108 protein-coding genes and 1 pseudogene are annotated in these 97,206 nt (G+C 72.6%); 51 read left to right on the forward strand and 58 right to left on the reverse strand.

Annotation, left to right across the window (positions count from 1 at the left end; all coding sequences use genetic code 11):
- Both ACA511_RS38185 and ACA511_RS38190 read right to left on the reverse strand, forming a co-directional pair.
- Nucleotides 1-1,266: serine/threonine-protein kinase (locus tag ACA511_RS38185; protein ID WP_375029619.1), on the reverse strand; the 1,266-nt coding region annotated here is incomplete at its 3' end.
- 406 nt (nt 1,267-1,672) lie between these two features.
- Nucleotides 1,673-2,743: a homoserine dehydrogenase gene (locus ACA511_RS38190; RefSeq protein ID WP_375029620.1), complete on the reverse strand. Its 1,071-nt coding sequence runs from the start codon at nt 2,741-2,743 to the stop codon at nt 1,673-1,675.
- A gap of 544 nt (nt 2,744-3,287) precedes the next feature.
- Between ACA511_RS38190 and ACA511_RS38195 the strand changes: the two genes are divergently transcribed.
- On the forward strand, nt 3,288-3,953 hold the full coding sequence (locus ACA511_RS38195; protein WP_375029621.1) for a metallophosphatase domain-containing protein: 666 nt from the start codon (nt 3,288-3,290) through the stop codon (nt 3,951-3,953).
- A gap of 321 nt (nt 3,954-4,274) precedes the next feature.
- Here ACA511_RS38195 and ACA511_RS38200 read toward each other — a convergent pair whose 3' ends face one another.
- Nucleotides 4,275-4,865, reverse strand: coding sequence for a hypothetical protein (locus tag ACA511_RS38200; protein ID WP_375029622.1), 591 nt, complete (start codon nt 4,863-4,865; stop codon nt 4,275-4,277).
- A 185-nt stretch (nt 4,866-5,050) separates the two neighbouring features.
- On the opposite strand from ACA511_RS38200, the gene ACA511_RS38205 reads away from it, so the two are divergent.
- From ACA511_RS38205 to ACA511_RS38215, 3 genes are read left to right on the forward strand one after another with little or no spacing between them, the layout of a single operon-like run.
- Nucleotides 5,051-5,284 (forward strand): hypothetical protein, encoded by a 234-nt coding sequence (locus ACA511_RS38205; RefSeq protein WP_375029623.1) that lies wholly within the window; start codon nt 5,051-5,053, stop codon nt 5,282-5,284.
- Complete coding sequence (locus ACA511_RS38210; protein ID WP_375029624.1) at nt 5,281-5,628, forward strand: YciI family protein; 348 nt, start codon at nt 5,281-5,283, stop codon at nt 5,626-5,628. The genes ACA511_RS38205 and ACA511_RS38210 overlap by 4 nt, the downstream gene beginning before the upstream one ends.
- On the forward strand, nt 5,628-6,797 hold the full coding sequence (locus tag ACA511_RS38215; protein WP_375029721.1) for an RNA polymerase sigma factor: 1,170 nt from the start codon (nt 5,628-5,630) through the stop codon (nt 6,795-6,797). Before ACA511_RS38210 ends, ACA511_RS38215 begins: the two co-directional genes overlap by 1 nt.
- A gap of 6 nt (nt 6,798-6,803) precedes the next feature.
- Here ACA511_RS38215 and ACA511_RS38220 read toward each other — a convergent pair whose 3' ends face one another.
- From ACA511_RS38220 to ACA511_RS38245, 6 genes are all read right to left on the reverse strand, one after another.
- The gene (locus tag ACA511_RS38220; protein WP_375029625.1) at nt 6,804-7,736 is read right to left on the reverse strand and encodes an EamA family transporter; all 933 of its coding nucleotides are present in this window, start codon (nt 7,734-7,736) and stop codon (nt 6,804-6,806) included.
- A gap of 141 nt (nt 7,737-7,877) precedes the next feature.
- Nucleotides 7,878-8,792 (reverse strand): 23S rRNA (guanosine(2251)-2'-O)-methyltransferase RlmB, encoded by a 915-nt coding sequence (rlmB, locus tag ACA511_RS38225; RefSeq protein ID WP_375029626.1) that lies wholly within the window; start codon nt 8,790-8,792, stop codon nt 7,878-7,880.
- A gap of 140 nt (nt 8,793-8,932) precedes the next feature.
- Nucleotides 8,933-10,327, reverse strand: a complete 1,395-nt coding sequence (gene cysS / locus ACA511_RS38230; protein WP_375029627.1) for a cysteine--tRNA ligase — start codon at nt 10,325-10,327, stop codon at nt 8,933-8,935.
- A gap of 130 nt (nt 10,328-10,457) precedes the next feature.
- Complete coding sequence (locus ACA511_RS38235; protein ID WP_375029628.1) at nt 10,458-11,717, reverse strand: RNA polymerase sigma factor; 1,260 nt, start codon at nt 11,715-11,717, stop codon at nt 10,458-10,460.
- Nucleotides 11,714-12,070: a YciI family protein gene (locus ACA511_RS38240; RefSeq protein ID WP_375029722.1), complete on the reverse strand. Its 357-nt coding sequence runs from the start codon at nt 12,068-12,070 to the stop codon at nt 11,714-11,716. Before ACA511_RS38240 ends, ACA511_RS38235 begins: the two co-directional genes overlap by 4 nt.
- A gap of 109 nt (nt 12,071-12,179) precedes the next feature.
- Nucleotides 12,180-12,917, reverse strand: coding sequence for a DUF6585 family protein (locus ACA511_RS38245; protein WP_375029629.1), 738 nt, complete (start codon nt 12,915-12,917; stop codon nt 12,180-12,182).
- Nucleotides 12,918-13,130: 213 nt separating this feature from the next.
- Between ACA511_RS38245 and ACA511_RS38250 the strand changes: the two genes are divergently transcribed.
- From ACA511_RS38250 to fahA, 3 genes are read left to right on the forward strand one after another with little or no spacing between them, the layout of a single operon-like run.
- A complete protein-coding gene (locus ACA511_RS38250; protein WP_375029630.1) occupies nt 13,131-14,300 on the forward strand; it encodes a DUF2637 domain-containing protein in 1,170 nt (389 codons plus the stop codon).
- A gap of 28 nt (nt 14,301-14,328) precedes the next feature.
- Nucleotides 14,329-15,123 (forward strand): hypothetical protein, encoded by a 795-nt coding sequence (locus ACA511_RS38255; protein ID WP_375029631.1) that lies wholly within the window; start codon nt 14,329-14,331, stop codon nt 15,121-15,123.
- Entirely contained in the window at nt 15,120-16,337 is a 1,218-nt protein-coding gene (gene fahA / locus ACA511_RS38260) for a fumarylacetoacetase (protein WP_375029632.1), read from the forward strand. The genes ACA511_RS38255 and fahA overlap by 4 nt, the downstream gene beginning before the upstream one ends.
- On the opposite strand, the gene ispF is transcribed toward fahA, so the two are convergent.
- The gene (ispF, locus tag ACA511_RS38265; RefSeq protein WP_375029633.1) at nt 16,334-16,795 is read right to left on the reverse strand and encodes a 2-C-methyl-D-erythritol 2,4-cyclodiphosphate synthase; all 462 of its coding nucleotides are present in this window, start codon (nt 16,793-16,795) and stop codon (nt 16,334-16,336) included. The two genes, fahA and ispF, sit on opposite strands and share 4 nt — an antisense overlap.
- A gap of 35 nt (nt 16,796-16,830) precedes the next feature.
- Nucleotides 16,831-17,313, reverse strand: coding sequence for a CarD family transcriptional regulator (locus tag ACA511_RS38270; RefSeq protein WP_089328581.1), 483 nt, complete (start codon nt 17,311-17,313; stop codon nt 16,831-16,833).
- 351 nt (nt 17,314-17,664) lie between these two features.
- Here ACA511_RS38270 and ACA511_RS38275 point away from each other — a divergent pair, with 351 nt between their 5' ends.
- Together ACA511_RS38275 and ACA511_RS38280 are read left to right on the forward strand one after the other, a co-directional pair.
- Nucleotides 17,665-18,447 (forward strand): hypothetical protein, encoded by a 783-nt coding sequence (locus tag ACA511_RS38275; RefSeq protein ID WP_375029634.1) that lies wholly within the window; start codon nt 17,665-17,667, stop codon nt 18,445-18,447.
- 142 nt (nt 18,448-18,589) lie between these two features.
- Nucleotides 18,590-19,471 (forward strand): hypothetical protein, encoded by an 882-nt coding sequence (locus ACA511_RS38280; protein WP_375029635.1) that lies wholly within the window; start codon nt 18,590-18,592, stop codon nt 19,469-19,471.
- An 84-nt stretch (nt 19,472-19,555) separates the two neighbouring features.
- On the opposite strand, the gene ACA511_RS38285 is transcribed toward ACA511_RS38280, so the two are convergent.
- Complete coding sequence (locus tag ACA511_RS38285; protein WP_375029636.1) at nt 19,556-20,236, reverse strand: response regulator; 681 nt, start codon at nt 20,234-20,236, stop codon at nt 19,556-19,558.
- The gene (locus ACA511_RS38290) at nt 20,233-21,438 is read right to left on the reverse strand and encodes a sensor histidine kinase (protein WP_375029637.1); all 1,206 of its coding nucleotides are present in this window, start codon (nt 21,436-21,438) and stop codon (nt 20,233-20,235) included. The genes ACA511_RS38285 and ACA511_RS38290 overlap by 4 nt, the downstream gene beginning before the upstream one ends.
- A 168-nt stretch (nt 21,439-21,606) precedes the next feature.
- On the opposite strand from ACA511_RS38290, the gene phoU reads away from it, so the two are divergent.
- On the forward strand, nt 21,607-22,269 hold the full coding sequence (phoU, locus tag ACA511_RS38295; protein ID WP_375029638.1) for a phosphate signaling complex protein PhoU: 663 nt from the start codon (nt 21,607-21,609) through the stop codon (nt 22,267-22,269).
- 44 nt (nt 22,270-22,313) lie between these two features.
- On the opposite strand, the gene ACA511_RS38300 is transcribed toward phoU, so the two are convergent.
- The 3 genes from ACA511_RS38300 to mshA are packed head-to-tail and all read right to left on the reverse strand — an operon-like array spanning nt 22,314 to nt 24,991.
- Nucleotides 22,314-23,141, reverse strand: a complete 828-nt coding sequence (locus ACA511_RS38300) for a phosphoglyceromutase (RefSeq protein ID WP_375029639.1) — start codon at nt 23,139-23,141, stop codon at nt 22,314-22,316.
- 28 nt (nt 23,142-23,169) lie between these two features.
- A complete protein-coding gene (locus ACA511_RS38305) occupies nt 23,170-23,661 on the reverse strand; it encodes a YbjN domain-containing protein (protein WP_375029640.1) in 492 nt (163 codons plus the stop codon).
- A 10-nt stretch (nt 23,662-23,671) separates the two neighbouring features.
- Nucleotides 23,672-24,991: a D-inositol-3-phosphate glycosyltransferase gene (mshA, locus tag ACA511_RS38310; RefSeq protein ID WP_375029641.1), complete on the reverse strand. Its 1,320-nt coding sequence runs from the start codon at nt 24,989-24,991 to the stop codon at nt 23,672-23,674.
- Between the two features lie 134 nt (nt 24,992-25,125).
- On the opposite strand from mshA, the gene ACA511_RS38315 reads away from it, so the two are divergent.
- Nucleotides 25,126-25,884: an SDR family NAD(P)-dependent oxidoreductase gene (locus ACA511_RS38315; protein WP_375029642.1), complete on the forward strand. Its 759-nt coding sequence runs from the start codon at nt 25,126-25,128 to the stop codon at nt 25,882-25,884.
- Here the strand turns inward: ACA511_RS38315 and ACA511_RS38320 are convergent.
- On the reverse strand, nt 25,872-26,714 hold the full coding sequence (locus tag ACA511_RS38320) for a class I SAM-dependent methyltransferase (RefSeq protein ID WP_375029643.1): 843 nt from the start codon (nt 26,712-26,714) through the stop codon (nt 25,872-25,874). The genes ACA511_RS38315 and ACA511_RS38320 overlap by 13 nt on opposite strands.
- Before the next feature lie 118 nt (nt 26,715-26,832).
- On the opposite strand from ACA511_RS38320, the gene ACA511_RS38325 reads away from it, so the two are divergent.
- The 3 genes from ACA511_RS38325 to ACA511_RS38335 all read left to right on the forward strand — a co-directional run bounded on the left by ACA511_RS38325 (nt 26,833) and on the right by ACA511_RS38335 (nt 29,851).
- Nucleotides 26,833-28,431 carry an AMP-binding protein gene (locus ACA511_RS38325; protein WP_375029644.1) on the forward strand — a complete coding sequence of 533 codons (1,599 nt, stop codon included), beginning with the start codon at nt 26,833-26,835 and terminating at the stop codon, nt 28,429-28,431.
- A gap of 67 nt (nt 28,432-28,498) precedes the next feature.
- Complete coding sequence (locus ACA511_RS38330) at nt 28,499-29,287, forward strand: TIGR03084 family metal-binding protein (protein WP_375029645.1); 789 nt, start codon at nt 28,499-28,501, stop codon at nt 29,285-29,287.
- A 63-nt stretch (nt 29,288-29,350) separates the two neighbouring features.
- A complete protein-coding gene (locus tag ACA511_RS38335) occupies nt 29,351-29,851 on the forward strand; it encodes a universal stress protein (RefSeq protein ID WP_375029646.1) in 501 nt (166 codons plus the stop codon).
- Here ACA511_RS38335 and ACA511_RS38340 read toward each other — a convergent pair.
- On the reverse strand, nt 29,848-30,363 hold the full coding sequence (locus ACA511_RS38340; RefSeq protein WP_375029647.1) for an O-acetyl-ADP-ribose deacetylase: 516 nt from the start codon (nt 30,361-30,363) through the stop codon (nt 29,848-29,850). The genes ACA511_RS38335 and ACA511_RS38340 overlap by 4 nt on opposite strands.
- Nucleotides 30,364-30,610: 247 nt before the next feature.
- Here ACA511_RS38340 and ACA511_RS38345 point away from each other — a divergent pair, with 247 nt between their 5' ends.
- Nucleotides 30,611-31,459: an NAD-dependent epimerase/dehydratase family protein gene (locus tag ACA511_RS38345; protein ID WP_375029648.1), complete on the forward strand. Its 849-nt coding sequence runs from the start codon at nt 30,611-30,613 to the stop codon at nt 31,457-31,459.
- 19 nt (nt 31,460-31,478) lie between these two features.
- On the opposite strand, the gene ACA511_RS38350 is transcribed toward ACA511_RS38345, so the two are convergent.
- Nucleotides 31,479-32,240, reverse strand: a complete 762-nt coding sequence (locus tag ACA511_RS38350) for a dioxygenase (RefSeq protein ID WP_375029649.1) — start codon at nt 32,238-32,240, stop codon at nt 31,479-31,481.
- Nucleotides 32,241-32,332: 92 nt separating this feature from the next.
- On the opposite strand from ACA511_RS38350, the gene ACA511_RS38355 reads away from it, so the two are divergent.
- Nucleotides 32,333-32,821 carry a MarR family winged helix-turn-helix transcriptional regulator gene (locus tag ACA511_RS38355; protein ID WP_375029650.1) on the forward strand — a complete coding sequence of 163 codons (489 nt, stop codon included), beginning with the start codon at nt 32,333-32,335 and terminating at the stop codon, nt 32,819-32,821.
- Here the strand turns inward: ACA511_RS38355 and ACA511_RS38360 are convergent.
- Entirely contained in the window at nt 32,818-33,900 is a 1,083-nt protein-coding gene (locus ACA511_RS38360) for a winged helix DNA-binding domain-containing protein (protein WP_375029651.1), read from the reverse strand. The genes ACA511_RS38355 and ACA511_RS38360 overlap by 4 nt on opposite strands.
- A 151-nt stretch (nt 33,901-34,051) precedes the next feature.
- Here ACA511_RS38360 and ACA511_RS38365 point away from each other — a divergent pair, with 151 nt between their 5' ends.
- Nucleotides 34,052-34,864, forward strand: coding sequence for a class I SAM-dependent methyltransferase (locus ACA511_RS38365; RefSeq protein WP_375029652.1), 813 nt, complete (start codon nt 34,052-34,054; stop codon nt 34,862-34,864).
- 37 nt (nt 34,865-34,901) lie between these two features.
- Nucleotides 34,902-35,519, forward strand: a complete 618-nt coding sequence (locus tag ACA511_RS38370) for a TetR/AcrR family transcriptional regulator (RefSeq protein ID WP_375029653.1) — start codon at nt 34,902-34,904, stop codon at nt 35,517-35,519.
- Here the strand turns inward: ACA511_RS38370 and trpS are convergent.
- Nucleotides 35,516-36,553 (reverse strand): tryptophan--tRNA ligase, encoded by a 1,038-nt coding sequence (gene trpS / locus ACA511_RS38375; protein WP_375029654.1) that lies wholly within the window; start codon nt 36,551-36,553, stop codon nt 35,516-35,518. The two genes, ACA511_RS38370 and trpS, sit on opposite strands and share 4 nt — an antisense overlap.
- A gap of 226 nt (nt 36,554-36,779) precedes the next feature.
- Between trpS and ACA511_RS38380 the strand changes: the two genes are divergently transcribed.
- A complete protein-coding gene (locus tag ACA511_RS38380) occupies nt 36,780-37,268 on the forward strand; it encodes a MarR family winged helix-turn-helix transcriptional regulator (protein ID WP_375029655.1) in 489 nt (162 codons plus the stop codon).
- A 48-nt stretch (nt 37,269-37,316) separates the two neighbouring features.
- The gene (locus ACA511_RS38385; protein WP_375029656.1) at nt 37,317-38,780 is read left to right on the forward strand and encodes an MFS transporter; all 1,464 of its coding nucleotides are present in this window, start codon (nt 37,317-37,319) and stop codon (nt 38,778-38,780) included.
- A gap of 53 nt (nt 38,781-38,833) precedes the next feature.
- Here the strand turns inward: ACA511_RS38385 and ACA511_RS38390 are convergent, their stop codons facing one another.
- The 4 genes from ACA511_RS38390 to ACA511_RS38405 are packed head-to-tail and all read right to left on the reverse strand — an operon-like array spanning nt 38,834 to nt 41,950.
- Complete coding sequence (locus tag ACA511_RS38390; protein WP_375029657.1) at nt 38,834-39,739, reverse strand: M56 family metallopeptidase; 906 nt, start codon at nt 39,737-39,739, stop codon at nt 38,834-38,836.
- On the reverse strand, nt 39,736-40,119 hold the full coding sequence (locus ACA511_RS38395) for a BlaI/MecI/CopY family transcriptional regulator (protein ID WP_371945734.1): 384 nt from the start codon (nt 40,117-40,119) through the stop codon (nt 39,736-39,738). Before ACA511_RS38395 ends, ACA511_RS38390 begins: the two co-directional genes overlap by 4 nt.
- A 38-nt stretch (nt 40,120-40,157) precedes the next feature.
- A complete protein-coding gene (locus ACA511_RS38400; protein ID WP_375029658.1) occupies nt 40,158-40,826 on the reverse strand; it encodes a response regulator in 669 nt (222 codons plus the stop codon).
- Nucleotides 40,823-41,950, reverse strand: coding sequence for a sensor histidine kinase (locus ACA511_RS38405; protein WP_375029659.1), 1,128 nt, complete (start codon nt 41,948-41,950; stop codon nt 40,823-40,825). Before ACA511_RS38405 ends, ACA511_RS38400 begins: the two co-directional genes overlap by 4 nt.
- A gap of 134 nt (nt 41,951-42,084) precedes the next feature.
- Between ACA511_RS38405 and ACA511_RS38410 the strand changes: the two genes are divergently transcribed.
- The 3 genes from ACA511_RS38410 to ACA511_RS38420 all read left to right on the forward strand — a co-directional run bounded on the left by ACA511_RS38410 (nt 42,085) and on the right by ACA511_RS38420 (nt 44,812).
- Complete coding sequence (locus tag ACA511_RS38410; protein ID WP_375029660.1) at nt 42,085-43,368, forward strand: glycosyltransferase 87 family protein; 1,284 nt, start codon at nt 42,085-42,087, stop codon at nt 43,366-43,368.
- Nucleotides 43,284-44,054, forward strand: a complete 771-nt coding sequence (locus tag ACA511_RS38415; protein ID WP_375029661.1) for an aldo/keto reductase — start codon at nt 43,284-43,286, stop codon at nt 44,052-44,054. Before ACA511_RS38410 ends, ACA511_RS38415 begins: the two co-directional genes overlap by 85 nt.
- Nucleotides 44,055-44,185: 131 nt before the next feature.
- Nucleotides 44,186-44,812, forward strand: a complete 627-nt coding sequence (locus ACA511_RS38420) for a hypothetical protein (protein WP_375029662.1) — start codon at nt 44,186-44,188, stop codon at nt 44,810-44,812.
- Nucleotides 44,813-44,854: 42 nt separating this feature from the next.
- Here the strand turns inward: ACA511_RS38420 and ACA511_RS38425 are convergent, their stop codons facing one another.
- Nucleotides 44,855-45,982: an epoxide hydrolase family protein gene (locus ACA511_RS38425; RefSeq protein WP_375029663.1), complete on the reverse strand. Its 1,128-nt coding sequence runs from the start codon at nt 45,980-45,982 to the stop codon at nt 44,855-44,857.
- Between the two features lie 141 nt (nt 45,983-46,123).
- On the opposite strand from ACA511_RS38425, the gene ACA511_RS38430 reads away from it, so the two are divergent.
- The 4 genes from ACA511_RS38430 (at nt 46,124) to ACA511_RS38445 (ending at nt 48,124) form a co-directional block, all read left to right on the forward strand.
- A complete protein-coding gene (locus ACA511_RS38430) occupies nt 46,124-46,798 on the forward strand; it encodes a winged helix-turn-helix transcriptional regulator (protein WP_375029664.1) in 675 nt (224 codons plus the stop codon).
- 72 nt (nt 46,799-46,870) lie between these two features.
- A complete protein-coding gene (locus ACA511_RS38435) occupies nt 46,871-47,110 on the forward strand; it encodes a hypothetical protein (RefSeq protein ID WP_067634493.1) in 240 nt (79 codons plus the stop codon).
- Complete coding sequence (locus tag ACA511_RS38440) at nt 47,107-47,496, forward strand: hypothetical protein (RefSeq protein ID WP_375029665.1); 390 nt, start codon at nt 47,107-47,109, stop codon at nt 47,494-47,496. Before ACA511_RS38435 ends, ACA511_RS38440 begins: the two co-directional genes overlap by 4 nt.
- A gap of 97 nt (nt 47,497-47,593) precedes the next feature.
- The gene (locus ACA511_RS38445) at nt 47,594-48,124 is read left to right on the forward strand and encodes a hypothetical protein (RefSeq protein WP_375029666.1); all 531 of its coding nucleotides are present in this window, start codon (nt 47,594-47,596) and stop codon (nt 48,122-48,124) included.
- 45 nt (nt 48,125-48,169) lie between these two features.
- Here the strand turns inward: ACA511_RS38445 and ACA511_RS38450 are convergent, their stop codons facing one another.
- Genes ACA511_RS38450 through ACA511_RS38460 form a run of 3 tightly spaced genes read right to left on the reverse strand, consistent with a single transcriptional unit; the run spans nt 48,170 to nt 52,127 of the window.
- Entirely contained in the window at nt 48,170-48,706 is a 537-nt protein-coding gene (locus tag ACA511_RS38450) for an isoprenylcysteine carboxyl methyltransferase family protein (protein ID WP_375029667.1), read from the reverse strand.
- Nucleotides 48,703-49,773, reverse strand: a complete 1,071-nt coding sequence (locus ACA511_RS38455) for a type III polyketide synthase (RefSeq protein ID WP_375029668.1) — start codon at nt 49,771-49,773, stop codon at nt 48,703-48,705. Before ACA511_RS38455 ends, ACA511_RS38450 begins: the two co-directional genes overlap by 4 nt.
- Before the next feature lie 35 nt (nt 49,774-49,808).
- Nucleotides 49,809-52,127: an MMPL family transporter gene (locus tag ACA511_RS38460; RefSeq protein ID WP_375029669.1), complete on the reverse strand. Its 2,319-nt coding sequence runs from the start codon at nt 52,125-52,127 to the stop codon at nt 49,809-49,811.
- A gap of 71 nt (nt 52,128-52,198) precedes the next feature.
- On the opposite strand from ACA511_RS38460, the gene ACA511_RS38465 reads away from it, so the two are divergent.
- Complete coding sequence (locus tag ACA511_RS38465) at nt 52,199-52,828, forward strand: TetR family transcriptional regulator (RefSeq protein WP_375029670.1); 630 nt, start codon at nt 52,199-52,201, stop codon at nt 52,826-52,828.
- Here ACA511_RS38465 and ACA511_RS38470 read toward each other — a convergent pair.
- The 6 genes from ACA511_RS38470 to ACA511_RS38495 form a co-directional block, all read right to left on the reverse strand.
- A complete protein-coding gene (locus ACA511_RS38470; RefSeq protein ID WP_375029671.1) occupies nt 52,825-53,250 on the reverse strand; it encodes a hypothetical protein in 426 nt (141 codons plus the stop codon). The genes ACA511_RS38465 and ACA511_RS38470 overlap by 4 nt on opposite strands.
- A gap of 108 nt (nt 53,251-53,358) precedes the next feature.
- Nucleotides 53,359-53,721, reverse strand: a complete 363-nt coding sequence (locus tag ACA511_RS38475) for a DUF2516 family protein (RefSeq protein WP_375029672.1) — start codon at nt 53,719-53,721, stop codon at nt 53,359-53,361.
- 151 nt (nt 53,722-53,872) lie between these two features.
- Complete coding sequence (locus ACA511_RS38480) at nt 53,873-54,277, reverse strand: hypothetical protein (RefSeq protein WP_375029673.1); 405 nt, start codon at nt 54,275-54,277, stop codon at nt 53,873-53,875.
- Nucleotides 54,274-54,789 carry a helix-turn-helix domain-containing protein gene (locus ACA511_RS38485; protein ID WP_375029674.1) on the reverse strand — a complete coding sequence of 172 codons (516 nt, stop codon included), beginning with the start codon at nt 54,787-54,789 and terminating at the stop codon, nt 54,274-54,276. The genes ACA511_RS38480 and ACA511_RS38485 overlap by 4 nt, the downstream gene beginning before the upstream one ends.
- 139 nt (nt 54,790-54,928) lie before the next feature.
- The gene (locus tag ACA511_RS38490) at nt 54,929-55,225 is read right to left on the reverse strand and encodes a YiaA/YiaB family inner membrane protein (protein ID WP_375029675.1); all 297 of its coding nucleotides are present in this window, start codon (nt 55,223-55,225) and stop codon (nt 54,929-54,931) included.
- Nucleotides 55,226-55,311: 86 nt separating this feature from the next.
- Nucleotides 55,312-56,376: a neutral zinc metallopeptidase gene (locus ACA511_RS38495; protein WP_375029676.1), complete on the reverse strand. Its 1,065-nt coding sequence runs from the start codon at nt 56,374-56,376 to the stop codon at nt 55,312-55,314.
- A 42-nt stretch (nt 56,377-56,418) separates the two neighbouring features.
- Here ACA511_RS38495 and ACA511_RS38500 point away from each other — a divergent pair, with 42 nt between their 5' ends.
- The 6 genes and pseudogenes from ACA511_RS38500 (at nt 56,419) to ACA511_RS38525 (ending at nt 61,250) form a co-directional block, all read left to right on the forward strand.
- A complete protein-coding gene (locus ACA511_RS38500) occupies nt 56,419-58,179 on the forward strand; it encodes a DUF2207 domain-containing protein (RefSeq protein ID WP_375029677.1) in 1,761 nt (586 codons plus the stop codon).
- A gap of 74 nt (nt 58,180-58,253) precedes the next feature.
- The gene (locus ACA511_RS38505; protein WP_375029678.1) at nt 58,254-58,763 is read left to right on the forward strand and encodes a hypothetical protein; all 510 of its coding nucleotides are present in this window, start codon (nt 58,254-58,256) and stop codon (nt 58,761-58,763) included.
- Between the two features lie 164 nt (nt 58,764-58,927).
- Nucleotides 58,928-59,629 (forward strand): FadR/GntR family transcriptional regulator, encoded by a 702-nt coding sequence (locus ACA511_RS38510; protein ID WP_375029679.1) that lies wholly within the window; start codon nt 58,928-58,930, stop codon nt 59,627-59,629.
- 239 nt (nt 59,630-59,868) lie between these two features.
- Nucleotides 59,869-60,111, forward strand: a pseudogene (locus ACA511_RS38515) (MFS transporter); the annotation flags it as partial.
- 128 nt (nt 60,112-60,239) lie between these two features.
- Nucleotides 60,240-60,827, forward strand: coding sequence for an MFS transporter (locus ACA511_RS38520; protein ID WP_375029680.1), 588 nt, complete (start codon nt 60,240-60,242; stop codon nt 60,825-60,827).
- Between the two features lie 51 nt (nt 60,828-60,878).
- Nucleotides 60,879-61,250, forward strand: coding sequence for a hypothetical protein (locus tag ACA511_RS38525; protein ID WP_375029681.1), 372 nt, complete (start codon nt 60,879-60,881; stop codon nt 61,248-61,250).
- Here the strand turns inward: ACA511_RS38525 and ACA511_RS38530 are convergent.
- Nucleotides 61,225-62,229, reverse strand: coding sequence for an asparaginase (locus tag ACA511_RS38530; protein WP_375029682.1), 1,005 nt, complete (start codon nt 62,227-62,229; stop codon nt 61,225-61,227). The genes ACA511_RS38525 and ACA511_RS38530 overlap by 26 nt on opposite strands.
- A 145-nt stretch (nt 62,230-62,374) precedes the next feature.
- Nucleotides 62,375-63,202 (reverse strand): 3-keto-5-aminohexanoate cleavage protein, encoded by an 828-nt coding sequence (locus tag ACA511_RS38535; RefSeq protein ID WP_375029683.1) that lies wholly within the window; start codon nt 63,200-63,202, stop codon nt 62,375-62,377.
- Nucleotides 63,203-63,222: 20 nt separating this feature from the next.
- Here ACA511_RS38535 and dtd point away from each other — a divergent pair, with 20 nt between their 5' ends.
- Entirely contained in the window at nt 63,223-63,648 is a 426-nt protein-coding gene (dtd, locus tag ACA511_RS38540) for a D-aminoacyl-tRNA deacylase (RefSeq protein WP_375029684.1), read from the forward strand.
- Here dtd and ACA511_RS38545 read toward each other — a convergent pair.
- The 4 genes from ACA511_RS38545 to ACA511_RS38560 form a co-directional block, all read right to left on the reverse strand.
- Nucleotides 63,645-64,133, reverse strand: coding sequence for a hypothetical protein (locus ACA511_RS38545; RefSeq protein ID WP_375029685.1), 489 nt, complete (start codon nt 64,131-64,133; stop codon nt 63,645-63,647). The genes dtd and ACA511_RS38545 overlap by 4 nt on opposite strands.
- A gap of 80 nt (nt 64,134-64,213) precedes the next feature.
- Complete coding sequence (locus ACA511_RS38550; protein ID WP_375029686.1) at nt 64,214-65,194, reverse strand: YgfZ/GcvT domain-containing protein; 981 nt, start codon at nt 65,192-65,194, stop codon at nt 64,214-64,216.
- Nucleotides 65,195-65,204: 10 nt separating this feature from the next.
- The gene (locus ACA511_RS38555) at nt 65,205-65,621 is read right to left on the reverse strand and encodes a Fur family transcriptional regulator (protein WP_375029687.1); all 417 of its coding nucleotides are present in this window, start codon (nt 65,619-65,621) and stop codon (nt 65,205-65,207) included.
- Between the two features lie 344 nt (nt 65,622-65,965).
- Entirely contained in the window at nt 65,966-66,451 is a 486-nt protein-coding gene (locus ACA511_RS38560) for an FABP family protein (protein ID WP_375029688.1), read from the reverse strand.
- Between the two features lie 144 nt (nt 66,452-66,595).
- On the opposite strand from ACA511_RS38560, the gene ACA511_RS38565 reads away from it, so the two are divergent.
- The gene (locus ACA511_RS38565) at nt 66,596-67,258 is read left to right on the forward strand and encodes a GIDE domain-containing protein (protein WP_375029689.1); all 663 of its coding nucleotides are present in this window, start codon (nt 66,596-66,598) and stop codon (nt 67,256-67,258) included.
- Nucleotides 67,259-67,405: 147 nt separating this feature from the next.
- Nucleotides 67,406-67,768 carry a DsrE family protein gene (locus tag ACA511_RS38570; RefSeq protein WP_375029690.1) on the forward strand — a complete coding sequence of 121 codons (363 nt, stop codon included), beginning with the start codon at nt 67,406-67,408 and terminating at the stop codon, nt 67,766-67,768.
- Between the two features lie 816 nt (nt 67,769-68,584).
- Here the strand turns inward: ACA511_RS38570 and ACA511_RS38575 are convergent.
- Nucleotides 68,585-68,734 (reverse strand): hypothetical protein, encoded by a 150-nt coding sequence (locus ACA511_RS38575; RefSeq protein ID WP_375029691.1) that lies wholly within the window; start codon nt 68,732-68,734, stop codon nt 68,585-68,587.
- A 116-nt stretch (nt 68,735-68,850) separates the two neighbouring features.
- Between ACA511_RS38575 and ACA511_RS38580 the strand changes: the two genes are divergently transcribed.
- Nucleotides 68,851-69,870, forward strand: a complete 1,020-nt coding sequence (locus ACA511_RS38580; protein WP_375029692.1) for a TerC family protein — start codon at nt 68,851-68,853, stop codon at nt 69,868-69,870.
- A 19-nt stretch (nt 69,871-69,889) separates the two neighbouring features.
- On the opposite strand, the gene ACA511_RS38585 is transcribed toward ACA511_RS38580, so the two are convergent.
- A complete protein-coding gene (locus ACA511_RS38585; protein WP_375029693.1) occupies nt 69,890-70,414 on the reverse strand; it encodes a DinB family protein in 525 nt (174 codons plus the stop codon).
- Nucleotides 70,415-70,511: 97 nt separating this feature from the next.
- Between ACA511_RS38585 and ACA511_RS38590 the strand changes: the two genes are divergently transcribed.
- The 3 genes from ACA511_RS38590 (at nt 70,512) to ACA511_RS38600 (ending at nt 73,506) form a co-directional block, all read left to right on the forward strand.
- On the forward strand, nt 70,512-71,459 hold the full coding sequence (locus ACA511_RS38590; protein ID WP_375029694.1) for a helix-turn-helix transcriptional regulator: 948 nt from the start codon (nt 70,512-70,514) through the stop codon (nt 71,457-71,459).
- 77 nt (nt 71,460-71,536) lie between these two features.
- Entirely contained in the window at nt 71,537-72,694 is a 1,158-nt protein-coding gene (locus ACA511_RS38595; RefSeq protein WP_375029695.1) for an FAD-dependent oxidoreductase, read from the forward strand.
- 77 nt (nt 72,695-72,771) lie between these two features.
- Nucleotides 72,772-73,506: a hypothetical protein gene (locus ACA511_RS38600; protein ID WP_375029696.1), complete on the forward strand. Its 735-nt coding sequence runs from the start codon at nt 72,772-72,774 to the stop codon at nt 73,504-73,506.
- A gap of 264 nt (nt 73,507-73,770) precedes the next feature.
- Here the strand turns inward: ACA511_RS38600 and ACA511_RS38605 are convergent, their stop codons facing one another.
- The 5 genes from ACA511_RS38605 to ACA511_RS38625 form a co-directional block, all read right to left on the reverse strand.
- Complete coding sequence (locus ACA511_RS38605) at nt 73,771-73,947, reverse strand: DUF397 domain-containing protein (protein ID WP_375029697.1); 177 nt, start codon at nt 73,945-73,947, stop codon at nt 73,771-73,773.
- Between the two features lie 232 nt (nt 73,948-74,179).
- A complete protein-coding gene (locus ACA511_RS38610; RefSeq protein WP_375029698.1) occupies nt 74,180-74,365 on the reverse strand; it encodes a DUF397 domain-containing protein in 186 nt (61 codons plus the stop codon).
- A 37-nt stretch (nt 74,366-74,402) separates the two neighbouring features.
- Complete coding sequence (locus ACA511_RS38615; protein ID WP_375029699.1) at nt 74,403-74,588, reverse strand: DUF397 domain-containing protein; 186 nt, start codon at nt 74,586-74,588, stop codon at nt 74,403-74,405.
- Between the two features lie 6 nt (nt 74,589-74,594).
- Nucleotides 74,595-74,780, reverse strand: a complete 186-nt coding sequence (locus ACA511_RS38620) for a DUF397 domain-containing protein (RefSeq protein ID WP_375029700.1) — start codon at nt 74,778-74,780, stop codon at nt 74,595-74,597.
- Nucleotides 74,771-75,430, reverse strand: coding sequence for a DUF5753 domain-containing protein (locus tag ACA511_RS38625; protein WP_375029701.1), 660 nt, complete (start codon nt 75,428-75,430; stop codon nt 74,771-74,773). The genes ACA511_RS38620 and ACA511_RS38625 overlap by 10 nt, the downstream gene beginning before the upstream one ends.
- A gap of 346 nt (nt 75,431-75,776) precedes the next feature.
- Between ACA511_RS38625 and ACA511_RS38630 the strand changes: the two genes are divergently transcribed.
- The 5 genes from ACA511_RS38630 (at nt 75,777) to ACA511_RS38650 (ending at nt 78,760) form a co-directional block, all read left to right on the forward strand.
- Nucleotides 75,777-76,175 carry an ATP-binding protein gene (locus tag ACA511_RS38630; RefSeq protein WP_375029702.1) on the forward strand — a complete coding sequence of 133 codons (399 nt, stop codon included), beginning with the start codon at nt 75,777-75,779 and terminating at the stop codon, nt 76,173-76,175.
- Complete coding sequence (locus tag ACA511_RS38635) at nt 76,154-76,531, forward strand: hypothetical protein (protein WP_375029703.1); 378 nt, start codon at nt 76,154-76,156, stop codon at nt 76,529-76,531. The genes ACA511_RS38630 and ACA511_RS38635 overlap by 22 nt, the downstream gene beginning before the upstream one ends.
- A 28-nt stretch (nt 76,532-76,559) precedes the next feature.
- On the forward strand, nt 76,560-76,778 hold the full coding sequence (locus tag ACA511_RS38640) for a hypothetical protein (protein WP_375029704.1): 219 nt from the start codon (nt 76,560-76,562) through the stop codon (nt 76,776-76,778).
- Between the two features lie 191 nt (nt 76,779-76,969).
- Nucleotides 76,970-77,260: a hypothetical protein gene (locus ACA511_RS38645; RefSeq protein ID WP_375029705.1), complete on the forward strand. Its 291-nt coding sequence runs from the start codon at nt 76,970-76,972 to the stop codon at nt 77,258-77,260.
- 63 nt (nt 77,261-77,323) lie between these two features.
- Complete coding sequence (locus tag ACA511_RS38650) at nt 77,324-78,760, forward strand: PLP-dependent aminotransferase family protein (protein WP_375029706.1); 1,437 nt, start codon at nt 77,324-77,326, stop codon at nt 78,758-78,760.
- An 82-nt stretch (nt 78,761-78,842) separates the two neighbouring features.
- Here ACA511_RS38650 and ACA511_RS38655 read toward each other — a convergent pair whose 3' ends face one another.
- Together ACA511_RS38655 and ACA511_RS38660 are read right to left on the reverse strand one after the other, a co-directional pair.
- The gene (locus ACA511_RS38655; RefSeq protein WP_375029707.1) at nt 78,843-79,559 is read right to left on the reverse strand and encodes an MFS transporter; all 717 of its coding nucleotides are present in this window, start codon (nt 79,557-79,559) and stop codon (nt 78,843-78,845) included.
- A gap of 41 nt (nt 79,560-79,600) precedes the next feature.
- The gene (locus ACA511_RS38660; RefSeq protein ID WP_375029708.1) at nt 79,601-80,116 is read right to left on the reverse strand and encodes a cupin domain-containing protein; all 516 of its coding nucleotides are present in this window, start codon (nt 80,114-80,116) and stop codon (nt 79,601-79,603) included.
- Between the two features lie 521 nt (nt 80,117-80,637).
- Between ACA511_RS38660 and ACA511_RS38665 the strand changes: the two genes are divergently transcribed.
- Nucleotides 80,638-81,633: a glycoside hydrolase family 11 protein gene (locus ACA511_RS38665; protein ID WP_375029723.1), complete on the forward strand. Its 996-nt coding sequence runs from the start codon at nt 80,638-80,640 to the stop codon at nt 81,631-81,633.
- Nucleotides 81,634-81,702: 69 nt separating this feature from the next.
- Here ACA511_RS38665 and ACA511_RS38670 read toward each other — a convergent pair whose 3' ends face one another.
- On the reverse strand, nt 81,703-82,560 hold the full coding sequence (locus ACA511_RS38670; RefSeq protein WP_375029709.1) for an NAD(P)H-binding protein: 858 nt from the start codon (nt 82,558-82,560) through the stop codon (nt 81,703-81,705).
- Between the two features lie 94 nt (nt 82,561-82,654).
- Here ACA511_RS38670 and ACA511_RS38675 point away from each other — a divergent pair, with 94 nt between their 5' ends.
- Nucleotides 82,655-83,062 carry a winged helix-turn-helix transcriptional regulator gene (locus tag ACA511_RS38675; RefSeq protein ID WP_375029710.1) on the forward strand — a complete coding sequence of 136 codons (408 nt, stop codon included), beginning with the start codon at nt 82,655-82,657 and terminating at the stop codon, nt 83,060-83,062.
- Between the two features lie 131 nt (nt 83,063-83,193).
- Here the strand turns inward: ACA511_RS38675 and ACA511_RS38680 are convergent, their stop codons facing one another.
- Entirely contained in the window at nt 83,194-84,519 is a 1,326-nt protein-coding gene (locus tag ACA511_RS38680; protein WP_375029711.1) for a cytochrome P450, read from the reverse strand.
- A 136-nt stretch (nt 84,520-84,655) separates the two neighbouring features.
- On the opposite strand from ACA511_RS38680, the gene ACA511_RS38685 reads away from it, so the two are divergent.
- Nucleotides 84,656-85,447 carry an SAM-dependent methyltransferase gene (locus ACA511_RS38685; RefSeq protein WP_375029724.1) on the forward strand — a complete coding sequence of 264 codons (792 nt, stop codon included), beginning with the start codon at nt 84,656-84,658 and terminating at the stop codon, nt 85,445-85,447.
- Here the strand turns inward: ACA511_RS38685 and ACA511_RS38690 are convergent.
- The 3 genes from ACA511_RS38690 to ACA511_RS38700 are packed head-to-tail and all read right to left on the reverse strand — an operon-like array spanning nt 85,444 to nt 88,867.
- Nucleotides 85,444-86,871 (reverse strand): fibronectin type III domain-containing protein, encoded by a 1,428-nt coding sequence (locus ACA511_RS38690; RefSeq protein ID WP_375029712.1) that lies wholly within the window; start codon nt 86,869-86,871, stop codon nt 85,444-85,446. The two genes, ACA511_RS38685 and ACA511_RS38690, sit on opposite strands and share 4 nt — an antisense overlap.
- 45 nt (nt 86,872-86,916) lie before the next feature.
- Nucleotides 86,917-87,627 (reverse strand): type 1 glutamine amidotransferase, encoded by a 711-nt coding sequence (locus ACA511_RS38695; protein WP_375029713.1) that lies wholly within the window; start codon nt 87,625-87,627, stop codon nt 86,917-86,919.
- Complete coding sequence (locus ACA511_RS38700) at nt 87,617-88,867, reverse strand: MurT ligase domain-containing protein (protein WP_375029714.1); 1,251 nt, start codon at nt 88,865-88,867, stop codon at nt 87,617-87,619. The genes ACA511_RS38695 and ACA511_RS38700 overlap by 11 nt, the downstream gene beginning before the upstream one ends.
- Before the next feature lie 358 nt (nt 88,868-89,225).
- Here ACA511_RS38700 and ACA511_RS38705 point away from each other — a divergent pair, with 358 nt between their 5' ends.
- Together ACA511_RS38705 and ACA511_RS38710 are read left to right on the forward strand one after the other, a co-directional pair.
- Nucleotides 89,226-90,767, forward strand: coding sequence for a hypothetical protein (locus ACA511_RS38705; RefSeq protein WP_375029715.1), 1,542 nt, complete (start codon nt 89,226-89,228; stop codon nt 90,765-90,767).
- A gap of 112 nt (nt 90,768-90,879) precedes the next feature.
- Entirely contained in the window at nt 90,880-91,758 is an 879-nt protein-coding gene (locus ACA511_RS38710; protein WP_375029716.1) for a hypothetical protein, read from the forward strand.
- Nucleotides 91,759-91,764: 6 nt separating this feature from the next.
- Here ACA511_RS38710 and ACA511_RS38715 read toward each other — a convergent pair whose 3' ends face one another.
- The 3 genes from ACA511_RS38715 to ACA511_RS38725 all read right to left on the reverse strand — a co-directional run bounded on the left by ACA511_RS38715 (nt 91,765) and on the right by ACA511_RS38725 (nt 97,003).
- Complete coding sequence (locus ACA511_RS38715) at nt 91,765-92,136, reverse strand: hypothetical protein (RefSeq protein WP_375029717.1); 372 nt, start codon at nt 92,134-92,136, stop codon at nt 91,765-91,767.
- A gap of 17 nt (nt 92,137-92,153) precedes the next feature.
- Entirely contained in the window at nt 92,154-93,953 is a 1,800-nt protein-coding gene (locus ACA511_RS38720; protein ID WP_375029718.1) for a hypothetical protein, read from the reverse strand.
- A gap of 110 nt (nt 93,954-94,063) precedes the next feature.
- Nucleotides 94,064-97,003, reverse strand: coding sequence for a helicase HerA-like domain-containing protein (locus tag ACA511_RS38725; protein WP_375029719.1), 2,940 nt, complete (start codon nt 97,001-97,003; stop codon nt 94,064-94,066).
- Nucleotides 97,004-97,206 lie beyond the last annotated feature (203 nt).

Genomic DNA, 97,206 nt, shown 5'->3' on the forward strand with positions numbered 1-97,206 from the left:
CTCCTCCACCGGCAACTCCTCGGCGAAACGATCCAGCCTGTACAACGTGTGACTGAGATGACTCAACGAATAGGCGAGATCGGGCCGATAACGGCCGGGATCGACCTCGACCAGCCCACGGTAGATCACGGCCGCCTCCTGCCTCAAAGGCAGTACCTCGACAAACCGGTCCAGCCCATACAACGTGTGGCCGAGTTCGTGCAGAGCATTGGCCAGAGCGGGGTGGTAACGGCCAGGATCGGCCTCGGCCAACTCCCGGTACTTGGCAACCGCCTCTTGCTCGGGCAGATCCTCGGTGGCGCGGGCTGATCGGGGCCGCCCGTGGTCATCTGGGAGGGGGGTGGTGCCGTGTAGGAGGGTCAGGTCGTCGGTGTAGTTGCGGGTGTCGGTGTGGGTCGCAGGGTGTTGGCCAGCGGGTCGTCCCGCCTGGGTGCTCGGCTTGGTGACCGGGCCGGTCACGGTGGTGAGCAGGTCGCGGACCTGCGGGACGGACAGCCGGTCGGCGGGCTCTTTGCGCAGCAGGCCGTTCAGGACTTGCGCGAGCGGCCCGCCGCATTCGGGCGGTGCGGTGTCCTGGGTCGCTATGGCGATGAACAATGCCCCGTGAGTGGGGGCGGTGAACGGCGGGCGGCCTTCCACCGCCGCGTACAAGGTAGCGGCGAGTGACCAGAGGTCCGAGGCGGGAGTGACGGCCCGGCCGGCTACCTGTTCAGGGGACATATAGGTGGGCGTGCCCAGCACAGCGCCAGGGCGAGTGAGAGTGGCATCCCCCTCTACCGCGGCGATGCCGAAGTCGGTGAGCACGATCCGATCGCCCTCCAGCAGCACGTTGGCAGGTTTGACATCGCGGTGCACGACGCGCTGCTCATGTGCGGCCGACAGCGCCTCCAACACCGCCAACCCGATTGCGGCGACCTGTTGATCGGGTAGGGCTTTTCGCTCGGCCAGCAGGTGCTCCAAGGACTGTCCGTGGATCAACTCCATCACGATCCACGGACGGCCGTCCTCGCCCATCACCCTGTCGTAGACAGTGACGATTCCCGGGTGCTTCAGCCGGGCGGCCGCTCGGGCCTCCCTCCCCATCCGCGCGTACCACACGCGGCGTTCCTGCTCGGTGACCTGCTCGGGCACCCGCAGTTCCTTGATGGCCACCTCGCGTTCCAAGTCGGTGTCATAGGCGCGCCACACCGCGCCCATCCCGCCCTGCCCGATCCGCTCCAGTTTCCGGTACCGGCCCGCCAGCACACCCTCGCTATCCCAACTCACGATCGGAACATACCGCCAACGAACAAGCCGTGATCAAGCTGATCGAGATGCGGTAGCACGGCCACGACGTCCGACACCGGGTCATGGACCGGAATCCGAAACAGGCCGCCCGGGCCACGACGGTGCGGAGCATAGCCGGTCGAGGTAGGCGTGGGGGACAGACTGTTCGCGACAAAAGCATCAAGCCGGAACGGTCCGGCGTGCTGAAGAGAGTGCGATCACCACAAGGAGGCTTTTGCTGACAGCAGGGGCTACGCCGGGTCGGCGACGATGGCCGCTGTTTGGGTGAGGTGCTCGTTGACGTCGTGCGCATGGATCCGCAACGTGATCATGGTCAAGTGCACCTAGTTGAGCGGCCACGACGTGGACCAAGGTGCCCGCCGGGTGGGGCGTGGATGTGGATGGATTACTGCTGTGAGCGGGCGATGGCGATGATGTCGCTGAGGACTCCCTGGCCGGCAAGCTGCCGGCCCGCGCCCGGTCCGGTGATCGTGACTTCGCCGAGGGGGCTGGTCTGGCAGACCACCGCGTTGGTGGTGCCGTCGACGCCGGACAGCGGGTCGCTGGAGGGAAGGGCTTCGGGCTGGACTTGGGCGGTCACGGTTCCACTGCCGTCCGGGCCGGAGAACGCGAGAGTCGCGACGTGTCTCAGCCGTCCTCCCGTCGACGCCGCCTCGCGGGCCTGTTCGCCGGTGACGCCGGTGATGCCGGTGCAGCTGACCTGTTCACGGCCGAGCTGCCTGCCGAAGACGAGCGCGGAGAGGATCATCACCTTCGCGACGGTGTCCGGGCCCTCGACGTCCGCGGCCGGGTCCCGCTCGGCCAGGCCGGTGCGCTGCGCCTCAGCGAGTGCTTCCGCATAGCCGAGGCCATCGGCCATCTGGGACAGGATGAAGTTGGCGGTGGCGTTGAGCACTCCGCGCAGCGCGATCGGGACCGTGCCCGCGATGCCGTCGGTGAGCGCGCTCAGCACGGGAGTGCCCGACATGACCGTGGACTCGGCGCGAAAGTCCACGCCCTGGCGCCGGGCCAGCGAGGCGAGTTCGACGCCGTGCAGAGCGACCGGCCACTTGTTGGAGGTGACCACCGGTATCGCGCGGTGTAGCGCTTCCCGCATGTGGGTCAGGCCCGGCTCGGCGTCTGACGGCGGGCTTGCCGTTACCTCCACCAGCACGTCCGCTTCGGTCTCGCGAATCCCCTCGATCGCGCTCGGCCAGGCCCGCGTGCGGGGCTGGTCAGTGATCTGCCGTCCGTCGGACGCGGCGGCCAAGATCGATGCGAGATCCAGACCGTCTGGGTCGTAGACGAATCCGTCTCGGGCGTTGCCGATTCCCACCACCGATATGGCGCGGCCGTAGCGGGATTCCAGGCGGCCCGCCTGCGTGTCAAGGACGGTGGCAATCCATTGGCCCACCATCCCGAAACCGACCAGCCAAATCCGCAGCGGCCTCGCCCGGTCACCAGTCTGCTCGCGCATGCAGCGAGCATAACGCGCCCGACCTCCTGCGAACCTCGTCGTGGCCGTCTTTGAGCATTGTGGGTCGCTCTCGCCCCAAGCGCTGGTGCAAAAACCGCTGAGGTTTCCGGGCGGCCGGGCGCACGGCTCGGATCTCAGCCGCATGGAGAGTGCTGCAGTTGGGGCGAAGATTTGCTGAGGTTCTGATTTCGGAGACCCGAGGTAGCGGGCGAGAGAAATTCATCTGCTGAGCGGACGTCCAAGGCACATGGACTGGACGGAGTGACTATGTCGGATCTGGCGTGAGGATCTCGCGCCTCCGGCCCCTCAGTTGGAGGGTGCGCTCGCGCGGAGCCGTCTGTCTCGTCGTCGCGTGGGCCCCGGGAGGGACGTCCAGCACGATCAATAGGTGGCACATGTGCGCCGCTGAGCATGCGGACTCGTCGTACCTGGCCTCTCGCCCGCTATGACTCATGCGGCGGCGGCTGCGGTGGCCCGTAGTGGTGGGTGAAGTCGGTGGCCTCGATCTTCGCTGGTGGCGGGGCGGGCTCAGTACGCTTGTGTCATGCGGATTGTCGCGGTCGCCGATACTCATACTTACCATCGTGAACTCGCCGTCCCCGAGGGGGATGTCTTCGTTCATGCCGGTGACCTGTGCCGGCACGGCAAGGACATCGGAGAACTCGAGGACGCCGCGGACTGGATGCGAGATCTTCCGCATCGGACGAAGGTGGTCGTCGCGGGCAATCACGACTGGATGTTCCTGGACGAGCCCGGACGTGCTCGCGCGGTCCTGGAAGATCGCGGCATCCGCTATCTGGAGGACAGCGGGACGGAGATCCACGGCGTCACTTTTTGGGGCAGTCCCTGGCAGCCGGAGTTCAACGAGTGGGCGTTCAACCTCCCGCGGGGCCTTCCCCTCGCCGAGAAATGGGCCATGATTCCGGACGGTGTCGACGTCCTGATCACGCACGGGCCTCCGCTCGGAATCGGTGACGACAACGCCTACCCCGGACGTCACGGTTGTGAGGACCTGCTGACCAGGGTGCGGCAGGTCCGTCCCAAGCTGCACCTGTTCGGTCACATTCACCAGAGCGGAGGGCTCTGGCGCCACGGGGAGACGACTTTCGCCAACGTCACCACGTGGGAGTGCGAGCGCGGTCCCACCGTTGTTCGCCTGGAGGACTCGGGTGCCGTGGGCGAGAGGGTGCCGCCGGCACGAACCCGCTGAGCAGCCGACCCCGGACAGGGCTCCGTCCCGGTCAAGCACATCCTGGCCATTACTCGAACAGGTCTTGTCCGTCGCGGCCCGAGGGATCCCGCCGGCGAGAAGGCGGGCAGCAGCCGGCAGGTTCTCCACGGCACCGGGGGCGGCCCAACCGTCGATCAGCTCCGGCCAGATGCCACGCGATGCCAAGAAGCGCGCCAGTTGAGGGATGCCCTCTTGGACCTCCGACAACGCCCAACCCGCAGGAATCCCGCCGGTGTGGGCGACGACGGCCCCGAGCCACGATCTCGTCGTGATTCCCAGCATTCGTGTTCGAAAGCCGGTTCAGCGGGTTATCGCGAGGGAGATGAGTACCAGCGCCGCTAGTGCGGCGGCGACGGCGAAGGTGAAGGTGAAGGCAAATCTGTAGGGGTGGCGCTCGGCGGCGGAGAGGAGGCCGGGGTGTGCTTCGGCGAATTCCTTGGCTCCGATCGGACGGGCTGGGCCGCTGCAGGGTGCTCCTAGGACGTCCAGCAGGCGGTCGATGTCCTCGCGCTTGTAGCCGCCGCCGGACACTCTGAGGAGGAGGTCGCGGCGGGCGTCGAGGAGGAACAGGCTCTCGCCGGACGCTCCGCGCGGGGCGATGATGGTCGCGCGCACCACCTCCGCGACGTGCGAGCGGGGCCGGTGCTGCCGGGAGAACGGTCCTCTGACGACGATCTCGTGCGGTGTCAGGACGATCCGGGCGCGGAGGAGTGTCGCGATCAGCAGGACGACCATCGCGGTGAACACGGCGCCCACGATCGGGGCGAACACCGTCGGGGCGTCGCCTGCCAGGATCGCGGCGACGATGCCCGCGCCTGCGACCACCATCGCTGCGAGGACGGCCAGTCCCGCGCGGAGATCTGGTCGCAATACAAGGTTGCTGTCACTCACACCCACGTCGTCCCTTTCCTCGGCCTTGCGAGGAGCCTGCCGTATCGGTGACGGCACTTCGACCACGCGGGACCAGCGGCGGGCGCGGCGGGACGGGCAGGGGGCCCGGTTTTTCTCGATGGGGTGTCGATTTGGGGGGTGGGCGTTCGTGTAGAGGGTGAGAGGTCGTCCGGAAGGAGAAGAGCATGGGGAAGGTCCTGCTCGTCGAACACGGGCCGCTTGATGGTGCGGTCACCGGTGGGCTCGCCCGTGGTGGGTGGGCCGCGGCGGGGAACCACGAGGTCATGGGGGGTGTGCTCGGGAAGAAGCTCGGCGGCGTGGGGACGCCGCTGTCCGGGCGGCGGTGGCGGCTCGCGGAGTCGGCGACGACGACGGCCGGGGTAGTTATGGCGACGTACCGGAAGAAGGAGGAAGCATGAAGCTCTACGCGCTCAACATGATCCAGCCCGTGGGGGACCCGCCGCCCCCGGAGGTGCTGGAGAAGATCATGGCGGAGATCGCCGAGATCCGGCACGACCTGGAGCGGCAGGAGTCGTGGGTGTTCGGGCGGGGCTTCCACGGTCCCGAGGCGAGCACGATGGTGCGGCTGCGGGGGGACGAGGTGGTCGCGACGGACGGGCCCTGGACGGAGGGCAAGGAGCACATCGGCGGCATCACGATCATCCAGGTGGAGGACCTGGACGCGGCGCTGCGGGTCGCGGCGCGGTTCGCCCAGGTGACGGGGCTGCCGATGGAGGTGCGGCCGTTCCACGGCGAGGTCTGATCGAGGACGTCTTCCGGGCGGAGCACGGACGGGCGGTGGCCGTCCTGGTCCGGGTGTTCGGCGATGTCGACGTGGCCGAGGACGCGGTGCAGGACGCGTTCGCCGAGGCGGTGCGGCGGTGGCCGGCGGACGGGACGCCGCCCGCCCCGGCCGGGTGGATCATCACGACCGCGCGCAACAAGGCGATCGACCGGCTGCGCCGGGAGGCCGCACGGGACGGCAAGCAGGTGCAGGCGATGATGCTGAACGAGGGTGCGCCCGCCGAGGCGGGGGCCGTGGAGGACGACCGGCTCAGGCTCGTCTTCACGTGCTGCCATCCGGCGCTGGCGATGGGGGCGCGGGTGGCGCTGACGTTGCGGCTGCTGGGCGGCCTGACGACGGCGGAGATCGCGCGGGCGTTCCTCGTGCCGGAGGCGACGATGGCGCAGCGGCTCGTCCGGGCGAAGGCGAAGATCAGGGACGCGCGGATCCCGTACCGGGTGCCGGAGGAGGCGGAGCTTCCGGGACGGCTCTCCGGGGTGCTGGCCGTCGTCTACCTCGTGTTCAACCAGGGGTACGGGGGACGGGACGATCTGGGCGCCGAGGCGATCAGGCTGTGCAGGGTCCTCGGGGAGCTCATGCCGGACGAGCCCGAGGTGCTGGGCCTGCTGGCGCTGATGCTCCTCGTGGAGTCGCGGAAGCCCGCCCGGATCGAGGACGGTGAACTGGTCCTGCTCGCCGACCAGGACCGCGGGCTCTGGGATCGCGGGCTCATCGAGGAGGGGCAGGCCCTCGTCCGGCGATGCCTGGAGGTCGACCGGCCGGGGCCGTACCAGATCCAGGCGGCCGTCAACGCGGTCCACAGCGACGCGGCGACGGCCGCGGACACGCAGTGGACGCAGATCCTGCGGCTGTACGACCAGTTGATGGTCGTCGCGCCGACTCCCGTGGCGGCCCTCAACCGGGCCGTGGCGGTGGCGGAGGTCGAGGGGCCGTCGGCGGGTCTCGCGCTGGTGGACGGCCTCGACCTCGGCCGGTACTACCTGTTCCATGCGATCCGCGCCGATCTGCTGAGGCGGCTGGGGCGCGCCGCGGAGGCGGCGGAGGCGTACGACGCCGCCCTTGAGCGTACGGAGAACGATGCCGAGCGGGCCTTTCTCACGAGGCGGCGGCTCGGCATGGGGCCGTGATAGGGGTCAGACGCGTCCGGCCGGCTGCGGAATCGGCGGAACGTCCGGCACGGGGGCGGGCCTCCTGGTGAAGGACTGGCCGGCGACCAGGGCGCCGAGCGCGACGGTGAAGCCGACGATCTGCCAGAAGGTCAGCGTCTGGCCGAGGATCAGCAGGCCCGCCAGGGTCGCCACCATCGGGTTGGTCAAGCCGAGCAGGGAGACCGACGTCGGGGCCAGCCGGTCGATGCCGCGGAACCACAGCGCGTACGCGATCGCGGTGCCGACGATGCCGAGGTAGGCGAAGCCCAGCAGGTTCTCGCCCGTGACGGACGACGGGACGCCCTCGGCGGCGAGGGTGGCCGGCAGCAGGGCGAGGCCGCCGACCGTGAGCTGCCAGCCGGTCATGACCAGCGGTGATTCGGGACGTCCCCACTTCTTGGCGAGGACGATCGCGACGGCCATGAGGGACGTCGCCGTCAGCATGGCGGCGACGCCGAGCGGGTCGAGGCCGGCGTCGGCGGTGAGGGTCAGCAGCGCGACGCCGCCGGTGCCGGCGAACGCCGAGTACAGGACGGCCCGCGCCGGGCGGACGCGCAGGACGCCCAGCGACAGCAGCGCCACGATCAGCGGCTGGACGGAGCCGATGGTCGCCGCGACGCCGCCCGGCAGCCGGTAGGCGGCGAAGAAGATCAGCGGGAAGAAGGCGCCGAAGTTCAGCATGCCGAGGACGATCGACTTCCACCACCAGTCGCCGCGCGGCAGCCGCCGGGTGGCGGCGAGCAGGACGAGACCGGCGGGGAGGGCGCGCAGCGTGGCGGCGAGCAGCGGACGGTCGGCGGGCAGGAGCGTGGTCGTGACGACGTAGGTGGTGCCCCAGCTCACGGGAGCGAAGGCGGCCAGGGCCAGGTCGGACGCGTACCGGCTGCGCTGCGCCGGGGGTGCCGCGAGGGCGGTCACGGGCGATCACCTCATGCTGCCGCTCCCTGCGGAGCGACGGGGGGGAACAGGTACCTGAACCTCAAGTATCTGAACGTTGAGATTATTCCCGTTGAGATGACGTCGGCCCACGACCGCCCGCGGATCCCGCGAAGCGCTCGCTCAGGCGCGGAGGCGGCTCACTTCGTAGAGGGCGATGCCGGCGGCGACGCCCGCGTTGAGGGACTCGGCCTTGCCCGGCATCGGGATCGTGACCAGCATGTCGCAGGTGTCGGCGACCAGCCGTCCGAGGCCCTTGCCCTCCGAGCCGACGACGAGCACGAACGGCCCGGACGCGAGCTCCAGGTCGGCGACCGTCACGCCGCCGGCGGCGTCCAGCCCGGCGACGAAGCAGCCCGCCTTCTGGTACGCCTTGAGCTGCCGCGTCAGGTTCGTGGCCTGCGCGACGGGACACGTCGCGAGCGTCCCGGCGGACGACTTCCACGCGCCGGCGGTGACACCGGCCGCGCGCCGCTCGGGCACGACGACGCCGGACGCGCCGAACGCGGCGGCGGAGCGGACGATCGCGCCGAGATTGCGCGGGTCGGTGATCCCGTCGACGGCGACGATCAGCGGGGCGGTCCCCTTGAGGAAGTCGTCGGGGTGGGCGTACCGGTACGGCTTGACCTGCAGCGCGATGCCCTGGTGGACGGCGCCGTCGGTCAGCCGGTCCAGCTCGTTCTTGCCGGTCTCCAGCAGCGGGACGCGGCGGTCGGCGGCCAGCTGGATCGACTCGCGGACCCGCTCGTCGGTGCTGGACATCACGTAGAGCGCCGTGCCCGGCACACCCGCGCGCAGCGCCTCGACGACCGGGTTCCGGCCGGTGACCAGCTCGGGGACCTCGCCGTTCGCGCGCCGCGCGCCGGCGGGACGCCCGCCGGCGGGCGCCGGGGCGGCGGACTTCCCGCGCCCGCTCGGGCCGACCGTCTCCGTGCCGGTGCGCCTGGCGCTCTTCACCGCGCGGGCCTTCTGGCGCTTGCCGTGCCAGTGCCTGTCCTCGGCCTTGGGAGTGGGTCCCTTGCCCTTGCGCTTGGCCATTGTCGGTTACGCCCCTTGCGACGATTGCGTGCTCGCTCGCCCTCGCGGCTGCCGGGCGGCTCAAAGATTTCGGCGGGACGGCACACTGGCGAACGCCGAACCCCCGGGAACGTCCAATTTTATCCGCTGCGCGGTGTCCGTCAGCCGCGCTTCAACTCCCAGCGCGGGCCCTGCGGGGTGTCCTCGACGAGGATCCCGGCCTCCGCCAGGCCGTCGCGGATGGCGTCGGCGGAGCCGTAGTCCTTGCGCGCGCGCGCCGCCTGCCGCTGTTCCAGGGCGACGGCGACGAGCGCGTCCACGACGGGGCGCAGGTCTTCCTCGCCGGCGCGGCTCCACTGCGGCGACAGCGGGTCGATGCCGAGGACGTCCGCCATCGCCCGCACGGACGCGAACGCCCGCCGAACGGCGTCCAGGTCGCCGGACGCGAGGGCGCTGTTCCCCTCCCGGACGGTCTCGTGCAGCACGGCCAGCGCCTGCGGGACGCCCAGGTCGTCGTCCATCGCCGCGGCGAACCCGGACGGCGCCGCGGAGGGCGGGACCGCGCCCGCCACCTCGGAGGCCCGCGTCACGAAGCCCTCGATCCGCTGGTAGGCGGAGACGGCCTCGGTCAGGGCGGCGTCGGTGTAGTCCATGAGGGAGCGGTAGTGCGCCGAGACCAGGTAGTAGCGCACCTCCACCGGGCGGGCCTTGCCGAGCAGATCGGGCAGCAGCACCACGTTGCCGACCGACTTGCTCATCTTCTCGCCGTCCACGGTGAGGAGCCCGTTGTGCAGCCAGTAGCGGGCGAACCCGTCCCCGGCGGCACGCGACTGGGCGATCTCGTTCTCGTGGTGCGGGAAGATCAGGTCGACGCCGCCGCCGTGGATGTCGAACGCCGGGCCGAGGTACTTGGTCGCCATCGCGGAGCATTCGAGGTGCCAGCCGGGGCGCCCGTCGCCCCAGGGCGTCTCCCAGGACGGCTCGCCCGGCTTGGCGCCCTTCCAGAGGGCGAAGTCGCGCGGGTCGCGCTTGGCGTCCTCGTTGGGGGTGTCGCCGGTCGGCCGCATGCTGTCGAGCCGCTGGTTGGACAGCGCGCCGTACTCGTCCGCCCAGGACTCGACGTCGAAGTAGACGTCGCCGCCCGCCGGGTACGCGTGGCCCTTCTCGATCAGCCGCCGGATCAGCACGATCATCTCCGGGACGTGCCCGGTGGCGCGCGGCTCGACCGTCGGCGGCAGGCAGCCGAGCAGGTCGTAGCCCTGCGTGAAGACGCGCTGGTTGCCCTCCGCGACCGCGAACCACGGCACGCCCCGCTCCGCCGACACCGCGATGATCTTGTCGTCGATGTCGGTGACGTTGCGCGCGAACGTCACGTCGTAGCCGGACGCGCGCAGCCAGCGCACCAGCACGTCGTAGATCACGCCCGAGCGGAGGTGCCCGATGTGCGGTGATGCCTGCGGGGTCGCACCGCACACGTACATCCCCACGCGGCCCTCTTCGAGGGGCTCGAACGTGCGGACGCTACGGGTGCCGGTGTCGTAAAAACGCAGACTCACGGGTTCAGGTTATTGGATCGGGGCACGGCCGCGCCGGGCATCGCGCGGCGCGGCCGCGCCATTGCGTCGCGCCCTTCCTTCGCGTCCGCCGCCGGGTCCCCGATCCGGCCCGGCGGACGCGGCCGGGACGTCAGGCGTTCTCGTCGTCTTCTCCGTTGAGCCGGACGGTGCGGGCTTCGAGGTAGCGGCGCTCGGGCAGGCTGGTCGTGCGGCGCGCCGCCTCCCGGTACGCGTCCCGCGCCGCGCCGGTGTCCCCGGCCATTTCCAGCAGGTGGGCGCGGACGGCCGCGACCCGGTGATGCCCCGACACGCGGTCGTCGGCGTCCAACTCGCGCAGCAGTTCGAGACCGGCGGACGGCCCGGACACCATCGCCAGCGCGACCGCCTCGTTCAGCGTCACCATCGGGTTCGGGGACACGTGCGCCAGCAGCCGGTACAGCCCGAGGATCTGCGGCCAGTCGGTGTCCTCCGGCCGCCGCGCCTCCGCGTGCACGGCCGCGATCGCCGCCTGCAACTGGTACGGGCCGGGCGCCGACCAGGTGAGCGCGCCCGTGACGAGCGCCGTGCCCTCCTCGATCGCGTCCCGCCGCCAGAGCGTCCGGTCCTGCTCGGTGAGCGGGATCAGCAGCCCGCCGCGTCCCGTCCGCGCCGGGCGCCGGGCGTCGGTGAGCAGCATCAGCGCGAGCAGTCCGGCGACCTCGCCGTCCTCCGGCAGCAGCCGGTGCAGCGCCCGGGCCAGCCGGACCGCCTCGGCGGTCAGGTCCGTGCGGTGCAGGTCCGGCCCGCTGGACGCGGTGTACCCCTCGTTGAAGATCAGGTACAGCACGTGCAGGACGGCCCGCAGCCGCGCGTCCCGCTCGCCGTCCGGCGGCATGCCGAACCGCGCCCCGGACGCCTTGATCTTCTGCTTGGCGCGGCTGACCCGCTGCGCCATCGTCGCCTCCGGGACGAGGAACGCCCGCGCGATCTGCGCCGTCGTCAGCCCGCCCACGGCCCGCAGCGTCAGCGCGACCTGCGAGGACGGCGACAGCGCCGGATGGCAGCAGAGGAACAGCAGGGTCAGCGTGTCGTCGCGGTCGCCGGGCCGGTCCTCGTCGGGGGCGGGCCCGCCCGGCCCGCCGGGCTCCCGCGCGAACACGGCGGCCTCCCGGTCGCGGCGCGCCCGCTCGCTGCGCCACTGGTCGGTGAGCCGCCGCGTCGCGACGGTCAGCAGCCAGCCGCGCGGGTTCTCCGGGACGCCCTCCCCCGGCCACTGCACCGCGGCGGCGAGCAGCGCCTCCTGCACGGCGTCCTCGCAGGCGTCGAACGCGCCGTGCCGCCGGACGAGCGTGCCGAGGACCTGCGGCGCGAGGGCGCGCAGCAGGTCCTCGACGGCCGGGGGCGTCCTCACATCTCCGTCCCGCCGCCGGACATGACCGCGCGGACCTCCATGTGCCCGCCGTACCGGACGTCCGGCCAGCGCTTGGCGATCTCGACGGCCCGCTCCTCGGTCTCGCAGTCGACCGTGAGGTAGCCGGCGAAGTGCTCCTTGGCCTCCAGGAACGGCCCGTCCGTCACGGCCGGCTGCCCGTCCCGCTCCCGGACGACCTTGGCGGCGGACGGATCCGCGAGACCCTCCCCGCCGACCCACTCGCCCGACTCCCGCAACTCCTTCATGATCGCGTCGACGTCGCCGAACAGCGCCTCCCGCTCGGCCTCGGTCAGCTCCGCCACGAAACCGGGACGGTTGAAGATCAGCAGCATGTACTTCACGGTGTGCTCCTCGCGGATCGTCTCGGGCGGCCCGGCGGCCGCTCGTCACTGAACGATCGGAGCCGCGGGCGCGTTCTCGACATACCCGCCGGGACGATCCTCACGAAGTTCCGGACGTGTCCCTGAGCCGGTGGCACAGCGCGGCGAACGCCAGCGCGTCCGGCATCCGGGACGCGACCGCCGTCAGGTCCGTCCGGCCGGCGTCCGCGTGCACGGTCACCATGCCGTTGTCGATCACCACGTCGTGGACGGCCTTCCACGGCAGCCGCTCGCCGTCCTTCTCGACGCCGTCCAGGTCCACGGTGAACGGGCCGAGCCGCACGGGCTCGCGGGCCCGCACCGCCGCCAGGTGGCGCGGGACGATCCGGGCCGTCACCTCCTCGGCGACGGCCACCCCGAGCACCCGCACGTCCGGGATGTCGTCTTCGAGGCGCAGGACGCGGCCGTCGTCCGCCACGATCGTGAAGCACCACCGGACCCGCTGCCCGGCGCGCCGGCCGGAGACCGTCACCGAGGCCAGTTCGTCCCACGTGTAGCCGGCCTCGCCGCCGGGCCCCGCGACCGCCAGGCCCCCGGTGTACAGGCGCGCGACGCGGCCGCGGACGCGCGGGCGGTCGCGTCCCGCGATCCAGCCGGCGCCGGCCGCGTACCCCATGGAGAGCAGCAGCGCGGGGACGCCCGCCCACCAGACGCGGTCGTGCAGGTACACGACGGCCGCCGGGATGAGCGCGAGCGACGCCGCGCACAGCAGGCACAGCCACGCCCAGGTGCGCCGGCACGCGGCCCGGCCGTCGAACGTCCGGATCGGCTCGCCCAGCCGATCATGAGGCGCCGCCACGCGCACTACCCGGCCGTTCGGGTCCGCGTTCCCTGCACGAACCAGCCGTACGGCATCGCGCCTCCCCTCGGGATGTCGTCGTCCATACGGTACGTCTCCTGCCTTATGGTGCGCAGCGACAATGTGATCACCAAGAAGTTGCGGTTCGCCGCCGCCCCGGCTGGCTAATCTCGGCGGAGGACCCCTCAGGCGCACTTCCCGGAACGAGACTCCATGCCATCTGACCGCACCCCGCCGTCCTACACCCGCGTCCAGCGGCGGCTGCTCACCGCCCTCGCCGGCCTCGTCGTCGCCGCGCTCGCGGGCGGCGCGTACGTGCTCACCTACGACGTGCTCCGCGAACTCGCCCTCGCCGGGCGGGTGAGCCGCCGCTGGGCGCCGCTGTACCCGGCGATGGCCGACACCCTCGTCGCGATGATGATCCTGTCGCTGGTCGTGACCCGGGGCGCCCGCTGGTGGACGCGGCTGCTCCGCTGGACGCTGCTGCTCGTCCTCGTCGCCGGGGGCGCCGCGGCCTCCGTCCAGCACTCGGTCCGGGGGTACGCGCCCCTCCCGGACGACGCGGTCCGCGCCGGGGTGGCCGTGGCGCCGCACGTCATGCTGGTGATCGCGGTCTGGCTGTGGCTGACGATGTTCAAGCAGATCCGGGTGGGCCGTCCCGCCGCCGCGGAGGACGCGCCCGTCGACACGCAGCGCGGTCACGTGAAGGTGCTGGAGCCCGCCGCGCCGCCGCTCGCCCTTGAGGCCCCGGCCGACGCCGGGCCGCACGTCCCCTTCGCGCCGGAGGAGCGGGACGAGCTCATCCCCTTCCTGCCGGAGGACGCCGCCGAGCGGGAGCCGGTCGCACCCGAGCCCGCCGCCGACCGGCCGGACGCGCTGTGGCCCGCCGTCCCCGAGCCCGCACCGGCCGAGCCCGCGGCGCCCGCGGCGCTCGCGAAGCCGGTCGAAGAGCAGCCGGTCGCCGACCGGGAGACCGAGGACGCGGCGGGCGAGGCGGAGCACGGTGCGTGGGAGTACGCGGAGCCCGAGGCCGGGAGGTTCGGCGGCGAGTACGCGGGGAGCCTGTCGTCCGAGCCGGAGCCGCCGCCGCTGGACGCGCTGCCGGAGCCGCGCCCGCCGCTCGACGCCGCTCCGGCGCGGCTGCCGACCGATGTCGAACTGGTCCGGGGCCGTGACCGGGAGGAGCCGGAGGAGCGTCCGGTGGCGTCGACGACCCGTCCCGACATCGCGCTGCCCGTCCCCCAGGGCGAGGACGACGACGTCCACGACACGCCGCCCGCCGACCGCGCCGAAGACCCCGAAGCGGACGACGGGAAGCCCGGGGACTGGAACCCGCCGCCGTCCGGCAACTTCCGCAGCGGCCCCACCCCGCCCGCCGACTAGCGCGACCGGTCCGGGGTAATGGACCGGCATGAGGGCCCTCCTCGCTCGGCTCTTCGACGACGCCGCGCTCTGCCCGCCGGAACGCGCCCCCGTGGACGAGACGCTCCCCGCCTACCGCGAGGCCGCCCGCGACCCGGTCACCGGGCGGCTGCTCTGCCCCGCCTCCCGCTTCGCCGAGCTGCGGACGCGTCTCGTCCCCGAGGATCTCCTCGACCTCGTCCTCGTCGCCGACACCGGGATCGACGAGCTGCCGGAGGCGCTGGACGCCGTCCGCGCCGAACCGCGCGTCCGGCCCGCCGCAGTGGAGGTCGGCGTCCCCGAGGACGCCGACCAGGCGCGGGCCGTCGCCGTGACGCTCGCGCGGCTGCCGCCCGGCGTCCCGGCGCGCATCGAGGTGCGGCCCTCGCCCGGCTGGCGCGACGCCCTGGACCGCATCGCCGCCGCCCGCGACCACGGCGCGTCCCTCGGCGCCGCGACCGGCGCGGTGTCGGCGGCGTTCATCTCGGCCTGCGCCGCCCGCGACCTGCGCTTCACCTGCACGGACGGGACGGGCGGCACGCATGGGGGCGGCCCCGGGTTCCTGAACGTCCTGCTGGCCGCGGCGCACGCCGCCGCCGGTGAGCCCGACGTCCAGCCGGCTCTCGAACGCACCGGCGACGCGGGCCTGGCCGCCGACCTCCGGGCCCTCCCGGACGACGCGGCGCGGGCCGCCCGCCGCCTGCTGGCCGCGGTCGGCGTCCGCGACCTCCGCGCGTCCCGGACGGATCTGCGCCACTCGGGCCTGATCGAAACGCCGGACACGGGGGAAGATAGGTGTCCATGACGACCGTTTCGTGGGTTGAGGTCGACGAGGACGCCGGCTTCGGGATCGAGAACCTGCCGTACGGGGTGTTCGCGCGCCCCGGGGAACTGCCCCGCGTCGGCGTGGCCATCGGCGACCGCGTCCTCGACCTGGCGGCGATGTCCGCCGCCGGGCTGGTGGAGGACCGCCACTACTTCGCCTCCGGTTCGCTGAACGCCTTCATGGTGGCGGGACGCCACGCCTGGCGGGCCAACCGGGAGCGGGTGACCGAGCTGCTCACCGACGCGTCGTACCGGGGCCGGGTGGAGCCGCACCTGCTCCCGGTCGCGGACGTGGAGCTGCTGCGGCCCTTCGAGGTCGCGGACTACGTCGACTTCTTCTCCTCCGAGGACCACGCCGTGAACGCGGGCCGGATCTTCCAGCCGAACCGCGACCCGCTCGCGCCCAACTGGAAGCGGCTGCCGGTCGGCTACCACGGCCGCGCGGGGACCGTGTACCCGTCCGGGACGCCGATCATCCGGCCGTCCGGGCAGCGCCGCATGCCGGGCGACCCGGAGCCGTCCTGCGGCCCCTCCCTGCGGCTGGACTTCGAGGCGGAGGTCGGGTTCGTCGCGGGCGTGCCGTCCTCGGCGGGACGCGGCGTCCCCACGAGCGCGTTCCGCGACCACGTGTTCGGGTTCGTGCTGGTCAACGACTGGAGTGCGCGCGACCTGCAGGCGTGGGAGTCGCGGCCGCTCGGGCCGTTCCTGGGCAAGTCGTTCGCGACGTCGATCTCGTCGTGGGTGGTGCCGGTCGCGGCGCTGGAACCGGCGCGCGTGACGCCGCCCGTCCAGGACCCGGCGCCGCTGCCCTATCTGCGCTGCGACGATCCGTGGGGCCTGGACCTGCACCTGGAGATCCGGATCAACGACCAGGTCGCGGCGCGCCCGCAGTTCGCGTCCATGTACTGGACGTCTCCGCAGCAACTGGCGCACGCGACGGTGAACGGCGCTCCGCTCCGCACCGGCGACCTGTTCGCGTCCGGGACGGTGTCAGGCCCGGAGCGCGGGCAGCGCGGCTGCATGCTCGAACTCAGCTGGAACGGCCGGGAGCCGCTCGAACTCCCCGACGGGACGAAGCGCACTTTCCTGGAGGACGGCGACACGGTGACGATCCGCGCGCAGGCCCCCGGCGCGGCCGGGTCCCGCGTCTCGTTCGGTGAAGTGACGGGGACCGTCCACCCCGCCCAGCCCTAGAGGACGAGCGCGGTGGCGATGGCCGCCAGGCCCTCGCCCCGGCCGGTCAGGCCCAGGCCGTCCGTGGTGGTGGCCGAGACCGTCACCGGAGCGCCACCGAGGGCCTCGGTGAGGGTCTTCTCGGCTTCGGCGCGGCGTTTGCCGATCTTGGGGCGGTTGCCGATGACCTGGACGGACACGTTGCCGATGGTGAAGCCCGCCTCGGCGACGCGGCGGGCCACCTCCCGCAGGAGGTCGACGCCGGACGCGCCGGACCAGCGCGGGTCGGAGGTGCCGAAGACGGCGCCCAGGTCGCCCAGACCGCAGGCCGACAGCAGGGCGTCGCATGCGGCGTGCGCGGCGACGTCGCCGTCGGAGTGCCCGGCCAGGCCGTTGCCTTCGCCGGGCCAGTCGAGACCCGCGACCCGGAGCGGGCGCGGGGAGGACGAGAACGGGTGGACGTCGGTTCCGACGCCCACCCGTGGAAGCCGCTCGGTCAACTCGGTCAGGCCGTTCAGCTGGCCAGGACCTCGTCGAGCAGGGCCTCTGCCTTGTCCTCGTTGGTCTTCTCGGCGAGCGCCAGCTCACTGACCAGAATCTGGCGTGCCTTCGCGAGCATCCGCTTCTCACCCGCGGACAGACCGCGCTCCTTGTCGCGCCTCCAGAGGTCGCGAACGACCTCGGCGACCTTGTTGACGTCGCCGGACGCCAGCTTCTCAAGGTTCGCCTTGTACCGGCGCGACCAGTTGGTGGGCTCCTCGGTGTAGGGTGCGCGAAGCACCTCGAACACCTTCTCAAGCCCCTCCTGGCCGACGACGTCCCGGACGCCGACGTCCTCGACGTTCTCGACCGGGACCCGCACTGTCAGGTCACCCTTGTCAACCTTCAGGACCAGATAGGTCCTGTCCTCACCCTTGATGGTGCGAGTCTCGATGGCCTCGATCCGAGCAGCCCCATGGTGGGGGTAGACGACGGTGTCGCCGACCTGGAAAGTCATGTGACAAGTACCCCTTCCGCTAGAACCAGGGTAGCACGGAAACGAGCCCGGCTGAACCGGCCTTCCAGACATATGCGCAGGTCAAACCGCATATTGGGGTATTGACAAAGCCCTTTATTGGTGCATCGGCGTCCAGTTCCCCCCACTCACTGTAGCCGGGAGATCACCGAGATCCCCGCGGAACGCCATTACCGCTAAGGGGACCTCCGTTACAAGCATCCGTCCCGCCGGCCGCGCGGATGCGTTCCATACTGGATGTGAGCATGCCGGGCGGCGCGGGTACGAAGCGCCCGGAAGGGGTCCGAACAGGACGGCTGCCCGTGGGTACGCGACCGGCGAGGGAGGTGGCGCGTGAGGCCGGACGGCGGCGACCCGGAGCCCGACGACTACGGGCTCCCGCACATTGACGTCGTCGTGCCCGATGACGCCCGCGAGCTGGAGCGCGACATGGTCGCCTACCGCCGCGAGGAGCGCCGCCGCCGGCGCCGGCGGCGAGCGCGCCGGCTGGTCCGTCCGGTGACCCGGTTCGGCGTCGCCATCCCCATCATCGCGGGCGCGCTGCTGGTCGCGCTGCTCAGCGGCGTGCTCATGACGGCGTTCGGCCCGCGTCCCATGCCCCGGCCGACCGGCGCCCAGCTCGCGCCGCGCCCGTCCGCGAGCCCCGGCAAGGTCGGCGGCCTCCTGCCGGACCGGAAGGTCGACCTCGTGGCGGACGGCCGCACCGCGACCCCCCTGCGCGACCTGCGCCCCGGCGTGATCGGCATCGTCCCCGCCGGCTACGAGTGCGAGGGCGTCGTCGCGGAGCTCGCGGGCAAGACGCAGCGGTACGAGCTCAACTTCTGGCTCGTCGCCGACCCGCGTCCGGCCGCGGGAGAGAAGGCCACGTCGCTGAAGGAGCTGAAGTCCTGCGCCGGGACCGCGCACGGCGGGGCGCCGCTGATCCTCGAAGACCGGGAGGGCGTCCTCGCCGCGGCCTACGCCCCCGAGCCCGGCACGCCCGCCCCGGCCGGCCCGGCGGGGGCCGGCCTCACCGCCGTGTTCGTGCAGCCGGACGGCATCGTCACCGAGGTCGTCCGCGCGCCGCGGCCGGGGCCGGGGCTCACCGGCCGGGTCGAGGCCCTCGGCACCGGCTGACCGGATCGGACGGGCGTGTCGGCCACCCCGGGGAGGGATCCGCGCCAAGGTCTCGCTACGCTTCCCCTGGCGTATCTCACGCCGCTCTCACAACTTTCCGCCGTGACAGCTTTTGATGACAATTCGCGAGGAGACCGACGCCGTGATCCGAAACAGCCGTCGAGTGGTCGTGCTCGCCGTCGCGGGCGCCGTCGCGATCGCGCCGGTGATCTCCGGCTGCGGCGCCGGCACGTCACCCCAGTCCGCCGCCCCCACCCGCCTGACCGAGGGCGTCAACGTGACGATCCCGAAGGACGAGAAGGCGGCGACCCAGGTCAACCTGCAGAACATGTTCCTGCTGGGCGGCGCGGACGGCCAGCCGCTGAAGCCGGGCGCGGACGTCCCGCTCTACGGCGTGCTGATCAACCGGGTCAAGGGCAGGACCGACCGGCTGGTCTCGGTCAGCTCGCCGGCCTTCGGCCAGGCGAAGATCGCGGGCGGCGGGCTCACGCTGCCGGCCGCCTCGCCCGACGGGATGGGCGGCATGGTCAAGCTGCTCGGCAAGCCGGCGGCGGCGGCCAGCCCCTCGGCGACGCCGTCCGGGCAGCAGACCGGGCGGCCGTCCGGCACGGCGAGCCCGACGACCACCGCCGGGACCGGCGCGACGCCGAACACGACCTCCACCCCGACGTCGCAGGACACGACGAGCCCGCAGGAGAGCGGCCTCCCCGTGACGCCGGGCCCGGGCGACCGGCCGCTCGTCGTGCTCAGCGGCCTCACCCAGGAGCTGATCGCCGGGACGCTCGTCACCGTGCGGATGCAGTTCGAGCACGCCGGGGCGATCGAGTTCCGGGTGCCCGTCGCGCCGCACCAGCAGGACTACGCCACCTACCCGGCCGCCGCCCCGTCCGCGCAGACGCCCGGCACCCCGGGCGCCACGGGCGGCCAGACGGGGAGCCCGTCCCCCGGCGCGTCCGGTGAGCCGACCCCGGGCGGGTCGCAGACGCCCGGCGCGTCCGAGACGCCGGGCACCGGCGGCCACTGACCGCCCGCGCCCCCGCGCCCTCCGCGCGCAAAGGAGAACGGCCCGTCCCCATCGGACGGGCCGTTCTTCATGTCTCCCTGCCCGTCAGTGCTCGAACTTGTAGCCGAGGCCGCGGACGGTCACGATGTAGCGCGGTGTGGACGGGGCCTCTTCGACCTTGGCGCGCAGCCGCTTGATGTGGACGTCGAGCGTCTTCGTGTCGCCCACGTAGTCGGCGCCCCACACGCGGTCGATCAGCTGCATCCGGGTCAGGACGCGGCCGGCGTTGCGCAGCAGGACCTCCAGCAGCTCGAACTCCTTCAGCGGCAGCTGGACGGGGTCGCCGCCGACGCTGACCACGTGCCGTTCCACGTCCATCCGGACGGGGCCGGCCTCCAGCGTCGCGGGCGCCGGCTCGTCCACCTCCCCCTGGCGGCGCAGGACGGCCCGCATCCGGGCGATCAGCTCCCGGGTGGAGAACGGCTTGGTGACGTAGTCGTCGGCGCCGAGCTCCAGCCCGACGACCTTGTCGACCTCGCTGTCCTTCGCGGTCAGCATGATCACGGGGACGTTGGACTTGGCGCGCAGCTCCCGGCACACCTCGGTGCCGGGCAGGCCGGGCAGCATCAGGTCGAGCAGCACGAGGTCGGCACCGTTGCGCTCGAAGATGTCCAGCGCGTCGGGGCCGGTGGCGGCGACCGCCACCTCGAAGCCCTCCTTGCGCAGGTTGTACGACAGTGCGTCGCTGAACGACTCCTCGTCTTCCACGACGAGCACGCGGGTCACGGTTTTGCCTCCCGGGCGGATCTCTCTGGGGCTTGGTCTGCGGTCCCTGCGGCGGGACGGCGCGGGGTGTCGAGCAGCGGGAGCCGGATCGTGAACGTCGACCCGTGCCCCTCCTTGCTCCACACCGTCACGTCGCCGCCGTGCTTGCCGGTGACGTGCTTGACGATGGCGAGGCCGAGCCCGGTGCCGCCGGTCTGCCGGGAGCGGGCGGGGTCGACCCGGTAGAACCGCTCGAAGATCCGGCCGATCTCGCCGTCCGGGATGCCGATGCCCTGGTCGGACACGTTGATCTCGACGTACTGGTCGTCGCACCGCCGGGTCGACACGACGACCCGGGTGTGCTCGGGGCTGTAGGCGACGGCGTTGTCGACGAGGTTGCGCAGCGCGGTGACGAGCAGTTCCTGGTCGGCGCGGACCTCCAGGTCGGCCTCGCCGCCGGACGCCAGCTCGATGTCCTTGCCGGACGCCTTGAACTGGCAGCGCTCCAGCGCCTCCGCCATGACCTCGTCCAGGTCGACGCGCTTCAGGTCGGGCAGCGGCTCGGCCCCCTGGACCCGCGACAGCGTCATCAGGTCCTGGACGAGGTTGTTGAGCCGCACCGACTCGTACTGCATCCGGCCGGCGAAGCGGCGGACGGCCTCGGGGTCGTCGGCGGCGCCCTCGACGGTCTCGGCGAGCAGCGACAGCGCGCCGACCGGGGTCTTCAGCTCGTGGCTGACGTTCGCCACGAAGTCGCGGCGGATCGCCTCGGTGCGGTGCATGTCGGTGAGGTCCTCGGCGAGGACGAGGACGAGCCCGTGCGACCCGAGCGGCGCGACGCGGACCGCGAACCAGCGCCCGTCCGCGCGGCTCCGCGCGCCCGTCGGGCCGACCTGGATCTCGGTCTCCCGGATCTCCCCGTCCCGGCGGACGAGCCGGGTCATGGCGAGCACCTCGTCCACGACGAGCCGGTCGCCGCTGACCAGCCCGTACGCCCGCGCGGCCGAGCTGGCTCGCAGCACCCGGTCCTCGCCGTCGACGACGACGGCGGAGGAGCGCAGGACGCTCAGCACCGAGGCGACTCCCGGGGGGAGCGCCCCCACGGGGGCCGCGGGCGCCGGCGCCCGCTGGGCTCGCTCGCTCACGCGCACCGCCAATCCGGTAGTGAGCCCTATCACGAGCCCGGCGAGCCCCGCGAGGCTCGCGACAATCTCGACCTCCACACCTCGGATCGTAAGCGGCGTTCCGCCCTGCCCTTCCCCGCGGTCCAGGTCAGGACGGTCTCGTTCCCCCAAAGTTCACCTTGGCCTCCTGATGCGTTCACACCGGGGGGGCAGGCTGTTGCGTGGGCGAGTCCGCCCGCCCCCCGGTCCACATCGAAGGAACTTCAATTGCGCGACGCCTACCACGAGGAACTCGACTCCCTCACCGACAGCCTGGTGGAGATGACCCGCCTCGTCCGGTCCGCGATGGCCCGCGCGGTGACCGCCCTGCTGGACGCCGACCTGCGGCTCTCCGAGGAGGTCATCAGCGGCGACGAGCACGTCAACAAGATCGACGCGGACATCGAGGCGACGGTCTTCGACCTGATGGCGCGGCAGCAGCCCGTCGCCGGCGACCTGCGCACCCTGATCACGGCGCTGCGGATGAGCGGCGACCTGGAGCGCATGGGCGACCTCGCCGTGCACATCGCCAAGACCGCGCGCCGCCGGCACCCCGAGTCGGCCGTCCCGCCGGAACTCCAGGCCACCGTCCTGGAGATGGGGCAGATCGCCGAACGCATGATCGCCAAGACGGGCAGCGTCATCGCGTCGCAGGACGTGGAGATGGGCCTCGAACTGGACGCCGACGACGATCAGATGGACCGCCTGCACCGGCGCCTGTTCGACATCCTGCTCTCCCCCAAGTGGAAGCACGGCGTCGAACCCGCCGTGGACATCACCCTCGCGGGCCGCTACTTCGAGCGGTTCGCCGACCATGCCGTCCACGTCGCGGAGAACGTCGTCTACCTGGTCACGGGCCAGCGTCCCGAAGAGATCGCCGACCTCTCCTGACCCGGGCCGGGTGGGGGGCCGCCGCGCGGGCGGCCCCCGGCCGGTCACTTCTTGCGGCCGCGCCTCGGCTTGCCCTTGGACTTGGCGTCCTTGGCGGGCGGGGTCGGGGGCTTGGGGCCGTCGGACTTCGCGGCGCCCTGCTTCTTGACGGCCTCGATGGCGGCCTTCGCGGCGCCCGGGTCGAGGTACTCGCCGCCGCGCTTGAGGGGGGCGAAGTCGTCGTCCAGCTCGTAGACGAGCGGGATGCCGGTGGGGATGTTGAGGCCGACGATCTGCTCGTCGGAGATGTCGTCCAGGTGCTTGACCAGCGCGCGGAGCGAGTTGCCGTGCGCGGCGACGAGGACGGTCTTGCCGACGGCCAGGTCGGGGACGACCGAGTCGTACCAGTAGGGCAGCATGCGGTCGACGACGTCGGCGAGGCACTCCGAGCGCGGGATCAGCTCGGACGGCAACTCGGCGTACCGGAGGTCGTTGACCTGGGACAGGGGGTCGTCGTCCTTGATGGGCGGCGGCGGGGTGTCGTAGGAGCGGCGCCAGGTCATGAACTGCTCTTCGCCGAACTCCTCGCGCGTCTGCGCCTTGTTCTTGCCCTGGAGCGCGCCGTAGTGGCGCTCGTTCAGCCGCCAGGACCGCTCGACCGGGATCCAGAGGAGGTCGGCGACGTCCAGGGCGATGTTGGCGGTGCGGATGGCCCGCTTCAGCAGGGAGGTGTGCACCACGTCGGGGGTGATGTCGGCGTCGAGCAGCAGGTCGCCGCCGCGGGTCGCCTCGCCCTCGCCCTTCGCGGAGAGGTCGACGTCCACCCAGCCGGTGAACAGCCCTTCCGCGTTCCAGACGCTTTCGCCATGCCGGAGCAATACCAAGGTCGCCATGGCACCAGAGCCTAGCGGCCCGGCGGGGTCACTCGCGGTTGGCCGGGTCCGCGAAGGAGGCGAACGCCCGGAGGTTGGCGAGGCTCTCGCCGCGCTTGACGCGCCAGTCCCATTCGCGCTGGATGGACGTCTTGAACCCCCGTTCAAGGGCCTTGTCGAAGTTCTCGTCGGAGTAGGTGAGGACGCAGCCGAGGATGCGGTCGATCTCGTCCGGCGAGATGGCGTCGAGGGGCAGCCTGCCGACGAGGTGGACGTCGCCGACGTCGTCCAGGGCGAAGGCGACCCCGTACATGCGGCCGTTCTTCTCCAGGAGGAACCGGTAGAACTCGGCGTGGTTCTCGTCGGGGCGGCGGCAGAAGAACGCCTCGACGTGCAGGGAGTGGTCGCCGACGATCAGCCACGTCATGGTGGCGAGCTTGTGCTGCCCGGGGAGCTTGACGAAGAACGCGTTCTCGCGCGGCTCGTCGAACTCCAGCTCGGCCGCCTCCAGGGTCGCCCTGATGGTCTGGACGTGGTTCACGCGCACCTCCTCATGCGGTGACCTCCGCGGGAGCGGCTCGGGCGGCGGGGATCGTCATGGCACCGGTATACACGTCGAGGAGGCGGTCGACGGTGGCGTCCCAGCCGAAGCCGCCCGCGTGTCGGACGGCGCCGCGGGCGAGCCGGGCGTGCAGGCCGGGCTCGGCGTGCAGGCGGCGCAGGACGGCGGCGTAGTCGGCCGGGTCGTGGCCGGAGATCAGCACGCCGGACTCGCCGTCCGCGACGGCCGTGCACAGGCCGCCGACGCGGGACGCGACGACGGGGGTGCCGCACGCCTGCGACTCGACGGCGACGAGCCCGAACGACTCGCTGTGCGACGGGACGACGGTGACGTCCGCGGCCCGGTACCAGTCGGCCAGCTCGGCCTGGGGGCTCGGCGGCTCGAAGCGCATGACGTCCGAGATGCCGAGCCGGGCGGCCAGGGCCTGCAGCCCTTCGGGGCGGCAGCGGCCGGATCCGGACGGGCCGCCGACGACGGCGACGACGAGTTCGGCGCGCAGCGCGGGGTCGTCGGCGAGCATGCGGGCGACGGCGCGCAGCAGGACGTCCGGCGCCTTGAGCGGCTGGATGCGGCCGACGAACAGCAGCACGTACGCGTCGCGGGGCAGGCCGAGGCGGCGGCGGGCGGGTCCGGTGCGGTGCGGGAGGAGCCCGGCGCTGCGGGCGAGGACCGGCGACTCGGGCCGGAACATGGCGAGGTCGACGCCCGGGCTGACGGTCGCGACCCGCGCCGGGTCGGCGTCGTAGAGGCCGACGAGTTCGTGGGCCTCCTTGGCGGTGTTCGCGACGAGCTGGTCGGACGAGGCCACGACCTGCTCCTCGCCGAGGACGCGCTCGGCGGGCTCGGGCTTGTCCTCGTCCGCGAGGGCCGCGTTCTTGACCTTCGCCATCGTGTGCATGGAGTGGACGAGGGGGACGCCCCAGCGCTCCTTGACCGCCCATCCGGCCTGCCCGGACAGCCAGTAGTGCGTGTGCAGGAGGTCGTAGTGGCCGGGGTCGTGGGCGGCCTCGACGCGCAGCACCTCGGACGTGAAGCCGCACAGGTGCCGGGGGAGCTCGGTCTTGTCCAGTTCCTCGAACGGCCCGGCGACGACGTTGCGGACGAGGACGCCGGGGGCCAGCTCGACGACGGGGGGCAGGGCCCGCGACGTCGCGCGGGTGAAGATGTCGACTTCCACGCCCCTCGCGGCCAGCCGTTTGGCGACCTCGACGATGTAGACGTTCATGCCGCCCGCGTCGCCGGTACCAGGTTGGTCAAGGGGGGATGTATGAACACTGACCGTCGCAACCCGGTTGATACGACGCGACACTGCACACCACCTCCGGTTGTGCAACCTATCGACCGCGTTAGGTGTTCCCTCAACAAGGGCGGCAATCGTGACATCTCGCCACAGTGATCGACCTCACCGGCACCCCCTCCGCGGCGAGCTGGGACCCTGGACGCATGCGTAAGACCGCGATAGTGACCGGAGCAAGCAGCGGGATCGGGGCCGCCACGGCCATGCGCCTGGCGGCGGAGGGGTTCCACGTCGTGCTCGCCGCGCGGCGCCGCGACCGCCTCGACGCCCTCGCCGAGCAGATCGCCGAGTCGGTGCCGGGCGCCGGCCGGGTGGCGCCCTTCACGCTGGACGTGACGTCGCAGGAGTCGGTGGACGCGCTCGCCGCGGCGGTCGGCGCGTGCCACGTGCTGGTCAACAACGCGGGCGGCGCCCTCGGCCTCGACAGCGTCGCGACCGCCGACCTCGCCGACTGGCAGGCGATGTACGACACGAACGTCCTCGGGCTCGTCCGGGTCACCAAGGCGCTGCTGCCGAAGCTGATCGAGAGCGGCGCGGGGCACGTGGTGAACATCACCTCGCTCGCCGCGCACGTCCCGTACGAGGGCGGCGGCGGGTACAACGCGGCCAAGCACGCCGCCTACGCGGTCAACGACGTGATGCGGCTCGAACTGGTCGCCGAGCCGGTCCGGATCACCGAGATCGCGCCGGGGCTGGTGAAGACGGAGGAGTTCTCGCTGGTCCGGTTCCGCGGGGACGAGGAGCGGGCCGCCAAGCCGTACCAGGGCGTTCCCGAGCCGCTGGTCGCCGAGGACGTCGCCGACTGCGTCGCCTGGGCCGTCACCCGTCCGCCGCACGTGAACATCGACCGGATCGACGTCCAGCCGCGGGTGCAGGCCGCGCCCTACAGGCTTCACCGCGAGTAGGGGTCGACCGCCGTCCAGGGGAGGGTGACCTCGCCGACGCGCCACCGGTTCCGTCCGCCGTATGGGGGGCGCGTAAGAACCGGATGGGTCTGCGCCAGCAGCGACACCGCTTCGACCCAGCGCGCGCGGGGGCCGAACGCCGAGTGCGGTGCGGCGGTCGCCCAGCACCGGTCGAACGCGGTCAGCAGCGCGTGGACGGGCTCGCCCGGCACGTTCCGGTAGATCAGCGTCTTCGGCAGCCGTTCGGCCAGCGCGGACGGACGGTCGAGCGAGCCCAGGTGGGCCGCGAACGTGATGGTCTGGGGGCCGTCCTCGGTGAGGGTCGCCCAGACCGCGCGCCGCCCGATCTCGTCGCACGTCCCCTCTACGAGGACGCCCGAGGGCGCGAGGCGCGCACGGAGGTCGTCCCATGCGCGCCAGGCCGCCGGCTCGTCGTACTGCCGCAGGACGTTGAACGCCCTGACCAGCGCGGGCGGGCGCGGAACCGGCAGCTCGAACCCGCCGCGCCGGAACGACAGCCCTTCGTACGCCCCCGGCGGCCGTCCGGGTTCCCGCAGCGCGGCGAGGAGGGCGTGCCCGGCGGCGACCCGTTCCGGCTCGATCTCGATGCCGACGACCTCCAGGCGCGGGGCGACGGCGCGGAGCCGGGTGTAGAGCTCGAACGTGGTGACGGGGGACGCGCCGTAGCCGAGGTCGACGGCCAGCGGACGCGCGCCGGCGCGCAGCGGGCCGGTCTGGGTGGCGGCGATCCAGCGGTCGACGCGGCGCAGCCGGTTGGGGGCGGTGGTGCCGCGAGTCACCTCGCCGCGCGGCTTCTTGGCTGGGGGCACTCGGCAATTGTTCCTGCTCGCCCGCTATGCCTTGGACGCCCGGGACACCCCACCGAACAGGATTCGGTAAGTTGTCGGTTACGGTGCTGCCGACGCCGTCCCCCCGAGGAGAGTGCCGATGCTCGACCTGGCCACCCTGCACGAGGCCATCGCCGCCGCCGTCCCCGACCGCGAGTGCCTGGTGTGGCGCGACCGCCGGGTCACCTGGCGGGAGCTCACCGACCGGACCCGGCGGCTGGCGAACGTCCTGCACGGGCACGGCCTCGGCCTGCGCGGCGCGGCGGCCGAGCCGTGGGAGTCGCCGCACGACCACCTCGCGCTCTACCTGCACAACGGCCCCGAGTACCTGGAGGGCCTGGTCGCCGCGCACAAGGCGCGGGTCGCGCCGTTCAACGTCAACTACCGGTACGTGGACGACGAGCTCGCGCACCTGTTCGGCGACGCCCGCCCGGCCGCCGTGATGTACCACGCCCGGTTCGCGGACGCCATCGGACGGGTCGTCGAGCGGCTCGCCGAGCGGCCGCTGCTCCTCCAGGTCGCGGACGGGAGCGGCGCCCCGCCGCTGCCCGGCGCGCTCGACTACGAGGAGGCCCTCGCCCAGGCGCCGGCCGACCCGCTGCCGGTCCGGCCGGACGCGCGCGACCTGCACATCCTCTACACCGGCGGCACGACGGGCATGCCGAAGGGCGTGCTGTGGCGGGTCGGCGACCTGATGCTCGGCCCGCTCGGCCTGCGGCGCCGCGACGGCGCGCCCGTGACCGACCTCGGCGAGGCCGTGGAGCGGGCCGTCCGCGGCGGCGTCCGGGTCCTGGTCGGCCCGCCGCTCATGCACGGCGCGGGCACGTGGTCGTCGCTCGGCGCGTGGTGCGGCGGCGGGTGCGTGGTGTTCCCCGACCGGGTGGACGGCCTGGACGCGGCCGACCTGATGGCGACCGCCGAACGCGAGCGCGTCACCCGGGTGCCGCTGGTCGGGGACGCGTTCGCCCGTCCGATCGTGGCGGCGCTGGAGGCCCGCCCGCACGACCTGGGCGCGCTGCGCTCGTTCGTGAACTCCGCCGCCGCGATCAGCCCCGGCGTGAAGGCGCGGCTGCTCGAACTCCTCCCCCACGCCCGGATCGTGGACGTCCTCGGGTCGTCGGAGTCCGGTTTCCAGGTGACCCGGAGCGGCGCGTCGGCGCGGACGTTCGCGGCGACGCCGGGCACGGCCGTGCTGTCCGCCGACCGGTCCCGGCGCCTCGCGCCGGGCGAGGACGAGACGGGCTGGCTGGCCACGGGCGGCTCGATCCCGCTCGGCTACCTCGGCGACCCGGAGAAGACCGCGGCCACGTTCCGCACGCTGGACGGCGAGCGGCTGGTCGTGGCGGGCGACCGGGCGCGGCTGCTCGCGGACGGCACCGTGGAGGTCCACGGACGGGAGGCCACGACGATCAACACCGGCGGGGAGAAGGTGTTCGCGGAGGAGGTCGAGGGCGTGCTGCGCGGGCTGCCGGGCGTCGCGGACGCGCTGGTCGTCGGCCGTCCGAGCGAACGCTGGGGGACGGAGATCGTCGCGGTGCTCACCCCGGCCGGCGGCCCGTCCGACGCCGAGCTGCGCGACGGCTGCGCCGCCCACCTGGCCCGCTACAAGATCCCGAAGGCGTTCGTCCGCACGGACGGGAGCCTCCGCCTGCCCAACGGCAAGGCCGACTACGCCGCCGCCCGCGCGCTCCTCCACTAAAGAACCTCGTTCGGTTTGTGGGGCCCGGTCCTGTACCGGCGGCGCGGCGACCGGCGATGCTTGCGAAATGCCTGATCTGCACTCCCTGCTCGCCGACCTCGCCGCCGAGGGCGACTCCGTCGACGCCCTGGTCGCGCCGCTGCCGCCCGCCCGCTGGGCGGACCCGACCCCCGCCGAGAGCTGGACGATCGCGCACCAGATCGCCCACCTCGCCTGGACCGACGACCAGGCCGTCGTCGCGGCCACCGACGCCGCCGCCTTCGCCGCGCTCGTCGAGCAGGCCCTGGCCGACCCCGGCGGCTACGTCGAGACGGGCGCGCGGGAGGGCGCGAAGGACGACCCGGCGGACCTCCTCGCCCGCTGGCGCGACGGGCGCCGCCGGATGGTGGCCGCCCTCGCCGCCGTCCCGCCGGGCACGCGGCTCCCCTGGTTCGGCCCGCCGATGGGCGCCGCGACGCTGGCGACCGCGCGGCTGATGGAGACGTGGGCGCACGGCGAGGACGTCGCCGACGCGCTCGGCGAGCGCCGCGCGCCCACGCACCGGCTCCGGCACGTCGCGCACATCGGCGTCCGGACCCGCGACTTCGCGTTCCGCAACCGCGGCCTGGAGCCGCCGGCCGAGGAGTTCCGCGTCGTCCTGGAGGGCCCCGGCGGCGAGGAGTGGACGTGGGGTCCGGCGGACGCGCGCCAGTCCGTGACCGGCCCGGCGCTCGACTTCTGCCACGTGGTCGCCCAGCGCCGCCACCGCGCGGACGTCGCGCTCGTCGCGACCGGCCCGGACGCGGGCCGCTGGCTCGACGTCGCCCAGGCGTTCGCCGGACCGCCCGGCCCCGGCCGCGCCCCGGCGCCCGGCTGAGACTTCGACCACTGTGCGGGGCGTTCGGGTTCGGCGGCGAGCGATCTTGGACATGTCTCCCGTATGACAGTTCTCATTGCCTTTGACGGTTCTGACGATTCCCAGGCCGCAGTCGACTATGCCGCCCGCCGCCTCAAGGCGGGACCGACCGTGATCATGACGGTGTGGGAGCCGCTGCTGACCCAGCTCAGCTGGGCGCCGCTGGCCGCCGCGGTGCCGGTCGCCGCGCAGGCCCCCGGCGACAAGTACGAGGAGGAGAAGCAGGCCGAGCAGCTCGCGGGCAAGGGGGCCGAGATCGCCCGCGCCGCCGGGCTGACCGAGGTGACGACGCGGGCCGAGCGCGGCGGCGGACCGGTGTGGGCCGCCATCGTGGACGTCGCGGACGAACTGGACGCGTCCTTGATCGTCACGGGCTCGCGCGGTCTGGCGGGCGCCCGGTCGGTCATCCTGGGCAGCGTCTCGACGCGTGTCCTGCACCACGCCCACCGCCCCGTCCTCGTCGTGCCCCCGCACAAGGACGTGCCCCCGCACAAGGACGCGCCCCCGCGCGAGGACGCCGGCTAGTGGGCCGTCCCCGCCGCGCGTTCGAAGGCGGCGTAGGCATCGTCCGCGAAGAGGACGAAGCGGGCCTCGGCCACCTGGGTCGAGGTGGCGCGGACGGTGCCGACGGCGATGCGGGCGGCGTCGTCCATGGGCCAGCCGTAGACGCCCGCCGACACGGCCGGGAAGGCGATCGACCGGACGCCCAGGTCGTCGGCGACGCGGAGGGACTCGCGGTAGCAGGAGACCAGCTGGTCGGAGCGGTCCGCGGAGGCGGAGTACACCGGGCCGACGGTGTGGATCACCCAGCGGGCGGGCAGCCGGCCGGCCGTCGTCGCGACCGCCTGCCCGGTGGGCAGGCCGCCGCCGTAGTGGGAGGCGCGCAGCCTGCGGCACTCGTCCAGGATCTCGGGGCCGCCCCGGCGGTGGATCGCGCCGTCCACGCCGCCGCCCCCCAGCAGCGACGAGTTGGCCGCGTTCACGACCGCGTCGACGTCCTGCTCGGTGATGTCCCCCCGGACCAGAGTGATCTTCATGCGGGCCTTCCTTCGCCGTGGCGGGGCCGTCAGAGAAGATGAATTCTCGCCCGCGCCGGACGCGAAACGCGTTCGGACGGTTCCCGGCGGTACGCTCATGACGGGCGAGGCTCCGGGGGCGGTGCGGCTCGTCCGACTTCGTCCGGCCGGACGCAGGGGGACTACCATGCCGAACGCCAGGCGCAGTGCAGCAGACGATCTTACAGAGACGATCTCACAAAGGCGTGACAGTCGCGGAGGTACCCCCTTGAAGATTCTCCTCGCCGGAGCGACCGGAGTGGTCGGTCGCCGGCTGATCCCGCTGCTCGTCCAGGCGGGCCACGAGGTCGCCGGGACGACGCGCCGGCCGGAACGCGCCGATCTGCTCCGCGGCCTCGGTGCGGCGCCGGTCGTCGTGGACATGCTCGACGGCCCGGCGGTGCGCGACGCCGTCGCGGCCGAGCGCCCGGACGCCGTGGTCCACCAGCTCACCGATCTCAGCGCGGAGGACTTCGACGCCAACTCGCAGCTGCGGATCACCGGCACCCGCAACCTGGTGGACGCCGCGAAGGCCGCCGGGGTCGAGACGATGATCGCGCAGAGCATCGCGTGGCTGTACGTGCCGGGCGACGCGGCGGCCGTCGAGACCGATCCGCTCGACTCCTCGCTGCCCCCGTACGCGGGCGTCGCGGCGCTGGAGGAGGCGGTGGGCGAGATGCCGCGCGGCGTGGTCCTGCGGTACGGCGCGCTCTACGGCCCCGGGACGTGGTACGCGCCCGACGGCGCGATCGCCGAGCGGGTGCGCGCGGGCACGATGCGCCCGGCCCCGTCGTGGACGTCCTTCGTCCACGCCGAGGACGCGGCGTCGGCGGCGCTCGCGGCGCTCGACTGGCCGGCCGGAGCCGTCAACATCGTGGACGACGAGCCCGCGACCACCGCGGACTGGCTGCCCGTCTACGGCGCGGCCATCGGCGCCCCGCAGCCGGGCAGCGCCGGCAAGCACGCCGCGTCGACGGGCCGCCCGGTGTCCAACGCGAAGGCGCTGAGCCTCGGCTGGAAGCCGCGGGTCACGTCGTGGCGCACGGGTTTCGCCCGGATGGAGACGTCGTCCGACTAATCGGGCGGAACGTGACAACTCACCCGAACTGGAACGAGCGCTTCGCCAGCCCGAGCCAGTAGCCGTCGATCACCGACCGGCGGTCCGACGCGTCGTCCGCGTCCGCTCCCAGCGCCATGAACAGCGGCGCGAAATGCTCCGTCCGCGGGTGCGCGATGCGCGCCGCGGGGGCCTTGGCGCGGAAGTCGAGCAGGGCGTCGACGTCGCCGCCCTTCACCGCACGGTCCGTCCACTCGTCGAACTCCGCCGACCAGGCGGGCGGCGCCGCGTCCGGCTCCGGACGCATCTCCCGCAGGTTGTGCGTGGTGAACCCGCTCCCGATGATCAGGACGCCCTTGTCGCGCAGCGGCGCGAGGCTGCGCCCGACCTCGAAGAGCCGCTCCGGATCGAGCGTGGGCATCGACATCTGCAACACGGGGACGTCGGCGTCCGGGTACATCTCCACGAGCGGGACGTAGGCGCCGTGGTCCAGGCCCCGCGCCTCGTCCTGGTGCACGCCGGGAATCAGTCCGCGCACGTCGTCGGCCAGTTGCGGGGCGCCGGGCGCGTCGTAGCGGACGCGGTAGTAGTGCTCGGGGAAGCCCCAGAAGTCGTACACGAGCGGCACCCGGCGGGTCGCGCCGATGCTCAGCGGCGCCTCCTCCCAGTGCGCCGACACCATGAGGATCGCCTCCGGCCGCGGCAGTCCTTCCGACCAGCGGGCGAGCTGGGCGGTCCACAGGGCGTCGTCGGCCAGCGGCGGCGCGCCGTGGCTGAGGTAGAGCACCGGCATCCGGGTCATGTCGTCCTCCCTTTATTTGAGAGTTCAACCATATCCCGCAGTTATTGAATCTTCAAGTCTTGAGTGTTCAAGCTTTTGGGTAGACTGGGGGCATGACCGAGACACGGTGGCTGGACGACGAGGAACAGGAGACCTGGCGCGCGTTCCTGTGGACGTCACGGCTGCTCAACGAGGCCCTCGACCGGCAGCTGCAGCGCGACTCGGGGATGCCGCACGCCTACTACATGATCCTCGCGATGCTGTCGGAGGCGCCCGACCGCGCGCTGACGATGACCGCGCTCGCCGAGATCGTCCACTCGTCCCCGAGCCGCCTCTCGCACGCCGTGAACCGGCTGGAGGAGGCCGGCTGGGTGAGCCGCTGCAAGCACGACGACGACCGCCGCACCACGATCGCGCGGCTGACCGACGAGGGCCACGCCGTCCTCGCGGGGGCGGCCCCCGGCCATGTCGCCGAGGTCAAGCGCCACCTGTTCGACCCGCTGACCCGCGACCAGATGCGCGAGTTCCGCGAGGCCCTCCGCGCGCTCCTCGGGTCGCTCGACCCCGACCAGGAGGCCCCCTGCGCCCGCGGTGAGGGCTAGCCGAACTCGACCGCGTGCGACCCGGCCTCCGGATGGGCGGCGGCCAGGAGGCGCAGGCCCTCCTCCTCGAGGGCGGCCCGCTCCCGGCGCGGGACCGGGTCGAACGGGTCGACGCGCAGCGTCGCCTCGCCGCGCTTCTTCTCGATCTTCCACATGCCGTGCACGAAGCCGTCCACGAGGAACGTCGCGCGGATGATGCCGTTGACCGTGAAGGTGCGCTTGCGGTGCTCCTCGGTGATGATCCGGGAGCGGTCGGCGTGGGAGAGCAGCAGGTTGTCGAAGTCCGGGACGAACCGGACGGGCGCCGGCACGTCCGGGTCCGGGCGCGGCGCGTCCGGGACGTCGTAGAGCGCGCGGCCGTTGTCGTCCCGGAACTCCAGCAGGCCGGGCCGCAGCCGCTCGACGACCTCGCCGAGCCGCGTCAGGCCCGACCACTGCTGGACGTCCTGGACGCTCGCCGGCCCGAAGGCGCCCAGGTAGCGCAGCACCACCTCGTCCAGCGTGGTGTCCGCCGGCTCCCCGTCCAGCCACGTGTCGAGCGTCGTGTGCCGCGCCGCCGCCGAGGCGCCCCAGATGCCGCGCGGCGGGACCTGCACCAGCGGCAGCCGGAGGCGCACCGCCCAGCCGAGCAGCGCGGGGTCGTGCTCCGGCCACCGCTCGCTCAGCAGCGTGCGGAGCTCCTTGTCCGAGCGCGGCTCGGCCTCCAGCAGCGCGCGGGCGTGGGCGGTGACCGCGTCGAGGTCGACGCCGTCGAGATCGGCGGCCCGCGATCTCAGGTGGCCGTCGAGGAGCCCCTGGACGAGCGGCCGCAGCGCGCGGGCGTCGCGGGCGCTGACCAGGTGGAGCGTCCCGCGCATCAGCACGATGCGCAGCGCGCGGCGCTCGGTCATCAGCGGGCCGACCGCGCCGAAGTCGAAGCCCGCGAGCCGGCTCCACAGCCCGACGTGCGGCGGGTTCGGCGCCTGCGCCTGCATGCCGACCAGGTGCTCGATGGCGTCCAGTACCGGCAGGTCATGCCGCTCCAGCAGCATCTGCCGCGCCAGCAGCGCCCGGTTCAGCGCCCTCTTGCCGAGCCTCATGGCGATCCCGCGACTCCTGCCTGATGTAGGGAAGGCCCGGAATCTACCGGGACGCATGTTTTCGTGCCACCTCGCGGCAATCATCGCAGCCTTGACGGGCGAAACGTTATGAACGTATGTTCATGAACACACGTTCATACCGAGGAGGGGCATGGCCGAGATCGTCAACACGCATCAGGCCGAGGCGTGGAACGGGTACGAGGGCGAGCACTGGGCGGGGCACCACGCCCGGTACGACGCGGTCAACGGCGGATTCAACGACGCCCTGCTGGACGCGGCGGCGATCGGGCCGCGCGACCGCGTCCTCGACATCGGCTGCGGGAACGGGCAGGTCACCCGGCTCGCGGCGCGGCGGGCGCGGCTCGGCGGCGCGACGGGCGTGGACCTGTCCGCGCCGATGCTCGCCCGCGCCCGCTCCCTCGCGCGGGAGGAGGACGTCGCGAACGCGGCGTTCGAGCAGGGCGACGCGCAGATCCACCCTTTCCCCGACGGCGCGTTCGACGTGGCGATGAGCCGGTTCGGGGCCATGTTCTTCGCCGATCCGGTCGCCGCGTTCGGCAACGTCCGGCGGGCGGTGCGCGACGGCGGGCGGCTGGCGCTCCTCGTGATGACGCCGCCCGGGGACTCCGACCTCGGGACGGTGTTCGCCGCGCTGCCGCCGCGGGCGGAACCGCCGATCGGGCGCCGGGGGCCGCTGTCGCTCGCCGACCCCGTCCGCGTCCGCGAGGTTCTGGAGGGCGCCGGTTTCCGGGACGTCACCACCCGCCTGGTCGACGCCGAGCAGATCTGGGGACGGGACGCGCGCGACGCGGCGGAGTTCTTCGCCGGCTGGGGCCCGATCCGCTTCAACTACGGCGAGAGCGGCGAACTCGTCGACGCGCTCACCGAGGTGCTGGGCCGGTTCGAACGCGACGGCGCCGTCCGCCTGCGCGGCACCGCCCGGCTCGTGCGGGCCCGGCGATGAACCGGGCCGCGGCCCCCGGCGGACGCGGCGCGCGGTGATGTCTCCCCGGAAGGCGGCCGCGCTGCGCGCCGGCGACCGCACCCTGCGCGAGCACCTGATCGCCACCGCCGAGCGGATGATGGCCGAGCGCGGCGCGGCGGGGCTGACCGTCCGGGCGATCGCGCGGGAGGCCGGCGTCGCCGACGGCGTCCTCTACAACCACTTCGCCGCCAAGGAGGAGCTGCTCGCGCACGCGCTGCGCGCCCGCGCGGAGGCGATCGGGCGCACGCTCGGCCCGCTGCCCGAGGCCGGCGGCGGGACGGTCGAGGAGAACCTGCGCGCCTACGTCCGGCACGGGCTGACCGTCCACCGCGAACTGCTGCCCGCGCTGGCGGGGCTGGTCGCGCAGCCGGACGTCCTCGCCCGGTTCTCGGCGCTGAGCGGCGGGGACGCGGACTGGCGCGCGCGCCTCGCCGGCTACCTGCGGGCCGAGCGCGACCTCGGCCGCCTCGCCCCGGACGCCCCGGTGGACGCCGCCGTGTCCATGATCGTCGGCGCCTGCCACGAGCCGGTGCTGTCGGTGCTGTTCCAGGGCGAGGAGCTCGCGCGCCGCGCGCCGGCGGACTCGGCGGACGGCCTGGTGGCCGTCGTCCTGCGGGGCATCGGCCCGCGCTAGGACGCCATCGCCGCCCTGACCTCGTCCAACGTGCGGTCGGCGACGGCGTTGGCGCGGCCGTTGCCCGCGTCGAGGACGCCGTGCAGGTAGGTACGGTCGGCGATGAGCTCGGCGCGGCGGGCGCGGATCGGGCGGAGGAACTCGTTGACCGAGTCGGTGACGACCTTCTTGAGCGCGGCGCCGCCGCCGTCCCCGATCTCGGCGGCGACGGCGTGCGGGTCGCGGCCCTGGCAGAGCGCGGCGAGCAGGACGAGGTTCGACACCTCGGGACGGGTCTCGGGCGCGTAGGCGATGTGCCGGTCGGCGTCGGTCACGGCGCGCCTGATCAGCCGGGCGGTCTCGTCCGGTCCGGCGGACAGGGCGATGGCGTTGCCGCGGCTCTTGCTCATCTTCTGGCCGTCGGTCCCGAGGAGGTTCGGCGCGGCGGACAGCAGCGCGTCCGGCACCGGGAAGACCGGCGCGTAGCGCTCGTTGAAGCGGCGCGCGATCGTCCGGGTGATCTCCTGGTGCGGGAGCTGGTCCTTGCCGACGGGCACGAGGTCGGCCTTGCAGAACAGGATGTCGGCGGCCTGGTGCACGGGGTAGGTGAACATCAGCCCGCTGACCGACGCCTGCCGGGACGCCGCGATCTCGTCCTTCACGGTGGGGTTGCGGTTCAGTTCGGCGACCGAGATCAGCGACAGGAACGGCAGCATGAGCTGGTTCAGGGCGGGGACGGCGCTGTGCCGGAAGATCGTCGCCGTGGACGGGTCGATCCCGGCGGCGAGGTAGTCGGCGACCAGCCCCTCGACGTGCTCGGACAGGCGCTCGGCAACGTCCCGGTCGGTGAGCACCTGGTAGTCGGCGACGAGGACGAACAGCTCGACGCCCGCCCGCTGGAGCCGGGCGCGGTTGGCGAGCGTGCCGAAGTAGTGGCCGAGGTGCAGCGGCCCGGTGGGGCGGTCGCCGGTCAGGATCCGGAACGCGCCGGGGTCGGCGGCGATGCGCTCTTCCAGTTCGCGGCTTCGCGCTTCGGGGGTGGTGGTGGTCTCCATGGTCTCTCTCCTCGATGTGGTCCGAGCCGTCCCGCCGGGCCGGCCGCGTCATCGGGAAAGAGGAAGGGCCGTCCGAGGGACGGCCCGATGGCGTGCGCGAGGGTCGGCCGTCCTAGGACGGCCACCAGCTCGGGCACGCGGTGCGGTTCACGCCCCCAAGCATAGACGACGAGAAGCGGATGCTCACAGATAATCCAGAACGGAACCAGTTGGGTAGGCTGGGCGCATGACCTCGATGGCCCCGGGCCGGACGAAACCGGACCTGTCGTTCCTGCTCGACCGCACCAGCCACGTCCTGCGCACCCGGATGACGGCGGCGCTCGCCGAGATCGGGCTGACGCCGCGCATGCACTGCGTCCTCGTCCACGCCCTGGAGGAGGAGCGGACGCAGGCCCAGCTCGCCGAGATCGGCGACATGGACAAGACGACGATGGTCGTCACGGTGGACGCCCTGGAGAAGGCCGGGCTCGCCGAGCGCCGGCCGTCGTCCACCGACCGGCGGGCGCGGATCATCGCGGTCACCGAGGAGGGCGCGCGGGTCGCCGCGCGCAGCCAGGAGATCGCGGACGGCGTCCACGGGGCGGCCCTGGGCTCGCTTCCCGCAGGGGAGCGCGACGCCCTCGTCCAGGCCCTGAACACGCTGGTCAGCGGGCATCTCGGCACCCCGGTCGAGAGCGCGCAGCCGGCCCGCCGGGTCCGGCAGCGCCAAAAATAAGACCGTCAAGGATCGTCTCTAACAAAACTATCTGCTACGGTCGCTCCCATGACCTCGGAGACGACCCTTCCCGCGCTGCTGCGCTCCCGCTGGGCGGCGCTCGGCGTGCTGTCCGCGACGATGCTGATGACGATCCTCGACGGCAGCATCGTGACCGTCGCGGCCCCCGCCATCCAGGACGACCTCGGCTTCTCCCCCGCCGGGCTCAGCTGGATCATGAACGCCTACCTGATCCCGCTCGGCGGCCTGCTCCTCCTCGCCGGACGGCTCGGCGACCTCCTCGGCCGCAAGGCCCTGTTCCTCGCCGGCAACGCGGTGTTCACGGCCGCGTCCCTGCTCGCGGGCGCGGCCACGACGTCCGGCATGCTGATCGCGGCCCGCTTCCTGCAGGGCGTCGGGAGCGCGCTGGCCTCCGCCGTCGTGCTCGGCATCCTCGTGACGCTGTTCACCGGCCCCGGCGAGCGGGCCAAGGCGATCGGGATCTTCAGCTTCACCGGCGCGGCGGGCGCGTCCCTCGGGCAGGTGCTCGGCGGCGTGCTCACCGACGCGCTGAGCTGGCACTGGATCTTCCTGATCAACCTGCCGATCGGCCTCGCCACGATGCTGCTCGCACTCCCGGCGCTGCCCCGCGACCGCGGCGTCGGCCTCGCCGCCGGCGCGGACCTCGTGGGCGCGCTGCTCGTCACGTCCGGGCTGATGCTCGGCATCTACACCGTGGTCAAGGTCGAGGGCCACGGCTGGATCTCCCCGCACACGCTGGGGCTCGGGGCGGCGTCGGTGCTCCTGCTCGCCGGGTTCGCCGTCCGGCAGGCGCGCGCCGCGACCCCGCTGATGCCGCTGCGGATCCTGCGCTCCCGCAACGTGTCCGGCGCCTACGCGGTCCAGCTGCTCACCCTGTCGGCGATGTTCTCCTTCCAGGTGATCGTCGCCCTCTACATGCAGCAGGTCCTCGGCTACAGCGCGCTGGACACCGGCCTGGCGATGCTCCCGGCGGCCGTGGCGATCGGCACGGTGTCGCTGTTCGTCTCCGCACGCCTGTCGAACCGGCTGGGCGAGCGCACCGTCCTGGTGATCGGCCTGGTCTTCCTCATCGGCGCGATGGCCTGGCTCACGACCGTCCCGGTGGACGCCCGCTACGCCACCGGCCTGCTCCCGGCGTTCGCGCTCGTCGCCGGGGCCGGGCTCGTCCTGCCGTCGCTGACCGGGCTCGGCATGTCCAGCGCCCGACCGGAGGACGCGGGTCTCGCGTCCGGCCTGTTCAACACCGTCCAGCAGGTGGGGATGGCGCTGGGCGTCGCGGTCCTGACCACGCTGGCCGCGTCCCGCACCGAGACCCTCCGGGCGGACGGCGCGGGGGCCGCCGCGGCGCTCACCGGCGGCTACCACCTGGCGTTCGGCGTCTCCGCCGGGCTCCTGGTCGCCGCGCTGGCCGTGTCCCTCCTCGTCCTGCGCCGCCCGAGGCCCCCGGCCGGCGCGACCGCGCCCGCCGAGAACGTCCCCGCCGACGTCTGAAGGAGACCGCGATGACCGAGTACGGCCCGCCTCACGGGACCTTCGTACGCGGACTAGTGGGGCAGGACGAGAAGCAGCAGCGGCAGCCCGGCGACGACCGGCACCGCGACGGTGGCGGCGATGCGGCTCCTGCGGGAAGCCTGCTGCGGTTCCAGCAGCCGGTTCACCCGCGCCATGACCGGGATGTCGCCGTGCGCGACGCCGAGGGTCCCGGACGGGGCGGCGGCGGGGCGGGCGGCGGCGAAGCGCAGCAGCGCGGTCGCCAGCTCGCGCGCCGGGCGGCCGTGCCGGGCCCGGTCGTCGGCGGCCATCTCGATCAGCAGCTCGACCGCGTCCAGGCAGCGTCCGACCAGGTGGAACTGCGGGAACACCTGGCGCAGCGACGCGAACGGCAGCAGCACCAGGTCGTGGCGCTCGCGGGCGTGGGCGCGCTCGTGCGCGAGGACCGCGGCCAGCTCGCCGCGGTCGAGCAGCGCCAGCGTCCCGGCGCTGACGACGACCTTGGACGAGCGGACGCCCGGCACGCAGTACGCGGCCGCGCCCGGATGGTCGAGGACGAGGGTGCCGGGCACCGACGAGTCGCGGCGCGACACGAGCGCGAGCAGCGCCCGGTGCCGCCGCCGGGCCCGCACGACCCGGACCACCGCGAACATCAGCATGACCAGCAGCACGGCGGTGAGGCTGATCGCGCCGAGCAGCGCGGCGACCTGGACGGCGTTCAGCCGGGCGGCCTGGTCGTCGTACAGGCCGGGCAGCCCGCCGAGCACGCCCCTGCGGTACGGGAGGAGGGCGAGGCCGAGGAGCGCGCCGATCGTGGCGACGCCCCAGCACAGCCCGAGGGCCTGCCAGAGCGCGATCCCGATGCGCGGCGTCCGCCACGTCCACCGGGCGCGGGACAGGAAGTGCGCCCCGCCGACGGTCCCGAGTGAGATCAATGCGAGCAGGGCGGTGCCGGTCATGCGGGTGGTTCCTTGCTCATGAGGCCCGCGAGGGTCTGCCGGATCACGTCGATCTCGTCCCGCGAGACGGACCGGACGAAGTGGGCGAGCGCCGCGTCCCGGTCGCCGGTCTCGTTCAGGGCGCCCAGCATCAGCTCGGTCACGTACATCTCGCGGCTCGCGACCGGGTGGTAGCGCCACGCGCGGCCGTCGCGCTCGCGCTCGAGGAAGCCCTTCTTGGCGAGCCTGTCCAGCACCGTCATGACAGTAGTGTGCGCCAGATCCCGGTCGCCCGCGAGCGCGCGGCTCACGTCACGGGCCGTCGCCGCCTCGTGGCCGGCGTCCTCCCGCGCCCACAGGACCTCCATGACCGTGCGTTCAAGCTCTCCCAGACCCTTCACGCCCTCAAGGTTATCCGACCGATACCAAGCTCACCACGTCAGGTAGTACTACCGCCTGTAGGAGGCGCGACGAGGCCCATCTCGTAGGCGATGATGACCAGCTGGACGCGGTCGCGGGCGTCCAGTTTGGCGAGCAGCCGGGCGACGTGGGCCTTGGCGGTGGCGACGCTGATGTAGAGCTCGCCGGCGACCTCCTGGTTGGACATGCCGCGGCCGATCAGGGTCAGGACCTCGCGCTCGCGTCCGGTGATGCCGTTGATCCGCCGGGGCTCGGGCCTCGCCCCGGCCGGTTCGGGACGGGCGGCGAACTCCTCGATCAGCCGTTTCGTGACGCTCGGCGCGATCAGGGCGTCCCCGCCCGCGACGACGCGGATCGCCGCGAGGATCTCCTCCAGCGCCATGTCCTTGACGAGGAACCCGCTCGCGCCCGCCTTGAGGGAGGCGTAGACGTACTCGTCGTCGTCGAACGTCGTCAGCATCACGACGTGCGCGGCGGTGATGCGGCGGGTGGCCTCGATGCCGTCCATGTCGGGCATGCGGATGTCCATGACGACGACGTCGGGGCGGACCTCCTCGACCAGTGCGACCGCCTCGGCGCCCGTCCCGGCCTCGCCGACGATCTCCAGGTCGGGGGTGTCGGCGACGAGGACGCGCAGGCCCGCGCGGATCAGCGGCTGATCGTCGGCGAGGACGACGCGGATCGTCACCGGTCCGCCAGCGGGATGCGCGCCGCCACCCGGAACCCGCCCCCGGGACGCGGCCCGGCGGCGAACTCGCCGCGCAGCAGGGCGACGCGCTCCCGCATCCCGACCAGGCCGTACCCGGCGCCGACGATGCCGCCGTGCCCGTCGTCCGCCACTTCGATGGCCAGTTCTTCGTCGCCGTAGTCGATCGTCACGCGGCAATTGTCCGTGCCCGCGTGCCGGACGACGTTCGTGACCGCCTCCTGGACGATCCGGTAGGCGGAGAGGTCGACGTCCGGCGGGAGGGGCCCGCGTTCGCCCTTCGTCCGGACGTCGATGAGCACGCCCGCGTCCTTCGCGGCCTCCACCAGCCGGCCGAGATCGTCCAGACCGGGGGTGGGGCCGAGCGGCGCCGTGCCCGGCTCGTCGTCCCGGCGGAGGGCGGTGAGCATGCGCCGCAGTCCGGACAGGGTCTCGCGGCTGGTGGCCTCGATGGCGTCCAGCGCCTTGCGGGCCTCCCCCGGCTGCGTCTCGATCACCCGTCCGCCCACGCCCGCCTGGATCGCGATGATGCCGATGCTGTGCGCGACCATGTCGTGCAGCTCGCGGGCGATCCGGAGCCGCTCGTCCGCGACCGCCTGCGCCGTGGCCCGCACGCGCAGCGCCTCGGCGTGCGTGCGGCGCACCCGGACCGAGTTGCCGATCATCCAGGTGATGACCATCGCCAGGGTGATCGTCATGAGGAACTGCTCGTTCGCCGACAGGAACGCGGCGACGGACAGGCCCTGGAGGACGAACGTCACGACGGCGACGGTCACCGAGACCCTGCGCGGACGGGTGACGGCGATGTAGCCGGCCGAGACGTCGGTGAGCAGGACCAGCAGGCCGACGACCGAGCCGATCGGCATCTCCAGCGCGGCCAGGATCCAGGCGGTGAGCAGGATCGCGTGGGCGGTCAGCGCGTGCCGCCTCAGCAGCGCCATGACCAGGACGGTCAGGAGCGCCGACAGGAGGATCTCCAGCTGGTCGAAGCCGGTCCTGCCGGTGCCCACGGTCACATAGAGCACGGCGGGGTAGAGGACGGCGGCGCACCAGGCCAGCACCGTCCCCGTGACGCGGCGGATCCGGCTCAGCGGCAGGGCGGACATGCCGCGATCGTAACCGCCCCCCTTGTCACCGCACATTAGCCCCTGGGCTTAATCCCGCGGGATGCACGCCATTCCGTCTAATGTGGCCGACGGCCCGATGCCTTTCTGTCCATGACGTCGGCACCATTGTCCGCATGAAGCGCTGGGTGCCACTGGTACTGGTCATCGAGGTCGCAGTTCTCGCGGTCTTCTCCGTGGTCTACGATTCGCTGGATTTCCGCATCTACTGGCTGGGCGGAGACGCCGTCACGGACGGCGCCCGCCTTTACCGGGAGCAGCTCGCCGACCACTGGTTCACCAACACGCCCTTCCTGGCCGCGCTGTTCACTCCGCTTTCCGCGCTGCCGCTGACCGTCGCCCGCGTGATGTGGCAGTTCGCCGCGCTGGGGGCCTTCGTCTGGGCCTGCCGGACGACCCTGAGAATGACGGGCCGCCACGTGCCGTTCGTCGCCGTGGTGGCGGCCGGCCTGCTCCTCGAACCGGTCTACCACTCATTCTTCCTGGGCCAGGTCAACCTGTTCCTGCTCGCCCTCGTCGTCGCGGACATGCATCGCGTCGCCCTCGGCCGTCCGGCCGGGATCGGCATCGGCATCGCGGCCGCGATCAAACTGACCCCGGCCGTCTTCATCGTCCTCCTCCTGGTGACACGGCGCACGAAGGACGCCGTCACGGCCGCGGCGGCCTTCGCCGTCTGCACGCTGCTGGCGTACTTCATCGCGCCGGAGGCGTCCCGCGTCTATTGGCTGGACACTTTCTACGACACGTCCCGCGTGGGCGTCCCGTATATCAGCAACCAATCCCCGTTCGGCGCGCTGACCCGCATTCTGCGGGGGACGGCCGAAGTGGGCGACTGGTACACCGCCATTCCGGTGAGCATCGGCGTATTCGGCATCGCGGTCGCCGTCCTCTGGGCGAGACGGGGCGATTGGCTGAGCGCCACAGCGGTGACGGGTGTGACCGGCCTGCTGGTCTCCCCCATCTCATGGGCGCACCACTGGGTATGGATCGTCCCCGCCCTGGCGGTCCTCCTCAGAAACGGCGACCGGAGAACCGCCCTGGCCGGCTACGTCCTCTTCGTCCTCTCCCCGCTGTGGTGGACGCCCCACAACGGCCACCCGCTCCAGTACGGCTTCCACCCGCTGCTGACACCGGTCGCGAACTGCTACCTGGTGGCCGGCATCTTCTTCCTCGCCCACATGACGATCCGCCTACGGCGCCAGGACGCGTTTGGCCGGGAGGGTTGTACGGTGCCCGAGAGGGGGGATGTCGAGACATGTCGGATACTTTCCGCATCGGGGGCGCCGTCGAGGTGGGGCGGCTCGGGTTCGGGGCCATGCAGTTGCCGGCCGGGCCCGGAGAGGCGCGCGAGAACTCGATCGCGGTGGCACGGCGGGCCGTCGAGCTGGGCGTCACGCTGATCGACACCGCCTACCTGTACGGCTGGGGCGCCAACGAGGAACTGCTCGTCGAGGCGCTGCACCCCTTCCCTGACGGCGTGCTAGTCACGACGAAGGTGGGCGTCGTCCCGCCGGACCCGCCGCGCGAGGCGGCGCTCTGCGGGCGGCCGGAAGTCCTGCGGGAGCAGGTCGAGGGCGCCCTGCGCCGCCTTCGGGTCGACCGGCTCGATCTGCTCCAGCTGCACCGCGTCGACCCCGACGTGCCGCTCGACGACCAGGTGGGGACGCTGCGCGACCTCCGGGACGAGGGCAAGATCGGCCACATCGGGCTGTCCGAGGTGACCGTTGCCCAGCTCGAACGGGCGCGGGAGATCGTCGACATCGCGAGCGTGCAGAACCGCTACAACCTCCTCGACCGCGAGCACGAGGCGGTGCTCGACGCCTGCACCGCGGCGGGGATCGCTTTTCTGCCGTGGCGGCCCGTCCTGCCCGCGACCACGGCCGGTGAGATCGCCGCCGTGGCGGCCGAGGCCGGTGCCACGGCGGCGCAGGTGGCGCTCGCGTGGCTGCTCGGCCGGTCGCCGGTCGTCCTGCCCATCCCGGGAACCTCGTCGATCGAGCACCTGGAAGAGAACGCCGCCGCGGCCTCCCTGCGCCTGAGCGACGGGCAGCGGAGCCGCCTCGACACCGTCCGCCGGCGGGTCTGATCCCCGCGGCCGGCGGCTCATACCGATGGGGGACGTCCGGCGGCGGGATTGGCGCGCTCAGGGGAGGCCGGGCGGGACGTGTTCTCGCAGGATGGTCGACGACCGAGTGATCTTGCCTGAGGAGACGCCGCATGACCCCGTTCACACGCCGCCGCACCGTCGCCGCCGCCCTGGCCGGCGGCGCCGTGGCCCTGACCACCGCCTATTCGACCACCGCGACCCCGGCCACCGCCGCCGCGGGGGAGACCCGCCGGCACGAGGAGCCCTCCGTGGCGGGCACCGCCAAGATCCACTACGGCTACGCCCCGGACGACGACATCCGTTTCACGATCCAGGCGCGCGGCTACTACACGCTGGCGCGCGGCACCTTCCACTTCAGCCACAGCGGCACCGCCCCGGACGGGACGCGGGTCACGGGCAAGGCATGGGGGACGGTCGACTGCCTGGCCACCGGCGGCGACACCGCCACGCTGACCGGCACCATCGTCCGCACCGAGCCGCCGGGCCTCATCTCCGGGGCGGTCGGGTTCAGCGTGTCGGGCTCCGGAGGGCACCAGCGGTTCGGCTTCTCCTGGGGCATCCTCCCGCCCCCGGCCGATCTGCCGCGCTGCTACGGCATCGCCCCGTTCACCACCGTGACCAGCGGCCGCTTCAACGTCCGGCACGTGGCGCCGCCGCCCGGCACGCCGCCGTGGCTCGAAGGCGGCTCGAAGCTCGCGCCGCTGAAGCCGCATGCGGGCGCGTCCCGGACGGCCTGATCAAGGGCCGGAGGGACACCCCACGAGCCGCACGACCGCCCGTCAACGGTAGGGGCGGAGGAAACCGGTGATGTCGGCGGCGAGCAGCGCGGGTTCCTCGTAGGGCGCGAAGTGGCCGCCGCGCGGCATGCGGGTGTAGCGGACGACGTTGTACGTGCGTTCCGCCCAGCTGCGGGGCGGGTGGGCCAGGTCGGCGGGGAAGACCGCGACGGCCGTGGGGACCTCCACCCGGTTCACCTGGGGCGTCAGCTGCCGGGCGTGCTCGTAGTAGGGGCGGAACGACGTCCCGATCGTGCCGGTGAACCAGTACAGCGACGCCTGGGTGAGGAGGAAGTCGTCGTCGAAGCGGGCGGCGAGCTCGCCGCCGCTGTCGCTCCACGCCCGGTACTTCTCGACCAGCCAGGCGAGCAGCCCGGCGGGCGAGTCGGACAGGCCGTAGGCCAGGCTGAGGGGGCGCGTGCGCTGCTGGTGCTGGTAGCCGCCCTCTTCGGCCTGCCAGGCGGCGACCGAGGCCAGGTAGGTGCGTTCCTCGGGGGTGAGGTCGCCGTAGGACGGCGGGCCGGCGACCGCCATCAGGTGGATCCCGACCACTGATCCGGGATGCGCTTCCGCCAGCCGGGACGTGATGCCGGCGCCGAGGTCGCCGCCCTGCGCGGCGTAGCGCTCGAAGCCCAGGACGTCGTGCATGAGCCGGTGCCAGAGGTCGTGCGTCTGCTCGTCCGCGGCGAGCCTCGGGCGTTGCGGGGACGGGCCGAAGCCGGGCAGCGACGGGACGATCACGGTGAACGCGTCCGCGGCGGCGCCGCCGAACCGGGAGGGCTCGGCCAGGCGGCGGGCGAGGCCGGTCAGCTCCAGAAAGGAGCTGGGCCAGCCGTTGGTCAGGACGATCGGCAGGGAGCCGGGGGCCTCGCCGTCGAACCGCAGGTAGTGGACGGGCGTCCCGCCGATGTCGGCGAAGTGGGACGGCAGCGCGTTGACGGCGGCCTCGTGGGCGCGCCAGTCGTACCCGGAGGCCCAGTGGGCGACGAGGCGCCGCAGTTCGCCGATCTCCGTGCCGGCCTCCCAGCCGGTGCCGGGCCAGGGCTCGGGCCACCTGGTGCGGCGCAGGCGCGAGCGCAGGTCCGCCAGATCCTCCTCGGGGACGGCCAGCAGGGGCGAGGTGTCGGGCACGGCGTGCTCCTTCGGGGAGGAAGTGTGTCACCTCGACGTTACGGGCATCCGGCGCCCGGGCCGCGCCTCCCGCATGGAGGAGTCGATCGAGGTGATGCAGCGCGGTTCAAGAAGCGGAAGCGCGCAGCCTAGAATGATGAAGTGGAACAGCGGACCTACAACCAGTACTGCGCGACCGCGCGCACCCTCGACCTCGTCGGCGAGCGCTGGACGCTGCTGCTGGTCCGCGAGCTGCTGACCGGGCCGAAGCGGTTCGGCGACCTGCGGGACAGCCTGCGCGGCCTCGGCACCGGGCTGCTGGCCGCCCGGCTGAAGCACCTGGAACGGGAGGGGCTCGCGCGCAAGACGGCGCTCCCGCCGCCCGCCCGCACCCCCGTCTACGCCCTCACCGAGGCCGGCGAGGAGCTCGCCCCGGCGATCCTCGCGCTGGCCCGGTGGGGGCTGAAGTGGACGATGGGCGAACGCGGCCCGGCGGAGACGTTCCATCCCGGCTGGACGGTCCTCGGCCTGCGCGCCGTCTTCGACCCCGAAGCCGCCGCCGGGCTCCGCGCCGTGTACGAGTTCCGCATCGGCGGCGAGGTGTTCTACGCACGGATCGACGACGGGACGATCGAGGCGCAGCACGGCCCGGCCCAGCACCCGGACGCGACCATCACGATCAGCGAGGACGCCTTGGCCGCGCTGACCGGCCAGGGCGGGACGTTCGCGGAGGCGCTCGCGAGCGGCGCCGCGGAGGCGTCCGGGGACGCGGAGGCGCTGCGCAGGCTGAACGGCCTGTTCAGGCTGCCGCCCGCCCGCTCCCGCACCTCGTCCTGACCCGTCGCCCGGCGCCGGCGACAGGTCGGCCAGTACACACTGGAAGGGCTTGGAGTGTGTATTCTGTGGCGCATGGCGAGACTCAACATCACGCTGCCCGACGAGCTTGCCGCCACGCTGCAGGGGCTCGCCGAGGACAAGAAGATCGCCTCGGTGTCCGGGTTCCTCGCGGACGGGGCGCGGCTCAAGCTGGCCTTCCTGCGCGACTCCTCGACCATCGACGACCTGTTCGGCCCGCCCAGCCCGGACGAGCAGGCCATGGTGGACCGGCTCGTCGAACGCGGCGCGCCGGACCGCCGGGACGTCGCGTGATCACCGGTCACGTCTTCGACGCGACCGCACTCCTGGACCTCGCGACCGGCAAGACCATCTACGTCCGCGCCCGGCTCCGCGCGTCCATCGCCCAGCACGCGACCATCGTGATCCCCGCCACCGCGCTGGCCCGCGCGTGGCAGATCGTCCCGGACCACGGCCGCACCGTCCTGGAGCGGCTCCCCGGCATGCAGGTCGTCCACGTCGACGACCTCGACGACGTGATCGCCCAGCAGACCGGGCTGCTCGTCACCACGATCCCCAACCTGGGGATGGACGCGGCGCAGGCCGCGTGGTCGGCGCGCTGGCGGCGCTGGCCGCTGGTCACCGCCGATCCGGAGGTCTACGCGGCGGTCCCCGGCGTCCGCGTCGAGCAGATCCCCTGACCGCGCGGACGAAAGCCCTGCTCAGCGGTTCCCGGCCGGCTGCCCGGGACGTCCCCGGCAGGCCGTTTACGCGGCGGCGTCGGGGTACGGGGGGCGCATGGCGACACCTGGCAGCCGGGGATTGCTGCACATCTACCTGACCGATCATCTGGCCGCGGCGGCCGGCGGGGTGGCGCTGGCCCGCCGGGTCGCGCGCTCGCACCGCGACGCGGACGACGCGGAGCGGCTCAACGAGCTCGCCGACGCCATCGCCGCCGACCGCGGGGCGCTGCTGGACATCCTGCGTTCGCTGGGGATGCCGCCCCGCCGGTACAAGAGCATGGCGGTGTGGGCGGCCGAGAAGGCCGGCCGGCTGAAACTCAACGGCCGGCTGATCAGCCGCTCCCCGCTCAGCGACCTCGTCGAGCTGGAGACGCTGCGCATGGCCGTCGAGGGCAAGGCCGCCGGGTGGCGCACCCTGCTCACGGCCGCCGACCGGGAGCGCGGGCTGGACGCCGGACGGCTCCGCACCCTGCTGGAACGCGCCGCCGCCCAGAGCGCGCTTCTTGAGGAACTTCACGCGAAGGCCGCCGGCACCGTGTTCCGGGAGCCGGCGGGGACGCGGTCCGAGACGGTCACCTCGTCCTGAACCGTCCGGTCGTCCTGAACCGTCGGCCAGGACCACGCACGACCTCTAGGGCGGAGGCGGGGCTGCCGCGGGCGTGGGGCGCCCGCCGGTGAGCGCGTCGTTCTCGACCCTGACGCGGACCCTGAGCAGGCACAGGTTCGCCGCCGTGAACAGCAGCGCGGTGCGCCACGCGCCGTGGACGAGCGGCAGGGCGACGCCCTCCGCGACGACGGCCACGTAGTTGGGGTGCCGCAGGCGGCGGTAGGGCCCGCGCTCCACGAGCGGCATGCCGGGCACCACGATGACCCGGGTGTTCCACCGCTTCCCCAGGCTGGCGATGCACCACCAGCGCAGCGCCTGCGCCGACAGCGCCACCGCCAGCATCGGCCGGCCGAGCGACGGGACGAACCGGCTCCCCCGCCGCACCTCCAGCAGCGCTCCGCCCAGCAGGCCGGCGTGGGCGGCGGCGATCAGCGGGTAGTGCCGGGCGCCGTGCTCGATCCCGCCGTGCCGCCTCGCCCAGGCGCGGTTGCGGCGCGCCACGGCCAGCTCGGCGAGCCGCTCGGCGGCGACGAGCGCGATCAGCGCCGTGTACCGGTTCACCAGCGCAGCAGGACGAGTTCGGCGGAGAACCCGGGACCGAGCGCCATGAGCAGGCCCGGTTCCCCGTCGGGCGGACGCCGCTGGGCGATCGTCTCCTCCAGCACGTTGAGCACCGACACCGAGGAGAGGTTCCCCATCGTGCGCAGGGAGTTCCAGGTGATGTCCAGCGCGCCCGGCTCCAGGCCGAGCTCCCGCTGGATGGTCTCGATCACCTTCGGGCCGCCCGGATGGCACACCCACGAGCCGACCCGGTTCGGGGAGAGCCCGTGGTCGCCGAGGAAGGCGGTCACGTCGCCGGCGAGGGTCGCCTCGACATGGCCCACGAGGTCGGCGGCGAGGACGACGCGCAGGCCGTGGTCGCCGACGTCCCAGCCCATGAGGCGCGCGGTGCCGGGGTAGAGCCTGCTGCGCGACGCGACCACCCGCGGCCCCTGGTGCCCGCCGGTGTCGCGCCGGTCCCCGAGCGCGACGACCGCGGCGGCCCCGTCGCCGAACAGGCCGCTGGCGACCAGGTTGGCGACCGAGGTGTCCTCGCGCTGGACGGTCAGCGAGCACAGCTCGACGCAGACCAGCACCGCCACCCGCTCGGGCCAGCCGCGCAGGAAGTCGTGCAGCCGGGACAGCCCGGCCGCGCCCGCCGCGCATCCCAGGCCGAACATCGGCACGCGCGTGACGTCCTCCCGGAGGCCGGCGCGCTGCGCCACGCGGGCGTCCAGCGAGGGCGTCGCGACCCCGGTCGAGGAGCAGAAGATCAGGTGGTCGACGTCGTGCGGGGCGCATCCGGCCCGGTCGAGCGCGTCCCCCACCGCCCGCGTCGCCAGCTCGACGGCCGTCTCGATGTAGACGTCGTTGGCGCCGGTGAAACCCTCCAGCTTCACGTACTCGTCGATCGGCAGCGCCAGGTTCCGGCCGGTGACCTGGGTCGCGGCGTGGAAGCGGCGGACGAGTTCCTCTCTGGCGTCCGTCCGCCGCACGACCGCCCGGGTGATCTGGTCCTGGTCGTAGTGGTGTTCAGGCACGACCGTCCGTACCGCAGCGACGCGCATGGGCCCCCCAAGTGTCCGCATCCGCACCTACCCAGCACGCCGGGGAACACTCCAGGTCAGGGCGTCAGCTCCAGTTCAAGCTGCTCGGCGGCCGGTGCCGGCTCCGGGGCCGGGGACGCCGCCGCCGGACGGGACCGGCCGGGCCACCACCAGTTCGCGTGCCCGAGCAGGCTCATCAGCGCCGGGACGAGGACGAGCCGGACGATCGTGGCGTCCATCGCGACGGCCACCGCGAGGCCGAGCGCCATCATCTTGATCGTCGGATCGGGCTGCGGGACGAAGCTGGCGAACACGAAGATCATGATGAGCGCCGCCGAGGTGATGAGCCGGGCGGTCGCCCCGATCCCGACCACCACGGACTCGTGCGGGTCGCCCGTCCGCTCGTACTCCTCCTTGATCCGCGACAGCAGGAAGACCTCGTAGTCCATGGACAGCCCGAAGATCAGGGCGAACATGAACAGCGGGATGAACGACATGATCGGGATGGCCTGGTCGACGCCGAGCAGCCCGACGCCCCAGCCCCACTGGAAGACCGCGGTGACGACGCCGAACGAGGCGCCGATCGACAGCAGGTTCATGAGCGCGGCCTTCAGCGGGACGATCACCGAGCGGAACGCGATGACGAGCAGCAGCAGCGCGACGCCGACGACCGCGACGACGACGGTCAGCATGCGGTCGCCGACGGTGGCGGCGATGTCGATGATCGCCGGGTTCTCGCCGCCCAGGTAGATCTCGGTGCCGGGATGGGCGTCCCGCACCTCCTTGATCTCCACGTCCCGGAGGTGGTGGACGAGGTCGGTGGTCGACTGGTCGTGCGGGGCGTCCCTGGGGATCACCTGCACGATCGCGGTCTTGCCGGTCACGACGGGGTCGCCGACCGAGACGACGCCCGGCACCTCCGACAGCCGCGTCTGCAGTTCCTGGGCGACGCGGACCGCGTCCTTGTCGGGCTTCTTGTCCGGGTCGGGCGCGCCCTTGGGGACGGCGGGCCGCGGGGACGGGTCCGGCTCCCCCGCGGCGGGCCCCGTCAGGCCCGCCAGCCCCTGCTGCGCGTCGACCGTGGGCACCACGCGCTTCGGCTCGTCCCGCTTCTCCTCGCCGGGCACCTTCGCGACGACGACGAACGGGCTGTAATGGCCGGGGCCGAACTCGCGGGCGACGATGTCGTAGGCCTGCCGCGCCTCCATCTTCGGCGACGACATGCTGTCCGCCATCACGCCGAACCGCAGGCTCAGCGTCGGGATCGAGAGGGTCAGCAGGACGAGCGTCGCGACGATCGCGTAGGGCCAGGCGTGCCGGTCGACGTGCCGTCCCCAGGTCTCCCAGCGGCGGGAGCTGCGGTCGGGGCGGACGCGCGGCAGCCGGTACCGGTCGATGCGCGGCCCGAGCGCGCCGAGCACGGCGGGCAGCAGCGTCAGCGCGGCGACGACCATGATGGCGACGGCGAGCGCGGTCGCGATGCCGATGCGTCCGATGAACTCGATCCCGGACAGGAACAGGCCGCAGATCGCGAACACGACGGTGCCGCCCGCGAAGACCACGGCGTGCCCGGAGTGCGCCATGGCGCGTCCGACCGCGGTCTCGACGTCGTCGCCCTCGGCGAGCTGCTGCCGGTAGCGCGTGACGATGAACAGCGCGTAGTCGATCCCGGCGCCGATGCCGAGCATCGCCGCGACCATCGGCGCGGTCGGCGCGATCTGGAACAGCGACGCCGAGAAATGGATCAGCGAGTAGGCGATGGCCATCCCGCACAGCGACACGAGGATCGGGATGCCCGCCGCGAGGTAGGACCCGAACGCCAGCAGCAGCACGACCAGCGCCAGGACGATCCCGACGCCCTCCTGCGGGCCGCCCTTCGGCTGGTTGAGGATCATCGCGACGATGCCGCCGAACTTCACGTCCAGCCCGGCCATCCGCGCGGGCTCGACGGCGCGGTTCAGGTCGTCGAGGTCGGCGTGGCCGACCTCGCTCATCGTCCCGGTGAAGTTGAGCCGCACGACGACCGCGTTGTCGTCCTTCAGCCCGCCCATGCCCTGGACGTACGGGTTCTCGACGAACGCGACCCGCTTCATCCTGCCGATGTTCTCGATCGACTGGCCGATGGTGAGCGCGACCCGCCAGTCCGACGGACCGGCCGCGCCGTTCTCGTGGAAGACGACGGTCGCGGTCGGCCCGGTCATCGCCGGGAAGTCCTGGCCCAGGGTGTCGATGGCGCGCTGCGTCTCGGTGCCGGGCAGCGTGCTCTGCTGGACGAAGATGCCCCCGTGCACGATGCCGAGGACGCCGGCGCCCAGCATGACGACGGCCCACAGTTCGAAGACCGCGCGCCGCCGCCGCACGCAGAGACGCCCCAGTGCGTCCAGAAATCGCGCCATGTTCGCAGAGAACACCGTTCCCTGCACTTTTGCAATAGATGCAACTTTGCAGTCATGGTAATGTGCGTCACATGGACGAAGAGCGGGCCCGGCCGGGCCTGCGGGAGCGCAAGAAGCTGCGCACCCGGCAGGCGATCGCGACCGCCGCGCTGCGCCTGTTCGCCGAGCGCGGCTACGAGGAGACGACGATCGCCGACATCGCGGCCGCCGCCGACGTGGCGCCCCGCACGTTCTTCGGCTACTTCCCGTCCAAGGAGGACGTGGTCTTCGCCGAGATCGACGACCGGCTCGCCGAGGTGTCCGAGCGGCTGCGCCGCACCCCCGGCGAGACGCCGATGGAGACGATACGGCGCAGCATCGTGGACGTCCTCAACGCGGTCGTCGCCGAGCACGCCGACTACGGGCCGGTCCAGATCGCGCTCGTCCTCGAACGCCCCGCCCTGCGCGCCCGCGCCCTCCAGCGCATGACCGACGCCCAGGAGGCGATCGAGGGCCTGCTGCGCGACCTGTGCCCCGGCATCTCGGAGATCGACGCCGTGACGGCGTCCGGCATCGCGATCGGCGGCATGCAGGCGGTCGTCGCGCACTGCCGCCGCGAGGGCTACGACCCCCTGTCGATGCGCACCGCCCTCGACCGCGCCGTCGACATCGTCGAACACGGCCTGGTCTCGGTCGACGCCCTCTCCCGCCCGTCCCCCTAGACCGCCGGGCACCGGGCCGGCGGAGGCGCCCGCCCCCGGTGCCCGGCCCCGACTTTCCCGAGCGACCGGACGGAACCGCCGCTCAGTCCTCGACGATGACCTGTTGGGAGCGCCTTCATCCGCCGGACGACGTCGGCCGCCGCGTCCTTGGCCGCGCCCAGGTCCAGCCGGCCGCCGCCCGTCGCCGTGATGAGGACGTTCTCTTCCGGCTTCTCCGGGAAGTCGCCGGACGCCGCGATGCGCCCGGCCCGCCCGGACTCCCCGACGCCCGATTCCGCGTCGCTGATCGAGTCGGTGCCGGCGGCGGTGCCCAGCCCGAGGGACAGGACGACGAACAGCACCCACATCGCGACGGCCGACCAGGGATGGGCCGCGCTCCACCGCGCCATCCGGACCGTCGCGGGCTTCCTCTGCGCTCTCATGCGCAGCAAGCTATGTTCGGCGGCGGCCCGCGGGGCATGGGGCGGACCGCACGGTTCGCGGCGGGCGCCGCAGCGGCGAACCTGCGGAGAACCGCAGGTTCGGCGGGTCTACCAGGGGCCGTAGGGGCCCTGGCGGGAGCCGCCGCGGCCGCCCTTCTTCTTGTACGGGGCGACGGCGGGCCGGACGTCCGCGAGGTAGACGGCGGCGGCGAGGAACGCGGCGACGGGCAGGATGCCGATCAGCAGCCCGATGGGGTTCGCGCCGAGGGCCGCGGGCGCGACCGCGTAGGCGGCGCCGACGACCGCCGCCACGATCAGGACGATCATCCAGAGCTTCTTGCGCCACTTGCCCGCCGCGGTGAACGCGCCCTCCGGCACGGTCAGCGAGTCGATCAGCGCCCACACCTCCATGACGAAGGCGATGATCAGCAGCAGCCAGAAGAAGTAGTCCACTACGTTGAAGTCCGGCATCAGTGCTCCTGCTCGTCTCGGACGGCGACTCCCTGACGCGCACAAGGCGTCCGTGTGCCCCAACACTATGCGCACCGTCCAATGGGACAGCTTGCTGGAACAGACGAAGGAGCCCGGCCGGGTGTTCCCGGCCGGGCCCCCTGCGGTGCCGTTACTTCTTCGCGGTGGTGCGGGTCTGCCGCGCGGCGCCGTTGCTCCGCTGGGCGGTGCGCGTCCTCGCGGCGGGCTTCGCGTCGGCCTCGGTGATCTCGGCGATCTCGACGGCCTCGCGGTTGACGACCTTCTTGCCCCGCTCGGCGAGCTCGTCGATCAGCTCGGCGGCGCGGCTGCCGACCTGGGAGGCGTACGCGACCGCCGCGCCCGGCAGGTCCTTGGCGTCCACGCGCTGCTGGTACCGGGAGACCTCGCCGCGGTAGCGGTCCACGGTGCCGCGGACCTGCTCGCGGTAGCGGTCCACCTGGCTCGGGACCTCACGCAGCTTCTCCACCGCGAAGTCGCCGGCGCCGGCCACGGCGTAGACGGCCTTGTTCTCTCGAAGGTTGCTGGCCAGCGTCATCCGACCTCTTCCTTTCCGTTGCGTTCGTGTGGTTCTGCTGATTCGTGCACGGCAGGTTCGTGCGCGGCCGCCTCGTGCGGGGCCTGGGCGTGCGGGGCCTGGACGTGCGGGGCCGGGCCGGGAGCGGCCTGGGCCGCCGCCTCGGCGAACTCGGCGCCGAGGACGCCCGCGGCCTCGTTCTCCTTGAGGAACGACGCGTAGATGTCGAGCAGGACCTGCTTCTGCCGTTCGGTGAGCCCGAGGTCGGCCCGGACGGCGGCCTGGACGTCGGTGTCAGCCTCGCGGTCCTCAAGGATGCCCGCCTGCACGTACAGCGCCTCGGCGGAGATCCGCAGCCCCTTGGCGATCTGCTGCAGGATCTCGGCGCTCGGCTTGCGCAGGCCGCGCTCGATCTGGCTCAGATACGGGTTGGAGATGCCCGAGACGTCCGCGAGCTGCCGCAGCGAGATCTTCGCCCGCGTGCGCTGCTCCCGGATGTACTCCCCGATGGAGCCGACCTTCGAACTCGCCATGACTCCACACTGCGTCATGGTGCTTGCAATTGCAAGCGCGCTAGCTAGCACTTCGTGGTGAATCGTCTCACATGCCGGAAAGGTCAGAAATGACGGAGCCCGCCGCCGTCGGGAGGACGGCGCCGGGCTCGGCGGCGGGTCACAGGTTCGAGGTCGCGTACGGGTCGTGCTCGGCGAGCAGCTTGTCGAGCCGCGCCTGGTCGACGCGGTTGGTGATGGCCTGGTTCTCCTGCTTGTCGCGGACGCACTTGGCCAGCGTGAACGTCGACGTGATCACGTACAGCAGCCCCATCGCGAGGAACGCGCGAACCCACGCGCTGACGGGCAGGTACACGACGCCGGCGGCGACGGCGGTGCTGGAGACGGCGAACGAGATCACGGCCTGGACGAAGAAGGCGGTGCTCCCGGCGGCTGGGGGCGTCTTCGGGGTGCTCATGGAACGAGTCTGCGCCCGGCGAGCGCCCCGGTCATGAGTACCTGGGCTCAGCCGCGCACGGGTAAAAGCACTCAGCTCCGGCCGGGTCAGCTGACCTTCGAGGACGGGGCGACCCAGGTGTTGCAGACGGTCAGGTCGCGGCCGTTGAAGCCGGTGACGACCCAGCCCGCGTAGTGGCGGCCGAGGCCGTGGTCGCGCTCGTCCGGCGGCTTGCGGTCCTCGCCGCGGCCCCGGACGTCCACGATCATCGCGACGTACTGCTCCCGCGTCATCGGCAGCGTGGCCCGCTCCGTGCCGAGGAACGCGCCCGCGAAGCACTGCGCCTGGAGCTCGATGCGGCGGCTGGCCGCGTTGCCGGTCGCCTTGTCGCCGCTCTCGATCTGCCGGTCGCCGTAGAGGAGGATGCCCGCGCGGTCCTGGACGTGGTGGCCGTACTCGTGCGCGATCACCCGGGCGTACACGGCGTAGTGCGACAGGGGCTCGCCGCCCGACGTCTCCACGACGTGCTCCAGCCCGACGTACATCGTGTTGTTCGCCGGGCAGTAGAACGCGGACGCGCCGGGAGCCGGGTAGGTGCCGCACGGGCTGCGTCCCGGCTCCACCCAGAACACCCGGTCCGGCTTGTCGAAGGCGATCCCGGCCTTCTGGAACTGCCTGGCCCACGCGGTGTCGAGGCAGTCGCTCAGCGTGTCCATGAACTGGCGCATGGACTCGGCGGACGGCAGGATGCCCGGCAGCCGGCAGCTCACCGCCGTCAGCGCGCCCGTCTTGTAGAGCTTGCTGTCGGTGGCCTTCTCCTGCGGGGACGCGGGCCCCGCGTTGCCGGACGAGGCGCTCGTCCCCGGACCGCCCGCGGCGCCCCGGGTCGTCCCGCCGAGCACGGAGAGCCCCAGGATCGCGAGGACGACGAGGGCCGTCAGGCCGCCGAAGATGCCCGCGATCGTCCCGCCGGCGCTGCGGCGCGGAGGCGGGCGCATCGGGACGTACCGGTACTGCGGCTGTCCGTAGGCGGGCGGCCCGTACCCCGGCCCGCCCGGGGGCGGCGCGCCGTAGGGCGGCCCTCCGTACGGGGGCCCGCCGTGGGGCGGCCGGCCGTACGGCGGCGCCGGCGGCCGCGGCGGAGGAGGCGGCGGGGGGTAATGACCTGCCATAGCGCAGAATCATCGCACGCGTTGCCGATACTATTTGCGGCCATGTCTGCTCTTGCGGCGTTGTGCCGGTTCCGGCCGGTCGTTCTGACGGTGTCGGCCGCGGCCCTGATCCCCGCGCTGACCTCCTTTCCCGCGTCCGCCGAGACCGGGGGGACCACCAGCCGGACGACCGCCGCGTCGGAGCGGGTGCTCAAGGACGAGGTCGTCCTCACCGCCGGGCAGGGCGGCGTCACGAAGGTGAAGGAGACGATCGTCTACCGATTCGCCGGCAGCGACGGCTTCGAGCGGGCGTTCCGCACCCGCACGCACGAGAGCCTCAGCGAGGACCGCGTCTGGAAGCTGGACGGCCTGCGCGCGAGCAGCCCGGACGGCGGGCCGACGAAGGTCGGCACGTCCGCCGGGGAGACGACGACGACCGTCGAGGTGAGCGGCGCCCGCAAGCTGACCGGCGACCGGACGGTCGTGCTGGAGTACGACCTGCGCGGCGCGATCACCCCGATGGGCGCGGCGGAGGAGCTGCAGTGGCCGGTCGTCGGCGGCTGGAAGGTCCCGCTGGACGCGGCGAAGGCGACCGTCGACGGCGGCGCGATGATCCGCAGCGTCAACTGCTTCACCGGGCCGATCGGCAGCACGATCGGCTGCACGCAGTACTACACGAACCACACGCACACGCAGGGCGTCTACGCGCAGCAGGGGATGCTGCCCGGCGAGTACATGACGGTCGTCGCGGGCCTGCCCGCCGGGACGACCGGCGGCCGCGCGATCCACGAGCGCCGGCACACGGTCGCGACCGCGTTCTCGGTGAACGCCGTGACCGGCGGCGCGCTCGCCGGCCTGCTGGTGCTGCTGGTCGGCGGCGTCGCCGGCCTCTACCTGCTGCGCGGCCGGGACGCGCGCGTCGTCGGGAAGAAGGCGGCCGAGGGCGACCAGGCGCCGCTCGCCGGGGCCGAGTTCGAGCCGCCGCACGGGGTGCGCCCCGGCCAGATCGGCACGCTGATCGACGAGCAGGCCGACGTGATCGACGTGACCGCGACGATCGTCGACCTCGCCGTCCGCGGCTACCTGCTGATCGAGGAGGAGGACCGGGCGCGGACCGGCCGCCTCGACTGGACGCTGCGCCGCCTCGACCGCCCCCAGGTCGACCTCCTGCCCTACGAGCGGATCCTGCTGGACGCGCTGCTGACCGCCCCGGACGGGTCCGGCCGCGACGCCGTCAAGCTGTCGGAGCTGGGCGGGACGTTCGCGACGAAGCTCGCGCAGGTCAGGTCCGCGATGTACGACGACGTGGTGAAGCAGGGCTGGTTCGCGCGGCGCCCCGACACCGTCCGGTCCCGCTGGACGGTCGCGGGCATCGTCGTGACGCTGCTCGGCATCGCCGGGACGGTCGCGCTCGCCCTCACCACCGAGTGGGCGCTGGCCGGCCTCGCGCTGATCATCGCGGGCGCGGCGCTGGCCTATGGCGGCCAGTACATGCCGGCGAAGACCGCGCGCGGCGCCACGGTGCTCGCGCACACGATCGGTTTCCGCGCGTTCCTGGAGCGGGGCGCCGTCCCGGACGGCGACGCCGCCGCGTCCCGGCAGCGGATCGCGCTGTTCTCCCGCTTCCTGCCGTACGCGGTCGTGTTCGGGGCCGTCCCGAAGTGGGCGGAGACGGTCAAGGACGCGGGCGAGCGGGCCGAGGGCGCCGACAACCTCTACTGGTACGAGGGCCCCGCCGAGTGGGACCTGTCGGCGTTCGCCGAGTCGATGCGCACGTTCACGCTGGCCACGTCGGGGTCCATCTCGCAGTCGCGCGGCATGTGAGGCGCGAGGCGGTCGCGAGGCGGTCGCCGGGCGGTTAACCGCCTGACGCCGGGTAGGTGCCAGGGCGAGGAGGTGTGCGCCTCATGCACGTCGGCTACCTCACGCACGTCGGTCATCCCGTGCACGTCGGCCACCCCGTGCACGTCGGCCACCCCGTGTACGTCGGCTACCCGGACCCGGCGGTTCCCCCCGGTAGCGTCGGTGACGCCTGGTTCCTCTACGTCGGGCCGGCCGTCATCTTCCTCGCGGTCGTCTTCTGGGTCGTGATCACGCTGACGGCGTCCCGCGTCCGGCCGCGGGGCAGGCCGCCGGCGGGCGGACTGCCGAACCGCGGTCCCGTGCAGGGCGGCATCATCCGGGGCAGCCCGTCCCAGCGTTCGCGCCGCGACCCGGCGCCGTCGGTGACGCACCGCGAGGTCATGGCCCACATCGAGTACGAGCGCGCCCGCGAGGAGGCCGCGCGCGAAGAGGCCGCACAGGAAGAGGCCGCGCGGGAGAAGGCCGGGCCGCGCCGGGGCAGGCGTCGCGCGGCCGGACGACGGCGGAAGCGGCCGGGTCCGTTCGGCTCGCGCAGGGCCCGCTGACCGGCGCCGACACGGCGTCCGCCGGGGTTCCCGTCCCACACCGCCCGGCGGGCGCCGCCCGCGCCCGCGGTGGCCGCCGAGACCCCTCCCGGCGGTCACCGCGGGTCCGCCCCGATCACCTCTCGTAGGATGTCTGACGTCTTACTTTGGGAGGGTTCGTGGGGTTGAGTCCTGTTGCCAGCGGGTCGACGGTCGACGCGGTGCTCGAACAGCTCCAAGCGCAGGTCAGCGGCGGGTCCTGGGCGGTCGGCGAGCGGATCCCGGCGGAGCTCGACCTCGCCGCGCAGCTCGGCGTGAGCCGTCCGGCCGTCCGGGAGGCGATCCGGGCGCTGTCGCACGTCGGGATGCTGGAGGTGCGGCGCGGCGACGGGACGTACGTGCGCAGCGGCTGCGATCCGCGTCCGCTGCTGCGCCGGGTGGCGCGGGCGTCGGCGCGGGACGTGTTCGAGGTGCAGCTCGCGCACGACGTCCAGGCGGCCCGGCTCGCGGCCCGCCGCCGCACCGCCGCCGACCTGGTGCGGCTGGAGGAGCTGCTCCGCGCCCGCGACGAGGCGACCGAGCCGGACGCGTTCGGCGCCGCCGACGCGCGCTTCCACCTCGGCGTCGCGGAGGCGTCCGGGAACCCGGTGCTCGTCGAGGCGATGCGGTTCTTCCTCGACCGGCTGCACGAGTCGATGCGCGCGATCCGGCTGGACCACGAGGTCCCGGAGGCGGGCCCGGCCCGGCACCGCGCCGTGCTGGACGCGATCGCGGCGGGCGACCCGCAGGCGGCGGCGTCGGCCGCGGCGGCCGTCGTCGAGCCGACCCTCGCCGTCCTGGAGTCCCTGCTCGGCGAGGACGCGCCGCACGGCGCGGACGCGCGGTGACCGCGCGGCGCGCCGGGACGGCCGGCGCCCTGCTGATGATCGTCATCGTCGCGCTGAACCTGCGGCCGGCGCTCGCGGCGGTCGGGCCGCTGCTCACCGAGATCAGCGACGAGTTCGCGCTGTCCGGGACGGCGGCGGGCGCGCTGACCACGCTCCCGCTGGTCTTCTTCGGCTCCTACGGGCTCGTCGCGGCGTTCCTGCGCCGCGCGCCGCGCGGCGAGACGCTGCTGGTCAGCGCGATGGCGCTGCTGGTCGCCGGGCTGGTGCTGCGGCTGCTGGACGGCCCGTCCGCGCTGTTCGCCGGGTCGCTGGTCGCCGGGATCGCGATCAGCATCGGCAACATCGCGATGCCCGGGATCATCAAGCGGGACCATCCCACCCGGATCACCACCGTGACGGCCGTCTACACGGTCGCGGTGACGGCCGGGGCGGCGGTGTCGTCGGGCCTGGCCGTGCCGGTCGAGCACGTCTTCGACGCGACGTGGCGGCTGCCGCTCGGCCTGCTCGCGATCCCGGCGGCGCTCGCCGGGCTGCTGTGGGTGCCGCGGCGTCGCGCGGCGTCGCGGCGCTGGTGTGGCGGTCGGGCCTGGCCTGGAACGTCACGGTGTTCATGGGCATGCAGTCGCTGCTCGCGTACGTCGTGCTCGGCTGGCTGCCGACGATCTGCCAGGACCGCGGGATGGACGAGACGTCCGCCGGCTACGTGCTGGCCCTGTCGGCGGCGATGCAGGCGGTCGGGTCGCTGGCCGTCCCGGTGCTCGCCCGCCGGGCCCGCGACCAGCGCCCGCTGGTGGTCGCCACGGTCGCGCTGACCCTGGTGGGGTTCACCGGGGTCACCTGGGCGCCGATCGGGTCGGTGTGGGGCTGGACGGTGGTCCTGGGCTTCGGCCAGGGCCTCGGGTTCGCGACCGCGCTGTCGTTCATCGGGCTGCGCGCCCACGACGCGCACGTGGCGGCGCAGCTGTCCGGGATGGCGCAGGGCGTCGGCTACGTCATCGCGGCGACCGGCCCGCTCGCGCTGGGCGCGCTGCACGACGCCACCGGCGGTTGGAGCGTTCCGATGATCGGCGTGCTCGCCGTCTGCGCCGTGATGACGGCGCCCGGGGTGGCGGCGGGACGCGTCGGCACGGTGGGCGGCCCCGCGGGCCCGCCCGCCGAGGGGATTAACTCGGAAATCAGCGGACACATCCCTAATTGACCCTTAGGTAGGGCCGATAGCCCATCGGGAGGTGGACCGACCATGCACGCCATGATCCTTGCCGACCCCACCCAGACCGTTGCCCTCAGGTGGGCCTGGATCATCATGGTGGTGGCCACCGTCGGGGTGATCGCCTGGCTGTACCTGACCATCGCCTCCTCGTCCCGGAAGGTGCACCCGGAGCGCCGCAACGACCAGAACAACCATCGCGGCATGGAGCAGGGCGGCCTGTACACCTACCGGCCGGGGATGTTCTCCCACAGCTACCCGCCCGCGCGGGCGGGCCAATGGGCGGAGTTCCGCGCGGACAACCCCCAGCCGGGCCGCGAGCCGCGGAAGTCGTGGCCGGACGGCGTCCTCTACGAGCAGACGGTCTTCAAGTCCGAGTTCGACGAGCTCAAGCAGGAGACCCCGAGCCGCTAGCCGCGAACACGCCGGGTGCGGGACGGACAGCGCCCACGACGCCCTCCCCGCCCCGGACCTCGACGGTCGCCAGCTCGTCCAGCCCCGGGCCGTCCGGAGCGAGGCCGCCCCGGCCCTCTTCGCCGAGGGCGCGCAGCAGCGCCACGGTGACCGGCGTCCGCGCCCGCATCGCCCCGTCGTCGATCTTGACGGCGCCGGCCCGCCCGTCCGGGAGCGCGAACGCGTCCACGCCCTCCGCGCCGCACTTGACGAGCAGCCCCGGGACCGCGTCCATCAGGTGCCGCTCCTCGCGCCGGGTGCCGGACGTCCACTGCGGGTGGGTCCGCATCGCGTCCGCGACGCGCCGCTCGGGCGTGCGGGGCCCGGCCAGGACGAGCGCCCGGAACGACCGCGCGACCCCGGCCGTGGACACCGCGAACAGCGGCGCGCCGCACCCGTCGACGCCCACGGCGGTCACCGGCTCGCCGGCCAGCTCCTCGACGACGTCCCGGACGGCGGCCTGCAGCGGATGCCCGGGGTCGAGATAGGAGTCGGTGGGCCACCCCGCCGCGACGCACGTCGCCAGCATCGCGGCGTGCTTGCCGGAGCAGTTCATCCGCATCCGCGACGGCCCGCCGCCCGACCGGGCGACCGCCTGCTGCGCCTCGGGGTCGATCGGCCAGCTCTCCGGGCAGCGCAGGTCGTCCGCGACCAGCCCGGCCCCGGCGAGGATCTTCTCCGCCCCCTCGACGTGGAAGTCCTCCCCCGAGTGGCTGCCGGCGGCCAGCGCGAGCAGCTCGTCGTCCAGGTCGAGCCCGCACCGCAGCATCGCGACCGCCTGCACCGGCTTGTTGGCGGACCGGGGGAAGATCGGCGCGGCGACGTCGCCGACCCGCACCGCGACCGTCCCGGCCGCGGCGAGCCCGACCGCGGCGCCGCGGTGCCGCGACTCCACGAACCCGGACCGCTCCACCTCGACCAGCACAGGATTGATCTCCACCGCGCCCTCCCCAGTCCAGCCCGCGGGCCCCCGCCCGGTCACACCGGTCAACTACCCCGCCCACCGCGCCGAACCGGCCGGGACCCGCCCATGATCGCGATTATGCACCCCCGTGACCCCGCCGGACGCGGGCCGGCGGGACGGGTCAGGCGGGTTTGGTGCGCAGCAGGGCACGGGCGTCCGCCGCGGACATGGGGGGACGCTGCGCCACGGTCGCCGCCTGGGCGGCGCGCACCACGAGCTGGGCGTTCGCCGTCACCGGCTGGCCCTTCGCCAGAGTGACCGTGTCCTCCATGCCCACGCGCAGGTGGCCGCCCGCCGACAGGGCCGCGAACATGACGGGGAGGGACGTCCGGCCGACGCCGGTCGCCGACCATGTGGCGCCCGCCGGGAGCGCGTCGACCGCCGCGACGAGCGTCCGCGCGTCGCCGGGCATGCCGCCCGGCACGCCCATCACCAGGTCGCAGTGGACGTGGCCGCCGTACGGGAGGCCGTGCTTGTCCAGCAGCCTGTGCAGCGCCGCCACCTGGCCCATGTCGAACAGCTCGAACTCTGGGACGACCTCCAGTTCCTGGGTGCGCTTGTACAACTCCACCATGAACGGCCAGGGGTTCATGAAGACGTCGTCGCCGAAGTTGACCGTCCCGCAGGTGAGCGAGCACATGTCGGGCTGGGCGTCCAGGACGCGGAGGCGGTCCTCGTACGGGTCGGTCACCGCCCCGCCCGTGGACAGCTGGACGATCAGTCCCGTGCTCTCCCGCAGCGCCGCCACCGTGTCCCGCAGCAGGAACAGGTCGAGCGTGGGCCGCGCGTCGTCGTCGCGGATGTGCACGTGGATCACGGCCGCGCCGGCCGCCTCGCACTCTTTGGCCGTTTGGACCAGTTCATCCAGGGTGACGGGCAGGGCCGGAACGTCCGTTTTGGCGGACTCCGCGCCCGTAGGCGCCACCGTGATGAGCGTCGTTGCTCCCATAGGCGGCAGAATGCATGGTCATGCGTGCCGTAGTCCAGAGGGTGAGCCGGGCCAGCGTGTCCGTGGCAGAGCGCGTCGTCGGCGAGATCGAGGGGCCGGGGCTCCTCGTCCTCGTCGGCGTGACGCATGAGGACGGCCCCGAAAAGGCCCGCAGGCTGGCCGCGAAGCTCTGGGGCCTCCGCATCCTGCACGACGAGAAGTCGTGCTCGGACCTCGGCGCCCCGCTCCTCGTCGTGAGCCAATTCACCCTCTACGGGGACGCCCGCAAGGGCCGCCGCCCGTCGTGGACGGCCGCCGCGCCCGGCGACGTCGCCGAGCCGCTGGTGGACGCCGTCGTCCGCGAGCTGCGGGACCTGGGCGCCAAGGTCGAGACGGGCGAGTTCGGCGCGGACATGCGGGTCGCGCTCGTCAACGACGGCCCCATCACCCTGGTCGTCGACGTCTAGCGGAAGCCGTAGACCATGCCGATCAGCGCGGCGACCGTCCCGGCGGCGGCAAGCAGGATAAGGGCGCGGTCGGTCATGGTGAGGCGTCCGCGGACGTCGGAGGAGACGACGACCACGCCGGTCTCGTTCTCGTCCCGGGGAGGCTCCTTCCGGAACGGGTTGCGCAGCCCGGCGAGCCGCCACAGCGCGTCGTTGCGGAGCCGCTGGTGGCGCGGGCCGCAGGCGAACAGCCGGCCCCGGGTGCGCTCGGTGCAGGCGGCGCCCTGCTGGCTCAGGATCCGGCACATCGTCGGGACGAGCAGGAACTGGTACAGGCACCAGGACAGCAGGGCGAGCAGCGCGACCCGCCACGAGTGCAGCCACCACGCGGCGCCCGCGAGCGCCGCGAACAGGGCCCACCACACGAGCGCCGACTCCCGGCGCGGGCGGCGCCGGGTCCCCCGCCTGGCCGCGGGCGGCTCCCGCTTCCCAAGGTTCGCGACCATCGGTAGGAATCCACCTTCCCTGGGCGGCGGCCGGTCAGAAATCGTCTATATCCGACGATATTCGCCCAGAGTGCGCGGTGCTACCCGTGTTTCGCCGGCCGGCGGCGCAGCGCGATCTGCGCGTTCGACCCGGTGTCCGGCGACACGACGACCTCCTGCGCCGCCGCGACCCCGCCGGCCAGCAGTTCCGCGTCCACCGGGACGTTCCGCTTGACCATCGCCAGCGCGACCGGGCCCAGCTCGTGGTGCCGGGCCGCCGACCCGACGAAACCGATCGTCCGGCCGCCCGGAACCTCCACCGGGTCGCCGTGCGCGGGCAGCCGGTCGACGCTGCCGTCCAGGTGCAGGAACACCAGCCGGCGCGGCGGCCGGCCGAGGTTGTGGACGCGCGCCACCGTCTCCTGCCCCCGGTAGCAGCCCTTGTTCAGGTGGACGGCCGTCTCGACGTAGCCGGCCTCGTGCGGAATCGTCCGCTCGTCGGTGTCGAGGCCGAAGCGGGGCCGGTGCTCGGCGATCCGCAGCGCCTCGTACGCCCAGAGCCCGGACGGGGTGAGCCCCTCGGGGAACTCGCCGCGCGGGACGATCCGCGTCGCCGTCCCGGCGACGTCCGGCCAGGCCAGGCCGCCGGAACCGGACGGCCCCGTGACGACCATGAACTCGCCGGACACGTCGGCGACCTCGACGCGGAGCATGAACCGCATCCGGTCGAGGAACTCCACCAGCGAGGGGGCCTCCCCGGGCTCCACGTGCGCCCAGGTGGCCTCGCCGTCGTCGATCATGAAGAGGTGGTGCTCGATGTGGCCCTTGGGGCCGAGCAGCAGCGCCTCGGTCGGCTCGAACGGCCGCAGCGCGTCCAGGTGCTGGCTGAGGAGGCTGTGCAGCCACTTCAACCGGTCCGGGCCGGAGACCTTGACGACGTCCCGGTTGCTCCGGTCGACGAACCCCGTCCCCTGTTCGAGCGCGCGTTGCTCCCGCGCCGGGTCGCCGTAGTGCGCGGCGACATCCTGGTCGGGCCGATCGGCGGCGACGGCTCCGGGCGATTCCAGCAGCGGGCTCTTCATGCCGTCCACACTATGTCGCGCGGCAGTCCTTGCACCGCCCGTAGACGGTGAGGTGGTGCACGTCCGTCTCGAAGCCGAAATCGCGGGCCAGGACGTCCGCGAGCCCCGCCGCCGTGCGCGGGTCGACGTCCTCCACCGTGTGGCAGCCGCGGCAGACGAGATGGATGTGCTCGGCCTCGGCGGCGATGTGGTAGTTCGGCGGGCCGTGCCCGAGATGGGCGTGCTTGACCAGCCCGAGCTCTTCGAGGAGTTCGAGCGTCCGGTACACGGTGGAGATGTTCACGCCGCGGGCGGTGCGCTGCACCTCGGTGCAGATCTCCTCGGGGGTCCCGTGCTCCAGGTTGGTGACCGCTTCGAGGACCAGCTGGCGCTGAGGGGTGACCCTGTACCCCTTGGCCCGCAGCTCCTCCTGCCACGACTCGCCCATGCCCCGAGTCTAGGTCCCGGCGGCGGGGACGCGTCCCCCACCGGATTCAGCCCTCGGAAAACCTGTTTGCCTCGCCGCGCGGGCTCACATAGCGTGCGAGATACGCGCGAAAGGAGGTGGTCCTAAGACATGGTTGATTGTAGGACTCGCGAGGTGACTGTCCGCTAGTCGCCGTACCGCCTCGGATCCGCCGTCCACTGGGCGGCGGTGGCCGGTCGCGACGGTGACCGGCGAAAACCAGGCAGTTACCCGGTCCCCGGACCGATGGACCCGTCCTGTCCATCGCCCCGCCACCCGGCGGGAGGTCCGGGGATCGACCTTTCCGGGGCCTTGCCCGCGACGCGTCAGGACACCTTCTTGAGCTGCGCCGACAAGTGCGACTGGAGCGGCTGGCCGACCGCCGCCATGTCGTACGCCCAGCCGAGGTCCTCGCCGATCAGCCCGTACAGGCGGTGGCCGCCGGTGACCTCCTTGGCCGACTCCGTCCGCGCGACGACGTCGCTCTGGAGCTCGACCCGGTTGAACGCGACGTTGCCGACGTAGATCTCCACGATGCCGGTCGGGTGGGCCAGCGTCACCTCGACCTGGTGGTCGGGACGCGGCCGCCAGTACCCGGTCTCCACGGCCAGCGGACGCCCGAGCGTGCCGTCCGGCTCGATCATCCAGGTGCGGCTCGTGTAGATCAGAAAAGGCTTCCCGTTGTGCGTGAACGACAGTTCCTGACCGAAGTTGAACGACTCGATCGTCGGGTAGCCGCCGACGCCGGCGCCCTCCCAGGTGCCGAGCAGGAACGTCAGGGGCGCGAGGTCCGGGTGCGGCTCAGGATCCATGGACACCGAGCGTAGCGGCGCGCGCCGCCGTCCGCGTCCCGCGCGGGCGTCCCGGCGCGCGGTGCGGCGTCCCCGGTGCGCGTCCCCGCCGGCTCGGGACCGGCGTCCCTGTCCGGGGGCGCGGGCCGGCTCGATCATTGGAGCGTGTCGACGCTCACCGCGGTCATGTTCGTTCCGCTGCTCATCGCCGCCGTGCTGCTGGCCGCCGGCTGGGTGTGGCGGCTCCGCTTCCGCAACCTGCACCGCGCCGTCCGGACGAGCTGCGCCGGCGTCGCCGGCCTGCACAGCGGCGTCCCCTGCCAGGTCAGCGGGACGGCCCTCGCCGTCCAGCCCGCGCCGTTCTCCGGGCGGCCCTGCGCCTGGTACAAGACCAAGGCGACGGCCAACACGAAGTCGGGCAAGCAGGTCTTCATCGACGAGAAGTCGAAGGCGCCCTTCTACCTGCGGGACGAGACGGGACACGTCGTCATCGACCCGTCGACCGCGGCCGTCGACGGGGCCGTCCGGACGATGGACGAGCGCCGCCCCGTGAACGGGGGGCTTCCCGGCGTGAGCGGAGAGGTCGCGGAGTACCGGTACGAGGAGTGGATCCTGCCGGCCGATCAGCCGCTCTACGTCCTCGGCACCGCGACCGGCGGGTCCGTCGGCAAGGACAAGGAGACCGGCCAGTACGCCATCAGCACGCGGACGCGCCGCGAGTACCGGCGCCGCGCCGTGATGTTCATGGGCATCGGCTACGGCGGCGGCGCGGCCATCTTCCTCGCGTGCTGCGCCATCGTCGCCATCGACTACCTCTACTGGGACTGACCCGTCCTACTTCAGCCGCCCCAGGCGGATCACGAGGAGGACGGCGGCGACCGCCATGAGCCCGAGGGCGAGGACGAGGATCCCCGCGTTCACCATGCCACCCACACCGCAGGATGTTACGTGCGGCGACCGGGCTAGAGTGCGGTTATGGCGAGACCACTGGTGATCAAGGTCACGGCGGGGGCGGACGCCCCCGAGCGCTGCAACCAGGCGTTCACGGTGGCGGCCGCCGCCGCGGCGAGCGGCGTCCCGATCTCGCTGTGGCTGACCGGGGAGTCGGCGTGGTTCGCACTGCCGGGCAGGGCCGCCGGGTTCTCACTGCCGCACGCCACTCCCCTGGACGACCTTCTCGCCGTCGTCCTCTCCGCCGGGCGCGTGACCCTCTGCACCCAGTGCGCCGCCCGCCGCGACATCGGCCCGGACGACGTCCTGCCGGGCATCCGCATCGCCGGCGCGCCGACCTTCGTCGAGGAGATCACCCTGGACGGCGTCCAGGCGCTCGTCTACTGATCCGTCCCACGCCAGGTAGACGGTCGTGTCCAGGCTCAGCCCCCGCATGACTCCGGGACGTCCCGCCACCCGGCGGTCTGCGGCAGGGCGCTTCGCGGCGGCCGGTCCGGCGGCGGCGCGGCCCGGGGCGGCGCGGCGGGCCAGGAAGGCGACGAGGAGGCCGGCGACGGTGGAGCCCGCGAGGCCGAGCATGAGGTCGCCGATCGTGTCGCGGTAGATCGTGACGGTTTCGGGGGTGTCGAGGATGAAGACGCCGTACTCGAAGAACTCCCAGAGGATGGCCGCGATGGCGCCCGCCCCGGCGCAGGCGACCGCCAGCGTCCACGGGCGGAGGCCGCCCCAGCGGCGGAGGGCGACGCCCGCCGCGGCGCTCAGCAGGGCCCAGTTCCCGAAGTGGCAGGCGTCGTCGAACCAGGAGAGCGTGTCGTAGAGGTCGGCGGCGTTGCCCGCGACGTCCACGACGAACGGGAGCGTCAGGAGGAGGTCGACGTCCCACGGGAAGGGGCCGCTCCTGCGGCGCAGCGCCCAGACGAGGGTGACGAGCATGACGGCCGCGGGGTAGGCGGCGACGCGGACGCCCATCGCCTTGTCCGCGAACCGGTCCCATTCGGGGAAGGCGACGGCGAGGCCCAGCAGGACCGCTAGGGCGGCCTTGGCGGCGAGTGCGAACGGGCGCCAGCGGGATGTGTCCATGCCCGATATCTTCGCTTTTCGCCGCATCGGGCCGCATCGGCGCAACTACTCAGATGCGCCTGAGTGGAAGCGCACCCCTGGCCCCGTGTGCACGGCCAGGGGTGCGCGGGTCGGCGCCCGGGGTCAGGGCAGGACGACCCCGCCCAGGCAAGCGCTGCGGTTCTGGATCCCGAGGGTCGCGGTGCCGAACGCCTTCACGCCGGACACCGTCACGCCCGACGCGGAGCCGTTGAGCATGGAGAGCGACCCCTCGGAGCGCGGGATCCCGTACACAGGACGCGCGTAGATCATTTACGGTTTACCGGGCGCCCGCTCCGCCTTCCGCGCGGTAGAAGGCCCGCAGAACGGATATAGGTCAGCGGACACCTCGTCCAGGAGGAGCCTGCCGGATGCTCGACGTACCCCTATGGGCCTGGGGCGCGACGATCGGATTCATCGTCGCGCTGTTCGTCCTCGACTTCTTCGTCGCCGTCCGGCGGCCGCACGCGGTGCACATCAAGGAGGCGACCTTCTGGTCGGTGTTCTACCTCGGCGTCGCGATCCTGTTCGGCCTCGCCGTGTGGGGGTTCGGCGGGCCGACGGCGGGCACCGAGTACTTCTCCGGATGGCTCGTGGAGAAGAGCCTGTCGGTCGACAACCTCTTCGTCTTCGTGATCATCATGGGCCGGTTCGCGGTGCCGGCCGAGTACCAGCAGAAGACGCTGCTGTTCGGCATCGGCGCCGCGCTCCTCCTGCGCGCCGTCCTCATCGCGATCGGCGCCGCCGCGATCAGCCTGTTCTCCTTCACCTTCCTGATATTCGGGCTGATCCTGATCTGGACGGCGGTGCAGCTCGTCCGGCACCGCGACGAGGAACCCGACGTGGAGGACACCTTCCTCGTCCGCCGGGCCCGCAAGATCCTGCCGGTCAGCCAGAGCTTCCACGGCGGGCGGATGCTCGCCCACGAGGACGGCCAGCGCGTCATGACGCCGCTGCTCATCGTCTTCGTCGCGATCGGCAGCACGGACGTCCTGTTCGCGCTCGACTCCATTCCCGCCGTGTTCGGGGTCACCAAGGACCCGTTCCTCGTCTTCTCCGCCAACGCGTTCGCGCTACTCGGCCTGCGCGCCCTCTACTTCCTCATCGAGGGGCTGCTGGAACGGCTCGTCTACCTTTCGATCGGCCTTTCGGTCATCCTCGCGTTCATCGGCGTGAAACTGATCCTGCAGTTCCTGCACGAGGACGTCGCCGAGTCCGTTCCGGAGGTGCCGACCACGCTCTCGCTGGGCGTGATCCTGGCCATCCTGCTCTTCACGACCGCCGCCAGCCTCGTCCGCGTGCACGCCCATCCGGAGGAGAAGGCGAAGGCCGGCTCCCTCCGCAAACCGCGCGAGAAGAAGCCCCCCGAAGAGGAACCGGCCCGCCGCTGACGACCTCCCGCGCGGCGGGTCAGCCCATGGTCTTCGCGCCGTCCAGGGCCTCGCGGATGATGTCGGCGTGCCCGGCGTGCTGCGCCGTCTCGGCCATGACGTGCATGAGCACGCGGCGGTTGCTCCAGTGCGTCTCGGTGAACCAGGGGGCCTTCGGGAGCGGCTGGACGGCGTCCAGATCGGGCAGGGCCGCGACGAGCTCGTCCGTGCGGCGCGCCGCCTCCTCGTAGGCGGCGAGGACGCCGTCCAGCGTCTCGCCGGGCAGCATGCGGAACTCGTCCACCCGCTGCTGCCAGTCCTCCTCGGTCATCGCGGTGAAGTCGCCCATCGCGGGCGCGCCCTCCACGATGAACGCCGCCCAGTTCCGCTCGGACGAGGTCACGTGCTTGATGAGGCCGCCCAGGCACAGTTCGCTCACCGTGGTCCGCATCCCGGCCTGCTCGTCGGTGAGGTCGCGCGTGGTGAAGCGCAGGAAGTGCCGGTGCTTGGCCAGCATCGCCAGGATGTCGGCCCGCTCACCCGTGATCTGCTCGGTCGTCGTCATGTTCCGTCCTCCGCCTTCGTCCGTTTCCCCGTTCAAGAACCACGCTAGGAGGCATAGCGGCCACTTCCTGGCCTGAATTACGGGGAGAATCGGAAACATGGCGAACACAAGCTCCCGGACACTGCGGCTCCTGTCCCTGTTGCAGACCCACCGGTACTGGCCGGGGTCGGAGCTGGCCGGGCGGCTCGACGTCTCCGTCCGCACCCTGCGCCGGGACGTCGACCGCCTGCGCGAGCTGGGCTATCCGGTGGAGGCGTCGCGCGGCGTCGACGGCGGCTACCAGCTCGCCGCCGGCGCCGCGCTGCCGCCGCTGGTGATCGACGACGAGGAGGCCGTCGCGCTCGCCGTGGGACTCCAGGCGGCGACGCAGATCGAGGGCATCGCCGAGGCGTCGCTGCGGGTCCTGGCCAAGGTGGCGCAGGTGATGCCGGCCCGGCTGCGCCGCCAGGTGGACGCGCTGCGCGCGGTGACCGTCCCCGCCGGCTGGGGCGGGCCCGCCGCGCCGGGCGTCGACCCGTCCGCCCTCTCGGTGCTCGCGCTCGCCTGCCGGGACGCGGAGCGGCTGCGCTTCTCCTACACCGCCGCCGGCGGCGTCCGGACCGACCGGCAGGTCGAGCCGCACCGCCTCGTCCCGCTCGGCCGCCGCTGGTACCTCGTCGCCTACGACCTCGACCGGCAGGACTGGCGCAGCTTCCGGGTCGACCGGCTGGCCGCCCCCGCCGCCACCGGCGCCCGGTTCCGGCCGCGGGAGCTGCCCGCCGCCGACGCCGCCGAGTTCGTCCGCAGCGGCCTGAAGGAGATGCCGCGCCCGTACCGGGTCGAGGTCCTGGTGGACGCGCCGGCCGCGACGGTCCGCGAACGGATCGGCCGCTGGTGCACCGTCGAGGAGGTCGACGCCGGGCACTCCCGCGTCCGCTTGACCACCGAGGACCTGAACTGGACCGTCATCGCCCTGGCCGCGGTGGCCGCCGACTTCCACGTCGTGGAGCCGCCCGAACTGCGCGCCCGGCTCCACACCCTGGCCGCCCGCTTCGCCCGCGCCTGACGTTTCCGGGTCTTGTGGACGGTCCCCCAATGTTCTACAACTTGTAGTACTACATGTTGTCGTAGATAGGGGCCGGGATGCGCATCCTCATCGTGGGCGCCGGGATCAGCGGGCTCGCCGCGGCGCGGGGACTCCTCGCGGCGGGGCACCGCGTCACGGTGCTGGAGCGCGCGGACGCGCTGCGGGACGCGGGCGGGGCGCTCACGCTGTGGCCCAACGGGGCGACCGTGCTGCGCGATCTCGGCGTGGACCTGACCGGCCTCGGCACCCGGCTGACGGCGTTCGAGATGATCAGCGCCCGGGGAAGGCGCGTCCTGGCCATGCCCGGGGAGCGCCTGGAGGCCCGCCTCGGCGCGCCCGCCCTCTGCGTGTCGAGGCGCGATCTGCTGACCCGGCTCTACCAGGGGCTGCCCGAGGGGACGGTGCGGTTCGGCGAGGGCTTCACGCGTTACGTCCAGCGCGGCCGGACCGTGCGCGTCGAGACCGGATCGGGGGCCGTCCGCACCGCGGACCTCCTGATCGGCGCGGACGGCATGTGGTCCCGGGTGCGCACCGCGCTGTTCGGCCCCGGCCGCGCGAAGCCGACCGGCATGGCGACCGTGCAGGGGCTCGCCCGGTCCGCGCTGGACCTCGGCGGGCGCTCGCTGCTGCTCGCGGGCCGGGAGGGCAAGGCGGGGTTCGGACCGGCGGGCGACGGCGTGGTGTGGTGGTTCTTCGACGTCCCGTGGACGCCGGGCGGCCCGGACGAGAAGCCCCTCGACGTCCTGCGCCGCCGGTTCGGCGCCTGGGCGTGGCCCGTCCCCGACATCCTCGCCGGACTCACCGATGACGACGTGCGGAGCTTCCCGAACCACCGGCACGCCATCCCGCGCCATTGGGGCAGGGGACGCGGCGTGCTGATCGGCGACGCCGTGCACGGAATGCCGCCCTTCCTGGCGCAAGGGGCCAACCAGGCGCTTGAGGACGTGTCGCTCCTCCTGCGGCTCCTGGCTCAAGGCGAGGAGAGGCTGCCGCACTACGGCCCGCTCCGCCGCCGCCGCGCCCGGTTCGCCTCGACCCTCGCCACCTACGGCCGTGTCGCCGAGGGGCCGTTCGGCCTGCTGCAATCCGAACCGGCCCTGCGTCCCATGACGGCGGCCTCCGAGACCCAGGCGACGGCCGCCCTCGCCACCCTCATCCGGGCGACCAGCAACCGCCTCCAGACCCGGGCCGCCCCGCGGGCACCGGCCGCCTGACCGTCACCGCCGCTACTCAGGAGAGCCGAGTAGCGGAACCCATGTGCGGGCCGCCGCAAATTCCAATACTGGACGGTATGGAGAGCGTTGCGAAGATCTGCGGCCTCGCCGCCGTGGGGCTCGGCGTGGCCGTCCTGGCGGCGGGCTGCGCCAGGAAACCCGTCCTCAAGCCGGACGGCAAGACCGTCACGAAGGCGCGGGAGGCGGCGCGTGCGCGGGTGGACCGCGACCTCGCCGCGATCACCCGGCGCGTCCCCGAGTTCCGCCTGCTGGCGAGAGCGGAACTCGACACCTGCAACCGCGGCCACGACAACTGGAAGATCCACGACCCGTACCGCTCGGAATGCCATCTGCGCGTCGCCGTCGCGTACACGTTCGCCGGCGAATTCGTACCGCGGGCCGCGGCATTGCATTCCGTGCTGACCGGACGCGGCTGGACCGCCGCCGAAGGCCCGAGAGCACAGAATCACTGGGACACCGGACGTGACCGACCGCGTCCCGTCCGCGGGCTGCCCGCGGCGCTCTACCAGCAGGGCACGCCGACACCGCCCAGCAGCCGGAGCCTCGGCGACGTCCCCCGCACGCTCCGGCTCCATGTCACCTCGGCCGACGAGTCCGAGCACCGGCAGATCCACCGGGGCATCGCAACGGACATGGCCGACGCGGCCCAGATCCGGGCCCAGGGCCTCACCTTCCTGGAGTACCACCGGACGTTCACCGGCACCCCCTGGGCCGCACCATGGCGCACCGCCCGGCGCCCGGGGATGCGGCTGCTGGTGCTGACCTTCCAGGAGAACTACGCCCGCAACTGACCCGCGGCCCCGCCGCTGCTCCCGCCGCCCGTCCGGCAACGGCACGGCCGGAGGATCAGAGCCCGGTCAGGTAGGCGAGGACGCGGCGGTTGCCGTCGCCGTCGTCGGTGATGCCGAGTTTGCCGACCGCCGCCCAGCAGTTTCGCGATGACGGCCGGGTCCATGGCCGTACCGCCGCCGGAATCGTCCGACAGGAATTCGCGGGCATACCGCCCGAACTCACGACGACTCACCGCAGCGCGGGCCCATCAGGTCCCTCGCTCCTCACCGTCCCTTGAGTGCCTCAGCAAACTGCCGGAACTCACGACGACTCACAGCAAGCTTGGGCCCATCGGGATCCTTGCTGTCACGAAACGCCACGGCGTCCGGGAATCCAGCAACCTCGACACAGTTGTCATTCTGAACCGTACTGCGTGAAGATTTGCGCCATCTTGCGCTCATCACTCTCCATCCTTTCGGGCCGTCCTTGTCTCACAAGCAGCGATCCACTAAAAGCGCAGCTAGAGACATTTTAGGGCCGCGCGGCGAACCACCGAAAGTCGGCACGATTCATGACGAGTTCGGAGCCATCAGGGTCCTTACTGTCCCCGCACGGCCACTAACTCGACGCAGTGTGCAAGCTCGACACATGCACCCCTCTTTATGACGCTTGGAGGATCTGCGCCATTGTTTCTCAAAGGGCCTTGAGGGCCTGAGCGAGCTGCCGGAACTCGTGACGACTCACAGCAAGCTTGGGCCCATCGGGGTCCTTGCTGTCACGAAATGCCACGGCGTCCGAGAATCCAGCAACCTCGACACAGTTGTCATTCTCTACCGTGCTACGCGAAGCCTTGCGCCACCTCGCGCCCATCACGTCCATAACCTTGCCCCTTCCCACCTCGCCCCACTAAAGCCTGCTAGAGATTCTTCAAGGCTGAAGCAAAGCACAGAAATTCCGCACGATCCATGACGAGATTGGGGCCGTCGGGGTCCTTGCTGTCCCGGACAGCCACGGTTTCCCCCTTGGATGATATTTCGATGCAGGCGTCTCCGTCATCATGACTGCGAGACGACTTGCGCCAGATCTCTCCACTCAAGTCCATCGCCCCTCAATGACGCTTGAGCACCTCAGTGAACTGCCGGAACTCGTGACGACTCATGGCAATCTTGGGCCCATCGGGGTCCCTACTGTCCCGCATGGCCACCACATCGAGACTATCTGTGATCTCGACGCACGCATCGCCCTCCTCATGACTCTTGGAGGCTTTACGCCAAAGCTTTCCACTCAGCTCCATCGTTCTTCAATCACCTTTCGAATAAATGCGCGAGAGTCTTCCGTGTTCAGCGACTTTGCATTCAGCGTATGCATTACCATGCTGATTCTTGCGAGATCCGATGGGTCGCGAGTTATCTCACCTCCTGTCGCTTTGATTACATAAGCGACTTCACTGCGGTCGGGTAGCGTGGCGACGTGAAATGACGCCCGCGCGTCCCGATAGTGAGCAGTAATGGCTATCTGGATAAAGACTCCTTCTTGCAGGGATAGCTCAGTCAAGAATTCGAGCTGCTCCCTCATGATCTCCTTGGAACCAATCTGCCGACATAGGACACTCTCCTCCAGGACAAGGCTGATCATGGGGCGCGGCCTCCTGGACAGGAGCTCCTGCCGCTTCATCCTGGTAGCAACTGCGTCATCATCAACCAACAGGACACGAGCATACGCCTCCGTCTGAAACAAGCCATAGACCAGATGCGTCTCATACACCCGCAACTGGTCGGCCGACGCCTCGGCCTTCGGGAAGGCCACGAAGTGGGTCGGGTACCTGACCTGCCTGATCTGCTCCAGAAGGTCGTCCCACGCCTCGGCGATCTTGCCATCGGCGTTGAGCGTGCCATCGAGACGCTCGGCGAAGTCCCGACGGCACTTCGTCCGGCCGCACTCCACGTGGCTGATGTAGGACCGCGCGACGTTGACCAGCTCCGCGTTCTCCCTGCTTGACGCCGGCCGATTCTCGGAAGCGCTTGACCACGGTGCCGAACCCCACCAGCTCAGGGTCGATTCTGGGCCGTGCGCCGCCAGTGGGGGGCATGCCGCTCTCCTTCACAAGGCTAGTAGTGCGCTAGTAGCCGCTACTTTAATGCGGCTAATTCATAGCTCTCCTGAAATACTACGCCGCCCTGTGGCCTCATTGTGTTCATTCGATAACACAGGGTGATAGCCGTGGGTTCTTCCGGTTTGGCGGATTGGCCCCATTGCGATCAGCCTTCGTCCAGGCTGGAGGGGTTCACCGATGCCGGAATGCACGCTCGCGCCCGAGGCGGCGCCGCTCGTCCTGGAACCGTCCGACGAAGCGCCCGGGAAAGCGCGGCGCTACCTCACCGACCGGTTCCGCGACCTCGGGCACGCCGACGACTTCGTGGGGCGGCTCGTCGTGACGGAACTGGTGACCAACAGCTACCGGCACGTCGGGACCGGCCACATCATCGTGCGGATCTTCCCGGAGGTGCGCGAGGCGCTCACCGTCATCGAGGTCTGGGACCAGAGCAGCGCACTCCCCGTCGTCCAGCCCGAGGACGACTACGCCGAAGGCGGGCGCGGCCTGCTGATGATGGCCCGGCTCGTCCACGACTGGGGTATCCGCCCCCTCAACGAGGAAGGAAAGATCGTATGGGCCCGATGCGTCCGCTGAACCTCCAGGCCCGGCACCACCTGCTGCGATGGCGGACCCGAATGGGCCGGACCACGGCCATCCGCAACCTCGACCTGCTGGCGGTCGCGCTGACGTCCAAGAGCTACCGGTACGTCAAGCTCTACCAAGCCGACGAGTTCCCCGCACGACCGCCGCTGCTGTGGGTGTTCGCCTTCGGCCCGGACGACCACGTCCGCATCGCGGTCACCGTCCAAGCCACGCCCGGCGGAACCTGGAGCTACTACGAGGCCGGACGCGGACGGTGCGGCTACCTCTCCCCCTGCGGCGACGCCAAGCACGCCGCCGACCAGGTCGACGCACTCCTCAAACACCGCATGTTCCCCGCCACCTGGTGACCCGCGACCAGTCCGCCGGAGGCTCTCGATGACTCACCGAACCAGCCGCCCCTGGTATGGCCAGCCCGTCCTGACGCCGCCCTGCCCCGCCCGCGCGTCATGCGCCGACCGCTGCCGTCCGGACGGCACGTGGGCCCCCGCGAGCGGCCCTCCGCACCGCGACCGCCCGACCGGGCGGTGCCTCCGCGTCCTCAGCCGGCTGCTGACCAGCGGGCTCCACCTGTCCCCCGCACCCGCGCTCTCCTGACGGCCCGGCTTACAGAAACGCGCTTTGACCTGCTGTGATTCGTCCGAACAATCTCCGTAACGATGTCCAGATGAAACGCGTTCGGGGGTGTTTCCGGCGGAGGCCGGTGGGACATTGGGCTGGACGGCACCGGGTTCCCGCAGGTGCGGACGGGGGTCGCGCCGGCCCGGAGGCCCGGGGAGAGCAGCGCGATGAGAGTCATGCTGAGAGCGGTCATGGACACCCAGGTCTCGAACGACGCGATCAAGAACGGCAGGCTGCCCGAGATCGTGAAGTCGCTGATGGACCGGCTCAATCCCGAGGCGGCGTACTTCGGCCCCGGCGACGGCGGCCGTTGCTGCGTCCTCGTCTTCGACCTCCAGGACACCGCGTCGATACCCACCATCGCCGAGCCGCTCTTCCAGGAACTCGGCGCGAAGATCGAGATCAACCCGGTGATGTCCCCCGAAGACCTGCAGAAGGGCCTCGCCGCCCTGCGGTAACGCGGAGCGGACGGCCGACGGCTAGCCTGGGCCTCCGATAGACCGGTCGAAGGGTGCCATCGGATGCCAGGTTCACAGGTCAATTCCGGTGGCGAGGCGGGCTCCGACCTGTTCCTCGAACTCGCCTCCTCGGGGCCTCGCCGCGCGGCGGTGGCGGCGGCCCTCCGCGAGGCCGTGCGGAGCGGGCGGCTCGCGCCGGGGACCCGGCTGCCGCCGTACCGCTCGCTCGCCACCGACCTGGGGGTCGCCCGCAACACGGTCGCGGACGCGTACGCCGAGCTGGTCGCCGAAGGCTGGCTGACCGCGCGCCAGGGCTCCGGCACCCGCGTGGCCGAGCGCGTCGCGGCCAAGCCGCAGCGGACAACGGCGAAAAGCCCGGGACGCCCCGCCCTCGCCGTCCACGACCTCCGGCAGGGACAGCCCGACGCGACCTCGTTCCCCCGCGCCGCGTGGGCCGCGGCCGTCCGCCGCGCGATGGCCGCCGCGCCGCACGACGCCTTCGCCCCGGGGGACCCGCGGGGGCGTCCGGAACTGCGCCGCGCGCTCGCCGGGTACCTCGCACGCGCGCGGGGCGTGTCCGCCGCACCGGACCAGATCGTCGTGTGCGCCGGGTTCGCGCACGCGCTGCGGCTCCTCTACGGCGGTGTGCTGTCCGGGCCGCTCGCCGTCGAACCGTACGGGCTGCCCTTCCACCGCGGCATCCTGGCCGACGCCGGAGTCCGCACGATCCCGCTGGGGCTGGACGCCGACGGCGCGCGCACCGACCGGTTGGCGTCGCATCCCGACACCTCGGCGCGGCGCGGCGCACGGGCCGTGCTGCTCACCCCGGCCCACCAGTTCCCGACCGGCGGCCCCCTGCATTCGACGCGCCGCGCCGCGGCCGTCGACTGGGCGCGCGGCCGGGACGGGGTGGTGCTGGAGGACGACTACGACGGCGAGTTCCGCTACGACCGCGAGCCGGTGGGCGCCGTCCAGGGGCTCGACCCCGGCCATGTCGTCTACATCGGCTCCGTCAGCAAGAGCCTGTCCCCGGCGATCCGGCTCGGCTGGCTGGTCCTGCCGCCGCACCTGGTCGACGCGGTGCTCACGGCCAAAGGGCTGCGCGAGGCGTGGACGGGCGTCACCGACCAGCTCGCGCTCGCCGAGTTCATCGAGTCCGGGCGGTACGACAGGCACGTCCGCCGCATGCGGCAGCGCTACCGCGCCCGCCGCAACCTGCTGGTCGCGGCGCTCGCCGAGCGCGCCCCGCACATCTCGGTGACCGGCATCGCGGCCGGGTTGCACGCCGTCCTGCGCCTGCCGCCGGGCACCGAGGCGTCCACCGTCGAAACGGCCGGACGGACGGGAGTGGCCCTCGACGGACTCGCGCTGTTCCGCCACCCCGGCAGCCCACTTCCCCACCGGGACGGCCTGGTCGTGGGATACGCCACGCCTCCCGAGCACCGCTACCGTCCGGCGCTCGACGCGCTGTGCCGGGCCCTGCCGCCCGCCGAAACCTGAGCCCTCGCCGGAGGGCCCGGAGCACCGGAAACGCGATGCCGCCCCGGAGATGGGGCGGCACCGCGCAGCGGGTCCGTGCCGGTCAGACGTGGACGGCCGGGCGGGCGTCGGACGGCGCGTCGGCCTCGGCGGCCTGCCCGGCACCGTGCTTGCGCAGGCCGAGCGCCGCCAGCACCGTCACCGCGATGCCCGCCGCCGCGATCAGCACCGCGGTGCGCAGCCCGTCGCTCGTCGCGGCGCGCATCGGCGCCAGGAAGGCCAGCCCGGTGGCCAGCGGGTCGTAGCCGTGCACGCCCTGGAAGTAGACGGTCAGGAAGTACAGCAGCGTGCCGAAGGTGCCCATGTAGGCGAACGTGACGGCCGTCCCCACGCTCAGGTCGCGGTCGGCGAACAGGCGCAGCGGCAGCAGCGGGTCCGCGCTGCGCCGTTCGACCGCGACGAACACGGCGAGCAGGACGAGCCCCGCGGCGGCGGCGGTCAGCACGGCGGCCGACTCGGCCAGGCCGCCGAGCAGCGAGGAGACGGCGTACAGGACGAGCCCGGCGGTGAACATCCGCCGCGGTCCGAACAGATCGCCCGCCCGCCCGCCGAGCAGCAGGAAGCCGCCGAACGCGACGGCGTACGCGCTGATCACCCACTGCAGGCTCTGCGCGGAGAAGCCGAGGCCCGAGCCGATGTCGGGCAGGGCCACGTACACGATGTTGTAGTCGACGGAGATGATCAGCTGGGCGAACGCCAGCAGCGCCAGGGCCGGCCCCGGACGGCGTCGCCGGGGCGCTTCGGGCACGGTGGGGGGCATGACGGGCTGCTTTCGAGAGGCAGGGCGGAGAGGGCGCGTGGTCAGCGCTCGGTGAGCGCCTTCGTCCAGACGGGGCTCTCGAAGTAGTGGTTGTCGTACTGCTGCGAGCTGTCGCGGATGTCCTGCACCGTGGCCTCGCCGCGGTGGACGCGCTCCAGTAGCCGGTAGTAATCGAAGCGGTGCAGGCCGGGGGTGAAGACCACCAGCATCTCGGCCTCGCCGCCGGGCTCGGGCGCGAACGCGTGCGGCACGGTCGGCGGGACGGTCAGGAAGTCGCCCTTGCCCAGGTGCAGGACCTCATCGTCCACGAGGATGCGCATCGCGCCGTCCAGGACGAGGAACATCTCGGTCGCCCGAGTGTGGAAGTGCGCGGGAGCGCCCGGCGAGCCTTTGCGGAGCGTGGCCTTGTTGGCGGTGAGCGCACCGCCGGTCTCCTCTGCGTCGGCGAGCAGCGTGATCAGGCTCGTCGCGCCGTCCTCCAGGCTCTCGGCGCTCCCGGCCCGGACGAGGACGGGTGCGGGTGCGGGTCCGGTGGGCTGGTTCGCGGTGGCGTGCATCGATTCTCCCGAGTGTCCGGCCTGGCTCTCACCAGGCCCTTCTTGCTGACACCGACAAATCTAGGACGCAGATAGACCCATGAGATGGTTCATTTCAGGGCGATATCCGTGGGTCAATTTCGCCCACCCGCACCGAACCGACCGCGAGCGCTGGATCTGAAGAGCCTCCCGCGAGGCTGCTCGAAACCGGGTGCGGGTGGACAGAAAGTTTCGGGGCAGGTGCCTCGCTCATTGATCGCGATTCCGTTCGATCTGTCCAATAACTTGGACTTCGGCCGGAGAGGTATTCGCCGACCAGGCGAAAGGTCAGCTGAACGAGAGCGGCGGCTTCGAAATGTTTCCGAAACTGTTGACACACCGAGAGGGCGGATCAACACTGGCGCCATCGACGGACCTCGACCACCCGCCCCCACCCCCGCCGATCGATCCCCCGCCTCCACCCCGCCGGGTCGTTTCCCGCTGCCCGGCCGCCCCCGCCAGCGTTCACCAGTGAGGACCCCCACCCCATGAGCACCACCCCACTGAACGAGACCGCCGCCCCTCCGCAGACCCGCAGACGACTCCTCCGCACCAGGCCGTTCATCGGCGCCTGCGCCGTGGCGCTGGCGACGGCCACGGCGCTCCTGCCCGGAACCGCCAACGCCGACACGACCATCAGCTCGAACCAGACCGGCAGCGACGGCGGCTACTACTACTCCTTCTGGTCGGACGGCGGCGGATCGTCGTCCATGACCCTGAAGGGCGGCGGCAGCTACAGCACGAACTGGAGCAACGTCGGCAACTTCGTCGCCGGCAAGGGCTGGAGCAACGGCGGACGCAGGAGCGTCGACTACTCCGGCAGCTTCAACCCGTCCGGCAACGCCTACCTGGCCCTCTACGGCTGGACGTCCAACCCGCTCGTCGAGTACTACATCGTCGACAACTGGGGCACCTACCGGCCCACCGGTTCGTACAAGGGCACCGTCACCAGCGACGGCGGCACCTACGACATCTACCAGACGACCCGGACCAACGCGCCGTCCGTCGAAGGGACCAAGACGTTCCAGCAGTACTGGAGCGTCCGGCAGTCGAAGCGGACGGGCGGCACCATCACGACCGGCAACCACTTCGACGCCTGGGCGAGCAAGGGCATGAGCCTGGGCAGCTTCAACTACTACATGGTCCTCGCGACCGAGGGCTACCAGAGCAGCGGCAACTCGAACATCACCGTGGGCGGCACCGGGGGCGGGGGCGGCGGAGGAGGCGGCACCGGCGGGTGCAGCGCGACCCTCTCGGCCGGGCAGCAGTGGAGCGACCGGTACAACCTCAACGTCTCGGTGTCCGGCTCCAGCAACTGGACCGTGACGATGAACGTCCCGTCCCCCGAGAAGATCACCGCGACCTGGAACACCGCCGCGAGCTGGGACTCCAGCGGCCAGGTCATGACGGCCCGCCCCAACGGCAACGGCAACGACTTCGGCGTCACCATCCAGGCCAACGGCACCTGGACGTGGCCGACCGTCTCCTGCAGCGCCTGACCGGCGCCTCCGGCCACGCGGCGCGGCGACCCGCCCCGGTCGCCGCGCCGCACCGTCCCATCGGCGGGCCTACCGGAAGGCTTCGACGTTGCGGCGGGCCCACTCGGCGAACGGGCGCGGCGCGCGGCCGAGCACCCGCTCGACGTCCGGGCTGAGCCGCAGCTCGGCGGCGTTGGGCTCGCCGAGGACGGCCAGGGTCGTCTCCACGACCGGCTCCGGCATGAACGTCGCCATCCGCGCGTGCGCCTCGGCCCGCGTCAGCTCCACGAACCGCACCGGCTCGCCGAGGGCCGCGCCGATCGCCTCGGCCTGCTGCCGGGGCGTGACGGCCGCCGGCCCGTTCAACTCGTACGTCTCGCCGGTGTGCTCGTCCTTGCGCAGGGCCATGGCCGCGACCTCGGCGATGTCGGCGGGGTCGATCACCGGAATGCCGACGTCCCCGAACGGCGCGGCGACGGTCCGCTCGGCGCGCACCGACTCCGCCCAGGCGTAGGCATTGGACGCGAAGCCGCCCGCCCGCAGGATCGTCCAGGCCAGGCCCGACTCTCGCACCGCCGCCTCGACCGCCCGCATGACGCCGCCGTGCGAGGGCGACTCCGGCCGCGTCACCACTCCCTGCGAGGAGAGCAGCACCACGCGCCGGACCCCGGCGTCCTTCGCCACGTCCAGGACGGCCCGCGGGTCGAGCCCGTGGCCGCCCGCGCCGCCGTCGTGCAGGAACAGGGCCTCGGCGCCGTCGAGGGCGGGCCGCAGGGTCTCCGGCTCGGTCAGGTCCGCGCGCACGTGCCCGGCACCGCTCGGCAGGTCGACCGGGGCCGTCCCCCGCGACACCGCCGTCACACGCTCGCCGGCCTCCGCCATGGCCCGCACCAGCGGCCGTCCGACGTTCCCGGTCGCACCCGTCACCACGATCATGTTCAGCTCCACTCGTTCGATGGTCCTTCTCGATGACGAGGACGCTAACAGCGCCGGTATAGTAGGTACCTACAGGAAAGTGACTACCTCAGAGGGGTGTGGGCCCGTGGCCGGCAAGACCAAGACGAGCGGGGCGGCCGCCGACACAGGGACCGACCCGGCGCTGGCCTGCCCGGTCTCCCCGGTCGTCGACATCGTGTTCAGCCGGTGGACGACGCCGATCCTGTGGTCGCTGCACGCCTTCGGCCGCCAGCGGTTCGTCGAACTGGAACGCGGCATCACGGGCATCACGCCCAAGGTGCTCACCCAGCGCCTGCGGCAGCTGGAGCGCGACGGCCTGGTCATCCGCACCTACCACCCCGAGGTGCCGCCGCGCGTCGAGTACGAGATCAGCGAACTCGGCCTCAGCCTGGCCCCGCTCTTCGCCCACCTCGCCGATTGGGCCGCCGCCAACCTGGAGCGGGTCGACCGGGCCCGGCAGAGCTACGACGACTCAGGGGCGCCCCGGAGCTGACCCGGCGCCCCTCGGCCGAGGCGGCGTCCTCGGCCTCGACCGATCTTGCGGCCCCGACCGGCGCCTACCTCATGCGCGTGAATCATTGACCGCCCAATTCCGCCGAGCGGCCCCGGTGATTGGTTGACGATTCAAATTGTGGATTGGCGCGGCGCCACGTTCATCCGGATGTCGTCGGCGGCCCACAGGACGAATCGCTCGATGGGCGTGACCGTTTGCCCGGGCGCCAGGTCGAATTGGAACCGCTTCAGCAGGACGGCCAGGACGAGTTCCGCCTCGACCATTGCCAGCGTCGCGCCCTCGCAGCTGCGCGGGCCGATTCCGAACGGGATGTAGGCGAGCCGGGGACGTCCCGCGGACGCCTCGGCGGTGAACCGGTCGGGGTCGAAGACCCGCGGGTCGGGCCAGTACTCGGGGTTCAGGTGGACGGCCCGGAACGGGTAGAAGATCGTCGTCCCGGCGGGGACCGTGTACGCGCCGAGCACGACGTCCTCGGTGGCCTCGCGGGCGCCGTACGGGCCCGGCGGGTAGAGGCGCATCGCCTCCTTGAGCGCCATGTCCAGGCGGGTGAGGTTCCTCAGATCGCCGTAGTCGGGCGTCGCCCGGTCGCCGAGGACCCGGTCCAGCTCCTCGGTGACGCGTCCGGCCGTCTCGGGGTGCCGGGCGAGCAGGTAGAGCGTCCAGGAGATGGCGACGCCGGTGGTGTGGTGCGCGGCGAGCATCGTCATCAGCACCGTGTCGCGGATCCGCGCCGGGGACTCGCCCGACGCCGCCAGCGCCGCGATCAGGTCGGCCCGGTCGGCGGCGCCGCCGCCGTCGCGGTGCGCGGCGAGCACCTGGTCGACGGTCGCGCGCAGGTGGGCGAGGGCCTCCTGCGCCTGCGCGCTCGCGGGGCCGGGCTGCGCCATGTACTCGGTGAGCACGGTCTCGAAGGAGGAGACGACCCGTCCCGCGGACTCCGCGTCGTCCAGGCCGCTGCCCAGCGCGTACCGGCAGATCATGCGCAGCGACAGCTCGCTCAGGTCGCGCTGGAGGACGACCGGGCCGGCGGCGGCCGCCCACCGGTCGGCCAGCTCGGTCGTCAGCGCGGTGAACTGCGCGAAGTGCGCCTCGTGCGAGGGACGTCCCGCCAGGACCGACAGCATCGTCCGCCGCCACGGGCCGTGCTCGGCGGCGGGGATCGTCTGCAGGTTGCCCGCCTCCTGCAGCGGCGCCAGGAACTCGAACAGCTTCTCCGGCCGCTTGTCGATCTTCGCGGTGGCCTCCAGCAGGACGGGGTCGGCGACCGACACCGCGACGCCCGCGCCGGGCAGCGGGAACCGCACCACCGGCCCGTACTCGGCGTGCAGTTCCAGCTGGTAGTCGTGCAGCCCGCCGGCCGCCGCGATGGCCTCGGCGCCGTCATTGTCCGCGGCCGGTCCGGGGATGTGCGATGGGGTGCCGCCGTCGCCTCGCATTTGCGCTCTCCCGCCGTCAGGATCTCGAATGAGTTGGTGCGAAGTTGATCAGAATGCAATGCTTACACGTTCCCGGATACTTCGCGATAAGACCGGGTAGAAAAACGCCCGCCACGACATCCCGGGAGGAAGAACACTGGACACCGTCGACCCGACGACGCCGAACGTCCCGCGCATGTACGACTACCTCCTCGGCGGCAAGGACAACTACGCCGCCGACCGGGAGGCGGTGGACGAGGTCGTCCGGCACGCGCCCGACACGCCGTACCTGGCGCGGGAGAACCGCGCCTTCCTGCGCCGCGCGGTGCGCTTCCTGGCCGAGTCCGGCATCCGGCAGTTCATCGACATCGGCTCCGGCCTGCCCACCCAGGGCAACGTCCACGAGATCGCGCACCAGGTCGCCCCGGACGCCCGCGTCGTCTACGTGGACGTGGAGCCGGTCGTGCTCGCGCACGGGCGGGCGCTGCTGGCCGGCACCCCGGAGGTGACCGTCATCCAGGGCGACGCCCGGCGCACCGGAGACATCCTGGACGATCCCGAGCTGACCAAGCTCATCGACTTCGACCGGCCGGTCGCCGTGCTGATGCTGGCGGTGCTGCATTTCATCGGCGACGAGGACGACCCGCCCGGCATCGTCGCGCGGCTCCGCTCCGCCATGGCGCCCGGCAGCTACCTCGCGATCTCCCACGTGACCGCCGACTTCGACGCCGACAGCCGCGTCCGGGACGCGGGCGCCGTGTACGAAAGGGCCACTTACCAGATCACCCTGCGCAGCCGCGCGCAGATCACCGAGATGTTCGACGGCCTCGACCTCGTGGACCCCGGCCTCACCACCCTGTCGATGTGGCGGCCCGACCCCGGCACGTCCGTCCCGCCCGGCGCCGACCGCCAGTGGTGCTACGCGGGCGTGGCCCGGAAGCCGGGTTAGCCGAGGCCGGAGAGGTCCCGGGTCACCACCGTGTTGCGGTCGGTGTGGCGGTTGCCGAGGGAGAGCTGCGGCCATTGGCCGGACAGTTCCTGGCGGCTGCGTTCGCTCCAGGCCCGCGCCTCGGAGCCGCGGGTCTTGTAGAAGTTGAGCGCGTAACCGCCGGTGTGGACGCGGAGGAGGGTGAATCCGCCCGGGTATTCCTTGACGGCCCCCACCTCCTGCTGGACGACGCGCGGGGCCAGGGGGAACACCGAGCGCTGGTTGCGGTGGGTGTGGCCCGCATGGTGCAGGAAGACGCCGGGGCTGCGGTTGTAGGCCGCGAGGATTCTCAGGGATTGGCCCGCGTCCAGGGAATGGGTCCCGGTGACGGCGAGCGGGTCGTTCTCCGTGAACAGCGGATGGTGGCCGAAGACCAGCGTGGGACGGTCCGGCTCTTTCGCCAGCTCCGATTCGAACCATGACTGCTGCTCCGCGGAAAGGCCGCCGGAGTCGCCGCCGTTGCCGGGCTTGTCATAGGTGTCCAGGCCGATGACGCGGAGTCCGTGCAGGTCATGGGTGAAGAACGTCCGGCCGGACGGGAAGAAGGCGTCCCGGAAGCAGTCGTTGCCCTGGTGTTCGCCGGGGCTGCATGACGCGTAAGGCGTCCCCGAATGGGCCCGGTCATGGTTTCCGCGAGCCACCAGATAATCGCTGCCCAGACCACCGAAAGTGTCGAGGATGCTCTTGGCCTTCTGGAGATCGGCCGGGGCGGCTTCGCTGGACACGTCACCGGCGGCCAGGAGACGCGACGCGCCCCGGCTGCGCGCGTCCGCTATCAGGGCCTTCGCCATCACCTCGGGATAGGGCGGATGGCCGGGCACCTGCTCTATCCCTTTGATCCACGGGAGCTGGCCGACGAGACCCGCGACCGTTTCGCCGAGGTGGAGGTCGTTGCAGAGGGCGACGGAGAAAAGGTGGCGGCCCGGCGGCGGCTGCGGGGTCGTGAAAGAGAACACGTCCCCTGCGGGAGTGCCCGCCGACTCACCGAACGCCAACCAGGTCGGAGCCGCCGCCCGCCCTCTGGAACGGGCCTCGTAGTAGTACGTGCGGCCCGGTTCCAGACCGGTCAGTTCAACGTAGTGGTACGGGGTGCCGGACGGGCCGTGGGCCGTCATCGTCAGCCGGGACGGGTGCGTCCCGTAGAGCACCTCGGCGTCGGACGGGGCGGGCTGCATGCGGCCCAGGCCGTCGTCCGTCCCCGGGACGCCCGTGTACCAGGTGAGGACGGCCGTGGTCTCGGTGACGGTGACCAGTTCCAGGTTCACCGGCTGGACGTCGTCCGCAGCGCGCGCGGACGTCCTCCCTGCAACGGGGAGGAGGGAGGCACCCGCGACGACCGTGCTCCAGCGGAGCAGGGCCCGGCGGCTCGGACGGCAGCAGATCATGATCGCTACGGTGGCACCCGCGCCGCCGTCCGGCCAGGCCCAAACTCAGCCGGCGACGGCCCTCAGCCGCTCCTCGCGCAGGCGGCCGGCCCACGAGTCGTCCAGCGGCCGCAGTTCGGCGCCGGTCGCCCAGCGGAGCAGCAGGTCGGCGAGGCCGGGGTTGCGGACGAGGGCCGGCCCGTGCATGTAGGTGCCGAGGACGCGCCCGCTGTAGGCGCCCTCGAAGCCGTCGCCGTTGCCGATGCCGTGCAGGACCTTCGCGAACGGCTGCGCGTTCGGCCCGAGGTGCGTGACGCCCTGGTGGTTCTCGAAGCCGGTGATGCGGGGGACGTTCAGCTCGCCCGCCACGTCGCCGACGATCTCGCCCACGGCGCGCTGCTCGCCGCGCCCCGAGCGGATGTCGAGCAGGCCGAGACCGGCGACCGGCTGGCCTTCCTCGCCGCCGAACTCGTGGCCGAGCAGCTGGTAGCCGGCGCAGACCGCGAAGACCACCGCGCCCGACTGGACGGCGCGCGCGAGGCCGCCGTCGCCGCGCAGGCGCTGCGCCGCGAGGATCTGCGGACGGTCCTCGCCGCCGCCGAGGAGGTAGATGTCGCCGTCGGCGGGGACGGGCTCGTCCGAGCGGAGGTTCACCGTCTCGGTCGGGATGCCGCGCAGCGCCGCCCGCCGCTCCAGGACGATCGTGTTGCCCTGGTCGCCGTAGGTGCTGAGCAGGTCCGGGTAGATCCAGACGATCTTGATGCGGTCAGACGGCACGGCCGTACCTCGTTCGGATGTTCTGGAAGGCGGTGTAGTTGGCGATCACGTCGAGGTGCCCGGGCGGGACCGCCATGACGGCCTGGTCGATGTCGTCCACCACGGTGAACGCCACGTCGGCGGCCTCCAGCCGGGCGGCGAGGTCGATGCGGCGCTCGCCGCTGATCCAGACGGGGCGGCCCCGCAGGATGCGGTAGTCGACGTCCCACAGCCAGGACGTGTCGCGGCCGTCCGGCCCCTGCGCGTTGATCGACAGGGCGACGGGGCCGGGCGCGGGCTGCAGCACGTCGAACGCCTCCAGCCAGCCGGCCGGGTTCTTCGACAGCAGCAGCCGGATCGAGCGGCCCTGGTGCTCGACCGTCGTGTACCGGCCGGCGACGGACGTGACCTGCGACAGCAGCGGAAGGGCCTGCTCGGGCGGGACGCCGAACTGCGCGACGACGGCGAGCGCGATCAGCGCGTTCGAGCGGTTCGCGCGGCCCGGCAGCGACAGCCCGGTGAGCGCGTACGCGCGGCCGTCCGGGGCGGTGATCGTCTCGCCCTTCAGCGCCCAGTCGGGGCGGGGGCGGCGGAAGTGGCACTGGCGGCAGGCCCAGTCGCTGTCCTCGTCGGTGTCCTGCCGGTCGAGGGGGCCGCCGCACTCGGGGCAGCACCAGGAGTCCTCGCGCCAGTGCTGGCCGGCGGCGACCCACGTGACGCTCTTGGCCGTGGACGCGCCCCAGGTGACGAGCGGGTCGTCGCAGTTGGCGATGACGTGGCTGGCCGGGGACGCCTCCAGCGCGCGGCGCCACTTGCCCGCCAGCAGCCAGATCTCGGCGGCGCGGTCCATCTGGTCGCGGCTGAGGTTCATCAGCGCGACGACGTTCGCCCCGGTCTCCTTCAGCACCATCGGGACGTACTTCTCGTCGCACTCCAGCACGCCATAGCGCGCGGACGGCGCGGACGCGAGCGCCGACACGTGCCCGGTCGGCATGTTCGCGCCGAACGCGTTCGTGGCGACCTCGCCCAGCGGCGTCATCGCCGAGGTGATCAGCCGGGTCGTCGTCGTCTTGCCGTTGGTGGCGCTGACGAGGACGAGCTTGCGGTCCTTCGCGAGCCTGGTCAGCAACTCGGGGTCGAGGCGGAGACCGACCCGTCCGCCGATCACCGAGCCGTCCCCGCGGCCCGCCATTCGGGACATCTTGGCGGCCGTACGACCGAGCGCGACGGCCAGCTGCGAACGCAGCGGAAGATCGCTCATGGACTCCGTCTTCTCTGGATGCGCCGGGAAACCGCTCCCGAGCCTAGCCGTTGCGGGCGCCGTTCGCGGCGCGCCCGGGGGGTTCGCGGACGCGGCCGGGGGCGAGGGTGCACAATGTGAGGATCATCACAGCCGATCGGGTAAACCGTCCGGGACAATCTTGACCAGTACCGACATGTCGTGATTCGGTGCGACCTCCGACTGCGGTGTGCCAGATTTCCATCCACGCGTCCGAGAAGAACGGCACCCACTACTTTTGTCGGGAGCCCTGCTGGTTTCGCGGGGAAGCGGTGCCCGTCCCGGCCGGCGGGCCAGGACCGCAAGCGTGGCAAAGCGGCGATAAGGCGAGGTCTGAGCGATGCAGTGTCCGACGTGCGGCAATGACACGCCCGGGACGCTCGGCAAGTGTTCGTACTGCGCGGCGCCGATCGACGTGTACTCGGTCGGGCCCGCCGCTCCGCTGGCCGCGCCGGTCACCGGCGCGACCCCGGCCACCGGCGCCGACGCGCTCGGCGACCGGACGATGATGGTGCCGCCGCCCCAGCCCTCGTGGGCCGCGAGCGCGCAGCCGCCCGCGGCGCCCGACTTCGCCGCACCGCCCCGGCCGGCCGCGTCCTGGACCGCGCCCGAGCCGCCCGCGCAGCCGCCGCCGCGGCTGTCGGCGGAGCCGTCCGCGGCGACGCCCGCGTCCCCGTCCGCGCTGCCGCCCGTCGACCCCGAGGACACCGCGGCCTGGACGTTCAATCCCGAGGAGGACTCGGGCGCCTACGGCGCCGTCCCGCCGCCTCCCACGTGGGGGTCGGCGCAGCCGACGCCGCCCGCGCCCGAACCCCCCGCACCGCCCGCGATCGCGGACGGCCCGCAGAACTCGTTCGGCCTCGCCGACCGGTCCGAGCCGACCGAGTCGATCGTCCCCGAGTCGTGGTTCGCGCAGCCGCGCCGGCCCGAGGCGCCGGACGCGGACGCCACCCAGGTGTGGGGGCAGCAGCCCGCCCAGCCGCCCGCCCTTCCGTCCGCCATGCCGCCCGCGCTGCCGGACGCGGAGGCGACGTACCTCGCTCCCGGCCCCATGAACCACGGCGCCCAGGGGTTCGGCGGCGGCCTCGACCAGACGCGGATGGACCCCGGCGTCCCGATGGGCGCTCCCCCGATGGGCGGCCCGCCGCCGATGGGGCAGATGGGTCCGATGGGGCAGCCCGGCATGGCCCCTATGGGCGCGATGGGGCAGGGCGGCGGCCCGGGATACGGCGGCTTCCCGCCGCCGCACCAGGCCGGGAAGGGCGGCGGGACGAGCAAGCCGCTCATCGCCGCCGTCGCCGCGCTCGTCACGGTCGCGGCCGGGGCCGTGGTTTTCGTCGTGTGGCCGTCCGGTGACGACTCGTCCGCGAGCACGAACCCGAGCTCGTCGCCGTCCAGCACGCAGGTCGCGGAGAAGAAGCCGATCCCGCCCGAGACCAAGGCGCAGGCCGCCGCCCTGAACGCGATCCTGAACGACAGCGTCGCCACCCGGCGCATCCTCGCCGGGGCGCTCGGCCGGGCCGGCAAGTGCAAGACGCTGCCGCAGGCGATCCAGGGGTTCCAGACGGTCGCGCAGCGCCGCCAGAACCAGTTGCAGCGCACCAGCGGCCTCAAGGTCGACAGGCTGGCCAACGGGGAGCGGCTGCGCGGCTCGCTGTCGGAGGCGCTGACCGCGTCGCTGCGGGTCGACCAGGTCCTGCTTCAGTGGGCGCAGGCGAACCAGGGCGGCTGCCACGGCAAGCCGAAGCCGAGCGCGGCCCAGGTTCCCGGACGGGCCGTCCAGGAGCGGCGGGCGACGACGGCGAAGAAGCAGTTCGTCGTCCTGTGGAACCCCGTCGCGAAGAAGACGGGCCAGCCGCAGCGGAGCTGGAAACGGGTGTAAGCGGGGGCGGCGGCCGGTTACGGCCGGGTTGCGACCGAGGACGAATCACACGAACCCGGCGGCTCGCGCGTTATCTTGTGACCGTTCGCATCCACAGGGTCAGGGGGCCGTCATGCGGTGTCCGAACTGCGGGACCGACACCTCGTCGTCCTCGCCCGCCTGCATGCGGTGCAATGCGCCCCTGCCGGCTCCGCCACCGGACGGCGACGCGACCGCCCGCGACCCGTTCGGCGAGGTGCCCGTCCCCCGCGACCCGGTGCCGCCGCCGTGGGCCGGGCAGGGCCCCACCCCGTGGGAGCCGCCGCCCGACTACACGACGCCCATGCCGCCGTCGGACGAGCGGTCGACCGCGCTGTCCCCCGAGCCGTGGGCGGCCGAGCCGCCGATCTGGCAGCCGCCGCCGCCGCGGGGCAAGAGCCGGCTTCCGTACTTCCTGGGCGCGGCGGGCGTCGTCCTCCTCATCGGGGTCGCGCTCGGCATCGTGTTCTGGCCGAGCGGATCGGACACCCCCGAGAACCGGCCCGCGGCGGTGCAGGAGTCCGGGCGGCCGTCCGAGGAGCCGAGCCAGGGCGTCGTGCCCGAGACCGAGGCCACCGGCGACCGCGACGCGCAGGCCGGCGCCGTGAACGAGCTGCTGGAGCGGATGGGCGCGACCCGCTCGTCGCTCGGCACGGTCGTCGCGGAGGGCTGCACGACGAGCGGCCTGCAGCGCATCCTGGAGGAGCGGCGCGGCCAGCTGGAATCGGCGCGCGAGCTGCAGGTGGGCGCGCTCGACGGCGGCGACCAGATGAAGGAGGCGCTCATCCGCGCGCTGGAGGCGTCGACCGCGTCGAACCAGCGCTACCTGGACGTCGCGCCGGGCTGCCCGTCCGAGGGCGAGGTCGCGGACGTCAACCAGCGGGCCAGCAGCGCCAAGAGCGAGTTCATCGGCTACTGGTCGCCGATCGCCGAGCAGGCCGGCCTCCCGGCCCGCGGCGAGGGCGACATCTGACGCCGGTCAGCCGCCCGCGCCGAGGGCCGCGGCGAGGCCGTGCACGGCCTCGGCCAGCACCGCCACGCCTGCCACGCGCCGCCCGAGCCGTTCGAGCCCGCCCGCCATCCGCTCGGTGTCGGGGTCGCCGGACTCGGCCTCCTCGCGGACGTCGACGAAGTCCCGGCGGGCCCTGGGGTGCTCGGCGACCTCGCCGGCGTGCGCGTCCAGCAGCCGCTCGACGCGCGCGAGCGCCTCGGCGACCTCGCGCGACGGCCCGGCGTCGACCTGCTGGTTCTGCGTCACGTTGTCGCCCGACGCGACCTGCCCGGACACGGTGGCGTTACCGCCGATCCTGATGCCCCGGTCACCGTGGTCACTCGTGCGGTGCTCGCTCACTTACGCCTCCGGATGGCTCATGGGTTGATGCCGCCGCCGCGGCCCGGCCGTGCCGTGCGGGTCTGCCGCTGGTCGACGCGCCGCCCCGCGGCGACCTGGCCGTTGACCGTCCCGCCGGTCATGATGACGCCCTCGTTCATGATGACGCCGGCCTGCGCCCGGTACGCCGAGACGTCGATGCCGCATTCGCCGCCCAGGTAGTCGAGCAGCGCCTCGTTGACGCGCTGCTCGATCAGCCGCGTGTACTTGTCGGCGTCCGTCTCCTGGACGAAGTCGCGGAAGACGCCGTCCGCCGCCAGCTCCCGGACGCTGATCCGCGCCCCGTAGTCCTGGACGGGCTGCGTCGCCGGGTCGGGCGCGAGGTCGGCGGCGAACGTCTCGCGGGCGATGCGCCACACCGCGGCGGTGAGCCGGGACGGGGCGAGCAGCGGCGCGACGGGCAGGCTCGGCAGCCCGGCGACGATCGCCTTGCCCAGCAGCTTCGAGCGGTCCCAGCCGGGCAGCTCGTCCACGAGCTTGAAGGCGGGGCGGACGGGCGGGAGCACGGTGGCGGCGAACTGCCCGTAGAGCATCCGCCCCTCCACCGCGAGGTGGACGAACGCGGAGACGCCGATCTCCTGGTCTTCGGCGGGGGCGACCAGGCCGTCCCGCGCGGTGATCGCCTGGCCGCGGGCGCCGATCGACACGCGCTGGAAGCAGCGGATGCCGCCCTGCGAATGCCGGATGACCGCGTCGAGCGCATGCTCGGACGCCATCGAGTACGGGATGCGCGCCGCCGGGTCGATCAGTGGATGACCGGACGCGATCGCGCCCGTCGCGTCGTCCGCCGGACGCGTGCGCTGCACGCACCGGCCGTGTGCGGTGACGTGCCAGCCGGTGACGAGGCCGTTGATCCGCTCGTGCGGCGGCAGCGGGCCGCCGGCGTCGGCGGCGTGCGACTCGTCGCGCATCTCGTGGAGCTTGGCGCGTATCCGCTCGTGCATCACGACCGGGTCGACGGGGGCGGCGCTCTTCGGCTTGTCGAGCAGACCGGACGCCGCCCGGTCCAGCTCCAGCACGACGGCCCAGACGCGCGCGTCAGGCGAATGCGGGTGCCCCGTGCCGATGAACGGGTTGTCGCCCGCGTGCATGGTCACGTTGCCGTCCTGCGCGACCCGGGCGTGCTGGACGGCTCTGCCGAACCGGGCGCCGCCGGGGTCGGGGCCCGGCCCGTGCGCGCCCGGCCCGAGGTCCTGGCCGAGTCGCCGCAGGACGAGATAGAGATGGCCGATGACCACGACCGGGAATCCGGAGACGATCGGGAGCCCGACGAACACCAGCAGGGCGAGGCCGAGCCCTTTCGCCAGGAACGCCGTGGCGAGCACGACCAGCAGCGCGGCCCAGAGAATCCATCCGAACAGCCATACGGCGACGAAGGCCATCGCGAGCCGCACGAAGACCCCGAATCGGCGCCAGGGAAGCTGGAGCAGCACCGTGGCATAGGCGAACAGGCCGAAGATCAGGAACGCGACGAACGGGTTGGACACGAACAGCACGCACCAGAGCACGGTGAGGACCGCGTCCCTGACGAGGCGCATGACGCGGGCCTGCCGGGCGTGCCGGATCACCGGTTCCAGGTCGAACCCGTGGGACGGGACGATCGCCCGGTGCTGCTCGTAGACGTACTCGTTGATGACCGCGTCGCATACGCCCTTGTCGAGGTACATCGCCGCGCACAGGTGGCGGGTGAGGTTCTGCATCCTGCCGGGCCGCGGCCCGCGGTCCGTCCCGTGGTGGAAGAACTGGACGGTCGGGGGGCCGCTGGTCTCCACGTCCAACGCCTGTTCCTCCGCAGGTTCGGTGTGCCAGAGCGTGATTCCGCGATGGCAGAACCTAGCGGCAGAACCGGCGCGCGAGTGAGTTATCGCCGAAATTCGGCCGGAATCGGTTACTCGGGTTCGCGGGGCCGGCCGAGGAAGGGGAGGCCCTTGGACGGGTCGGCGAAGGGGTCGACGAAGCGTTCGAACCAGCTGAGGACGGGTTCGAGCCATTCGGTGACGCGCATCGTCCCGGCGACGTGGTCGATCTGCTCGTGCTCCTCGAAGCCGATCGCGACGACGGACAGGTCCTGGTAGAAGCCGGCCTGGTCGTCGTCGCCGTAGAGGGCGGTGAGCGCGATGGGGCGGTTGCGGGCCAGTTCCATCGACAGCGGGTGGCGGCGCAGGGCGCGGAGGCGGTGGCCGAGCTTGGCGTCCGGCGGCTGCTTGAGGCCGGGCAGCGCGTAGTCGAGCGGCGGCGCGAGCGTGTGCTTGTCGGGGGCCTCGGCGCCGTAGGGGAACAGGCGGTCGAGTTCGTGCAGCCACTTGAGCTGCGGGATCATCCACTGCGGGCCGGGGGCCGTGCCGGGCGCGGCGCCGCCGAGCAGGCGCCCGGCGACGTCGGCGGCCGCGGCGGTGAGGTCGCCGGGCGGGTAGCCGGCGCGCAGCGACCGGGACCGCCGCGTCACCGCCCGCTCCAGGACGGTCGCGAGCGCGCACTCGCGGAGCCGCGGCGCCAGCCGGGACCAGGCCCGCGCCAGCTCGGCCGGGACGGCGGGCAGCGGGCGGTTCACGACGTGCGCGAGCACGAGCGTGTCGGCCCACAGCCGCAGCCAGGACCAGTCGGGGCCGCCGGCGATGAGGTCGGCCTCGCGGAGTTCGAACAGCGTGCAGGCGCGTCCCGAGCGGCACTCGCAGCCGCAGGCGGCGGAGCGGCGGCCGTCCACGGGGGGCGGCGGGCCCGGCAGTTCGGCCTCGCGCCCCTCGCCGAGCGGGACGCGCACGCGGAGCGGGCGGTCCATGCCGTCCGCGAACACGGCCGCGACGCCCGGACGCAGCGACACCACCTCGCGGGACTGGTCGCCGTCCAGGTTCATGGCCGCGCCGACCTGGTGCCGGTCGTCGTAGGCGGGCAGCCGGTGGACGACCTTCAGCGCCGTGTTCTTGATGACGTCCGGGACGAGCTTCGTCGGGATCTGCTCGGCGACGATGATGCCCTCGCCGTACGCGCGGATCTCGGCGAGCATCCCGGCGAACAGCTCGACCGCGTGCGAGCTGCCGCGCTCAGGCCCGCGGTTGCGCAGCAGCCGGTGCGCCTCCTCGATGACGATGACGTGCCGCAGCGCGGACCCGGTGGCGCGGTCGCGCTTCCGCTCGCGCATCCGCAGGTGCTCGACGATGCGGATGATGAGCGTGCCCATGAGGAACGCCTTGTCCTCGTCGTTGGCGACGTCCTCGATGGCGAGGACGATGTTGTCGCGGAGCATGCCGCCGATGTCGGCGGGGTGGCCGCCCTCGAAGAACCGTCCGGCGGAGCCGATGCGCAGCGACCTCAGCCGGACGTCGACGAAGCCCTGCACGTCGGCCATCAGCTCGCGCCCGTAGCCGACGTCCTGGATGACCTGGAGCGCCGCATTCTGGAGCTGCTCCAGCGTCGGGACGGCGGGCTCGATGAGCGACCCGGGCACGCCGCCGCCCGTCACGACGTCCCACCCGTTGTTCTCGTAGACCCGCTGCAGGGCCTGCGCCATGATCTGCGGAAACGGCTCCTCGGCGTCGAACGCGGCCTGGAACAGCGCCCGCACCATGTCGATGTGCGCCTGCACCGGATACCCCGGCTCGGGCGCCAGCGGGTTCACCGACAGCGGCACCGAGTCGGGGTCGGACGGGTTGACGACCGTGACCGGCCCGCCCAGATCCTGGATGCGTCCGGCCATCGCCGCGTACTCCGACTTCGCGGGCTCGATCGCCAGCCACGGAATCCCCGCCCGCGTCAGCTGCTCCAGCAGATGCCGGACGGTCTGCGACTTGCCCGCGCCCGTCGCGCCGGTGACGAACACGTGCCGGTTGATGGTGGAGCGGGGGACGGTGAAGCTGCCGACCTGCCGGTCCTGGCCGTCCAGGATGGCGCCCAGCTCGATCTGCGGTTCCCCGGCGAGCGGCGTGGTCTCGGACGTGACGTCGAAGTACCCGGCGTCCAGCACCCGCAGGCCGGGGACCTCCCTGCGCGGCAGCCCGGCCAGCGCCGCGAGCGCGCCCGCGGTGGCGACGAACGGGAACCGCTGATCCGACTCCGCCATCGGACGGGCCACGACGGGCTCCGCCCCCGGGCTCAGCATCTCCGCGAACGAACCGCTCCCGTGCCCCGACCGCAGCCGGTAGGGATGGTGCCCCAGCTCCATCGACCCGACCAGCACGGGGGCGATCTGCCCGAGTTCGTCCTGCGAGGCGGCCCCGGCGACGACCCGCACCTGCCACAGCCCCGCCTCGCGGAACGCGTCCAGCTCGGCGAGCCGCTGGTCGGCGCGGGCGACGGCGAGCCGGGCGTTCTCGTCCTCGCCCCTCCGCAGCATGCGCAGCTCGTGGTGCAGCTCCCGCATCTCGGCGTCGATCATCCGCTCGTCGCAGGGCTCCGCGACGACGAACCACCCGAACGGCCGCTCCATGAGCGTGACGAGCGTCGCCTCGAACAGCCCCGGCCCGCCCCCGGCGCCCTGCGGCGCGAGCCGTCCGGGACACCGCGTCCACGCCATCCGCTCCGCCTGCCGCAACCACCCGTCCCCGACCGGCACGCCCCGCGCACCGCTGGGGAACAGCAGCCCGTACGTCTCCATGCCCGGTTCGGGGGTCCCGATGGGCCCCGCATTGGTGATCAGCTCCAGCGGCGCGCCGCCCCCCGCCGACAGCCACCCCACGACGAACGGCCGCCGCAGCCGCGCCGCCGACAACGCCGCAGGCAGCACGCTCACGAAGTCCCACTCGGCGGACGCGTCCCGCTGCGGCGCCGGAATCGCCTGGATCCGGTACCAGGGCCCCGGCAGGACGAACCGCTCCGGAGCCGCCGCCCGCATTCCCGGGGGCGGCCCACCCGGCGGAACACCGGTCCCCCCTCGGTAGGGCGGCATCGGCGGCATACCAGGCGGCGAAGTCACCCCAGCATCCTGACGCGCGCCCGCGCCCCGCGCCAATGCACAGTCAAGAAGACCCCGAGTGCGTTGACTTGCGGCGTGTTGTTGTTATGGGCCTCCGGATAACAACAACACCCCCCAAGTCA

Origin of the sequence: Actinomadura sp. GTD37 (assembly GCF_041951365.1) — a bacterium.
Classification (GTDB): domain Bacteria; phylum Actinomycetota; class Actinomycetes; order Streptosporangiales; family Streptosporangiaceae; genus Spirillospora.

Coding starts and splice junctions, on each gene's coding strand:
- ACA511_RS38190 (WP_375029620.1), bottom strand. CDS start 2,743: ATGCGCGAGCAGACTGGTGACCGGGCGAGGCCGCTGCGGATTTGGCTG.
- ACA511_RS38195 (WP_375029621.1), top strand. CDS start 3,288: ATGCGGATTGTCGCGGTCGCCGATACTCATACTTACCATCGTGAACTC.
- ACA511_RS38205 (WP_375029623.1), top strand. CDS start 5,051: ATGGGGAAGGTCCTGCTCGTCGAACACGGGCCGCTTGATGGTGCGGTC.
- ACA511_RS38210 (WP_375029624.1), top strand. CDS start 5,281: ATGAAGCTCTACGCGCTCAACATGATCCAGCCCGTGGGGGACCCGCCG.
- rlmB (WP_375029626.1), bottom strand. CDS start 8,792: ATGGCCAAGCGCAAGGGCAAGGGACCCACTCCCAAGGCCGAGGACAGG.
- ACA511_RS38240 (WP_375029722.1), bottom strand. CDS start 12,070: ATGCTGCTGATCTTCAACCGTCCCGGTTTCGTGGCGGAGCTGACCGAG.
- ACA511_RS38250 (WP_375029630.1), top strand. CDS start 13,131: ATGCCATCTGACCGCACCCCGCCGTCCTACACCCGCGTCCAGCGGCGG.
- ACA511_RS38255 (WP_375029631.1), top strand. CDS start 14,329: ATGAGGGCCCTCCTCGCTCGGCTCTTCGACGACGCCGCGCTCTGCCCG.
- fahA (WP_375029632.1), top strand. CDS start 15,120: ATGACGACCGTTTCGTGGGTTGAGGTCGACGAGGACGCCGGCTTCGGG.
- ACA511_RS38270 (WP_089328581.1), bottom strand. CDS start 17,313: ATGACTTTCCAGGTCGGCGACACCGTCGTCTACCCCCACCATGGGGCT.
- ACA511_RS38300 (WP_375029639.1), bottom strand. CDS start 23,141: ATGGCGACCTTGGTATTGCTCCGGCATGGCGAAAGCGTCTGGAACGCG.
- ACA511_RS38315 (WP_375029642.1), top strand. CDS start 25,126: ATGCGTAAGACCGCGATAGTGACCGGAGCAAGCAGCGGGATCGGGGCC.
- ACA511_RS38325 (WP_375029644.1), top strand. CDS start 26,833: ATGCTCGACCTGGCCACCCTGCACGAGGCCATCGCCGCCGCCGTCCCC.
- ACA511_RS38330 (WP_375029645.1), top strand. CDS start 28,499: ATGCCTGATCTGCACTCCCTGCTCGCCGACCTCGCCGCCGAGGGCGAC.
- ACA511_RS38335 (WP_375029646.1), top strand. CDS start 29,351: ATGACAGTTCTCATTGCCTTTGACGGTTCTGACGATTCCCAGGCCGCA.
- ACA511_RS38340 (WP_375029647.1), bottom strand. CDS start 30,363: ATGAAGATCACTCTGGTCCGGGGGGACATCACCGAGCAGGACGTCGAC.
- ACA511_RS38350 (WP_375029649.1), bottom strand. CDS start 32,240: ATGACCCGGATGCCGGTGCTCTACCTCAGCCACGGCGCGCCGCCGCTG.
- ACA511_RS38355 (WP_375029650.1), top strand. CDS start 32,333: ATGACCGAGACACGGTGGCTGGACGACGAGGAACAGGAGACCTGGCGC.
- ACA511_RS38360 (WP_375029651.1), bottom strand. CDS start 33,900: ATGAGGCTCGGCAAGAGGGCGCTGAACCGGGCGCTGCTGGCGCGGCAG.
- ACA511_RS38365 (WP_375029652.1), top strand. CDS start 34,052: ATGGCCGAGATCGTCAACACGCATCAGGCCGAGGCGTGGAACGGGTAC.
- ACA511_RS38370 (WP_375029653.1), top strand. CDS start 34,902: ATGTCTCCCCGGAAGGCGGCCGCGCTGCGCGCCGGCGACCGCACCCTG.
- trpS (WP_375029654.1), bottom strand. CDS start 36,553: ATGGAGACCACCACCACCCCCGAAGCGCGAAGCCGCGAACTGGAAGAG.
- ACA511_RS38380 (WP_375029655.1), top strand. CDS start 36,780: ATGACCTCGATGGCCCCGGGCCGGACGAAACCGGACCTGTCGTTCCTG.
- ACA511_RS38385 (WP_375029656.1), top strand. CDS start 37,317: ATGACCTCGGAGACGACCCTTCCCGCGCTGCTGCGCTCCCGCTGGGCG.
- ACA511_RS38390 (WP_375029657.1), bottom strand. CDS start 39,739: ATGACCGGCACCGCCCTGCTCGCATTGATCTCACTCGGGACCGTCGGC.
- ACA511_RS38405 (WP_375029659.1), bottom strand. CDS start 41,950: ATGTCCGCCCTGCCGCTGAGCCGGATCCGCCGCGTCACGGGGACGGTG.
- ACA511_RS38410 (WP_375029660.1), top strand. CDS start 42,085: ATGAAGCGCTGGGTGCCACTGGTACTGGTCATCGAGGTCGCAGTTCTC.
- ACA511_RS38415 (WP_375029661.1), top strand. CDS start 43,284: ATGCAGTTGCCGGCCGGGCCCGGAGAGGCGCGCGAGAACTCGATCGCG.
- ACA511_RS38420 (WP_375029662.1), top strand. CDS start 44,186: ATGACCCCGTTCACACGCCGCCGCACCGTCGCCGCCGCCCTGGCCGGC.
- ACA511_RS38435 (WP_067634493.1), top strand. CDS start 46,871: ATGGCGAGACTCAACATCACGCTGCCCGACGAGCTTGCCGCCACGCTG.
- ACA511_RS38445 (WP_375029666.1), top strand. CDS start 47,594: ATGGCGACACCTGGCAGCCGGGGATTGCTGCACATCTACCTGACCGAT.
- ACA511_RS38455 (WP_375029668.1), bottom strand. CDS start 49,773: ATGCGGACACTTGGGGGGCCCATGCGCGTCGCTGCGGTACGGACGGTC.
- ACA511_RS38460 (WP_375029669.1), bottom strand. CDS start 52,127: ATGGCGCGATTTCTGGACGCACTGGGGCGTCTCTGCGTGCGGCGGCGG.
- ACA511_RS38465 (WP_375029670.1), top strand. CDS start 52,199: ATGGACGAAGAGCGGGCCCGGCCGGGCCTGCGGGAGCGCAAGAAGCTG.
- ACA511_RS38470 (WP_375029671.1), bottom strand. CDS start 53,250: ATGAGAGCGCAGAGGAAGCCCGCGACGGTCCGGATGGCGCGGTGGAGC.
- ACA511_RS38475 (WP_375029672.1), bottom strand. CDS start 53,721: ATGCCGGACTTCAACGTAGTGGACTACTTCTTCTGGCTGCTGCTGATC.
- ACA511_RS38480 (WP_375029673.1), bottom strand. CDS start 54,277: ATGACGCTGGCCAGCAACCTTCGAGAGAACAAGGCCGTCTACGCCGTG.
- ACA511_RS38485 (WP_375029674.1), bottom strand. CDS start 54,789: ATGGCGAGTTCGAAGGTCGGCTCCATCGGGGAGTACATCCGGGAGCAG.
- ACA511_RS38490 (WP_375029675.1), bottom strand. CDS start 55,225: ATGAGCACCCCGAAGACGCCCCCAGCCGCCGGGAGCACCGCCTTCTTC.
- ACA511_RS38495 (WP_375029676.1), bottom strand. CDS start 56,376: ATGGCAGGTCATTACCCCCCGCCGCCTCCTCCGCCGCGGCCGCCGGCG.
- ACA511_RS38500 (WP_375029677.1), top strand. CDS start 56,419: ATGTCTGCTCTTGCGGCGTTGTGCCGGTTCCGGCCGGTCGTTCTGACG.
- ACA511_RS38520 (WP_375029680.1), top strand. CDS start 60,240: ATGGGCATGCAGTCGCTGCTCGCGTACGTCGTGCTCGGCTGGCTGCCG.
- ACA511_RS38525 (WP_375029681.1), top strand. CDS start 60,879: ATGATCCTTGCCGACCCCACCCAGACCGTTGCCCTCAGGTGGGCCTGG.
- ACA511_RS38535 (WP_375029683.1), bottom strand. CDS start 63,202: ATGGGAGCAACGACGCTCATCACGGTGGCGCCTACGGGCGCGGAGTCC.
- dtd (WP_375029684.1), top strand. CDS start 63,223: ATGCGTGCCGTAGTCCAGAGGGTGAGCCGGGCCAGCGTGTCCGTGGCA.
- ACA511_RS38545 (WP_375029685.1), bottom strand. CDS start 64,133: ATGGTCGCGAACCTTGGGAAGCGGGAGCCGCCCGCGGCCAGGCGGGGG.
- ACA511_RS38550 (WP_375029686.1), bottom strand. CDS start 65,194: ATGAAGAGCCCGCTGCTGGAATCGCCCGGAGCCGTCGCCGCCGATCGG.
- ACA511_RS38555 (WP_375029687.1), bottom strand. CDS start 65,621: ATGGGCGAGTCGTGGCAGGAGGAGCTGCGGGCCAAGGGGTACAGGGTC.
- ACA511_RS38560 (WP_375029688.1), bottom strand. CDS start 66,451: ATGGATCCTGAGCCGCACCCGGACCTCGCGCCCCTGACGTTCCTGCTC.
- ACA511_RS38570 (WP_375029690.1), top strand. CDS start 67,406: ATGGCGAGACCACTGGTGATCAAGGTCACGGCGGGGGCGGACGCCCCC.
- ACA511_RS38580 (WP_375029692.1), top strand. CDS start 68,851: ATGCTCGACGTACCCCTATGGGCCTGGGGCGCGACGATCGGATTCATC.
- ACA511_RS38585 (WP_375029693.1), bottom strand. CDS start 70,414: ATGACGACGACCGAGCAGATCACGGGTGAGCGGGCCGACATCCTGGCG.
- ACA511_RS38590 (WP_375029694.1), top strand. CDS start 70,512: ATGGCGAACACAAGCTCCCGGACACTGCGGCTCCTGTCCCTGTTGCAG.
- ACA511_RS38595 (WP_375029695.1), top strand. CDS start 71,537: ATGCGCATCCTCATCGTGGGCGCCGGGATCAGCGGGCTCGCCGCGGCG.
- ACA511_RS38600 (WP_375029696.1), top strand. CDS start 72,772: ATGGAGAGCGTTGCGAAGATCTGCGGCCTCGCCGCCGTGGGGCTCGGC.
- ACA511_RS38605 (WP_375029697.1), bottom strand. CDS start 73,947: ATGAGCGCAAGATGGCGCAAATCTTCACGCAGTACGGTTCAGAATGAC.
- ACA511_RS38610 (WP_375029698.1), bottom strand. CDS start 74,365: ATGGACGTGATGGGCGCGAGGTGGCGCAAGGCTTCGCGTAGCACGGTA.
- ACA511_RS38615 (WP_375029699.1), bottom strand. CDS start 74,588: ATGGACTTGAGTGGAGAGATCTGGCGCAAGTCGTCTCGCAGTCATGAT.
- ACA511_RS38620 (WP_375029700.1), bottom strand. CDS start 74,780: ATGGAGCTGAGTGGAAAGCTTTGGCGTAAAGCCTCCAAGAGTCATGAG.
- ACA511_RS38630 (WP_375029702.1), top strand. CDS start 75,777: ATGCCGGAATGCACGCTCGCGCCCGAGGCGGCGCCGCTCGTCCTGGAA.
- ACA511_RS38635 (WP_375029703.1), top strand. CDS start 76,154: ATGGGCCCGATGCGTCCGCTGAACCTCCAGGCCCGGCACCACCTGCTG.
- ACA511_RS38640 (WP_375029704.1), top strand. CDS start 76,560: ATGACTCACCGAACCAGCCGCCCCTGGTATGGCCAGCCCGTCCTGACG.
- ACA511_RS38645 (WP_375029705.1), top strand. CDS start 76,970: ATGAGAGTCATGCTGAGAGCGGTCATGGACACCCAGGTCTCGAACGAC.
- ACA511_RS38650 (WP_375029706.1), top strand. CDS start 77,324: ATGCCAGGTTCACAGGTCAATTCCGGTGGCGAGGCGGGCTCCGACCTG.
- ACA511_RS38655 (WP_375029707.1), bottom strand. CDS start 79,559: ATGCCCCCCACCGTGCCCGAAGCGCCCCGGCGACGCCGTCCGGGGCCG.
- ACA511_RS38660 (WP_375029708.1), bottom strand. CDS start 80,116: ATGCACGCCACCGCGAACCAGCCCACCGGACCCGCACCCGCACCCGTC.
- ACA511_RS38680 (WP_375029711.1), bottom strand. CDS start 84,519: ATGCGAGGCGACGGCGGCACCCCATCGCACATCCCCGGACCGGCCGCG.
- ACA511_RS38690 (WP_375029712.1), bottom strand. CDS start 86,871: ATGATCTGCTGCCGTCCGAGCCGCCGGGCCCTGCTCCGCTGGAGCACG.
- ACA511_RS38700 (WP_375029714.1), bottom strand. CDS start 88,867: ATGAGCGATCTTCCGCTGCGTTCGCAGCTGGCCGTCGCGCTCGGTCGT.
- ACA511_RS38705 (WP_375029715.1), top strand. CDS start 89,226: ATGCAGTGTCCGACGTGCGGCAATGACACGCCCGGGACGCTCGGCAAG.
- ACA511_RS38710 (WP_375029716.1), top strand. CDS start 90,880: ATGCGGTGTCCGAACTGCGGGACCGACACCTCGTCGTCCTCGCCCGCC.
- ACA511_RS38725 (WP_375029719.1), bottom strand. CDS start 97,003: ATGCGGGCGGCGGCTCCGGAGCGGTTCGTCCTGCCGGGGCCCTGGTAC.